The following is a 97,007-nucleotide window of genomic DNA, read 5'->3' on the forward strand; positions in this document are numbered from 1 at the left end:
GGGACCGACAGGTCCGGGACCGGCAGATCCGAGCAGGTGCAGTGCGGCCAGGGCGACGGACAGGCCGATGATCCACGGGGTGCGGGACTCGCCCGGGTGGCGCAGCAGGAAGCGGGCCAGGGCACCGCCGAGCAGCAGGAAGAACGCCATGTGCATGACGGCACCCGGCCACCGGTCGTCCGGGTCGTACGGCTTCGGCACGCGCGCCCGTCTCCCTTCCGCCCGTTTCCTCGGTCCTGCCGCGCTGAGCTGCGCAAACACTCCCATTGTGCGGGCTCCCCACGGCGGGCGGGTCAACCGATCGGATGACACCGCCGTCACCCGTTCCGCAGACCGGGAGCAGCCGGACCACCGACCCTCCCGCCCGTGGTGCGGGGCGAGGGTGGAGAGCAGACGGGCAGCCGGGACGACAGCGGCCGCCCCACCCGATCCGAGGAGCAGACCAGCATGAAGTCCCTCTCCAGGCGTGCCCGCATCACGACCGGCGCCGCCGCCCTCGCCGTCGTCGGCGCCGCGGCCTTCGGCACGGTGTCCGCGAACGCCTCCGCCCCGCCCTCCGCTCCTGCCGCCGTCCCGGCCGCGGCCGCCGCGGCCGGGACCACCACCACCTCCACCCACCTGACGGTCGAGGCCGCCACCCAGGCCGCGCAGGCCGCCCTGCACGCGGCCGAGAAGGAGGGCCGGCGGGTGACGGTCGCCGTCGTCGACCGCAACGGCAGCACGGTCGTCACCCTGCGCGGCGACGGCGCCGGCCCGCAGTCGTACGAATCGGCCGAGCGCAAGGCGTTCACCGCGGTGTCCTGGAACGCGCCCACCTCCGAGCTGGCCGGGCGCCTGGAGCAGACGCCGAACCTGAAGGACATCCCCGGCACCCTGTTCCTCGGCGGCGGTGTCCCCGTCACCTCCCGCAACGCGCCGATCGCCGGCATCGGCGTCGCCGGCGCGCCGTCCGGCACGCTGGACGAGAGGTACGCGCAGGCGGGCGCCGCGGTCCTGGGCCGCTAGGACGGCCGACAGCACGCTCGGGCACCGGCCGGCGACCATGAACGGGTCGCCGGCCGGTGCCCCGCGTCGTACCGCGTCAGCCCCACCACCGCACGCCAGGCCCCGCGGCACGCGTCGGCCACCAGGTGACGCCGCCTCATCCCACCACGTGACGCCGCCTCATCCCACGACGTCGGCGAGCTGAGGGACCACCCGGGTCAGCCGGACCACGCCCCACAGGATCAGGAGTGCACCGATCACCTCGGGCACCAGCCACCAGCCCGCGCGGACCGTCTCGTCGAACAGCGCGACACCCAGGACGAGGCTCACCGCCGCGTCCCCGATGGTCAGCGCGGGCTGCGAGGCGACCAGCGGGCCGGCCTGGAGCGCGTTCTCCAGGAGCAGGACGGACGCGACGCCGGTGAGCGCGAATCCGTAGGTCTGCCAGGTGGTGAGGAAGGCGGGCAGCCCGTCGTCGGCGAGGCGGTCCGTGGCCGACTTCAGCAGGGCCGCGGTGAGCGCGTTGCCGACCGCGGCGGCCGTCGCCAGAGCGGCGGCGCGGAACAGCGGCGAGGACGCGGAGCGGGCGAGGACGACCGCCACGGCCATCGCTCCCAGGGTGAGCACCAGCACCGGGATCCATCGCTCCATGGAGGCCTGGTGCCGGTCCCCGGAGGGGGCCGCCGCGATCAGGAGCAGGGCGAGCCCGGCCACCACCGCGGCCACCGCCCACCAGGCCGCTGCCGACAGCCGGCGGTGCAGCAGGGGCACGGCGACCAGCAGGGCGAACGGAAGTTCGAGCATGAAAAGGGGCTGGACCAGCGCCATGGGCCCGTTGACCAGGGCGAGGGCCTGGAACAGCGCGGCTCCCACCACGCCCGCGATGCCGATCCACCACGCGGGCTTCCGCACCAGCGCGCGCAGCAGTCGCAGACCGCCTCCCTGGGCCACGGTGGAGGCGGCCTTGCGCTGGAAGGCGGTGCCCACGGCGTTGCTGGCGGCCCCCAGGACGGCGAAGAGCACGGCGAGCTCGATCATGAGTCCACCATGCATCCGTTTCGCCACCCGCTCAGCACGGGCGCCCGCCCGGACCGGGCGCCGCGGTCACGGTGACCGCGGACGGCGGCGCCGCGCGGCGCAGCGCGACGGTCACCGGGCCCGCTCCCGGTGACCCGGGCGGCCTCCGTACGGCCCGTTCGCCGCACGCGCGGTTGCGGACGGCCGGCCGCCGTGCCGGGGATGGACCATGCAGACTTTCCTGCCGTACCCCGATTTCGCCGCGTCGGCCGCCGCCCTGGACCCGCGCCGGCTGGGCAAGCAGCGCGTCGAGACGCTTCAGGTGCTGCGCGGTCTGACGGTCCCCGGCTACGGATGGCGGCACCACCCGGCGGTGCGCATGTGGACCGGGTACGAGGAGGCGCTGGTGCGCTACGGCCTTCAGATGTGCGACACCTGGACGGCGACGGGACGCGCCGACACCTGCGCCGCTTCGCTGGTGACCGGCTTCGCCGGGCGGCGCGCCGGCGCGGGAGTCCGCACCCAGGAGCAGCTCGCCGAGGACGGTGAGCTGCCGCCGTGGCTGGGGGACCCGGCGTTTCACCGCAGTCACCGGTCGGCGCTCGTCCGCAAGGACCCCGCGTTCTACCTGCCTCTCTTCCCCGACGTCCCCGACGATCTGCCGTACGTCTGGCCGGCGTCGGACCGGGCCGCCCGGCGCGAGGGGTGACCGGCGTCCCGCCGCCGGCCCGGCCGGGCCGCTCCGTCCGGTCACCCGCAGGAGTGGCGGCCGGCCGGGCCGCTGGGAACCTCCGGGCCCTTTACGGTGTCTTCATCGACAAACGGGATGATTCCCGGCCATCCGCACCAACTCGTTCCAACGGGGGAACACCTCATGAACCTGGCTCGTCCTCGCATCCGTCGCCGCACGGCCGCCGCCCTCGTCGCCCTGGCGGCGACCACCGCCGTGGCCGTCGGCGCCGGCGCCTCCCAGGCGGACACCGCCGCGCCGCAGACCCGGCAGATCGCCTCCTCCGTCCTCGGCGCCGACTACAAGATCACCCTCACGGCGCTGCGTTCGACGGAGGACGAGTACGCCGCCTCCGTACGCCTTCAGGTCTTCACCCGCGCCGACGGCGCCTGGAAGGAGTCGGACCGCGTGACCGTCGGCGACGTCGACGGCTGGTTCTGGTACCCCCTGACAGGCCGGGGCGCCGTCTGCCGGTTCTCGACCGCGGGCACGGAGCCCGCACCGCTCACGGTGAGCCTGCTGCTGACACCGTCCCTCGGCTGCTCCGAGCCGGCCGACTACGTGGTGGAGCAGGGCCGGGTGTACGCCGGCTGACGGCACGGCGCCCGACCACGGAACCCCGACCGCGGAACCGGACCGCGGAACCGGACCGCGGCGGGCGGAAAACCGTTGGACAACACGCCGTCCGGAGGCGACCGTGGACGGAATGCGACAGGAAGAGATCTGGGACGCCGAAACCGCCCAGCGCTACGACACACCCGGCACCGGCATGTTCGCGCCCGAGGTCCTGGGCCCGACCGTGGACCGCCTCGCCGAGCTCGCGGACGGCGGGGCCGCGCTGGAGTTCGCCGTCGGAACCGGCCGGGTGGCCGTCCCGCTGGCCGAACGGGGCGTCCCGGTCACCGGCATCGAGTTGTCGCAGCCGATGGTGGAGCGGCTGCGGGCCAAGGCGGACGAGGCCACCGTCCCCGTGGTCATCGGCGACATGGCGACCACCGTCGTCCCCGGGCAGTACACCCTGGTCTACCTGGTCTACAACACGATCGCCAACCTGCTCACCCAGGCCGAGCAGGTCGAGTGCTTCCGCAACGCGGCCCGCCATCTCACGCCCGGCGGCCGGTTCGTGATCGAGCTCTGGGTCCCCGAACCGCAGAAGACCCCGCACGGCCGGGCCGTCACCGTCTGGACGACCGACCCCGACTACATCGGACTGGACACCTACGACCTCGTACGCCAGCGGGTCGTGTCGCACCACTTCCGGTTCGACTCGACCAGGCAGGCCCGGCTGTACCGCACACCCCACCGCTACATCTGGCCCGCCGAACTCGACCTCATGGCGCAACTGGCCGGCTTCGAGCTGGAGACCCGGCATGCCGACTGGACCGGCGCCGAGTTCACCGACGAGTCCCGTTCGCACGTCTCGGTCTACCGCATCCCGCCGGAGCGGTAGCCGTCACGAGGCGTCCCCCGCCGACGCGACGCGCTTCCGGTAGGCGGGGGAGCCTCCGTCGTGCCACTCGTACGCGTCGCCGCGGTCGAGGCCGGCGAACTCAAGGAGGCGGGTGACGAACTCGTCGTCCATCTCCTCCAGGGTGCGCGGGACGTTGTAGTACGTCGGGATCATCGGGTAGACGACGGCGCCCGCCTCCGTGACCTGGGCCATGTTGCGCAGGTGGATGAGGTTGAACGGCGTCTCCCGGACGCACAGCAGGAGCGGGCGGCGCTCCTTGAGGCACACGTCGGCGGCGCGTTCGATCAGCGTGTCGGACTGGCCCTGCGCGATCCGGCTCATCACGCCCATGGCACACGGCAGCACGATCATGCCCCAGGTGCGGTAACTGCCCGAGGACGGCGGGGCGGCGAAGTCCTCCTCGGGGTGCAGCACGGTCACCTTCTGCGACGGCCCGCCCAGCAGCCGCGGCAAGGGGTCGTCCGCGGGAGTGCCGCCCAGTTCGTGGGCGATCAGCCGACGGCCGTTGGGGGACACGAGCAGGTCCACGTGGCCGACCCGGTCGTCGTCGACGAGGGCGTGCAGCACCCGCCCGGCCAGTCGGGTGCCGCCCGCTCCGGTCACCGCGAGGATCACCCGGCGCTGTTCGGGCATGGTCTTCTCCTTGGTCGGTCCGGCAGGGGGCGTGGGGTCAGTCGTGGTGGCTGCTCTTGGAGCGGGTGTGGTGCACCTGACGGCCGGTGCCGGGAGCGCCCTCGCCGGCCGGGGAGTCGCCGGTCCCGGGGAAGAGGCCGGGGGCGTAGGGCCGGGGGTCGACGTCGCGGAAGCGGGCGCGGGTGAACTCGTCGCGCAGCGCGTACGGGGCGGTGGCGTCGTAGACGGTCTTGGCGGTGGTGCCCCTGGCGGGCAGGGTCGGGTCGTACTCGGGCGTCTGCGAGGGGTCCAGAACGTGCCCGGCGACCCCGGGTACGGCGATGATGTCGCGGTTGCCCTGCATACGGGTCTGCATGGCCCACAGCACGTCGTCGGTGTCGAAGACGTCCACGTCCTCGTCGACGAGGATGACGTTCTTCAGTTCCGCGTAGACGCCGAAGGCGACGAGGGCCGCCTGCCGGGCGCGTCCGTCGTCGAAGGAGTTCCTCTTGGCGACCTTCAGCACGGCGAGGAACTTGCCGCCGCCGGAGCGGTGGGAGTACACCTCGGTGACGAAGCCGGGCATCGCCGCCTCGCACGCGTTGTAGATGCTCGCCTCGGTGGGAATGCCGGCCAGGCTGACGTGCTCCTCGCCCGGTCCGACCAGGGTCTGCAGGATGGGGTCGGTGCGGGTGGTGATCGCGGTGACCTTGAGGACGGGCAGGGCGGGGTTGGCGGGGCCGTCGTAGCCGGGGAACTCCGGCATGGCGTGCCCGGTGCGGGTGTTCTGGTCCTCCGCCTCGCGCACGCCGGGCAGGATCTCGCCCTCGATGACCACCTCGGCGGCGGCGATGCTCCTCTCCGGCTGGGTGACGCAGTCGACCAGTTCGACGGGCCTGCCGCGCAGCCCGCCGGCCACCGCCAGTTCGTCGTAGCCGTACGGGGTGGTCGGGGCCTCGAAGCAGGCGCCGATGTGGATGGCCGGGTCCAGGCCCATGTTGACCGAGACCGGCAGTGGCTCGCCCCGCGCCTCGGCCTTCTTGCGGAAGGCGTCGATGTGCCGGCCGGGCGCGAAGAAGATGGTCAGCCTGTCCTTGTCCTGGACGCACAGCCGGTGGATGGTGACGTCCGTGCCCTTCTCGCCCTCCGGGTCGCTGCTGAGCACCAGACCGAGACAGAAGTACGGGCCGGCGTCCTGTTCCGTGTTGGTCGGTGCGGGCAGCAGTGTGCGCAGGTCGAAGCCGGGTTCGTCGGCGCGGTGCACCACCTCCTGGCAGCGCGCCCGGTCCGGGCCGACCGTCACCGGGCTGATCGCGTCCTTGATCGCCTGCCCCATGCGCTGTGTCAGGCGCCGCGGCGGCGTGTCCAGCAGCAGGCCGACCCGGTCGCGACTGGCCATCAGGCCCACGAGGACCCTCGCGTCCGGGTAGCCGGTGACGTTGTTGAAGATCATCGCCGGGCCGGTGCGGGTGGGGCGCTCCACCGTGCCGCCCGCGCCCACCCGCTTGTAGACACCGGCGAGTTCGGCGCTCGGATCCACCGGATGGTCCGTCTCGATCAGCTGGCCGGGGTGCCCGGCCAGCCGGGCCAGCGCGGACCGCAGGTCGTGCACGCCGTCGGAGCCGTCCGGGGCGCTCGTGCCCTCCGTGCGCTCCATGCCCTCCGTGCCCTGTGGGGTGCTCGTGCCTGCCGGGGGACCTGTGCCCTGTGGGGTGCTCATGTCGTCCGGGGTGCTCATCGCGTTCCTTCCCTCGCTGGAACCAAGGCTGCTCGCTCCCGGGCGGGACGGCACGGCAAGGCCGTCCGACCGTGGTGGGGTCACCGGCGGGTGACGGGCGGTCGGGTGGTGGTCCGGCGCCGTCACCGGACCGGTCGAACCACCCTTCCGGCGGGCGTCCGGGGCCCCTCGACGACCGCCGGACCGGAGGCCGCTCCACTCACCCGAACAGGTCAACAACGGAGCGTGAACCCCTTGTCGGCACTGGGCCGTCCCCCATTCGGAGTTGCGTCCGCACGGGTGCCATGAGTCGGTGGGATGCGTGTCCTGCCGGATCTCACCCTCAGGAGGAGACATGGGCACCGAGCACAAGGGCCATTCGGCCGAAACGCTGGGCGTGGTCTTCACGGTTCGCGTGGTCGAGGGCGGCGAGCAGGGCTTCCTGGAGCTGTACGACCAGATCCGGAAGTCCGTCGCCCGCACCCCGGGCCACATCGTGGAGCGGCTGGGAGAACCCGTCGACGACTCCCGTCAGTGGGTGATCACCAGCGAGTGGAAGACGCCCGAGCACTTCTTCGCCTGGCAGCAGAGCGAGGAGCACCGGGAACTCGTGGCCCCGCTGCGCCAGTGGGTCGACTCGACGCAGTCGCTGCGGTACCGGGTCGTCAAGGAGACGAAGGGGGTGGCGTCATGACCCGCATGACCGACGGACCCGTCGCCGTCATCGGCCTCGGCCGGATGGGCACCGGCCTGGCCACCCGCCTCCTCGAGCAGGGGGTCGAGGTCCGGGTGTGGAACCGTACCCCGGAGCGCGCCGCACCGCTGGCCGACGCGGGTGCCCGGGTGGCGCCCCACCCCGCCGACGCCGTCGAGGGCACGAGCACGGCCATCTGCGCCGTCGCCGACAGCGAAGCCCTCAGCGCCGTGCTGCGCGGACCGGACGGCCTGCTGGCCAGGGGCCCGTACCCCGGCACCCTGATCTGCGCCGGCACCGTCGCCCCCGAGGAGGTCGTCCAGATCGCCGGGGACGCGCCCGCGGTCCTGGACGTCGGCATGCTCGGCAACCGCGACCACGCGCGCGACGGCGAACTGCGGCTGTTCGTCGGCGGTGAGCAGCGGGTGTTCCAGGCCGCCCTGCCGCTGCTGGAGACGCTGGGCAAGGAGGTCGTCCATCTGGGCGCACTCGGTTCCGGCATGCGGATGAAGCTGCTCCTCAACCTCCTGATGGGCGTCGAGGTGCAGGCGATGGCCGAGGCCACCGAGCTGGCGGCCGCCGCCGGACTCGACCGGCAGCTGGTCCTGAAGACGATCGCGGGCAGCGGGTTCGCCTCGCCGGTCATGGCGTTCAAGTCCAGGCGCCTGGCCTCCGGCCGCTTCGACGAACCGGACTTCCGGCTGCGGCTGATGGCCAAGGACCTGATACTCGCCTCGAAGCAGGCGGCGTCGGCCGGCCTGAACCTGCCCCTGGCGACCGCCGCGGCCGAGACCCACGTCCGCGCCACCGAGCAGGGCCTGGGCGACGAGGACTGCGCCGCGGTCGTCCGCGCCCTCACACCGAACCGGGGAAACGCCACATGATCATCGACATCCACGGGCATCTGTCCCCGCCGGAGGCGGCCGAACGCTTCCCGATGCCCCCGAGCCTGACCGACGTCGACGGCATGCTCGCCGCCCGCGCCGAGGCCGGGATCGACCTCACCATCATCGGCAGCCCCGTCGGGGCCGGCGCCATGGCGCGGGTCCCGGGCGTCGACAACTACGCGCAGCCACGCGACCGCCTGCGTGGCTTCCACGCCTGGATGTCGGGGCTGATCGCCAGGTTCCCGGACCAGTTGCGCGGATACGTGTACGCCAACCCGTTCGGCGACGACGATCACCTCGAGGGGGTGCGGGAGACCCTCGCGGACCCCGCGTTCGTCGGGCTCATCACCACCTCCAGCGTCCACGGGGAGCTCCTCGGCTCCCCGCGCGCCGACTCCTTCTTCGCCCTGGCGGCGGAGGCCGGAGTGCCGGTCCTGGTGCACGCCCCGGCCGAACCGGCCGGCACGGAACGGGTCGACGAGATCGGCTTCGTCGAGCAGATCGGCCGGTTCGGCGACCTCACGATCGGCATGGCCATGATCGCGTTCGCGGGATGGCTGGACAAGTACCCGGATCTGCGGCTGATCGGCGCGACCGGCGGCGGCGCCATGGCGCTGCTGCCGGAGCGCCTCCAGACGGCGGCGCGCCCGCGTCACTGGGGCGGTGGAGCACCGCCCCCCGGCGTGCCCGCGCGGGCCGGCGCCGGGCCGGCCGCGCGGTCCGCCGGGCAGTCGGCCCCCGCCGGCCCGCCGGCCACCGCCGGTCGGGCGGGCGGGCCGCCGTCGGCCGACCCGGTCGCCGCGCTCCGGCGCATGTACGTCGACACCAGCCCGTTCAGCTCGGCGCACCTGAGCCTCAACGCCGAGGTGCTGGGACCCGAACGGATGCTGTTCGGCACCGACTCGCCGCCGATGGCGGCGCCGCTGGAGGACTTCGTCCGCATGATCGAGAAGCTGCCGGTCGACAAGGCGTCCCAGCAGCTCATCCTCGGCGGCAACGCCGAAGCCCTCTTCGACCTGGGGAGCCGTCCTTGACGACCACGCAAGACGCCGTCACCGCGGCCGAGCGGTGCACCCCGGAGTTCCGGCGCGACCCTCACACGGTCTACGCCCGGCTCCGGGAAGCGGTGCCGGTCTGCCCGATGAGACCGCCCCACGGCAACGAGACGTACCTGATCACACGGTACGAGCACGCGCGGGCCGCCCTGTCGGATCCGCGGCTGAGCAAGGACATGTACGGGGCCCTGGACGCGTACCGGAGGATCTTCGGCGAGTCGTCCGTCGCGCTGGACGACAACATGCTCAACTCCGACCCGCCCAAGCACACCCGGCTGCGCCGGCTGGTCAGCTCCCAGTTCACCCCGCGGCGGGTGGAGGCGCTGCGGCCGCGGATCGAGGAACTCGCCGGGGACCTGCTCGACGCGTGTCCGACGCGGGAGCCCTTCGACCTGCTCCCCGCGTTCGCGTTCCCGCTGCCGATCGGCGTGATCGGCGAACTGCTCGGTGTGCCGGCCGAGGACCGGCCGCTGTTGCAGCGGCTGTCCACCACGGTGGCGCAGAGCGGGTTCGGCGAGGAGGCCAAGCGGGCCCAGCAGGAGGCCGAGGAGGGGCTGCACGCCTGCTTCACGGACCTGGTCGCGGCCAAGCGCGCCCACCCGGGCGAGGACCTGCTGAGCGCGCTCGTCACGGCCCGGGACGGCGACGGCGGACTCACCGAGAGCGAGTTGGTCTCCACGGCGTTCCTGCTGATGTTCGCCGGTCACAAGACGACGGCGTACCTCATCGGCAACGCCGTCCACCACCTGCTGTCCCGTCCCGCACAGCTGCGGGCCCTGCGGGAGGACCCGGAGCTGATCCGCGCGACGGTCGAGGAACTGGTGCGCTTCGAGGGCTCCGTGGAGAGCGCCACCTTCCGCTACGCGACGGAGGACGTGGAGTACGGCGGGACACTGATCCCGAAGGGCTCCCTGGTCCAGATCGCGCTCAGCTCGGCCAACCGCGATCCGCGGAAGTTCGACGCGCCGGACGAGTTCGACGTGACGCGGCCGGGCAACGCGCGGGACGCCCATGTGGGCTTCGGGCATGGCATCCACTACTGCCTGGGAGCCCCGCTCGCCCGGCTGGAGATGCAGGTGGCCCTCACCAGCCTCTTCGACCGGTTCCCGAGGATGGCGCCGGCCGACCCCGCCGGCGGGCCGCGGTGGATGCAGGTGCCGTTCCCGGCCTTCCGGGGCCTGGCGGAGCTGCCGGTCGTGCTCGATCCCTCCGGCTGACCGGCGCGGACGGACGGGTCGAGGGGCGCGGAAGCCGTACGGCGGCTTCCGCGCCCCGAACGGTTGCCTGCGCCCCGAACGGCTGCCCGCGGGCCGCACCGCAGGCCGACGGAATTTCCCCGGCCGGGAATACCGGGAATACCCCGTGGGGGTATACGGTTGTCGGTGGGTGGACACCCGGAGCGGACCCGCACCACGACGGAACGGGCCACCACGGCGGAACGGGCCACCACGGCGGAATGGGGATGACGGTCATGGACCACGGCACGCACCGCACCGGCACCGCGCACGACCACACGCCCGCCCACCACCGCACCGGGCACGACGACGGCCGTCCGCCCGGCGCGTCCTGGGCTACGGCGGCGCGGGCGACGCTGCACTGCCTGACCGGCTGCGCCGTCGGCGAGATCCTCGGCATGGTGATCGGCACCGCCCTGGTGTGGGGCAACGCGCAGACCATGGCGCTGGCGATCGCGCTGGCCTTCGTGTTCGGCTATTCGTTCACGCTGTTCGCGGTCCGCCGCGCGGGCCTCGGCCTCGGCGCCGCCGTCAAGGTGGCGCTCGCGGCCGACACCGTCTCCATCGCCGTGATGGAGCTGGTGGACAACGGCGTCATCGCCCTGGTCCCGGGTGCGATGGACGCCCACCTGTCCGACGGGCTGTTCTGGTGGGCGCTCCTGGGCGGCTTCGCCGTGGCCTTCCTGGTGACCACGCCGGTGAACAAGTGGATGATCGGCCGAGGCAGGGGACACGCCGTCGCGCACGCCCACCACTGACCCGTACGTGCCTCGACCGGTGCGGCCCGGTCCGGGCGCCCGCACGGGGCGGTTGTCCGGGCCGGGGCGTCCGTTCGTCTCATCCGAACTGGCCGGGCTGGTAGTCCCCGGCGGGCTGCCGGACCAAGACGTTCAGGCGGTTGAAGGCGTTGATGACGGCGATGAGGGACACCAGGGCGAGGAGCTGGTCATCGTCGTAGTGCTTGGCGGCGTACGCCCAGGCCTCGTCCGTGACACCGCCGGCCGCGTCCGCGATGCGGGTGCCCTGCTCCGTGAGTTCGAGGGCGGCGCGTTCGGCGTCGGTGAAGACCGTCGCCTCCCGCCAGGCCGCGACGAGGTTGAGCCGCAGCGTGCTCTCCCCGGCGTGCGCCGCGTCCTTGGTGTGCATGTCGGTGCAGAAGCCGCAGCCGTTGATCTGGCTGGCGCGGATCTTCACCAGTTCCTGCGTCGCGGCCGGCAGCCCCAGGTCCGAGGCCACCTTCCCCGCCGCGGAGAAGTGCCTCACGACCTTGGCCGCGTCCGTGTTGCCGAAGAGATTCAGGCGAGCTTCCACAGGGGACTCCTTCGTCGTTGTCCGTGGATACACAGCTGTGACGGGCCGGCTCGGCGGAACGTGACACGAACGGATGTGACCTGTGTCTCCTCCCCCGCCGACACCCGCGGCGGGGGTCGCCGACGACCGGGTCCCGGCTGCCGGCGGCGGCCCGGCCGCCCACGTCCTGCGTGCCCCGTGAGGCCCCGTCGGCCGTGGCCGCCTACAAAGGAGGGCAGGAGCCGGTCCGTGCGTCCGGCGGGAGAGAGGGAGCCTCACATGAACCACCAGAAGGTGCGCGACCTGATGAGCGACGCCGTCGTGCGGGTCCGGCACGCGACGCCGTTCAAGGAGATCGCGCATCTGCTGCTGGAGTACGACATCACGGCCGTCCCCGTCGTGGACGCCGACGACCGCCCGGTGGGCGTGGTGTCGGAGGCGGACCTGCTGCACAAGATGTGGGGCCGGCCGGAGGGCGACGCCGGAGGACCGGTCGCCGCTCCGTCGCCCGCCAAGGCGTCGGCCATCGACGCGGCGGGGCTGATGACGTCGCCCGCCGTCTGCGCGCGCGAGGACTGGAGTGTCGTCGACGCCGCCCGAGTGATGGCGCAGCACGGCATCAAGCGGCTGCTCGTGGTCGGCGAGGACGGGCGGCTCATCGGTGTGCTGAGCAGGAGCGACCTGCTGCGGGTCTTCCTGCGCACGGACCAGGCGATCCGTACGGAGATCGTGGAGGAGGTGCTGGTCAAGACGCTCGGCGAGGCCCCGTCGGCGCTCCACGTGGACGTCACGCACGGCCATGTCGTCCTCAGCGGGCGGCTGTCGCCCCGGGTCCCGGTGCACGTCCTGGAAGGACTCTGCCGCGCCGTCGACGGTGTGGTGGCCGTGGAGTTCAGGGCGGTGCGGGACCCGGACACCGAGGGTTCCGCGTGAGCCGGGCCGGGCGGTGACGGGGCGCCGCCGACGCCCCGGCGGTGTGCGGTCGCGCGCGCCCGGGGCGCGGTGGCGTCGCCGTCTCGGTGACATCGCCGGTGCGCGGTGGTGTTCCCGGTGCGCGGTGGTGTTCCCGGTGCGTGGTGACGGACGGCGCGCACCGCGCACCGCGCACCGGGGAGCGGGGGGCGGGCACGTCGGACGTGGCCCGGGGGCGTTCACTCCCCGGCCGGGGCGAGCACCACGAAGTCGGCTCGGGCGGGGTCGAGGCAGACGGCGAGTCGGCCGACGCCTTCCGCGTCCTCCGGGCCCATCTGCACGCTGCCGCCGTTCGCGGTGACCTGGGCGACGGCGTCGTCGCAGTCCGTGACGGCGAAGACCGGGTGCCAGTACGGCTGTCCGTCCGTCAGTGCGAGGTCCTCCTCCGGGAGTTCCATCAAGCCGCCGTGCATACGCTCCTCGGGGAGACCGGCGGGTGTGATGAGGGTGTACACGCCTCCCCCGCCGGGCAGCTCCATGTCGCTGAACCGCCAGTCCAGGACGGCGCCGTAGAACTCCTTCGCGGCCTGCGCGTCGCTCGTGTACAGCTCGGTCCACGTCAGGGCGCCCGGCTCCTCCACCAGTTCGACGCCCTTGGTCTCCCCCGGCTGCCAGACGGCGAACTGGCCTCCCAGCGGATCGCTGTACTGCGCCATGCGGCCCCACTGGTCGAGGTCCCTCGGGGCCACCCGGACGGTGCCGCCGGCCCGCTCGACGGCCTCGGTGGTGGCGTCCGCGTCGGTGACGCCGTAGTAGATCATCCAGGCGGACCGGGCGCCCGACTCGGTCAGCTTGCCGAGCCCCGCGACGATCCTGCCGTCCTTGCGGAACATCCCGCCTTCCATGTCCTCCCCCTCGCCCATGGACTCGTAGTCCCAGCCGAGCACCGCGCCGTAGAAGGCGGCGGCGGCCGGGACGTCGGGGGTGCCGAGGTCGAGCCAGCAGGGGGAACCCGGAGGGAAGTCAGTGGTGATCATGAGGAGTGCCTTTCACGAGTCCTGTGCGACTCAGCGTGACACCCGCGACGGCCACCCGCCCGCTGACGCGACGGCCGCCCGCCCGTCGGTGCGACGGCCGCCGTCCGGCGGCGAGGCGGCCACGCGCCTGCCGGCGCGGTGATCGCCCGCCCGCCGGCGCGGCGGTCCCCGGCCCGCCGCGGGTGCCGGTGGAGGGCTGCACGGCGGCGCCCGGGGTCGGCGCCGTCGCCACCCGGCCGCAGATCGCCGTATCGCCCGCGGCCCGGCCACGGGTTCCGGACGACGTCGGGCGACCGCGGGCTGCGGGCGACCGCGGACGGCCTCGGGCTGCGGACGACCGCGGGCCGCTGCGGGCCGCCGTGGGCTCCGGACGACGCGGGCGGCTGCGGGCTTCGGGCGACCGCGGGCCGCCACGGGCTCCGGACGACCACGGGCCGCTGCGGGCAACCGCGGGCTCCGGACGACGCGGGCGGCTGCGAGCTCCGGGCGACCGCGGGCCGCCACGGGCTCCGGACGGCCGCGGGCTCCGGACGACGCGGACGACCGCAGGCCGCCGCGGGCTGCGAACGGCCGCGGGATTCGGACGACGCGGGCCGCCGCGGGCTCCGGACGGCTGTGAGCGGCCGCGGGCCGCTGCTGTCAGTCGCCGGTCGCCGTGGTCACCAGCCTCGCCGGCCGTGCGTGGTGTGGCGTGGTGCGGGCGGGATGTACGTCGCCCTCAGGGCGCCGACGAGGGCGCGGCGCAGTTCCCGGTCCTGGGCGGTCTCCAGGGGCATGTCGAGCTGGACGATGCCCACGCCGGCCGCGCGCAGCCAGCCGATGCGGGCGGCGACGGTGGCCGGGGAGCCGACGAACGCGCCGGCCAGCGTGCGCGCGATGTAGGCGGCCAGTGGCCGGGGGCCTTCGGCACGGCCGCGTTCGCGGTCGCGGTCCAGCTGGACCGCCTCCAGCCAGCGCGCGCTGTCGGGGCCCGAGGTCAGCCGCAGGGCGTCCGCGCGGATGCGCCGGGCCCGTTGCTCGGCCTCCTCGTCGGTGGGGGCCGTGATGACGGTGACGTGGCGCCAGATCCGCAGCGTCCTGCCGTGTGCCGCGGCCGCGGCGCGCGCCCGTGCGATGTGCCGGCGGGTGGCCGTCAGCGGCAGGGGCGGCACCGCGTACACGTCCGCGTGCCGTGCGGCGAGTTCGACGCCCTCCGGTGACGAGCCGCCGAAGGAGAGGAGTTCGGCGCGCGGGTGGGGCAGCAGGCCGGAGCGGGCGCCGCGGACGGTGTAGAACTCGCCGTCGTGGTCGAAGTCGCGGCGCTCGACGAGGGTGCGGCGGAACAGCTCCAGGTACTCCCCCGTCCGGCGGTAGCGGGCCGCCTTGCCGAGCGTGTCGCCGTCCCGGGCCACGTCGGCGTCGCTGGAGCCCACGATGACGTGGGCGGCGGCCCGCCCTCCGGAGAGCCGGTCCAGGGTGGCCAGGGTGCGCGCGGCCGCGGTGGGTGCCGTGGGGCCCGCCCGGTGGGCGACCGCGACCCGCAGCCTGCTGGTGGCCGCCAGCGCCCAGCAGGCCACCAGCCACGGGTCCGGCCAGGAGCTGGACTGTACGACGAGGGCGCTGTCGAGTCCGTCCTCCTCGTTCTCCCGGGCGGTGCGCGCCACGAACTCGGGGTCGGCGTCGCGGTCGCGGGGGTCGGGGGCGAAGCGCAGCGCCTGGCGTTCCTCGGGAGTGGCGCCCGGCACGGGTGCGGCGCGCACCCCGCCGCGTAGGTCCAGGTCCAGGTCCATGGCAGTGCCTCCGCGGGCAGGGTGGGATGCGGACGGGGTCAGTGGGCGGCCGGGCCGAGGCGGGCCAGGGTGTCCAGGACCCTGGCCCGGCTGACGAACACCTCGGGGGGCAGCGACACGTACAGCTGGATGGTGGTCACGCCCGGCCGGTGGTAGCGCAGGATGCGCTCGCGGCACTCCTCCGGCGAGCCGCTGATGAAGAGTCCGTCGACGACCTCGTCGGGCAGCGCCTTCTGCGCGCCGTCGACGTCGCCGTCGGCCCAGCGTTCGTGCGACTCGCGCAGCAGGTCGCCGTTGCCGAGCCACTCGTGGAACCTGCGGTAGGGCTCGCGGTTGAGGATCCAGGCGAGGAAGGGGCGGGTGGCGCGGTGGGCGTAGTCGGTGTCCTCGGTGGGACAGACGAACACCTTGACGACGAGTTCCTTGCCGGGCGGCTGCGGGCCGACGGCGTCCAGAATCTTGGGTACGTCGTCGGGGAAGAGCAGGTTGGTGATGGCGCCGTCGCCCTCGCGGAACGCCAGACGCAGCATCCCGGGCCGCAGCGCGCCGAGGATCACCTTGACGGGGTCCACGGGCGGGTGGGGCAGGCGGTAGCCGGTGATGGAGAAGGTGTCGAAGTCACCGGCGATGTGCTCGCCGCGCAGGGCGCGGGTGACGAACCGCAGGACGTCCCGGGTCCGTTTGTACGGTTCGTCGAACGGGATGCCGTTGATGTCCGTGACATGGGCCGGCACCGAGGCGCCGAGGCCCAGCAGGAGGCGGCCCGGGGCGAGTTGGGCGAGGGTGGCGGCGGTCTGGGCGAGGACGGCCGGGCCCCGGGTGTGGACGGGGACGATGCCGGTGGCGATGCGCAGGGTCGGCGACCAGGCGGCCACGGCGGCGAGCGGGGTGAAGGCGTCGGTGCCGCCGCCCTCCGCGCTCCACACGTCCGTGTAGCCGAGGTCGGGCAGGCGTTCCACGAGGAAGCGGTGCCGGTCGATGGTCAGTCCGGGGAGCGGCAGCGTGATGCCCCAGGTGGGGGGCAGGCCGGGCGCGGGGGTGTGGGAGACGGTCATCGGGCCACCCATACGGTCGTGAGGTCGAGGAACCAGGACTGCGGCTGGACGAGGCCGTGGACGTCGGGAGAGACGGCCCTGGGGTTGCGGTCGTTGACGACGAACAGCCAGGGTGCGTCCTGGGTGACGAGTTCCAGGGCCTGTGTGTAGTCCGCCTCGCGGGCGGCCTGGTCGGCGGAGGCGCCGGCGGAGGCGAGCAGCTCGTCGACCTGGGGGTTGCTGTAGTGGCCGGTCCAGAACGGGCTGTCGGTGCCGATGAACAGGGGCAGCAGGGCCTCGGACTGGAACAGGGTGGTGGACTGCGCGATGGCCTGTGAGCCGCGGGCCACCTGCCCCTCGGCCTCGGCGCTGATCAGGGTCGACCAGTCGGTGGTGCGGATCTCGACCTCGATGCCGACGGCGGCGAGGTCGCGTTGCACGGCCTCGGCGATGGGCACGGGGACGAGGTTGCCGGAACCGCCGGTGGGCACGGTGACGGAGGTGGTGAAGCCGTCGGCGTAGCCGGCCTCGGCGAGCAGTGCGCGGGCCTTGTCCGGGTCGTGGTCGTAGGTGTCGTCGGCCGGGTCGTGGGCGAAGGTGCCGGGCGGTGCGGCCTGCCGGGCGGGTTCGGCGGTGCCGTGGAGCAGTTCCTCGGCGATGGCCTCGCGGTCGATGGCGTAGTTGGCCGCCCTGCGGACGCGGGGGTCGCTCCAGGGTTCGGCGGCGGTGTCGAGGATCCAGTACCAGAGGTGGTCGTAGCTGTTGGTGACGACCTTCGCGCCGTCGGCCTCCAGGCTCGGGATGTCGTCGGGGTTGGGGTACTCGATCCAGTTGACGGAGCCCGAGCGCAGGGCGGCGGTGCGCGCGGCGGCGTCGGGCAGGGCCTTCACGACGAGCTTGTCCAGCTTGGGGGCTCCGCGCCAGTAGCCGTCGAAGCGCGCGAGCTCGATCTGTTCCCCGGCCGTCTGCTGGACGAAGCGGAACGGGCCGGTGCCGACGGGGTGTTCGGAGAACTTCGCGGATCCGGTCTTGCGGACGGCGGTGGGGCTGGCGATGAGGACGTGCGCGAGGTCCTGGGGGAAGTGTCCGTTGGGCTTCTCGGTGACGAGCTGGATCCGGTCGTCGGCGAGCTTGGTGTACGTCGTGATGCCGCCCGCGTACTCGCCGGCCGCCGCGCCGAGGGCGTCCGTGTAGTACGGGCTCTTCTCGTCCAGGTAGCGGTCGAGGTTGAAGACGACGGCGTCGGCGTCGAAGGCGGTGCCGTCCTGGAACTTCACGCCCTTGCGGAGGGTGAAGGTCCAGGTCCTGCGGTCCTCGGCGACCTTCCAGGAGGTGGCCAGGGCTGCCGTGATCTCGGCCGGGCCGTCGGTCTTCGACAGGTCGTAGCGGGTGAGGCCCTCGTACAGCTGGAAGCTGACGAGGCGCTTGCCCTCGTATCCGGCGCCGCCGATGACGGTGTCGGGGTTGGGGAGCTTGCCCGTGGCGCCGATGACGAGGGTGCCGCCGGTCCTGGCGCCGCCCGCCGTGCCGTCGGCGGCGGATCCGGTGCCGCAGCCGGCCGCGGCGAACGGCAGCAGCAGGGCGGCGGCGAGGCCGGCGGCGCGCAGGCGGAGGCGGTGGCGGTGGCGAGGCCGGCCCGCCGGGAGCGGGTGTGCCGCGGGGCGGTGGCCGGGCGGGTGGCCGGGCGGGTGCTGGTGGTGCGTCATGGGTTCCTCGTCGTCACTCATGGGGCGGACGGTTCACCGACGGGCCGGTGCCGGTCGGCCGTGTTCGGCTCGGGGGGTTCGGCAACGAGGTCGCCGACGGGTGTGGACCGGTCGGCACGGGCCGGTCCGGGAGGCTCGGGGCCGAGGTCACCGACCGGTCCGAGCCCGTCGGTGACCTCGGCGCCGACGGGCTCGGACCGATCGGCCCGGGTCGGCTCGGGAGGCGTGGGAGGCGTGGGAGGCTCGGGGCCGAGGGCGCCGTCGGCGGCGAGCAGGGCGCGTGTGTACGGGTGGCGGGGCGCGTTCCACAGGGCGGCCGTGCCGCCCTCCTCGACGACCCGTCCCCGGCGCAGGACGACGACCCGGTGGGCCAGGTGCCGTACGACGGCCAGGTCGTGGGAGACGAACAGGCAGGCCAGGCCGAGGCGTTGCCGCAGGTCGGTGAGGAGTTCGAGGACCTGGGCCTGGACGGTGGTGTCCAGGGCGGAGGTCGGCTCGTCGCACACGATCAGGTCGGGGCCGGTGGCCAGGGCGCGGGCGATGGCGACGCGCTGGACCTGTCCGCCGGACAGTTCGCGCGGGTGGCGGCGGGCCAGCTCCGGTGCCAGACCGACCCGCTGGAAGAGGTCGGCGACGAGGGCGGGGCGTTCCTTGCGGGGTGTGCCGTGCACGCGCAGGGCGAAGGCGACCGCTTCTCCGGCGCGGAGCGCGGGGTTGAGCGAGCCGCGGGGCTGCTGGGGCACGAACTGCAGGCGGGCCCGGGTCCGCCGCCCGGAGGGGCCGCGCAGCCGGTACGGGTCGTGGCCGTCGAAGCGGACGGTGCCGGTGTCGGGGGCGAGCAGGCCGAGGGCCAGCCGGGCCACGGTCGACTTGCCGGAGCCGGACTCGCCGACCAGGGCGACCGTCTCCCCGGCCGCCACGCGGAGGGAGACGCCGTCGACGGCGAGGGGGCCGCGCCGGTGGCGCTTGGACACCTGGTCGAGGCGGAGGAGGTCGTGGGTCATCGGGGCCTTCCCGGCCGTGCGGCCACCAGGGCGGCGGCATGAGGGTGCTCGGGGGAGCTCAGCAGCTTCGCCACGGGCCCGGTCTCGACGATCCGCCCGTCGCGCAGGACCGCCGCGCGGTGGCCGACGCGCCGGGCGACGCCGATGTCGTGCGTGACCAGGAGCAGGGCGACACCGCGCTCGGTGAGCAGACGGGCGAACAGGTCGAGGACGTGTGCGCGGACCACGGCGTCCAGGGCGGTGGTGGGTTCGTCGGCGACCAGCAGTCCCGGCCCGCAGGCCAGGGCGAGGGCGAGCGCGGCACGCTGCCGCAGGCCGCCGGAGAGTTCGTGCGGGTGGCAGCGGGCGACGCGGTCGGGGTCGGTGACGCCGGCCGCGTCCAGCAGTCCGGGCACGGCGCGGCGGGCCGCGGCGCGGTGGCCGGCGACCCGGTGCCGCAGCAGGACCTCGGTCAGCTGTGCGCCGACCCGGCGCAGCGGGTCGAGACCGGCGTCGGGGTCCTGCGGGACGTACCCGATGCGCCGGCCGCGGATGTCGGACAGGGCGCGCTCGCCGAGGGTGCGCAGGTCGGTGCCGGACAGGAGCACACGGCCGCTCACCCGGGCGCCGCGGCCGGGCAGGCCGACGACGGTGCGGGCCAGGGTCGACTTGCCGCTGCCCGACTCGCCGAGCAGCACCAGCGCCTCGCCGGGACGTACGGTCAGCGACACCCCGTCCACGGCGCGCACGGTGCCGTGGGTGACCGTCACGTCCCGCACCTCCAGGTGCTCCGGTGGATTCATCGTCCGGCCTCCGTGCGCAGGTTCCGGCCGGCGCCCGTGCCGTCGCGCAGGGCCTCGCCGAGGGTGTTGAAGACGACGGAGACGACGAGGATGGTGACGGCGGGCAGTACGGCGACCTCGGGGCGGGTCAGCAGGCTGGGCCGGAGCTCGTCGAGCATGGCGCCCCACTCGGCGGCCGGCGGGGGCACGCCCAGGCCGAGGAAGGACAGCCCGGCCGCGTAGACGACGGCCAGCCCCACCAGGGAGGACGCGTAGACGAGCAGGACGGGGGTGACGACCGGGGCCACCTGGCGCAGGGCGACGGTCACCGGGCCCGCTCCGCTGACCCGGGCGGCCTCCAGGTACTCCGCGGTACGGATGCGCCGTACCTCGGTGAAGGCGACCCGGGTGACCGCCGGGGTGAGCACCACGGACAGCGACACGACGGTGGCGAGCAGGCCCGGCTCCATCACGGTGGCGACGGTGATGGCGAGCAGGACGCCCGGGAAGGCGTAGAGCACGTCGAGGGTGCGCAGCAGGGCGTGTTCGGTCAGGTGGCCGCCGAGTCCCGCGGCGATGCCGAGCAGTGTCCCGGCGACGGTGGCGACGGCGACCGGGAGGAGTCCGCCCAGCAGTGAGGGGCCCGTGGCGACGAGCAGCCGGCTCAGCACGTCCCGGCCCTGGGAGTCGGTGCCCAGCGGGTGCCCGGTGCTGCCGGGCGGCAGCAGCCGGTCCCGCAGGCCGCCGGCGTCGGGGTCGTGGGGCGCCAGCAGCGGGCCCAGGACGGCAAGGAGCAGCAGCGCGCCCGCCAGGCACGCCGGTACGAGCAGGCTCGGTCGCGGGACGCGGTTCACAGCGCACCTCGCAGCCGGGGGTCGATGAGGGCGTGGGCGGTGTCGACGGCGATGTTGACGCCGACGAAGGCGAGGGCGACCAGCAGCACGCCCGCCTGGATCAGCGGCAGGTCGCGCGCGGTGAGCGCGTCGTACAGCAGCCGGCCGACGCCCGGCCAGGCGAAGAGGGTCTCCACGAACACCACGCCCTCCAGCAGGTAGGCGAGTTGGAGTCCGCCGATGGTGAGCAGTGCCGGGGAGGCGTTGTGGACGCAGTGCCGCAGGACGGCGGCGCGGCGCAGGCCCCGGGCCCGCAGACCGTCGGCGAGGTCGGAGTGCAGGACGCCTCCGAGGGCGGCGCCGAAGACGCGGGCGGTCAGGCCGAGCGGGACGAGGGCGGCCGCGACGGCGGGCAGGACGAGGTGGTGGAGCCGGTCGGCGGTGCCGCCGCCGGCGAACAGGTCCTGGGTGCCGCCGGCCGGGAACCACCGCAGCCCGACGGCGAACGCGGCGATGAGCAGCAGCGCCACCGAGTACTGCGGAGCGGAGACGGCCAGGGTGCTCAGGGCGCGCGACAGGCGGGCCGTCGGCCCGTCCGGGCGGGTGGCGCCCAGCGTGCCGAGCAGGATGCCGCCGGTGAGCACGAGCAGGAAGGCGGCGCCCGCGAGCACGAGGGTGTGTCCCAGGGCCGGCAGCAGCAGTTCACCGACCGGCCGCTGGGCGGAGACGGAGACGCCGAGATCGCCGCGGAGCGCGTGGCCCAGCCACCGCACGTAGCGCAGGGGCAGCGGCTCGCCCAGGCCGAGCCGTTCGGTGAGCCGGTCCCTGGCCTCGGCCGGCGCCCCGGGGCCGAGCAACGCGGCCACGGGGTCACCGGGGACGAGGGCGACGGCGGCGAACACGACGACGGTGACGCCCAGGAGCGTGGGAACGGCGAGGAGCACGCGCCGCAGGAGGTACCGCCTCATCCGTCGGCCTCCCGGTACGCGGCGCCGGGGCGCCCGGCGGGCGGGCGTGGGTGGGCGGTCATGCGGATGTCCTTCCTGGACGAAGAGCGGGGTGGCCCCTCGGACGAGAGCGGGGTGGCGCGTTGGGGGGTGGGGGCGCGGGAGGCGGCGACGGTGCGGCGGCACGCGGCACGGGGGATGGGGGTCGCACGGGGGACGGGGTGGCACGGGGGACGGGGTGGCACGGAGGGTGGGGGTCGCACGGGGGACGGGGGGGCACGGAGGACGGGGGTCGCACGGAGGACGGGGGTCGCACGGGGTGGGAGAGGGAACGCGGCGGCGGCACCGGGCCCGGGGCGCTGTGACCGAAGCGTGCGGGACCGCGACGGTTCCCGACCAGCCAGGTGTTGATGCTGATACCCGGGGTCACAGGATCGGTGGTACGGAATACACGGTTCCCTCATAAGCACGTGATCCGGCCCTTGTTGACCCCCGTCGACAGGCCGAATTACGCTGTTCGCATGGCCAAACGGCGAACCGACTTCACGCTGGTCGGTATCGGCGGCTCGTGGCACCGCAGGTGTTTCGACGAGTCCTGTCGTCCGTGTGCCGGGCGCTGATCTGACGGCTCGTCCGTCGACGCGCCCCCTCCCTTGATCACGGCTCGATCCGCCGGGGCGCCGCCCGTCCCGGCCCGCCACCGCTGAGGGGACCACACGTGAAGCCGTATTGCCGTGTCGGCACCGCCTGCCCTGTCACGCCCGGGGGTTCGCTGTGACGACGCTCACCACCGCGACCGGATACGGTGACCCGCGTGCCGTGCACGCGGAGATCGACAACCCGCTGGACATGATCGCCGGGCATCAGCTGCTGTCCGATGCCGAGGACCGCCCGTCGGGCCGGGCCACCGCGCCCCGCCGGCGCTGGGCCGCGGTCACCTGCGGCTGCGGCCACCCCGCCTGTTCCGGGCCGGAGGCCCACCGCCCCTCCCCCGTCACCCGCGTCTTCCTCGCCGAGCGCCACCCCGTGGCCAGTGCCGGGCTGCGCAGTGTCCTGAACGCCGACCCGGGCACCGCGGTCGTCGGCAGCTCCGGGGATCCGCTGCGGCTGCCGGACGCGCTGCGCCGCGTACGGCCGGACGTCGTGCTGCTGGGGCGCGGCGGAACGCTGGCGGAGGACCTGGCCCTGGTCGCCCGGCTCCGGGCGCCCGAGGCGGTCCCCGACGCCCGGGTGCTGCTGCTGCGCAGGGCGACGAGCACGGCCGAGGCGAGCCGCATGCTGCTCGCGGGCGCGAGCGGGTGTTTCCCGCTCGACCTGCCCGAGGACCGGATCGTGCAGGCGGTGGCCGTCGCGGGTGCCGGCGGCTCCGTGTTCCTGCCCGCGCCGCCGCCGGCCCGCGTCCAGGTGGCGCATCTGGCCGGGGACGCCGCGGAGCCCCTGCCGCAGCACTGCGGGCTCACCGACCGGGAACGCCAGGTCCTCGCCCAGTTGGCCCAGGGGCTGAGCAACGCCGAGATCGGACGGGAACTGGCCCTGGCCGAGGCCACGGTGAAGAAGCACCTGACCAACGCCATGCGCAAGATCGGGCAGTCCGACCGGCTGCGCGCCGCGCTGTACGCGCACCGGCACGGCCTCGCGGGCTGACCCAGGTCCTGGACCCACGGGCCGCGGACGGGCGGGACCGCGGGTGACCCACGGACGGGCCGCGGACGGGCGGGACCGCGGGTGCCCCGCGCGCGGGCCGCAGACGGGCCGTATTCGGGCCCGCACGGCTCGTGTACGGGCCACGGACGGGCCGTTGACGGGCCACGGACGGGCCGTTGACGGGCCGTTGACGGGCCACGGCGGGAAGGCGCTGACAAGGCACCCGCCCACCACAGGTCCGCCGCCCCGGGACGCCTGCCGTGCCCACGCGCGCCGCCGCAGCCGGACGACACCCGCCCACCGGCGCGCCCGCCACCGCCGAGACCCCCACCACCACCGAAAGACACCCGCCCACCCGCGCGCCCACCACCGCCCCGAGGGCGACCTTCGGAGCAGTTGCCGGGCTCCGAAGGTCGCCCTCGGGGCCCCCTTTCGGGGCTTCTGGGTGTTCGCCCCGCTTCCTAGCGTTTCCGGTCAACAGGACCCGACCGGTCCGCTCCCCACCGCGAAGGAGATCCGAGATGAGCGATGCGCCCGCAGGAGGCATCGCGCGCGGCGGTTCCGTCGGGGTGCCGGCGTCCGGCGCGGACGACGACACCGGCGTCCGGGAGGCCGGCCGCCCCTTCACCGCCGTACTGGGCACCCCGCCCGTGCCCGGTGCGCACCCCACCCCGGCCGACCGGCTGCGCAACGGCTACCGGGGCATGCCGGAGGCGGAACGTTCCGCCCTGTGGCGGCAACGGCTGCACGAGGCGGAGTCGGGGCTGACCCGGCTGCTGGCCGCCTGGCACGACACCACCCATCTGTCCGACTGGTTCGCCCTGCAGGCGGAGATCTTCGCGGACCTGCCGGACCCCACGACCAGCGGCTCCGCGGACTGGCAGCGTGTCTTCTTCCGCGGCCAGGCCCTGATGGAACGTTTCCTCGTCTCCCGGCACGGGGAACAGGCCCTCGCCGCCTGGGCCGGCGCCATCGCCGCGGTGCACCGCGACGTGGAGCCCGACCACGGCAGGGGAGCCGCCGACCCCGTCCACCGCATCGCACGCCAGGCCGAACTGTACGGATCCGACTACGAGTTCGACGACGGGCTCGAGACCGACGGTGCCACCCGGGCGGCGCTGACCATCACGCACTGCGCGATCTGGGACTACCGGGAGAAGGCCCGCCGCTCCGGCGTCCGCATCACGCTCGCCTCTCCGTGCACGTACTGCACGAAGGCGCTGTCGGCGAACATCCGCGCCAAGGGCTTCGAGCCGACCCACAGCCTCAGGACCGGCCCCACCGGCCACGGCTGCCGCTGGGAGGCGGCCGCTCCCGAGGCTCCCTCCGACTCCTCAGGGGAGCAGTGATGTGCGGCGTCACCGGATGGCTCGACTGGGACACCGACCTGCGGACGCGGGCCGCCACCGTACGCGCCATGACCGAGACCCTGGCCTGCCGGGGGCCGGACGCCACCGGCACCTGGCTCTCCCGGCACGCGGCGCTCGGCCACCGCCGGCTCTCGGTCATCGACCTCGAAGGCGGCGCGCAGCCCCTGGCCGCCGGCCGGCCGGAGACCGTGCTCGGCTACAACGGCGAGCTGTACAACCACGGGGAGCTGCGGCGGGAGCTGGAGTCCCTGGGCCACGTCTTCCGCACCCGTTCCGACACGGAGGTGGTGCTCCGGGCGCACCTTCAGTGGGGCACGGACGCCCCCCGGCGTTTCAACGGCATCTTCGCCTACGCGCTGTGGGACGGGCGCGAGGAGGAACTGCTCCTGGTCCGCGACCACCTGGGCGTCAAACCCCTCTACTGGCACGCGCACACCACCGGGGTCGTCTTCGGCTCGGAGCCGAAGGCCGTGCTCGCCAACCCGCTGTTCCGCGCGGAGCTGGACGCCGAGGGCATCGCCGAGCTGTTCGCGCTGCCCGCCGCGCCCACGGCGGGCCACGGAATCTTCCGCGGGCTGCGCGAGGTGCGCCCCGGCCACCTGGTCTCCGTGCGCCGGTCGGTCACCCGTGAACGGCGCTACTGGCAGCTGGTGTCCCGGCCGCACACCGACGACGCGGCGACGACCCGGCGGACGGTGCGCGACCTGCTCTCCGACGCCGTGGAGCGCCAGCTGATGAGCGACGTACCGCTGTGCACGCTGCTGTCCGGGGGCGTCGACTCCAGTGCCGTCACCGCGCTCGCCGCACAGGCCCGGGAGCGGTCCGGGCAGGGCAAGGTGAGCAGCTTCTCCGTGGACTTCCCCGGCAGCGCCGACCGGGCGCCCGACGCCTGGCGGACCGGCGCCGACGCTCCCTTCGTCCAGGCGGCGGCCGAGCACATCGGCACCCTGCACACCTCCGTCGTCATCCCCGACGACGACCTCCTGGAGGCCCGGCAGGCCGTGCTGCGGGCGCGGGACCGGCCCGGCTGGGGCGAGATGGACGCCTCCCTGCACCTGCTCTTCCGGGAGGTGCGGCGGCGCTCCACCGTCGCCCTGTCCGGGGAGGCGGCCGACGAGGTCTTCGGCGGCTACCCCTACTTCCACGACGCGGCCGCCCGGGCCGCGGACACCTTCCCCTGGCTGCACGGCCGCGCCACACCCGCCGCGCTGCTGCGTCCGGAGGTGCGGGCCGAGGTCCGCCCGGAGGAGTACACCGCCGACCAGTACCGCGCCTCCGTGGCCCGGACGCCGCACCTGCCCGGTGAGACGGGCGCCGACCGCCGGGTGCGGGAGCTGTTCCACCTGGCGCTGACGCGGTGGCTGCCGCCGCTGCTGGAACGGGTCGACCGGGTCAGCATGTCCGTCGGTCTGGAGGTACGGGTGCCGTTCACCGACCACCGCCTGGTCGAGTACGTCTGGAACGTGCCGTGGTCCCTGAAGGCGCCGGACGGCCGGTCCAAGGGGCTGCTGCGCGACGCCGTGCGCGACCTGCTCCCGGCCGAGGTCGCCGACCGGCCCAAGAGCGGCTATCCCTCGACACCCGCCGTGCGCTACACACAGGTGCTCACCGACCGGGCCCACGCACTGCTCGCCGATCCCGCGGCTCCGGTGTTCGACCTCGTCGACCGGGACGTCGTACGCCGGGCCCTGGCCGAGGGCCGGACCCTGCCCAGCCCGCGCACCGCGCCCAATCCGGTGGGCGGCCTGGACCACCTGGTGCAGGTCGACGAGTGGCTGCGCGCCTACCGCGTGGGCCTGCGGTGAGCGCCGCGCGCACCGGCCACGGCACCGGGCCCCGGACGGCGGCCCGCCGGGGCGACGCGACGGCCGACGCCTTCCGTGCCGCCGCCCGCCGCTGGACCACGGGGGTCGCCCTGCTCACCGCACGCCACGGCGAGGAGGTCTTCGCCAAGACCGTGTCCTCGCTGTGCACCCTCTCGCTCGACCCGCTGCTGATCAGCGTGGCCGTCAGCGCCCGCAGCCCGGTGACGGCCGCGGTCCGTGCCGACGGCCGGTACGCGGTGTCGGTCCTCGCCGGTCACCAGGAGCCGCTCGCCCGGCACTTCGCGGCCCCCGGGGCCGGCCGGGCCCTCGGACTGTTCACCGTGGCGCCCATGCGCGCGGAGGCCACCGGGGTCCCCGTGCTGGAGGACTGCCTGGCCTGGTTCGACTGCCGGCTGCACACGGTCCTGCCGGGCGGCGACCACGTCGTCCTGGTCGGCCGGGTCGCCGCCGCGGGCGACCGGCCGGGAGAACCGCTGCTCTACCACCACGGCGCCTACCACTCACTCGCCCACCCGCCCATCCCCTCCACGGGAGCCCGCACATGACCCTCCTGGACACCTCCGCCGACACCGGCCGGGGGCTGCTCACCGGCGACCGGTACCGCGCGGAACTCGACGACGGCCGCGAGCTGTACCTCGACGGCAAGCGGGTCTCGGACCCCGCCGGACACCCCGCCTTCCGCCCCGCGGTCGACGCGCTCGCGGATCTGCTGGACCTCCAGCACGACCCCGGGCACCGGGACCTCCTCACCTACCGGGACCCCGGCAGCGGGCAACGGCTCGCCCGCGCCTACCAGCCGCCGCGCACCCTGGAGGAACTGCGGCTCCAGCGTCGCAGCGCCGAGTTCTGGCACGCCGCGTCCTTCGGGCAGCACGGGCGCTCCCCCGCCTTCATGGCGTCGATCGCCGTCGGCGTCCACGACTTCCGCAACCGGCTCGAACGCGCCCGGCCCGGGTTCGGGGCCAACGCGCACGCCTGGTACCGCCACTGCGCCACCAACGACCTCGTGCTCTCCCATGCGCTGGGCGACCCGCAGATCGACCGGTCCGCCGATCCGGTGGACGACCCGGACCTGGCGCTGCGCGTACTGGCGGAGACCGACGAGGGCATCGTGGTGCGCGGCGCCAAGCAGCTCACCACCCTGGCGCCGCTCGCCCACGAGGTGCTGGTCTACCTGTCGGCCTCCTTCACCCAGCACCGCGGTGAGCAGTTCGTCGTCTGGTTCGCGCTGCCGCTGAACACCCGGGGCCTGGTGACGCTGTGCCGCGAGCCGCTGGGCACCGAATCCTGGGGCCACGCCCACACGTTGGGCGCGCGCTACGACGAGCAGGACGCCATGCTCTTCTTCGACGACGTCCTGGTCCCCTGGAACCGGGTCTTCCTGTTGCGCGACGCCGACCTGGCCCGCACCGGGCTCGCCCGGATCAACGCCTGGTCCGCGTACATCGGCCACGTCCGCTACCGGGAGCGCCTGCGCACCCTGCTGGCCACGGCCACGCTCGTCGCCGAGAGCATCGGCGTCGACGGCTTCCGCACCATCCAGGAGGACCTCGGCCGGCTGGCGTCCTACACGGAACTGACGGAGATCCTCCTCGACGCCGCCGAGGCGCGCGCCACCGTCACCGACGGCGGGCTGCTGGCTCCCGGCGACACGGCGGCCGGCCGGGTCTGGTCCGCCGAGGTGGCCGAGGGCGCGGTGGACGTCCTGCGCCGCATCGGCGCCTCGGGGCTGCTGATGCAGCCGACCGAGAACGACCTCGCCCATCCCCGGCTGCGCCCCCTCCTCGACCGCTACATGCGCGGACACGGCATCGACGCCGAGCGCAAGTCCCGCCTCCTGCGCCTCGCCTGGGAACTGACCGGCGACGCGTTCGGACAGCGCCAGCACCTGTACGAACTCGTCCACCGCGGCGACCTCGCCCGCAACCGGATCAACCTCTTCAAGCGGTACGACCAGAGCGACGTGCGGCGCCGCCTGGAGGACTTCATCGCGACGCCGCATCCGCCCACGCCGTTGCCGCCCCCGCCCCTCGCCGCCGCCGCGCACCCCGCGACCGGCCCGGACGACGCCCAGGAGGACCGCTCGTGACCCTGAACGACACCGAGGCCCAGGCCCGTACCCTCGGCGGCTACGACGACGCCAGCAGGCTGCGCCAGGTGCACGACCGCGACTGGGTCCTCGACCGGGTGTCCGGGGAACCCCGTGTGCTGGTCGACCTCGGCAGCGGTATCGGCCAGTTGCTGGAGGCGGCCCTGGTGTGCCACCCCTCGCTGCGGCTGGCCGTCGGGCTGGAGCGTTCCGAACACCGTATCTCCGAGGCCGGCGAGCGGCTGCGGCCGTTCGGCGCCCGTGCGGTGCTGCACCACGCCGACCTGACGGCGCCGGCCCCGCTGCCGTACCGCGCGGACGTGGTGACCATGACGTCGGTGCTGCACTGGCTGTACCCGGTGGAGCACCGGGTCCTCGCCTGGGTGCGCGACCACCTCGCGCCCGACGGCACCTTCCTGCTGACGACGTATCACCCCGCCCGCGACGGCCACGGCCTCGGTGGCGAGGACGACATCGTGCGCGAGGCCCTGGCCGGTCTCGGCGTCGCGCGGGAGGCGGTGCCCGGGCTGCTCGACGACCACGGAGTGCTGCCGATCGCGACCCGGACCCGTTCCGTGGCGGAACTCGCCCCGCTGCTGGGCGAGTTCTTCACGATCGAGGAGCACCGGGAGCGGGAGGCGGTGGTCACCGTGCGGGACGCGGCCCAGTACGAACACTTCCACGCGGCGACCTTCGGCGACTACTACGCCTCCGTGCTGGACCCCGGGCGGCGGGCCGCGTTCTTCCGGGCCGTCGGACGCGTCGCCGCGGAACGCCAGCGCGCACAGGGCCGGGTGAGCGCCATGCCGGTGCGGCTGTGGAAGCTCACCCCGCGTACCGGAGCCACCCCCTAGGGTGAGGGGCGGTGCGGGCTCGGGCCCGGGCGCGGGCCCGGCCCGCGCCCGCGTCCGCCCGCCCTTCCCCCTCACCACCGTCCGTCCGCCGACCGATCGATCGGCACAGGCCGAGGAGCCGTCACCATGTCCACCCCCACCCCCGGCCCCAGCCAGGAGCTCGGTGCCTTCCTGCGAGCCCACCGCGAACTGCTCAAGCCCGCCGACGTGGGTCTGACGGCCACCGCGCGCAGGCGCACGCCCGGCCTGCGCCGGGAGGAGGTCGCCTCGCTCTCCGGCGTGGGCCTCGCCTGGTACACCTGGCTGGAGCAGGGCCGGGTCACCGCCTCCCGGCAGGTGCTGACCTCCGTCGCCCGGGCACTGCGGCTGGACGCGGCCGGCCTGCGGCACGCCATGCGGCTGGCCGGCTACCACGAACCGGTGGCGTCCGACGCCGAACCGGGCGGCCTGGCCGCCGCCGTACGTCCCGTCCTCGACTCCTGGCCGACCAGTCCCGCGGTGCTGCTGGACCGCCACTTCGACCTGCTCGCCTGGAACGCCCCGTGGAGCGCCCTGTGGGGCAGCCCGGAGAGCGTTCCCGCCGACCGGCGCAACCTGATGTGGCTGATGGTGGCCGACCCGCGGCTGCGCACGGTGCTGCACGACTGGGAACCGCTGGCGATGAACATCTTCCAGCACTTCCGTGCCCAGGCGGGCCCGGCGCTCGGCGACCCGCGCACCGGCGAGCTCTACCACCGGCTGGCGGAGGACGCGCCCGAGCTCCGCCACTGGTGGAGCTGCCACTCGGTGGCGGAGCTGACGGCCCGCTCCGTGACGGTCCGGCCTCCGGGGTCCGCGCCCATGACCCTGTCGTTGTCGTCGTTCCACCCGGTGGACGACCCGTCGGCACTCGTCCTGCTGTTCACCCCGCTGACGGAGCAGGACCGGGTGCGGATGACCGCGCTGTGCGAGCGGCCGTTGCGGGCCGTGGCCCCGGACGCGGGTGAGCGGCAGGCGGGCTGAGTCCCGCCCGCCGCTCCGGGCGTCAGGGCCGGGCGGGCTCCTCCGCCGCTGCTCCGGCCGCGGGCGGTCCGTCCGGCGTGCCGGCCCCGCGGCGCAGGCCGGCGCTGAGGGCGAGCGCCGCGAGCGCGGAGACCAGGGCGAGGCCCGCCCCGACGACGAGCGTTCCGGTCCCCGTGTCGTCGAAGGCTCCGACGGCCCAGGCGCCGAGGCCCGTCCCGGCGTACATCGTCGACGTCAGCCAGGCGCTGGAGGTGGCCCGCAGATCGGGTGCGGCCGTCCCCGCCAGGGTCTGCTGGTCGATGACGAACCCTCCGCTCGCCACGAACCAGACGGTGACGCCCAGCAGCGCGAGCACGATGCCGGGGCCCGTGGCGGTGAGCGCGACGCCCGCCGCGAGGAGCAGGCCCCAGACCGGGAGGAGCGGAAGGTGGTCGCGGCCCGCCGCCCGGGACCGGTCGCCCAGCCGGCCGCCGATCAGCGAGCCGGCCACACTGCCCGCACCGACGAGAACGCCGACGAGGCCGAGGGCGGACACCGACAGGTCGAACCGGTCGACGAGCACCACGCCCAGGAAGGTGTAGGCGCCCAGGTTGGCCGCGTGGAAGGCGGTGTTGACCGCGAGGGCCTTGCGCAGGGCGGGGTGCCCCCACGCGGCGAGCACGGCGCCGAGCGCCCCGCGGGCCGGAGCCGGCGCCCCGGGCACCGGTTTGCCGCTCACCTGGCGCACCAGCAGCGGAACGGCTGCCGCGGTACCGACGGCGAGGGCGAGGAACGCCGACCGCCAGCCCGTGGCGCCCGCCAGCAGTCCGCCGAGCGGCACACCGACGACCTGGCCGCAGGAGAACAGGGCCATGCCGAGTCCGAGCGCCCGGCCCCGGACCCGTTCGGGGGCCGTCTCGGCGATGTGCGCCCAGATCGCCGGGCCCGCGGCGGCCGCGGCCAGGCCGGCCAGTGCCCGGGAGACGATCAGCAGGGCGAGTGACGCCGACAGGGCCGCGGCGGCGTTGGACAGCAGGAAGAGGACGGTACCGGCGAGCAGGGTGCGCCGTCGGCCGAGGCGGTCGCTGAGCAGCCCCAGGAAGGGCGCGGTCACTGCGTAGACCAGGACGTAGGCGGTGACGCTCTGGGCGGCCGCGGACTCGGACACGTCGATGTCGTCCGCGATGGTCGGCAGCAGCGGGGAGACGAGGAAGGTCTCGGTGCCGAAGAGGAACAGGAGCAGGAAGACGCCCGCGTAGCGCCACCGGTCGAACGTTGTCCGCCCGGGCTCGGCCACGGTATCGGCGGCCGGGTCGGGGCGTCCGCTCGCACTCACCAGGGATCACTGCCTCTCAGGAACGGGGAACGGGGACGGGAGAAGGGACGGGGAGGAGGGACGGGGAGGAGGGACGGGAACAGAGGGCCGCCACCACGGGCCCGGACGGCCCGGAACGAGACCGCGCCGCGCGGCCGCGGCGGACGGCGCGGGAGCACGGCGGCCCCGCCCGCCCATCGTGTCCGCGGCCCGCACCGTCAGCCAGGCAGGCGTTCGTCCTGTGACCAGGACCCACAGGCAGCGGTCGGTTCGCTACGACATATGCGACAAGTCCATGATCGCCTTATGCTGATCTGAGACAAGCTCGGGCACTCGACAGCCGGCCCGGAGCCGGCGGGAAAGCGGGCTTCCATGGCTGATCGGTTCAACAGGTCGGGGATGATCGGCGAGCTGTCGGCCGAGTTCGCCGGCACGATGGTCCTCATCCTCTTCGGCTGTGGCGTCGTGGCCCAGGTGGTCGCCGGCGGGGCGCTGACCACGCCGCCGGGCGGCCTCGGGAACCACGACAGCATCTCGTGGGCCTGGGGTCTCGGCGTCACCCTGGGCGTCTACGTCGCCGGCCGGATGAGCGGAGCGCATCTCAACCCCGCGGTGACCGTCGCCCTGGCCGCGTTCAAGGGGTTCGCGTGGCGCAAGGTCGTGCCGTACGCGGCGGCGCAGACGGCCGGCGCCTTCGTCGCGGCGCTCATCGTGCGCTGGAACTACACCGAGGCGCTCGCGAAGGCCGACCCCGGTCACACCTACAAGACGCAGATCGTGTTCTCCACCCTCCCGGCCAACGGCAACACCAACCTGCCGGTGTACGAGTGGGGCGCCTTCCGCGACCAGATCATCGGCACCGCGATCCTGCTGCTGCTGATCTTCGCGGTGACGGACCTGCTCAACAACCCGCCCGGCGCGAACCTGGCCCCGTTCATCGTCGGTCTGATCGTCGTGGCCATCGGCATGGCCTGGGGCACCAACGCGGGGTACGCCATCAACCCCGCACGTGACTTCGGCCCCCGGCTGGCGAGCTTCCTCACGGGCTACGGCGGGGCTTGGCGGGACCAGTACGGCAACTTCTACTTCTGGGTACCGATCCTCGGTCCCCTGATCGGCGGTCTGCTCGGCGCAGGACTGTACAAGGCCCTCATCGGCCGGTTCCTCCCCACGGCGGAGCCGGAGCCCCCCGGCCGCGTCCCCGCCCCCGAGCGCTGACCCCGCACAGCTGACCCCCGGACCGGAGGCGGTACCCCATGGCTGACTTCGTGGGCGCGGTGGACCAAGGGACCACCAGCACCCGTTTCATGATCTTCGACCACTCCGGCAACGAGGTGGCGAGGCACCAACTGGAGCACACCCAGATCCTTCCGCGGTCCGGATGGGTCGAGCACGACCCGGTGGAGATCTGGGAGCGCACCAACTCGGTGATGCAGACCGCCCTGCGCAACGGCAACCTCGCCCCGGAGGACCTCGCGGCGATCGGCATCACCAACCAGCGGGAGACCACCGTCGTATGGGACCCGCGCAACGGGCGCCCCTACTACAACGCCATCGTCTGGCAGGACACCCGCACCGACTCCATCGCCGCGGCCCTGGACCGCTCGGGCCGGGGCGACGTCATCCGCCGCAAGGCGGGGCTCCCGCCGGCGACCTACTTCTCCGGCGGCAAGATCCAGTGGATCCTGGAGAACGTCGACGGCGTCCGCGAGGCGGCGCGTCAGGGCCACGCCCTCTTCGGCAACACCGACGCCTGGGTCCTGTGGAACCTCACCGGCGGCCCCGACGGCGGTGTCCACGCCACCGACGTGACCAACGCCAGCCGCACCATGCTGATGGACCTGGAGACCCTCGACTGGGACGACGAGCTGCTGGGCTTCTTCGACATCCCCCGGGAGATGCTGCCCGCCATCAACCCCTCCTCGCACCGCGAGGCGTTCGGCGTGACCCGCTCCTCCCGGCCCATGCGGGCCGCCATCCCCATCAGCGGGGTGCTCGGTGACCAGCAGGCGGCCACGGTCGGACAGGTCTGCTACGCGCCGGGCGAGGCCAAGAACACGTACGGCACCGGCAACTTCCTCGTCCTCAACACGGGCACGGAACCGGTGCGTTCACGGCACGGCCTGCTGACCACCGTGGCGTACCAGTTCGAAGGCAGCCCGGCGGTGTACGCCCTGGAGGGGTCCATCGCGGTCACCGGGTCCGCGGTGCAGTGGCTGCGCGACCAGATGAAGGTCATCAGTACGGCGGCGGAGAGCGAGACACTGGCCCGTACCGTGCGGGACAACGGCGGCGTGTACTTCGTTCCCGCGTTCTCAGGGCTGTTCGCCCCCTACTGGCGCTCCGACGCCCGCGGCGCGATCGTCGGCCTGGCCCGCTACAACGACAACGGCCACCTCGCCCGGGCGACGCTGGAGGCCATCTGCTACCAGAGCCGGGACGTCGTCGAGGCCATGGAACAGGACTCGGGAGTCCACCTCGACGTGCTCAAGGTCGACGGCGGGGTGACCGCCAACGACCTGTGCATGCAGATCCAGGCGGACGTGCTCGGCGTTCCGGTCAGCCGCCCCGTCGTCGCCGAGACGACCGCGCTCGGCGCCGCCTACGCGGCGGGCCTCGCCACCGGTTTCTGGCGGGACACGGACGAACTGCGCACCCACTGGCAGGAGTCCAGGCGCTGGGAGCCCGCGTGGTCCGACGAGCAGCGCGCCGAGGGCTACGAGGGCTGGAAGAAGGCGGTGGAGCGCACCCTGGACTGGGCCAAGGTCGAGTAACCGGCGTCCGGTGCCGTCCGGAGCGGCCTCCACGTCGTCCGCACCCGCCGCGCCCCCGCACCCCGGCCCCGCGCGGAGCCGGTGCTAGCCTGCCTGCGCTCCTGCGTGCGAAGATCCCCCAGGCCGCCGGGCCTGTGAGCGGGACCCCGGGCGACCGTTCACCGGGGCGCGGAGGCGAACCTCCTCGTCGTCCGAAGGTGAAGGACCGATCCTCGTTGACCTTGACACCGGCAGCCGGTCGCGACCGGCTGCCCTCGCTGACGGGGCTGCGCTTCTGGGCCGCCCTGCTCGTCGTCCTCTACCACCTGTCCCGTCAGGTCGGGCCCGTCCCCGGCCTGAGCGAGGCGGTCTGGTACGGCCGGAGCGGGGTGACGTTCTTCTTCGTGCTGTCGGGAGCCGTCCTGGCCTGGACGTACGACGGGGCACGGGTGCCCGCGCGCGTCTTCCTGTGGCGGCGCTTCGCCCGCGTCTGGCCGCTGCTCGCCGTCAGCGTCGGGCTGTCGGTCGCGGTGTGGGCCGTCATGGGACGTACCGTCCCGGCCGGGGCGGTGGCCGCCACCCTGCTGCTGGTGCACGCCTGGTTCCCGCAGCCGGTCGTCTTCACCGGAGGGAATCCGGCCGCCTGGTCGCTGAGCGACGAGGCCTGGTTCTATCTGGTCTTCCCGGCGCTGCTGGCGGTGCTCGCGGGCCGTCGCGCCAGGGTGTGGGCGTGGACGGCCGCCGCCGTCGTCGGCGCCGCCCTCGTGCTGTGGCCGGCCCTGTCCGGTCTGCCGCCCACGACGCGCAACTGGGCCCTCGACTACCTGCCGCTGACCCGCTCCCTGCAGTTCGTGCTGGGCGTGGTGGCCGGGCTCGCACTCCGGCGCGGCTGGCGGCCTCCGCTGCCGCTGCCGGTGGCGATCTCCCTCGTCGCCGGCTGGCATCTGGCCCTCGTCCCCTGGTCGAACGCCGTTCCGGACGCCCTCTGGTACGGCCCGTACAACGCCTCGCAGTGGCTGTCGGCGCCGCTCTTCGCCGCCCTGATCTGCGCCGCCGCCCGCGCCGACCTGGACGGCAGGCGCACCGGCCTGGGCGGGGCCTGGACGATCCGGCTGGGGCACTGGTCGTTCGCCTGGTACCTCCTGCACGAGATCGTGATCCGGGTGGCCGTCTTCCACTGGGGCAAGCCCGCCCCGGGCGGCGGGACGGCGGTCTTCTGGGCGGGAGTGGCCGCCGTCAGCCTGGCCCTCGCGGCCATGGCCTACCGGTGGGTGGAGCGCCCGGCCGAGCGGTGGCTGCGCGGCCTCGCCGGCCGCTCCTCCCCTGCCCCCGCGTCGTCGGAGACCGACGCGCTCTCGGGGGCCGACGGCGCCGGCGCCTGCGCCCCCGTGTCCGCCGGTCCGCCCGGTCGGTGAGCTCCCGGCCGGCGGGCGACCGCGCCCCCTGGCCGCCGCGCCGGCCGCGCCGCTCTCCACGCCTCACCACAGGCTCCCCGGTTCGGTCAGGGGCGGCGGGTCGCCGGTGGCCGGCTCGCGGCGGGTCACGACGATCTCGCTCCACACCTGCTTGCCGCCGGCCACCGGTACCGAGCCGGACGACTCGGACACCGCCTCGACCAGCAGCAGGCCCCGGCCGCCCGTCGACTCCCAGTCGACGATGACCGGTTTGGCGGGCGCCCGGGGCGAGGAGTCGCTCACGCTGACCCGCACCCGGTCCCCGCGCAGCACCAGGTCGATGCGGACCGGGCCCTGGGTGTGCACCAGGGCGTTGGTGACGAGTTCGGAGACGACCAGCAGCACCGCGTCGGCCGCGTCCGCCACCCGCCACCGCCGCAGCGTGCGCGCGGTGAACCGGCGGGCGTGCATGACGGCGTCGGGCAGCCGCCACACCGCCCAGCCGGCCTTGTCGGGACGGGTCTTCATACCGTCGTAGCGCAGCAGCAGCAGCGCCACGTCGTCCTCCCGGCGGCCGCCGTCGCCGAGCAGGGCGTCGGCCATGCCGCCCGGGTCCGCCGCGTCCGCCGCGGCGAGCGCGGCGCGGGTGCGGTCCATGCCCACGTCCAGGGGCAGGTCGGCGGACTCGACCAGGCCGTCGGTGATCAGGGCGAGCACCGTGCCGGGGGTCAGGGTGAGCGAGGTCATGGGGAACTCGGCGTCCGCGAGGATGCCGAGCGGAGGCCCGCCCTCGACCTCCGCCTCCTCGGTCGTGCCGTCGGGGTGCCGCACCAGCGGAGAGAGGTGCCCGGCCCGCACGAAGAGCAGGGTCCCCTCCTCCATGTCCACCTCGGCGTAGCAGCAGGTGGCGAACAGGTCGGTCTCCATGCCGACGAGGAGCCGGTTGGCGTGCGAGAGGACCACGTCGGGCGGGTGGCCCTCCACCGCGTACGCCCGCACGGCGGTGCGCATCTGCCCCATGATCGTCGCGGCGGCGGCGCTGTGCCCCTGCACGTCCCCGATGACGAGCGCCACCCGGTCCTCGGTGAGGGCGATGACGTCGTACCAGTCGCCGCCCACCTGGAGCCCCCGCCGCGCCGGCAGATAGCGGGCGACGGCCGTGCCGCCGGGCAGTTCCGGCAGCCGCCGGGGCAGCAGGCTGCGCTGGAGCATCGTCGCGAGCTCCTCCTCGGCGTCGTGTGCGTGCGCCCGGGTGAGCGCCTGTCCGACGAGCGCGGCGGCGGCGGTGAGGAACGACCGCTCCTCGGGGGCGAACGCGTGCCCGCGGTCCCAGCCGACCAGGCACACGCCGAGGACCCGGCCCTTGGCGGGCAGCGGCAGCACGGCCAGACCGCCGGGACCGAGGTCCACGAGTGCGGGCTCGGGGGCCGCCCCCGCGGGCCACAGGTCCATGCGGCCGTCCCGCAGAGCGGTCCGGAGGGCCGACAGGGCGGCGTCGGGCACCTCGACGGGCGGCTGCTGCTCCGAGCGCGGCTCGGGGCGCCAGCTCCCGGGCCAGCCCGCGGGCTCCGGTGGATCGAGAACGGTGACGTCGAGCCGGCCGTCCTGCGCCTCGGCGAGGGCCACCCGGTCGGCGCCCAGCGGCTCCCGCAGCGCGGTGACCACGACCCGGCCGACGTCCCGTACGGTCGTCGCCTCGTCGAGGGCCGCGGTCAGCCACTGGATGCGGGAGACGTCGTCGGGGCCGCGGCGCAGCACGGGCGTCGCGGTGACCACCCCGAGGACGCGGTCAGGCCGGTCGCCGGTGCCCGTCAAAACCCGGCACGCCAGGCTCAGCCAGCGTATCTCGCCGGTGGGGCAGCGGACGCGGAACTCCAGCTCACGCCGGTGGCCGAAGGCCTGGGCCGACGGTTCCAGGACCGCCATCAGGGTGTGCATGTCGTCGGGCAGGGCGTGGGAGAGCAGGGTCTCCGCCTTGCCGTCGAAGTCGGCCGGGGTGATGCCGGTCAGTTCGAGGAGGGTCTCGTCCGCCTCGACCAGGCCGGTGCCGGGCACCAGGACGAGGGAGCCGATGCCCAGGTTCCGCAGGGCCGCGGCGAGCAGCGACGAGGGCGCCGGGCGGCCGGCTCCGGCGCGCAGCAGGCCGGTGACCGCTTCGGCGTAGCGCTCCAGGAGGTGGCGTCGTTCGGCGTCGAAGCCCTGCGCGTCGGTGCCCGCCACGAGCAGGCAGCCGCGCCGTCCGTCCGCCGTCCGCAGGGGCAGCGCGGCGAGCGACCGGCCGGGGCACGGCGGGCCGCCCTCGTCGTAGGCGGCGAGTTGCGTGTCGTTCAGCCACAGGGGCCGGTCCGCGCGCACGGCGTGGGCCGCGGGCGAGCCGCCGGACAGGGGCAGGCGCTCGGGCAGTCCCTGCGCGCGGTCGGTGCCCGAGGAGGTCTCGGCCAGCCGGAGGTCCTCACCGTCCGCGGCGGGCACGTAGACGGCCGCGAACGCGGCCCCGGCGAAGCTCAGGACGCGCTCGCTCGCGGTGGACCCGGGCGACAGCGGGGGTGCGCCGGTGGGCCCGGGCAGCAGCGCGGGCGCGCCCGCGCCGGTGGCGCCGGCCTCGGAGGCCGACGGCTGCCAGAGCCCGGTCCGGGCCCGGCCGTCATGAGGCATGTCCGCGACTACCTCCCCGTAGGGGCAGCAGGTACCTAGGGGTCGAGCGGTCGGGTGTCGACGGGGGGACCCGGCACCCATCCACCAGAATCGCATATGCGGCCCCAGTGGACAGATGCTGACGAACATGCAGCATTCGCCGATGACCGCGGCCGGTGCCACACTGACGACGTGGCCGTCTTGCCGTTTCCGCGCGGCCCGTTCCTCCCGGACGGTCGGCGTCTGTCCCCCTTCGTCACGGACGGTCGGCGCCTGTTCCCCCGCGAGACGTCCCCGCGCGCACACCGCGCCGACCGCACGGCCGGGCGTGGGGGCCGTACGGGCGCACGCCCGGGCCGTGCGGGCGGACGCGCGGCGGACCTCGGTGCGAGGCGTGCGCGGGAGTCCGGCCGGAGGGAGGGCTCCCGTGTGAAGGTCCGTCTCCGGGGCGTGGCCGTGATCGTGACCGCGGGCTCGGCGGCCGTCTCCCTGGCGGCCTGCGGCTTCCATGCCGGTTCCGGGGCCGGTTCCGGCGAGGGGGACGGACCGAGCATCGGGCTCCTGCTGCCGGAGGCCACCGCGGCCCGCTGGGAGGCGCGGGACAGGCCCCTGCTCGAGAAGGAGATCGAGCGGCGGTGCGGCGACTGCGTGATCGAGCACGCCAACGCGAGGAGTGACGTGGCCCTCCAGCAGAAGCAGATGGACTCGATGATCGCCAGGGGCGTCGACGCGATCGTGCTCGCGGCCGTGGACGCCAGAGCGATCGGCACGACCGTCGGCAAGGCCGCGCAGGCGGGCATCCCGGTCATCTCCTACGACCGTCTCGCCGCGGGCCCGATCGCGGGCCACGTCTCCTTCGACGCCGAGGAGGTCGGCAGGCTCCAGGGCAGCGCACTGCTGAGGGGCATGGGCGAGCGGGCGTCCGACGGCCAGATCGTCATGATGAACGGCGATCCCAGCGACCCCAACACGGCGGCGTTCGAGAAGGGCGCCCTGTCCGTCCTCACGGGCCGGGTGAAGATCGGCAAGACGTACGACACCCTCCAGTGGCGGACCGAGACCGCGCACATGAACATGTCCGGGGCCATCGCCGCACTGGGCGCCGGCAACATCGACGGGGTGTACGCGGCCAACGACGGGCTCGCCGCGGGCGTCGTCTCCGCCCTCCGGGCGAACAACGTCGAGCCGCCGCCCCCCGTCACCGGCCAGGACGCCGAACTCGCGGCCGTACGGCGCATCCTGGACGGCCGTCAGTACATGACCGTCTACAAGCCGTTCGGTCCGGAGGCCGCCGGCGCTGCCGCCATGGCGGTGGCCTCGGCCCGCGGGGAGGGCCTCGCGAGGATCGCCACGGACACCGTCCGGACCCGCGACGGGACCACGGTCCCGGCGATCACGCTGGCCCCGTCGTCCGTCACCGCCGACACCATCGCCGACACCCTGGTGAAGGACGGCGTGTACACGGTCCGGCAGCTCTGCGCCCCGCACCTCGGGAAGGCCTGTGGCGAAGCCGGGCTCACCTGACCCGCACCCCCGGGCCTCGGGCCCCGGTCTCCGGGAAGGAGATGGTTCTCCGTGCCGGCTCCCCCCTTGCTGGCCCTGCACGGGGTGTGCAAGCGCTTCGGCGTCGTCGAGGTGCTCCGGGACGTCGAGCTGGAGATCCACTCCGGCCAGGTCGTGGCGCTCCTGGGCGACAACGGGGCCGGCAAGTCCACCCTGGTCAAGGTGATCTCCGGGGTCGTGCCCGCCGACCGGGGCGCCGTCGAGTGGGAGGGCCGGCCGGTCCACATCAGGCGCCCCCACGACGCCCGGGACCTCGGCATCGCCACCGTCTACCAGGACCTGGCGCTGTGCGGGAACCTGGACGTCGTCGGCAACCTGTTCCTCGGGCGGGAGGTCCGCCGGTTCGGGTTCCTGGACGAGGTGGAGATGGAGCGCCGTACCCGGCACCTCCTGGAACGGCTGACCCGGGACCTGCCCGATCTGCGGGCCCCCGTCGTCTCCCTCTCCAGCGGCCAGCGCCAGACGGTCGCCATCGCCCGCTCGCTCCTCGGCGAGCCCCGCGTCCTGCTCCTGGACGAGCCGACCGCGGCTCTGGGGTTCCAGCAGACCGGCGAGGTCCTGGACCTCGTCGACCATCTGCGCGACCGCGGTCTGGGGGTCCTGCTCATCAGCCACAACATGGGCGACGTCAAGGCCCTCGCCGACCGGGCGGTGGTGCTGCGGCTCGGCCGCAACAACGGCTTCTTCGACGTGAACACCGCTCCCCAGGAGCAGATCATCTCCTCCGTCACCGGCGCCACGGAGAACGTGCCCCACCGGCCGGCCACCCGGGAGACGTGGTGAGGGAGACGCGCGGCAAGGCGGACACCGCACGGCCCGCCGACTCCCCCGCACCCGGCGCGCGGGCGCCCCGGGCACGGGACGGACGGGCCGTCGTCCGCCCCCTGGCGGGCCGGGCCGCCGCCGTCCGCCGCAGGCTGGGCACCGGTGACCCGGGCGCCCTCCCCGTCGTGTCCGTCCTCGCCGTGGTGTGGATCGTCTTCCAGTGCCTCGACCCGAACTTCCTCTCCCCCCGGAACCTGTCCAATCTCAGCGTGGACATCGTGGGCCCGGGGATGATCGCGGTCGGCATCGTCTTCGTGCTGCTGCTCGGTGAACTCGACCTGTCGGCCGGCTCGGTCAGCGGTCTCGCGGCGGCCGTCTTCGCCGTCCTGAACGTGAACCACGGCGTCCCGGAGTGGCTCGCCGTCGTCATCGCGGTGCTCGCGGGCACCGCGGCGGGCTCCGTGCAGGGCTATTCCTTCGCCAAGACCCGGGTACCGGCGTTCGTCGTCACCCTCGCCGGGCTGCTCACCTGGAACGGCATGATGCTCGCCGTCCTCGGGACGAGCGGCACCATCAGTCTCGACGAGGACGGGCCGGTCGCGCAGCTGACCAGCTTCCACTTCGGCCACGACGCCGTCGCCTACGGGGTGGCGGCGGTCGGCACCGGCGCGGTCTTCGTCGTGTCCCACCGGGACCGCAGGCGCCGGGCGGCCACGGGCATGCCGCACCGCTCGCGCCGGGACGTCGCGGCCCGCACCGGGGCCGTCGCCGTGGCCGCCTTCGGCTCGGCGTACGTGCTGAACCGGTTCCAGGGGCTGCCGCTCGCGCTGCTGGTCTTCCTCGTGGTGGTGGCGGGCCTCGACATCGTGCTCCGGCGCACCCACCACGGACGGCAGGTGTACGCCGTCGGCGGCAGCGTCGAGGCCGCCCGGCGCGCCAGCATCGGCGTCACGCGCGTGCGGACCGCCGTGCTCGCCGTCTCGGGCGCCATGGCCGCGATCGGCGGCCTCTTCCTCGCCTCGCGGATCACCTCGGTGAGCCAGAACTCCGGCTCGGGAGTCCTCCTGGTCAACGCGATCGCGGCGGCCGTCATCGGCGGCACCAGCCTGTTCGGCGGACGCGGGACCACCTGGTCCGCGGTGCTCGGCATGCTGGTCATCCAGTCGATCTCCTCCGGCATGGCCATCACGGACACCCCGGCGGCCGTGCAGTTCGTGATCACCGGTGGAGTGCTCTTCGCCGCGATCGTTATCGACTCGCTCTCCCGGCGCTCGCAGGAGGCGTCCGGGCGGGTCTGACACCCGCCCGCCTGCCCGCCGGCGACGGGCCGTGTCGTGTCGTCCTGTCGTCGTCCTGTCGTCGTCGTGCCGTCGTCCTGTCGTCGTCGTGCCGTCGTCGTGCCGTCCGGGGCGGGCGTCAGCCGTCCGGCACGTGCCGCAGGAGGAGGAGGGCGACGTCGTCGGTGCGCTGCCCGGCCGTGCCCGACCTGCTCAGCAGGGTGTCGAGGAGCCGGTCCGGATCCCGGTCGTCGGCGTCGGCGAGATGCCCGGCGAGCTCCGCGACGGCGTCGTCCAGGTCGACCCCCGGTGTCTCGATGAGCCCGTCGGTGTAGAAGACGAGCGTCAGCCCCGGGGTGAGGGGCATCTCCGTCACCGGGAACTCGGCGTCGGGGTCGATGCCGAGCAGGGGTCCGGGCGGTACGTGGACGGGCCGGGTGGTGCCGTCGGCCAGGCGCACGAGCGGGGGCGGGTGGCCGGCGCTGGCCAGGGTCACGCACCGGGAGGCGAGGTCGAGGTGGGCGTAGAGGCAGCTGGTGAACAGGTCGGTGCCGAGATCGGTGAGGAGCCGGTTGGTCCGGGACAGGACCTCGCCGGGAGCCGTGCCCAGGGTCGCGTGGGCGTGCACTCCGGTACGGACCTGGCCCATCAGCGCGGCGGCGGCGACGTTGTGGCCCTGGACGTCGCCGATGACGGCCGCGGCGGCGCTGTCGCCGAGCCGGATCACGTCGTAGAAGTCACCGCCGATGTCCATCCCCCGCGTCCCGGGCAGATAGCGGGCGGCGACCCGCAGCCCGGTGACCGGGGGGAGGGTCCGGGGCAGCAGCGCCTGCTGGAGGCCGTGGGCGAGCTCCAGTTTGGTGTCGTACAGGCGGGCCCGGTCCAGTGCCTGGGCGATGAGCCCGGCGAGCGAGGTCATGACGGCGCGTTCCTCGGCCGGGAACGCGTGGGGATCGTCGTAGGAGAGGATGCAGATGCCCACGGGGCGGCCGGAGGTGATCAGCGGCAGGAACGCCCACGCCTGCTTGCCGCTGATCCGGGGCGCCTCGGGATAGACGCGGAGCATGTCCTCCGGGGTGGCGAAGAAGGCGGGGATGCCGCTGGCGAGGGACTGGCCGGCCGGGGTGAAGGCGGTGTCGAGGGGGAGGCTGTCGAGCCGTGCGACGGTGACGGCGTCGTAGCCGCGGTGGCCGGTGATCCGCAGCCGGCCGCCGTCGGCGGTGGACAGCACCAGGCCCTGGGCGCCGAAGGCGGGCATGATCTGGTCGGCGACCAGGTTGACGACGTCCTGCACGCCCACCACCTCGGTCAGCCCGGCCGCCAGGTGCGTCAGCTGGTAGAGCTGCCCGGCTCGGGCGGGCGCGGCGGCGGGGCGGCGGGTCGCCGGCCAGGGCGGGGGCCGGCCGCCGGTGGGGATGATCCGGATGCTGATGCCGCTGGCGTCCGGATAGAGGTGGAAGTCCAGCCACCGGTCCGGCGGGCGGCACGCGGTGAAGGCGACGGGCTCCCGGCTGAGCACCGCGGCGCGGTAGCGGTCCTCGTAGGTGGGGTCGTCCAGCCAGCGCAGCGACTGCCACGGCAGGGTGCCCAGCAACTGACCGGCGGTGCGGCCCAGCAGCTCGCAGGCACCGCCGCTGAGGAAGGTGAAGCGACCCTCCAGGTCCAGGGCGCAGCTGCCGCCGGGCAGGCGTTCGGCGAAGTCGGCGGCGGCCATCGCCGGGCCCAGACGCCGGTGCCCGGCCCCCGTGGGCAGCACCCGGATCCCCCGGCCGCACGGCGAGGGCCTGCCCTGCCGGACGGCCTCCTCCAGCAGCCGGGCCAGGCTCCGGCAGCTGGCCTCGATGTGCCCCTGCTCCCTCCGGGTCATGTACGACGGGCGGGTGGCGGGCCACATCAGCAGCAGGGCGCCCAGCCGCCGGCCCCCGGTGACCGGGGCGGCGACCAGCGCCAGCGGGTAGGGCAGCACCATCGCGGTGCGGGGGTAGGACCGGGCCAGCTGTCCCTCGCCGCCCACCCAGACCAGGCGGTCCTCGCGGGCGGCGTCGGCGACCGGGGCGGGGGCGGACAGCGGGACCGTCGCCCACGGCGCCGCGATGTCGGCGGGCGCCCCGCACAGCAGGTCCAGGCAGAGCAGGCGCTCGTCGGGCGAGAGGACGTACAGGGCACCGATGGTCGCGCCGGTACGCCGTACCGTCTCCGTGAACACGGCGTCCAGCGCCCGCGTGTCGGCGGCCGGATCACCCGGGCTGGTCACGCGCCACCTCCCGTCGTCGGTGCGGACTGCGGACCGGCCGCGGGACCCGGCCGCGGGACCACCGGCTCGCCGCCCGCCGCGCCCGACCTCGCCCTAGGGCGACGGTACGCCCGTGGAGGGCGGTCGGCGCGGTGTCCGGCGCCCCGGGCCCCCGGCCACGCCGCGACGGTGGGCGGATAGTGCGGGAGGGTGTGGGGGAGGGGTTCTCCTCGTCTCCACGTCCGGGAGGGGCGGTGGGTACAGGTACGACGGGTACGGGCGCGGGCACGGGTACGTCGCGGGAAGCGGACCGCGTGGCCCGCGTAGCCGGTGCGGGACGGCCGCCGCCGCCGCTGCGCTGGGCAGTGGTCCTGGGCTGGCTCGTGGGACCCACCGTGCTCCTGGCGGTCGTCGGGGGGTTCCTCGGCCGGGAGACCCGGCTGGCTCCGTTCCTGGTGGTGGTGCCGGCGCTGGTCGCCGGGCGGGGCACGGTGCGGCAGACCGCCGTCGCGTCCGCGTGGACGACGGTCGTGATCGTCGCGGCTCTCTTCGACGCCGCCGCGGACACGGTCGGCGAGGCGGTGGCGACCGTCGTCTTCGCCCTGGTCTTCAACGGTCTCAGCCTGGCGCGGGTGGCCCAGCGGGTCGGCGACGAGGGTGAGATAGCCCGGCTGCGGTCGGCCGCCGCCGCCCTGCAACGGCAGCTTCTGCGCCCGTTCCCGCTGGTCACCGACCATCTCCTGGTGCACGGCCTGTACCAGCCGGTGGAGGAGGACAGCCGCGTGGGGGGTGACGTCTACGAGGTGGTGGCGTCCCCCTACGGCAGCCGTGTGTTCATCGCCGACGTCCAGGGCAAGGGCCTGCCCGCCATCAGCGCGGCCTTCGCCGTGCTGAGCGCCTTCCGCGAGGCGGCCGTGTCCGAACCCACCCTCACCGGGGTCGTCGACGCCCTGGAGGACGCGGTGCTGCGGCACAACTCCTTCGCGGCGCAGGTCGGCGAGAGCGAGCGGTTCGTGACGGCGCTGGTCCTCGGTGTCGACTCCGGGCAGGAGGTCCAGGCGATCAACTGCGGCCATGTGGCGCCGCTGCTGCTCGACGGCGGGCGCGCCGCTCCGGTGCTCCCCGGCGAGCCCTGCGTCCCCCTCGGTCTCGACGCCCTGACCCCCGCGCCGCGCACCGTCGAGTGGTTCGGGTTCCCCTCCGACGGCACGCTCCTGCTCTGCACGGACGGCGTCACCGAGGCACGCGATCCCTCGGGCGCCTTCTACCCCCTGGAGCAGCGGGCCGCCGGCTGGAGCCAGGTCCGCGCCAGTGAGGTGCCCGCCGTCCTCTACCGGGATCTGCGGCGCCACGCGGCGGGCACGCCCACCGACGACACCGCGCTGCTCGTGCTGCGCCGACGGGCGGACGCGGGCGTGGGCGTGGCGTGAGCTGGAGGGGGGCGTGGCGTGAGCTGGACGCGGGGGCGTCGCGTGAGGCGGACGCGGGGGTGCGTGAGCCGGACGGGGGCGTGGCCTGAGCTGGACGCGGGGGGGGTGTCGCGTGAGGCGGACGCGGGGGTGCGTGAGCCGGACGGGGGCGTCGCCTGAGCTGGACGCGGGGGTCGTGAGCCGGACGCGGAGGGGGCGTCGCGTGAGGCGGACGCGGGGGGCGTCGCACGAGTCGGCGGTACGAGACGGCGTATCGCCCGAGCCGGTGGCACGAGTCGGTCGCACCCCGCGCCGGGGCCGTTCAGTGGGCGGCGCCGCTGTCGGCGCGGCCGCCCGCACCGAGCGGGCCCGTCGGGCGGAAGGGCTCCTCGGCCTCCAGCCGGGGCAGCGCGCGCCGGCACCGGCGGAGCACCAGGGGAGGCAGGGCGGCCCGGGTCACCTGGGCCAGCCGCAGCCAGGCGGGCACGTAGACGGCGGTGCGGCGCCGCTCCACCGCACGGGCCAGGCGCTCCGCGACGGCCTCGACCGGGTGGACGCGCCGGGCGGGCGGCGGCATGTTCGCGCGCAGCTCGCGCAGCACCACGTACCGGTCGGCGTCCCGGATCATGTCGGTGTCGGTCCAGTTCAGGTAGGCGATGCCCACCGCCACCCCGTGGTGGGCCACCTCCGCCCGCAGGGAGTGGGCGAAGGCCTCCACCCCGGCCTTGGAGGCGCAGTAGGCGCTCATCATGGGGGCGGCGCCGATCGACGCGAGTGAGGCGACCTGGAGGAAGTAGCCCTCCGTGCGCAGGAGGTCGGCCAGGAAGGTGCGGGCCGTCAGGGCACTGCCGACGAGGTTCACGTCGACGACCCGGCGCCAGGAGGCCATGTCGGCCGTGGCGAAGGGTCCGCCTTCGGCGATGCCGGCGTTCGCGACGACGGCCGACGGCGGGCCGAGGCGCTCGCGGACCGTGTCGGCCGCCCGCCCGAGGGCCTCCTCGTCGGTGATGTCGGCCTCGACGGCCAGGGCCGGGGCGGGCAGCGCGGCGGCGACGGCCTGAAGTGCCGTTCCCTCGTGGCCGATCAGGGCCAGTCGGGCTCCGCGCCGGGCGAGGGCGTGGGCCTGGGCCGCGCCGAGGCCGCGGGCGGCCCCCGTCACGACGACGGTGCGGTTACGGAGGGGGCTGTCTGCTGCCACGGCTTGCTCCGATCGGTCCCCGCGGGGGCGCCGCGGGGACTCAGGGGGCGGGGGAGGCGGGGGATGTGCGGTCGGGGCCCGGCTCGTCGCCGATGCGGTCGCGGCGGGCGAGGACGCGTTGCATCCGGCTCAGGCCCGGGGCCCGGTGCCGCCGCAGCGCCGCGCGGGCGGCGTTGGCGCCGGGGGCCCCGTGCACGCCCCCGCCCGGATGCGCGCCCGCGGAGGCGAGGTACAGTCCGCGCACCGGCGTCTCGGGGCGTCCGGTGCCGGGCACCGGACGGAAGACGAGCTGCTGGTGGAGGGCGGTGGTGCCGCCGTTGATGGCTCCGCCCCAGAGGTTGGCGTCCAGTTCCTGGAGGGTGGGCGGGGCCAGGACGCGGCGGGCCCGGATCAGCGACCGGAACCCCGGTGCGAACCGTTCGACCTGGCGTTCCACCCGGTCGGCCATCACGTTCCGCTCGCGGTCGTCCCAGGTGCCGGTGAGGCCCTCGTCCCCGGCGTCCGACCTGACGTGGTGGGGCACGTGGGTGTACGCCCAGGCCGATTCCGTGCCGCGCGGGGAGCGGGAGGCGTCCGACGTCGTCATCTGCCCGAACAGCGCGAACGGACGGTCGGGCACCTGGGCCATGGCGATCTGGGCGGCGAAGCGGGTGAGCTCGTCGAGGCCGTCGGCCAGATGGACCGTGCCGGCCTGCGCGGCCCGCTCCGCGCGCCAGGGCACGGGACCGTCCAGGGCCCAGTCGACCTTGAACGTGGCGAAGTCCCACTGGAACCGCCGCAGGTCGGCCAGCAACTGGGAGGGCAGGTGCTCGGGTTCGAGGAGTTCGCCGTAGAGGGCGGGGACGGACACGTCCGCGAGCACGGCGCGCCGCGCGGCCACCGTGTCGCCGTCCGCGGTGCGTACGCCCACGGCCCGGCCGTCCCGGACGAGGATCCGGCCGACCCGCCGCCCGCAGCGCAGGACGCCCCCGCGTGAGCGCAGCCGGTGCACGAGGGCCGCGGTGAGCGCGCCCGCGCCGCCGAGCGGCACGGGGAAGCCGTACGTCTGGCCGAGCATGGACATCAGCCAGCCGAAGCCTCCGCTGCCCGCGGCGTCCGGCGCGAGGTCGGCGTGCAGCGCGCTGCCGGCCAGCAGGAGCCGGCCGCCCTCGCCGCCGAACTCCTCGTCGCCCATGCGCCGCACCGGCAGGACGAGCGTCCGCGCCAGCCGCAGCCCGCCCGCTCCCCGCAGCCGCAGCGCGAGCCGCGTCGTCGCCTTCAGCGGCGGGAAGGGCGTGAACAGCGCGTCGAGGATGTCGGGGCGCAGGCGCTCCCAGACCTCGTGCAGGCTCCGCCAGGCGGCGCCGTCGCCGGGGTGGAAGGCATCGAGGGAGGCAGCGGTGGTGTCGATCCTGCGGTCCAGCACCGCGCACCGGCCGTCGGGCAGCGGATGCGCCAGGACGCGGGGTGCGTGGCTCCACCGCAGGCCGTGGTCCTGCAAGCGCAGCCCGGCCAGTACCGGGGAGGCGGCGGCCAGCGGGTAGAAGGAGCTGAAGAGGTCGTTGACGAAGTCGGGGTCGACGCCCCGGTCGTGGCGCACCCCTCCCCCGGGCTCGGGCTGTTCCTCCAGGACCTCCACGCTCCAGCCGGCGTCGGCCAGCAGGTTGGCCGCCACCAGCCCGTTCGGCCCGGCTCCGATCACGACGGCGTCAGGCATCGCCGCCCCCGCCCGCGGCCCGCCCGGCCGGCTCGGCACCCCGCCCGCCGTCCCCGTCGCGGGCCTCCTCCTCACAGACCCTGGCCAGCCGGGCGAGCATGGCCCGGTGCCGGATCTGGATCAGCGCCTCGACCGCCGCGTTGTGCACCGCACCACCCGCTCCCTGCAACGGGTGCTCGTCCACGATCACCAGGCAGTGCTCGCCCCAGGGCCGCAGTTCGACGGCGATCCGGGCGGTGCCGAGCGCACCCGCCCGGGCCTCCAGTTCGAGGCAGGTGCCCTCCTCGCAGCGCCGTACGACCGTCTCGTTGGTGAGCCGGAGGGGGCCCAGCCGGATCTCGTACCGGATGGCCGCGCCCGTGCGGGGCCACTCTCCGCTCACGGGGTACGAGTCCGACGTCCCCACCACCCAGTCCGCGTACCGACGGCCGTCCGCAAGGACGGCCCACACCGTCGCCGGGTCCGTCTTCACCAGTCGATGCCGCACCGCCACAGCAGCCTCCAGGGTTCAGCGTTCGCTCACCGCCAAGTGCCCACTTGGCGGTGAGCGAACCAGGACGGACAGGGACGGACACGGACGGACACGGACGTCCACGGCGGGTGCCGTGCGCGGCGGGGACGTGCGCGGGCGGCCGGAGAGAACGACGTGGGGCGGCTCAGCCCTCGGCGCGGCACGCCTCCCAGGGCCTCGGCCCCGTGCCGGACCGCCACTCCTCCAGCCCGTCGGCGGCCACGCACACGATGCCGCACTGCTCGGCGTACTCGGCGGCGGGTGCCGTGAAGTCGCTGGTCGTGACGACGACGGCGACATCGGCGGCGTGCACGGTGAAGCAGGTGCCGCCGAAGCGCTGGAGGTCCTGCGATCCGACCTTGTTGCCGTCGGCGTAGCGCTTGCACTGGATGACGACGGTCCGCCCGTCCGGCGCGACCGCCAGGACGTCGGCGCCCAGGTCGCCCGCCCCGCCGACGACCTCCACGTCCGTGCAGCCGTCGCGGGCGCACAGGCCGGCTACCGCCTGTTCGAACTCGGCCGGGTCCAGCTCCTCACCCCAGGTGAGCGGGGTGCCGGGGGGAACGGGGGCGGCGGGCGGCGCGTCCTCGTCCGGGTCGGGCAGCGGGGCTGCCGTCGGCACGGAACCGGTGGCTGCGGGACCGGGCGCGAAGAGGCCGGGTGCGACGGGGGCGGGCGGGGCGGAGGCGGGTGCGGCGGAGGCGGGCGGGGCGGCGTCCAGTGCCTCGGCCGCCGTCTCGGCCGCCTCCTCCAGCGCCTCGGTGGTGCGCCGCACGAGCCGGCGGGCCGACCACCGCCGCCGGCCGCGACGACCCGCGACCACGCCGGCCACCACCAGGAGGAGCACGGCCGCCACCCAGGCGGGGTGCCGCTCCCAGGCGGCCGCCGCGGTGCGGACGGCCATCCCGCCGAGGGTGAGAAGCAGGGCGAGGAAGGCGAAGAAGAAGGCCGTCGACCGCAGATCGAACCGGCGACGGCGCGCGGGACGCGCAGGGAGACCGGACGGCCCGGACGGCCCGGGCGGCACAGGGGGCAGGGGGCGAGTGGGTGCGGTCACGGTGGTACGTCCTCCCCGTCGTCGAAGGCCTCGGTGATGATCACTGAGCCGTGTGCCCGGGTGCGACGGGTTCACCGCGCCGAGCGGGGACGACGATCGGCACCGGGCCGGCTGGTGCACAGCGGGCAGGCTGCGTCGAGCCGGGCCCGGGCGGCGGACAGCGCGGGAGCACCGAGGCGGGGGCGGGGGCCGGGGCAGCGGGCCGCGGGCCGCGGGCAGCGGGCCGCGGGCCTCGGGCAGCGGGCCTCGGGCAGCGGGCCTCGGGCAGCGGGCAGCGGGCCTCGGGCAGCGGGCCTCGGACAGCGGGGAAGCACCGAGCCGGGGTTGCGGACCCCGGGCAGGCAGAAACGAGCCGGGCCGGACCCGCGGCCCAGGCGGCACCGAGCCGAACGACGGCAGCATCGCGGGCCGGACGGGCGGCCCGGTCGGGGCGAGGCGCGCCGGGGCAGGGCGGGGCGAGGCGCGCCAGGGCAGGACGGGCCCGGGCAAGGCGGGGCGGGGCGCCGGGACGGGCCCGGTCGGGACGGCCCCGGGCAAGGGGGGAGGCGGCCCGCGCCAGGACGGGCCCGGCTGGAGCGGGGCGCCGGGGCAGGCTGGGGCAAGGCAAGGCGGGGCGCGCCAGGACGGGCCCGGGCGGGGCGGGCGATGACGGCGATCCGCGCCGCGGCGCAGTCGCGGTGGCGGGCGACGGAGGGCGGGGCAGCGGGTGGCGCGGATTGCGCAGCCCGCGGCGGCCCGCCCGGGCGGGTGGCGCCGCGGCCGCCGGCGCGGACGTCGGCGGGCACGTCGGGCGGTCGCCCGCGGGCGGGAAGGGCGCGGTCCGGAGGCTCCGGGCCCTTCCCGCCCTGCGAGGACGACGGCGGGGACGACGAAGCGGGGACGGGAGGGCTGAGGGCCGACCCGTCAGATCCGTCCACCGGTGAGCCGGGTGAGCGGCCCCTGCGCGGGGCGGCCGGAGCGGCGGCCCACCGCGTAGGAGGCGGCGGTCAGCGCCGTCAGACCCGCCCCCACGCCGGCGGCGACCAGCTTGCGGTGGGCGATGACGGTCCAGGCCGTCCTGGCCGTGGCCGCGACCTGCCCCGAGGTCGCGATGATCGCCTGGCGGCCGGCTTCGACGCCGCGGGCGGCGCTGTGCGCGGCACCCGTCGTCGCCTCCGCGGCACGACCGGCCGCGGACGCCGCCGCCGACGTGGCGCCACCGGCCTTGCTCGCCACCGCTGACGTGGCGTCACCCGTCCTTCCCGCCGCGTCCTTGGCGGCCCGTGAGGCGGGAGCGGTCGCCTTGTCGGCGGTCCGCCGGGCCTTGTCCGCGGTCACCCGCTTCGATGCGGTGTCTTCGTTCGGTTGCCTGTTCGGTTCAGTCATGGACATCGCTTTGCCTCTCCCTCCGCGGGCAAACACGTACGGCCCTCACCGGCCGCCCGGCGTCCCCGCCGCAACGCCGGCGGCCGGTGGCGGCGGGCTTTCGGGGTGGGCGGCCGGCCACCGCGTGGGTAGGGTCACGTCCATGCGCCTCGCCCTCTTCGACCTGGACGGCACCCTGGTCGACCGGACGTCCGCCTTCGCCGACGCGATAGCCGACCTCTGCCACGACCACGGGTACGGACCCGAGATCGAGCGGTGGCTGCTGTCCGAACTCGCCGACCACGCGGAGCGGGGCGACTTCGCCCGGCTGCGCGCCGTGTTCGGGCTGGGCGAGTCCGCCGAGCACCTGTGGCGGGTGTACGTCGACCGCATGGCCGCCGCCGTCACCTGCCGTCCCGCCGTCCTGCACAGCCTGTCCCGCCTGAAGGAGAACGGCTGGAGCGTCGGCGTCGCGACGAACGGGGCCTCCGACATCCAGCGGGCCAAGGTGCGCGCCACCGGCCTCGCCGATCTCCTCGACGGCATCGCGGCCTCCGGCGACATCGACGTCCGCAAACCCGACCCGCGTCTGTTCGAGCTGGCCGCGGCACGCTGCGGCACGCAGCTCTCCGCCGACGACTGGATGACCGGCGACCAGCCGGAGGCCGACATCCGGGGCGGGCACGAAGCGGGCCTGAGGACCATCTGGGTCACCGGCCGGCCCTGGCCCGAGGGGCTCGCCGTGCCGCACCACACCGTGACCGACGTCACCGAGGCTGTCGACCACCTGCTGGCGCACTCCCGGATCCAGACCTGACGGCCGGCCGGCGGCGGCTGTTCCGCTCGCCGGCGCCTCGTCTTCACCCTGGCGCCGCCTCCGCGTCCCCCCGGGCCACCAAGATCACCTTGCTTGTCATGCACGCCATCTCAGCTTGGTACCGAAGCCCGCTACGGAAGGAAGTCGACGTGGCCAGCCCTCTCTGGAGATCGTTCGCGGTATCGGTCGTCACGGCGTCGGTCGCTCTCACCTGCGCGCTGCCCGCGTCCGCCGAGGACGACGAGGCCCTGCCGGCCGTCTCGCCCCGCGTCGAGACCGCGGCCCTCTTCGACGACGAGGAGGGCGGCAACGCGGACGCCGACGATCCCGCGATCTGGCGCAACGCCGCCCGGCCGGAGGAGTCCCTCGTCGTCGCCACCGCGAAGGAGGGCGGCCTGCGGGTCTACGACCTCGACGCGCGCCTCGTGCAGTCGATCGCCGCACCGGCCGGGCCCGGGGCGGAGGACGCGCCGGGCCGCTTCAACAACGTCGACCTCGTGCAGGGCATCCGCCTCTCCACCGGCAAGACCGACCTGGCGGTGACGACCGACCGCGGCAACGACCGTCTCCGGTTCTACAGCATCGCCCCGGGCACGGCCGGCGGCCCGCTCACGGACGTCACCGACCCGGCCGCGGCTCCCGTCTTCTCCGCGGACCAGGCCGAGATCAACGAGCAGCGCACCGCGTACGGCCTCGCCACCTGGACCGACCGGTCCACCGGCCGCAGCTACGCGCTGGTCAGTCAGCGTGAGCGCACCACGATCGCCCTGCTGGAGATCACCGCGACCGCCGGGGGCAAGGTCGGCTACCGCAAGGTCCGCACGCTGGACCTGCCCTCGTCCTTCCGGCTGCCCGACGGCACGTCCTGGTCGCCGTGCGCCGAGCCCGGCGAGCTGCCCCAGGTCGAGGGCATGGTCGTCGACCCGGCGAACGGCACCCTCTACGCCGGGCAGGAGGACGTCGGCATCTGGCGCGTCTCCGCCACCCTCACCGGCACCCCCCGCCTCCTCGACACCGTGCGCGAGTACGGCGTCCCGGGCACGTACGACGAGGCCACCGAGGAGTGCGTGAGCGGCGACGACCCGGGGTACGGCGGCACCCGGCTGACCGCGGACGTCGAGGGTCTGACGCTGGTCACCGAGGCCGACGGGGACGGGTACCTGCTGGCGTCCAGCCAGGGGGACGACACCTTCGCCGCCTACGACCGCGAACCGGGCGAGGCGGGTGAGTACGAGGGCGGCTTCCGTGTCGCCGCCACCGCGGCGGGCCCCGACGGTTCCGAGGAGTGCGACGGCGCGGCGGCGCTCAACGCCCCGCTGGGGGCGAAGTACCCCGACGGTCTGCTCGTCGTCCAGGACGGCCACGACGACGCGGGCGAGGCCACGGACCGCACCGCGACCAACTTCAAGTTCGTGGACCTCGGTGACGTCCTGACCGCGCTGGACGACTGAGCCGTCCGGCATCCTTGCGCGGCGGCGGCCCCTTCTTCGACGGGGCCGCCGCCGTCGTCGTGTTCACCCCCCGCCGCCGGGTCCGGCTCCGCCCTTGAGGCGCTCCAGGTCCGCGGGGCGGACCTGGATGGCCAGGACGGCGACGACCGCCGCGAGCAGCGCGAAGACGGCCGCCGTGACGAAGGCCGCCGAGATCCCCGCGCTGAGCACCTCGTCGGACCAGGGCGCGGGGAGTTCGCCGGTGCGCCGGAAGCTCAGGCGCTCGGCCGGGGTCGCCCGGGCCAGGAAGTCGGGGACCTGCCGCTCCGCCTCATGGGCGCCGGCCGTACCGAACACCGTGACCAGGATGGACAGCCCGAGTGAACCGCCCACCTGCTGGGTGGCGTTGAGCAGGCCGGAGGCCGCTCCGCTCTCCCGCGCGGGAACGTCGGAGAGCGCCATCAGGGTCAGGGACACGAATTCCATGCCCATGCCCAGGCTGAAGAGGAGCATCGGGCCGAGGATGCTGCCCGCGTAGGTGGAGTGGGCGTCGGTCCGGGTCAGCCAGGCGAGGCCGGCCGCGGCGAGGACCGCGCCGGCCACCATGAAGGGCTTGGGGCCGTACGTCGGCAGGAGGCGGGAGGCCAGTCCGGCGCCGGTCGCGATGAGGACACTGACCGGCAGGAACGCGAGCCCGGCCTGCAACGGGCTGAAGCCCAGCACGTTCTGCACGAAGAGCGTGAGGAAGAAGAACATGCCGAACATCGCGGCGGCGAGGCAGAGCATGATGCCGTAGGTGCCCGCGCGGTTGCGGTCGGCGAACATGTGCAGCGGTGTGATCGGCTGCCGGGAACGCCTCTCGACCAGGAGGAACAGCGCCAGGAGGACGACGGCCGCGGCGAAGGAGGCGAGCGTCAGGGCGTCGCTCCAGCCGTCCTGCGCCGCCCGGATGAAGCCGTACACCAGCAGGACCATGCCCGCGGTGGAGGTCATCGCCCCGGCGAGGTCGAAGTGGCCGGGGTGGCGTTCGGACTCCCTGATCCAGCGCGGGGTCGCGAGGACGATGAGCAGGCCGATCGGGACGTTGACGAAGAGGACCCAGCGCCAGTTCAGCCACTCCACGAGCATGCCGCCCGCGAGCAGGCCGATCGCGCCGCCGCCCGCCGACACCGCGGCGAACACCCCGAAGGCGCGGTTGCGTTCGGGTCCCTCGCGGAAGGTCGTGCTGATCAGGGCGAGGGCGGTCGGTGAGGCGATGGCCCCGCCGGCCCCCTGGAGGGCACGCGCGGCCAGGAGTTGGCCGGGGCTCTGGGCGAGGCCGCCGAGCAGGGAGGCGACGACGAACACCAGGACGCCGAAGACGAAGACGCGCCGTCTGCCGAGGATGTCGCCGGCCCGGCCGCCGAGCAGCAGCAGCCCGCCGAAGGCGAGGGTGTAGGCGCTGACCACCCACGACAGACCGGTGGTGGAGAAGTCCAGGTCGCGCTGGATGTGCGGCAGCGCGATGTTCACGATGGTGATGTCCAGGACCACCATGAGCTGGCAGGACGCGATGACCAGCAGGGCCATGGTGCGGCCGCCGCCCGCTCGACGGGTGGAGGCCTCGGTCGCCGAAGTCGGCTGCGGAGAACTGCTCATGACGTGTCGTCCGATCGGGCGGGCCCGCGGGGGCCGGCCGGCGGGAACCTCCGCCGGCGCGCTCGCCACCGTTCGACCGTACGCCCGACGGCGGCCCCCTGACCACTCGATCACCCACGGTCGCACCCCGCGCACCGCACATTACTGAACCGTAACCTACCGACGGGTACCCCCGGTAACCCCGCCCCGGCTACCGTCCTGACAGTTCGTCTAAGAGCACGCGTTCAGCGAACGGCACGGAGCAGCGGTGGACGACCGGGGCTCCGTGCCGAGCGGTCCGTCCTCACCGGGCCGTCAGCCACCCGAGCCGCAGGAAGGCTCGGCCTCCCCTTCTCCCCAGGAGGTCTGCCATGCCCGCTTCCTCCCGTCTGCTCGCCGCCGCCGTCACGGCGGCCGCCTGCATCGGTACGACGGCCGTCCCGGCCGCCGCCGCGGAGCCGACGGACGCCGTGGTGTCGCGCGGGGTCACCATCCCGGCGTTCTACACCCCGCCCGACCAGCTCCCCACGGCCGACGGCACCCTCGTCCGCACCGAGGAGCTGCCCCTCGCCCTGAGCCTGCCGGGCATCGACGGTCCGCTCCCCGGCACGGCGACCCGGCTGATGTACAAGTCCACCGACTCCACCGGCGGGCCCGTGGCCGTCACCGGCGCCTACATCGAACCGACGGCCGCCTGGAAGGGCGGCGGGGCCCGGCCGCTGGTCGCGCTCGCGCCCGGCACCATGGGACAGGGCGACCAGTGCGCCGCCTCCCTCAACCTGGAACGGCCGCTGACGGTCAACGGGCAGACGCTGTCCATCGGTTACGAGAACCTGGCGATCTACCGGCTCCTGGCCCAGGGCGTCGCGGTCGTGGTCACCGACTACGCCGGGCTGGGCTCGACCGACCGGCTGCACACCTACGTCAACCGGGTCGACGAGGCGCACGCCGTGCTGGACGCCGTACGGGCCGCCCGGGCCCTGGACGGGACGTCCCTCACGGACGGCTCCCGGGTCGCGCTGTACGGCTACAGCCAGGGGGGCGGGGCCACGGCGGCCGCCGCCGAGCTCCAGCCCTCGTACGCGCCCGACGTCCCGCTCGCCGGGACCTACGCGGGCGCCGCGCCCGCGGACCTGGTCGCCGTCACGGAGGCGATCGACGGCAGCGACCTGGCCGGCGCGCTCGGCTGGTCGGTCAACGGGTTCCTGCAGACCGACCCCGAGCTCAAGCCCATCGCCGAGGCGCATCTGAGCGAGGACGGCAAGGCGGCGCTGGAGGACCTGTCGACGATGTGCGTGGGCGACGCGCTGCTCGCCTACAACTCGGCCCGCAGCAGCGCCTGGACCACGGACGGCAGCTCCCTCGGCGACATCATCGAGGCGGAACCGGCGCTGAAGGCCTTCCTGGCCGACCAGCGGATCGGCACGCTCGAGCCGGCGTCCCCGGTGCGGGTGGCCACCGGCACCACCGACGACCTGGTGCCGCACGCGCAGGCGCGGGAACTCGCCGTCGACTGGTGCGCCAAGGGAGCCGACGTCACGTACAAGCCCGTCGTGACGCCGCCGCTCGGCCGGGCGCTGCTCAACCACTTCGCCCCGCTCCTCGCCGACCAGGGCGACGCCATCGCCTGGCTCGCCGACCGGCTCGCCGGCAAGCCCGCCGCGTCGAACTGCGCCGCCCTCCCCTTGCTGCCCTGACCCGGCGGACGGGGGACGGGCGGACAGGGGACGGGCGGACAGGGGACGGGCGGACAGGGGACGGGCGGGCGGCGGGCGCGCACGTCGGGCGACCGCCGCCCGCCCGCCGCCGGCGTCCCCGTCCTCCGTCTCTCCCCCCGCCCCCTCCCCCCGTCCCCCGTCCTCGGGGGCGGGCGGGAAAGGCCTAGGGTGGGCCCGTGATCGAGGTGGAGGTCGTGCAGCTGCTGGTGTCGCCGGTGCACCGGCTGTCGGGGCGTCCCGCGGACGGGCCGGCGGACGGTCCGGTCGGTGAGCTGGTGGAGTCGGCGCCGGTCCGCGGCGGTCTCGGACTGGTCGGCGACCGCTACTTCGGCCGCCCGGCGCACCGGGACGCGGCGGTGACCCTGATGTCCGCCGAGAACCTCCCCCTGGACATCAACCCCTCCGCCGACCTGCGGCACACCCGCCGCAACGTCCTGCTGAAGGGCGTCGACATCGACTCCTGCGTCGGCTCGACGATCGTCCTCGACGGAGCGCACGGCGCCGTGACGTTCGCCGTGAACCGCCCCGCGCGGCCCTGCGCGTGGATGGACGTCACCGTCGGCCCGGGTGCCCAGCGGGCCCTGCGCGGCAAGGGCGGGGTGCGGTGCACGCCGTTGTCCGACGGGGTGCTCGCCCTCGGCCGGGCCACGCTCCGCGTCGTGGACGCCGAGGGGCCCGTGCCGCGCTGACCGGCCGTTCCCCGGCCGTCCGCTCACAGCCCGTCGAGCAGGCCCAGGCGGGCGACGATCCGCTTGCCGACCGGTTCGCGCACCACGGTGACGTCCTGGGACACGGCCATCACGATCTCCAAGCCGTGCTGGCCCACCCGCGTCGGGTCCGCGCCGCGCGGCACCGGCAGCCCCGGATCGCTGTCCCACACCGCGATCTCCACCGCGGCACCGTCGATGCACAGGTGCAGCATGACCGGCCCGGGAGCGTGGCGGAGCGCGTTGGTGACCAGCTCGCTCACCACCAACTGCGCCACGTCCAGGGTCCGTGCCGAGACCGGCACCCCGTGCTCGCGCTGCACGCGCGTGAGGAAATCACCCGTCAGATGCCGTGCCCCGGCGATACAGCCGTCCTCGCCGTCGAGGGCCAGCGTCGTCTCGACAGGGCCCGCGTCGGGCCCCGAGGACCTCTCGTCGGGCGGGACTGGTTCCATCCGGACCGCCTTCATTACCCCGTTCATGGCCGCGCGCCTACCCCGGAACCGGTCACCTATGCCTCACGAGCATCACGGGCGCGTCGGCGTGCGCGTACGGGCCGCCCGCGCACGCGTGGGGGGGGCCGCTCGCGCACGCGTGGGGGGCCGTTACGCGCACGCGGGCGGGCGGGGCGGGCGCCGGTCAGCCGATGTGGTACCTGTCGCCGTACACCGCCCAGTCCAGGGGCGGTTCGAGGTCGAGGTTGCCCGCGTGCAGGAAGACGCGCTGCGCGGTGTCGACCCGGCTGGTGTCGCTGTGCGCCTCCTCCTGTCGCATCGCCCGGACCCGGGCGTCGAGGAAGGCGTCCAGGTACGTCGTCTCGTCTCCGCCCCGGGCCGGCGGTTCGGCCCGGGCCAGGGCACGCTCACGGATGGCGCGGAACCCGGCGTCGTCGTCCCCGTCGCCGTGCATGACGAGGGCGTCGAAGTACACGAACTGGCCCAGGGCGCGCAGGCCGTCCTCGGTGGCACGCCGTAGCGCCGGGTCGAAGTAGACGCGGTCGCGTTCGTCGTCCTGGGCCCGCTGGAAGGCGGTGTCCCGGGCGGCCCGGCGCCAGTCCGCCGGGAAGTGGGGGTCGAGACCCGCGTGGGAGTCGGTGCCGTCGACCGAGCGCAGGGCGGGCAGGTACGGGGCGAGGACGTTGCCGGGCTCGCGGTCCGTGTAGAGCTCGACCAGTTCCAGCATGTCGCCGGTGCCGGAGCAGAAGCCGACTATGCCGGCCGTGTATCCCCGGCCGTCGCCGATGTCCTCGACGTACGCGTACTGGGCCCTCCAGTCGAGGGAGGAGTTCTCCGCGCTCGACACCAGTCGCATGGCGATCTCCTTCTTCGCGGGGTCGTCGAGGCCCCCGCCGGCGCGGGGCGCGACGGCGGCCGTGGACGAGGAGATCAGCGGGGACGCCGTCGACGCGGCGAGGAGGGCGAGGGCGGTGCGGCGGGTGGCGGCCGCCAGGTTCCGCGCGGCACGAGGAAGGTGCACCACTAGGGCTCCAGGTGGGGGGACGAATGGGAGGACGGGGGGGGCGGGAGGCTGTGGGCGGAGGCCGGTCGGCGGGGTGCCGGGTCAGCGGGTGCCCGGCTCGTCGCACCGCCAGTCGAAGCGGCGGCCGTCCGCCGGGCGCCGTACGTACCACGCGCGGCCGCCGGGGCCGTAGCGGCCCATCTCCGTCGTCAGCGCGACCTCGTGCCGGTCACCTGGGGCGTGGTCCGTGACGTCCAGCAGCAGGCCGTCGAGCGGTCCGCCCACCAGTTGCGCGTACGCACGGTCCGGGCGGGGGCTCGCGTCGTCGTGGTCGGCGCCGTAGACCCGGCCCCGCATGAAGTCAGCCTCTTCCATGGCGGGCAGTTTCGCACCCACCACTGACAACGACCTGTGAGGCGGGCCGCGCCCGGGGGCGCTCTTCGGCCAGGACATGGCGGAAAGGCGTCGGACACGGGCACGGCGTCGCCCCGCGGGTATCACTTCCCCACACGTCGTGAGGAACGGGGTGGGGGGTGCCGGCCCTGGGGGGACACGGGGGACGGGAAGCACCGGCGGGTGAGTCGTCGCGGGCCCGGCGGCGCCGGGTCGTGCGCGAACTGCGGGCGGCGGGGCGCTACGGCCCCCGGCTGCGCGACGCGCTGCCCGGGCTGGTCATGCTGGTCCTGGTCGTGTGCGGGGCGACCGCGGCGCTCGCGCTGGCGGGCCGCACCGCCGGTGTGTGGGCTCCGGCCCTGGCCGTCGGGGCGCTCGGCGGCGCGGCCGTCGTCGTGGGGCACCGTACCCGGCGGCCGGCCCGGAGGCGGCGCGGCTACTACAGCGCCGAGGAACTGGCCGAGCTGGACCTGCCGGCGCTCGTGCTCGCCGTGGCGCGGATGCTGCGCCGGGACGGGTGGCGGGTGGTGCCGCCACCCGTGCACAGCGCCCCGCACCTGGCCGCGCGGGACGGGCGGGGACGGCTGCTCGACGTGGCGTTCCGGCCGGTGGCCGAGCCGCTGCCGGACGAGGAGACGGCCTGCTCCTGCCGCTCGCGGTCCCGGCCCGCACGGTCCGGGCCCCCGCTGCGGCTCGTCGTGCACCGCGGCTCGTTCACGCACCGGGACGAGGTCTGGGCCGCGCGCCAGGGACACACGTATCTGATCGACGGCGCCCGGCTCCGGCTCTGGGCGTCCGGGACGCCGTTGGCCGAGGTCGCCGGTCTCGGCCGTCCCGAGCCACGCCGTACCTGAGCGGCCGGCCGTCCGGCCCCCGACGCCCGCCGGGATCCGGCCGTTGCGCCCGCGGCCCGCCCTGTGCGCCGATGCCCCGGCCCGCCCGTCCCGCCCGGTGCGCTTGGCCCGCCCGGTGCACCCGGCCCGCCCGGTGCACCCGGTGCGCCCGGTGCGCCCGGTGCGCCCGGTGCGCCCGGTGCGCCCGGTGCGCCCGGTGCGCCCGCGGCACGAACGCTCCGACGCCGGTCCCTCCCCCGCCCGGCGCTGACCCGTTCGAGTGGCCCCGTTCCGCGCATCGTCGTAGCGTCGAGACCTGACCGGGCGGACGACGGGCTGGAGCGGACATGCGCGGACACATCACGAGGACGGCGGCCCTGCTCTGTGCCGCGCTGGGACTCACCGCGGCGATGGGCACGGCGTCGGCCGCGCCCGCCGCGTCGTCCTCCGGGGCGGAACGGGCGGCCCCGCGCCAGACCGCGCTCCCCGTGCTGGTGGACTGCTTCTGGCACCCGCAGAAGCGGCCGGACGCGTACATCCTGGCCTGCGGCGACGGCAACAGTCGCCTGATCCGTCTGAAGTGGGACCACTGGCGGGCGGGCTCCGCCAGGGCCACGGGGGTCAACGTCGTCAACGACTGCAAACCGTACTGCGCCGCGGGCACCTTCCACTCGTACCGGGTCGTCGTACGCCTCGACCGGCCGAGGCCCTGGGAGAAGGATCCGCAGGTGCAGCGCTGGGGACGCATCAGCCTCGAGTACACCGGGGCGCGGCCGGAGGGTTTCTCCAGGGTCATGAGCTACCCCCTGTGGGACTGACGCGGGACTGACGGCGCTTGCGGCCGGCCCGCCGGACGGGCAGGGTTCGGTGCCGTGGCCACTTTGCTGATCGTCCATCACACGCCCTCCCCGAACTGCCAGGCGATGTTCGAGGCCGTCGTCTCCGGCGCGACGGCCCCCGAGATCGAGGGCGTCCGGGTGGTCCGTCGCGCCGCGCTGGCCGCGACGGCCTCCGACGTCCTGGCCGCCGACGGCTACCTGCTCGGCACCCCGGCCAACCTCGGCTACATGTCGGGTGCCCTCAAGCACTTCTTCGACCAGGTGTACTACCCCTGCCTCGACACCACCCGCGGCCGCCCCTTCGCCTACTACGTGCACGGCGGCAACGACGTCACGGGCGCGGTCCGCGGCATCGAGGCCGTCACGACGGGCCTGGGCTGGCGGCGCGCCGCCGAGCCCGTGACGGTCACCGGGGAGCCCGGCAAGGCGGACCTCGAGGCCTGCTGGGAACTGGGCGCCACGACGGCCGCGGGCCTGATGGACTGACGACCGGACACTGACGACCGGACACCGACGACCGGACACACCTGCACCGGCACATCAACTCCCTGATGTGCGTGCCGAGTTGAAGCTGCCGTCACGGCTCCGCACCGACGGCCTCACCCACAACCGCACCCCGCCCACCGGTCAGAAAACGACAAGGATCTTCACTTTTCGAGCACACTTGCCCCAGTTCCGGAACCCGCCCCCTTCACGGGTGACCCGCTCCGTACCGTTCCGGGCACGAGCGGGGCCGGAGGAACCCGGGCCCGCGCAACCGGCAGGAGGAGCGCCGTGGCGAATGTGGAGATCTCCCTCAAGGAGATGATGACCGCGATCGAGGGGGCGCTGGGCGCGGCGGTCGTGGACTACACCAGCGGTATGGCGCTGGGCACGCTCGGCGGCGGCAAGGACCTGGACCTGTCCATCGCCGCCGCGGGCAACACCGACGTGGTCCGCGCGAAGGTCCGCACGATGGAGCACCTCGGCCTGACCGGAGAGATCGAGGACATCCTCATCACGCTCGGCAGCCAGTACCACATCATCCGCCTGGTCGGGAGCCGCCGGAGCACCGGCCTGTTCGTCTACCTCGTCCTGGACCGCGCCCGGTCCAACCTGGCCATGGCCCGGCACCAGCTCAAGCGGATCGAGGCGCAGCTCGAGGTGTAGCGGCACCGGCGGCAGGCGGCTTCGCACGCCCGCGAGTTGCGGTCTTCTTCAACTCGACACATCCACATCCGTGCATCACCGGGGCGTGCGGGGCCCGCGATCGCCAGGATCGTGACGGACGCGGAACGACGCATCACAGGACGCACAACCCGCAGGACGCACAACCCGCAGAGCGCACAACCCGCAGAGCGCACAACCCGCAGAGCGCAGGACGCAGGACCCGAAAGCGGCAGGGAGCGAGCGATCGACCATGCAGGTTCCCCTCTACCAGGCCAAGGCCGAGTTCTTCCGCATGCTCGGGCACCCCGTGCGCATCAGGGTCCTCGAACTGCTCCAGGGCGGCCCCGTCGCCGTGCGGGACCTGCTCACCGAGATCGAGATCGAACCGTCCAGCCTGTCGCAGCAGTTGGCGGTGTTGCGCCGCTCCGGGATCGTGGTGTCGATCCGGGAGGGTTCGACGGTCAGCTACGCGCTCGCCGGCGGTGACGTGGCCGAACTGCTGCGCGCGGCCCGTCGCATCCTGACCGAACTGCTCGCGGGGCGCAATGAGTTGCTGGCCGAGCTGCGCCAGACCGAGCCGCCCGCGCGATCCGGGCCCGCGCACCCGAAGCCGGCCCCCGAACAGGGGCCGCCCGCACGCCCCGAGGCCCCGCTCCCCGTGCCGCTGCCCGTCCCGCAGGGCGGTCCGGGAGGGGGGTGACGGGCACCGCCGCGCGCTCACAGGTCCGCTTCAGGTCCGTCGTGGAGGTTGGACCGCATGCACGGACACAGACCACGTACTCCCGAAGCCGAGCGCAGCAGGCGCTGGTTCATGAACAAGGCGCTGCTCGTCGGCGGTGCCGCCGCGGTGGCCACGATGACCGGCTGCTCCTCGGAGTCCTCCGGTACCGCGGCCTCCGCCTCCGGCGCTCCGAGCGGTATGCCGTCGGGAGGCCCGGGCGGCATGGGGCCGGGGGCGAGTGAGGTGAAGTACGCCGACTTCGTGGGTGTCACCACCGACGGCAAGGTCGTCGACGACCTGTACTCCATCCACTCCACCGGCGTCTCCACGGACGCGCTCGTCAAGGCCGCGCAGGCCTTCCTCGACGGTCTGTCGACGGCGCAGCGGCGGTCCACCCTGTACGACATCAAGGCCGACGAATGGCTCGCCTGGAGCAATGTCGACGGGTACGAGCGCAAGGGCGCCCGCATGGGGGACCTCACGGAGAAGCAGCGCGACCTCGGGTACGCGCTGCTGGGAACCGCCCTGTCGGCGAAGGGCCTCACCCAGACCCGCAACATCATGAAGCTCAACGCGTTCCTGGGCGACTACAACGGCGGAGGCAAGGAGACCCTCACCGAGGGCCACTACTTCTTCACCGTGATGGGCACCCCCTCGACGACCGAGCCCTGGGGCTTCCAGTACGAGGGCCACCACGTGGCCATCAACTACTTCGTCCTCGGCGACCAGGTCGTCATGACGCCGACGTTCATGGGCTCCGAGCCGACCTCGGCCACCTACAACGGCGAGAAGATCACCCTCTTCAAGCCGGAGACCACGGCCGGTCTGGCGCTGCTGCGGTCCCTGACCTCGGCGCAGCGCAAGAAGGTGATCTCCACCGACGAGAAGGGCGGCACCGACATGGTGGCCGGGGCCGGCCAGGACAACCTGAAGCTGGCCTACCAGGGCCTCGCCGCCAAGGAGTTCACCTCCGCCCAGCGGCAGAAGCTGCTCGACCTGGTCGGTGTCTACGTCGGCTACATGGACGACGGGCACGCCACCGTGAAGCTGAAGGAGGTGGAGGACCACCTCGACGACACGTACTTCTACTGGATCGGCGAGACCGAGGACTCCTCCGCGTTCTACTACCGGGTGCACAGCCCCGTCGTGCTCATCGAGTACGACGCCCAGTCCCCGCTGGCCTACGGCGAGAACGCCCAGATGGGCGGCGGCGGTGGCGCCCCCAGCGGCCAGCCCACCGGCCAGCCCACCGGCATGCCCAGCGGCGGCCCGGGCGGCGGCGGCATGGGCGGCGGAACCCCCACCCAGCAGCACATCCACACCATCATCCGCACGCCCAACGGCGGGGACTACGGGGTGGACCTGCTGAAGCTGCACCTGGAGAACGACCACTGAACCGGCCCTCCGCGGCCGGACCCGGGGCCCGGACGCCGTGATCTCCTCACGGTGTCCGGGCCCCGCGGCCTGTGCGCGTCAGCCGCCGCTCAGGCGGGCGCGCAGCAGGTCCTTGCCCAGTTCGGCGCCCTTGCGGCTGTCCGCCTGGGCCTTGCGGAACAGGTCCGCGATCTCGGTGTCCTTGTCGCGCTCGGCGTCCTGGATGTAGGTCTCCAGGCGCAGCGCGTTGTTCAGACACGCCTCCACGTACCAGATGAGGTTGTAGTCCTTGTCCCGCGTGCCGGTCACGTCGCCGGTCTCGGTGCCACTGGCCATGCGAGTCTCCTTCCAGCGTGGTCCTCGACATCTCGCCGATCCGGTCGCCGGGTACCCGTCGCCCCCGCGGGCACACCGGACCATGCGCCACCACGTTGCCCGGCCACCCGCCACCACGTTGCCCGGCCACCCGCCCACCACGCTGCCCGGCCACCCGCCACCGCGCTGCTCGCCGGCCCGGCCGAACAAGGACGCGGAACCCGAACGAAACACCCGTAACGCCACGACCCGCCACCCCTTCCGCCCCGTAGAAATATCTACCAGCATGCAGGTGCCGCGTCGGCGTGCGGCCGACGGCGGCCCGAGAACGGTGTGCCGCGCGCCCTCGTGCGCCGGCCCGGGCGAAGTGCTGTGGAGCCGGACATGAGCGATGCGATGTGGGCGCGGGGCGTGGAGTGGCTCGCCGCCGCCGCGAGGGACCCCAGGGCCTGCAAACGGGACTGGGACCAGGGCAGCGGGATCGTCCTGCTGGAGGCGGGGCGCTACTGGGACGTGCTCAGCGTCCCGGGCCATCTGGGCCTGCTGACCCTGGACCTGCTGTGGCAGCCGTCGCTGCCGGTCCCGGGGCCGACCCTCGTGGACACCGCCGCCCACCGGGTGGGCTTCTTCCTGCCGCCCGAGCCCGGCAGCCGGTGGATCGGCGCCGGGGTGCGGCACGCGGGCCGCGGCTCCTGGATCGCGGTGCCTCCGCCGTACCGGTCCGCGCGGTCCCTGGAGTGGCTCGTGCCGCCGGACGGCACCGGCGCGCTGCACGCCCCCGCCACACTGGAACTGGCCCTGCGTCAGGCCAACGCCTCCCTCGCCGTCCTGACCCCGCCGAACGGGGCGTGAGCGCCCGGAGCGCGGCCGTCCGGCGGGAGGCCCGTACCCCTCCCCGTACCCTTCTCGCCACCCATGTCCCCATGGGACACAAGTCCCGGGGGGACTCATGTCCCATGGGGACACCAAGGTGTACTCTCGGAGGCATGAAGGCAACGGAGCCCCCGACCGCGCCGGCCGCCGGGACCCCCGAGGACCGGCGGCAGCGCAAGGCGCGCCAGACCCGGGACGCCCTGGCCACTGCCGCGATCGACCTGATACTGGAGCACGGCCTGACGGGCACCACGGTGGAGGCGATCGCGGAGCGCGCGGACGTGACACGCCGCACCTTCAGCCGGCACTTCACCGGCAAGGAGGACGCCGCCCTCGACTTCGTGCGCGGCGACGGCGACCGCATCAACGCGCTGCTGCGCGCCCGGCCCGCCGGTGAACCCCCGCTGCTCGCCTACCGCCGCGCGGTGCGCGCCTGGCTGGCCGACCGCGAGCACCCGGCCTGGCACGTGCGGCCGCGCATGCGGCGGCTGCTCGCCCTGGTGGACCGCGAGCCCGCCCTGTTCGCCGCGTACGAACGCATCCGGGTCGACGCCCAGGAGGAGTCGATCCGCATCCTCGCCGACCGGCTCGGCACCGACGACGTCCAGGACGTCCGTCCGGCCGTCGTGGTCGACGCCGCCGCCGGCGTCCTGACCGCCGCGCTGCGCCTCTGGGCGCGCGGCGCGGACCACGACTCGGGAGCCGCAGACCTGGCCGCCCTGGTGGAGCGGGCCTACGACGCCCTGATCGGGGAGGCCGCGTCCGCGGGCTCCCCCGGCACTACCGACAAGTGAGAGCACCATGAGCACCACCCCCGTCACCGACTACGCCTCCGAGTTCTCCGGCCGGACCGCGCTGGTCACCGGCGCCGCGTCCGGCATCGGTCTGGCCACCGCCCGCCGCCTGGGTGCCGGCGGCGCCCACGTCGTCATCGCCGACTTCAACGCGCAGGGCGCCGAGAAGGCCGCCGCCGAGCTGACCGCCGAGGGCCTGTCCGCCGCCGCCGTCGAGCTGGACGTCACCCGCCCCGCCTCCGTCGAGGCGGCCGTGCGGTTCGCCGTCGACACCTTCGGCGGCCTGGACCTGGCCGTGAACAACGCCGGCATCGGCGGCCCGAGCGCGCCGACGGGCGAGTACGACATCGACGCGTACGACCGTGTCGTGCGCACCAACCTCGACGGCGTCTTCTACTCGATGCGCTACGAGCTGCCCGTCATCGAGGCCGGCGGCAGGGGCGGCGCGATCGTGAACGTGGCCTCCGTCCTCGGCTCGGTGGCCTTCGCCGGCTCCCCCGCGTACGTCGCCGCCAAGCACGGCGTGGTGGGCCTGACCAAGTCGGCCGCCGCCGAGTACGCGGCGCGCGGCATCCGCGTCAACGCGGTCGGCCCCGGCTTCATCGAGACGCCCCTGCTGCGGGAGATGGACCAGGCCGCCTACGACGGCCTGGTGGGCCTGCACCCGGCCGGCCGCCTGGGCCGCTCCGAGGAGGTCGCCGAGCTGATCGTCTTCCTGCTGTCGGACCGCGCCTCGTTCGTGGCCGGCAGCTACCACCTGGTCGACGGCGCCTACACGGCCGTCTGAGCGCGGAAAGGGAATCAGGTCATGAAGGCACTGCAGTACCGCGCCATCGGCGCGCCGCCCGAGGTCGTCACCGTCCCCGACCCCGAACCCGGGCCGGGACAGGTCCTGTTGAAGGTCACGGCGGCCGGGGTGTGCCACTCCGACATCGCGGTGATGAGCTGGCCCGCGGAGGGCTTCCCGTACGAACTGCCGCTCACCCTCGGCCACGAGGGCGTCGGCACGGTCGCCGCGCTGGGCGCGGGGGTCACCGGGGTGCGCGAGGGCGACGCGGTCGCCGTGTACGGGCCCTGGGGCTGCGGGACGTGCGTCAAGTGCGCGGAGGGCAAGGAGAACTACTGCCTGCGCGCCGACGAACTCGGCATCCGGCCGCCCGGACTGGGCGCGCCGGGCGCAATGGCCGAATACATGCTGGTGGACGACCCCCGGCACCTGGTGCCCCTGGACGGTCTCGACCCGGTGGCGGCGGTTCCGCTGACCGACGCGGGACTCACGCCGTACCACGCGATCAAGCGTGCCCTGCCCCGGCTGGTGCCGGGCTCGGCGGCGGTCGTCATCGGCACGGGCGGCCTCGGGCACGTCGCCATCCAGTTGCTGCGGGCGCTGACCCCGGCGCGGGTGATCGCGCTCGACGTGAGCGAGGACAAGCTGCGGCTCGCCCGGGAGGTGGGCGCGCACGACGCGGTGCTGTCGGACGCCGCCGCGGCGGACGCGGTGCGCGCGCTCACCGGCGGCCTCGGCGCGCAGGCCGTCTTCGACTTCGTCGGCGCGCCGGCGACGGTGGCGACGGCGGGAGCGGTCGCGGCCGTCGAGGGCGAGGTGGCGATCGTCGGCATCGGCGGCGGCACCCTGCCGGTGGGTTTCGGCCGGCTGCCCTTCGAGGTGTCGGTCCACGCGCCGTACTGGGGCAGCCGGGGCGAACTGTCGGAGGTGCTCGCGCTGGCCCGGGCCGGTGCGGTCTTTGTGCACACCGAGACCTTCTCCCTCGACGAGGCCCCGCTCGCCTACGAGCGGCTGCACCACGGAAAGATCAACGGGCGTGCGGTGATCCTGCCGAACGGCTGATCGGCCCGGGCCCGCCCTCTCGGGGAACCTCCGGGACCGGAAGGGCAGTCGGAGCGGGCAGACCAACTCGCTTGTGGGGCAAGGCAATTCAGACAGTCGACGCAGAAGCGATCAGATTCCGAGCACTTTCGGAGCGAAGTACCGCTCCACCGTGCGAGACCGATCAATGACGGTGTGTACTGTGCTGCGGGTGCCCGGTCCGATCGCCTCGGGCCCCCTGCCTTCCCTGCACCCCCTGCCCTCCCGTCTCCGATCCGCCCGACCCTCCAGGAACCGAATCGATGATCGAATTACCGGACCTGGTGGCCGGCGGCCTCGCCGCCGGCACACTGTCCGCGCTCGCCCTCGGGGGCGGGCTGCTGCGATTACGACGGCAACGGACCCGGCAGCACGCGGAGATCACCGCGCTGCACACCCGGCTCGACGGCTCCTCCAAGGCGTTCACGGCCGAGGTCGCGCACCTGGCGGCCCGGCGGGTGCCCGCCGCCGTGCGCCAGGTCGCCCACCCCCACCTCGACGTCCCCGGCCCGCTCCAGCCCCTGACCTTCGGCACCCCCCTCGGCATCGCCCTGGAGAACGTCCTGCTGGCGGTGCAGTCCGAGGTCGCCGACCAGCGCACCCGCGTCGACGCCGCCGCACAGGCCGGCATGCGCGGCGCCACCCGGGAGATCCAGGCCGCCCTGTACCGGCTCCAGGACGCCCTGCGCGGCCTGCAACAGCGCTACGACGACCCCGAGTTGGCGCAGATCCTCTTCCAGCTCGACCACGAGAACGAGCAGTCGCTGCGCCGCGCCCAGGTCGCCGCGGTGGTGTGCGGGGCCTGGGTGGGGCTCGCCCGCGAGGAATCGCACCTGGTGGACGCGGTCACCGGCGGCCAGGCCCGGCTCGCCGGGTACCACCGGGTCACGGTCCACAACCACCTCGAACCCGGCACGGCCCTGGTCTCGCACGCCGTGGAGCCCGTCGCCATCGTCGTCGCCGAACTGCTCGACAACGCCCTGCGGCACTCCGCGCCGGACACCGACGTGGTGGTGAGCCTGGAACACGTCCACCACGGGGTGTGCGTCACCATCGACGACGCGGGCCTCGGCATGACCCAGGACGAACGCGACCGGGCCCGACGCCTGGTGGCCGGCAGCGCCCCCGTCCTGCTCACCGACCTCGGTGACCCGCCGCGCATGGGACTCGCCGCGATCGGCCGGCTCACCCGCCAGTTCGACCTGGCCGTCGACCTGTCCTCGGTCTCCCCCTACGGCGGCGTCCGCGCGGTCCTGCGGGTCGACAGCCGCCTCCTCAGCCACCTCGACCCGGCCGACCGGCCCCCGGCGGCGAGCGCCCCGCGAACGACCCGCAGAACCGCCCAGACCGCCCCTCCCGCCTCCCCGGCCCCTACCGCCCCGGCGGCCCCGGCACCGCCGTCCGCCCCCTCGGCTCCGACCGCACCGGCGGCCCCGTCCACCGCGCACGCCTACGGCGCGCAGGACACCGCCGCAGACCCCCTGCGCCACCCCGCGTCCCGCGACGCCGACGGGCTGCCGCAGCGCCGCCGCCGTACTCGCGCCACCGCCGCACCCGAGCGGTCCGCCCCGGAGCGGTCCGCACCCGAGCGGTCCGCGCCGCCACCGCCGGCGCGCCGCCCGGAGGACGCCGCCGCGGCACTCGGCGCACTCCAGTCCGGCACCGCCGCGGCCCGCTCCGGCGCCGCGGCCGCGCCCGAAGGGCCCGCACCGGCGGCCCACGACACCGACCACACCGACCACGAAGGAGGGGCGGCCCGATGACCAGCCGCAACACGGGCGACACGGCATGGGTGCTGGAACCGGTCCTGCAGGTGCCGCACGTGCTGGCCGCCGTCATGCTGACCCGCGACGGGCTCGTGACGGGGTACACCGACGCGCTGTCGCGGGCGTCGGCGGAGCGGGTGGCCGCCATCACCAGCACCGTGCAGGGAGCCTGCCGGACGGCGGCGGCCGCCTTCGCCGACCGGGACCGGGCGGAGGTGCGCCAGATCGTCATCGAGTCGGACCACGGCTACGTCCTGATCGTGCCGACGGACCACGGCACCTGTGTCGCCGCGTACGGGGACGGCGAGGTGCGCCTGGACCTGCTGGCGCACCGGGTCCACTCCCAGGTGGCGCGGCTCGGTGAGAAGGCCATGGCAGCCGTGCCCCGGGGAGCCGACGACACCGCCCCGGCATGACCGGCCGCCGGGCCGGCCGCCCCCTGGTCCCCGCCTACCTGTCGACCGGCGGGGTGGCCCGGCCCAGCCGCCCCCACCTGGAGCGGCTGTCGGTGCTCGCCCGCAGCGCCGAGCCCGTGCCGGCCGGGCTGCCCGCCGCCCAGCTCGCCCTGCTGGACGTCCTGGAGGGCGGCACGCTCACGGTGGTGGAGGCGGCGGCGCTGCTCCGGCTGCCGGTCTCCGCGGTGCGCGTCCTGGCGGGCGGTCTCGCCGACCGGGACCTGGTCCTCACCCGCGCGCCGGTCCCGCCCGCCGACCGGTTCGACCCCGACCTGCTGAAGAGAGTGGCCGATGGCCTCCGCGCCCTCAAGCACCCCTAGTGTCGGCGCACCCGACGCGATCCACCTGCCCGACACCGCCCGCGACCTGGTGAAGATCCTGGTCGCGGGGCCGTTCGGGGTGGGCAAGACGACCCTGATCGACTCGGTCTCGGAGATCCGGCCGCTGCACACCGAGGAGCCGCTCAGCGAGGCGTCCGCGCGGGTGGACGACCTGGCCGGGGTCCGGGAGAAGGCGACGACGACCGTCGCCATCGACTTCGGCCGGATCAGCCTGCCCGGCGGGGTGGTGCTGTACCTGTTCGGCACCCCCGGCCAGGAGCGGTTCCGGTCGCTGTGGGACGACATCGCCCACGGGGCGCTCGGCGCGCTGGTCCTGGTCGACAGCCGCCGGCTGGACGCGTCGTTCGACGTGCTCGGTCTGGTGGAGGAGAGCGGACTGCCGTACGCGGTCGCCCTCAACGCCTTTCCCGACGCCCCGCGGCACCACGGCGAGGAGCGGTTGCGGCGGGCGCTGGACCTGGAGCCGGGGACGCCGATGGTGACGTGCGACGCGCGCGACGCGGACTCCTCGATCGACGCGCTGCTCGCCCTGGTCGACCACCTGATCGAGGCAGGATCCGAGGAGGACCGATGACCGCTGCCCCGGACCGGACCGACGTCCCCCGGCCGGCGCCCGTACGGCTGTGGGAGGACGGCTTCGCGGCCGATCCGCAGCGCTACTACGCGGCCCTGCGCGCCCAGGGGCCCGTCGGCTGGGCCGAGCTGGCGCCCGGGGTGCCGGCGTACCTGGTCACGGACCGGAGCGCGGCGCTGGACGTGCTGCGCGACCCGGAGACGTTCTCGCACGACCCGCGCGCGTGGGAGGAGACCGTCCCCGCCGACTCCCCGGTGCTCGGCATGATGCGGTGGCGGCCCAACGCCCTGTTCGCCGACGGGGCCGCCCACGTCCGCTACCGCGCCACCCTCATCGACGTGTTCGACCTGGTGGAGCCGCACGACCTGCGGGCGCGCGTGCACCGGGCGGTGCGGCTGCTGGCCGGCCGGATCGGGCCGCGCGGCGAGGCCGACCTGGTCGGTGACTTCTCGCGGCCGCTGATGGCGCTGGTCCTCAACGACCTGTTCGGGCTGCCGGACAGCCAGGGCGACCGGCTCGACGAGGGGCTGGGCAAGATGATGGAGGGCGGCGCGCAGGCCGCCGAGGGCGAGGCCCAGTACGCCCGGTACGTCCTGGAGCTGATCGAGGCCAAGGCCGAGCGCCCCGGCGACGACCTGCCGAGCCGGCTCCTCGCCCACCCGGCCGGGCTGACCCGCGAGGAGGTCACCTGGCAGGTGTTCCTCACCCTGGGCGCCGGCTACGAGCCCACCGCGAACCTGCTCTCCAACACCCTGTCCCGCATCCTCGGCAACCCGGCCTACTACTCCACTCTGACCAGCGGCGCCCGCCCGGTCATGGACGCGGTGGTCGAGGTGCTGCACCACGAGACGCCGCTGGCCAACTACGGCGTCTACTACGCCCGCAGGCCGGCGGTCCTGCACGGGGTGCGGCTGCGCGAGGCGGTGCCCGTCGTGGTGTCGTACGGAGCGCTCGGCCTCCCCCGCGGCCCGCGGGACGGGGAGGGCTCCCCCCACGCCGGGCGGGAGGCCGCCGGCGGCCGTCACCCGCGCGACGCCTCGCACCTGTCGTGGGGTGCCGGTCCGCACGCCTGCCCGGTCCGGCAGCACACGATGCTGCTGGTCACGGAGGCGATCGAACGGCTCACCCAGTGGCTGCCCGATCTCGCCCCGGTCCTGCCCCGCGAGCGGCTGAGCTGGCGGCCTGGCCCGTTCCACCGCTCGCTGACCGCCCTGCCCGTCCGTTTCGCGCCCCGCTCCCCCGACCAGCCAGGAGTCCCGTCGTGACCCTCACGCCCCGCGTCGACCGCGTCGCCCTCGACCCGTTCGGCTCCGACATCCCGGGCGAGAGCGCCCGGCTGCGCGCCCTCGGTCCGCTCGTGCCCGTGGAGCTGCCCGGGGGCATCCCGGCCTGGGCGCCCACCGGCTACGACGTCCTGAAGGAGCTGATCCTCGATCCACGGGTCAGCAAGGACCCGCGCCGGCACTGGCGGCTGTGGCCCGAGATCGGTGAACACCCCTCCTGGGCCTGGATCCTGGGCTGGGTCGGCGTGGTCAACATGCTCTCCACGTACGGCGCCGACCACACGCGGCTGCGCAAGCTGGTGGCGCCGAGCTTCACCCACCGGCGCACGGAGGCGCTGCGGGAGCGGGTGGAGGCCATCACCGGGGAGCTCCTGGACGGTCTGGCGGACGGCGGTGAGGTGGTCGATCTGAAGGCGGGGTTCGCGCATCCGCTGCCGATGCGGATCATCTGCGAACTGTTCGGCGTGCCCGAGGGGATGAGGGACGCCACGGCCCGGCTGATCGCGGCCATCATGGACACCACCGACCCGAGCCCGGAGCACGCCGCGTTCGTGCAGGAGCAGATCGGCGCGGTGCTGGGCGGGCTCATCGCCCACAAGGTGGAGCACCCCGGCGACGACATGACGACCGAGCTGATCCGGGTGCGTGACGAGGACGGCGACCGGCTCGGCGACGAGGAGCTGCTGCACACGCTGCTGCTGGTGATCGGGGCCGGGTTCGAGACGACCGTGAACCTCATCGGGAACGCGGTGGTGGCGCTGCTGGACCGGCCCGAGCAGCTGGCGGCCGTGCGGCGGGGCGAGATCGGCTGGGAGGCGGTGGTGGACGAGACGCTGCGGGTGCATCCCTCGATCGCCTCGCTGCCGCTGCGGTTCGCCGTCGACGACCTGAAGGTCGGGGACGTGACGGTGCCGGCCGGGGACGCCATCATCACGACGTACGCGGCGGCGGGCCTGGACCCGGCGCGCTACGGGCCGGACGCGGACGTGTTCGACGCGGCGCGCGGGGCGGACGACCATCTGGCGTTCGGGATCGGGGTGCACCGGTGCATCGGCGCCCCGCTGGCCCGGATGGAGGCGCTGACCGCGCTGCCCGCCCTGTTCGAGCGGTTCCCCGAGCTGCGGCTGGACGCCGGCGCGGAGGCGCTGCGGCAGGTGCCGTCGTTCATCGCCTTCGGCTGGCGGGAGATCCCGGTCCGCCCGCGCGGCTGAGCGGCCGGGCGCGTGAGCGCGCGGGGGTACGACCGGTCCCCCGCTCCGGTCGTACCCCCGCGACGCCTCGAACCTACGTGCTCGGCGGGCGACTTGGGAATCGTGCCGGTGCCCGCTCGTCCGGCCGGAGGGCTCACCTGTGCACAGGTGCGTCCGGAAGGCCCGATTGCGCCGGGTGGAGGCGGGGCCGGTCGAGGTCACCGGTGATCAGATGGGCGAGGACGACCTCGTAGAGGTCGCTGCCGGCGGCGAGGAGCTGGCGTTCGAGGACGGGTTCGGCGCTGCGGACGTGCTCGCGGACGGTCTGGGCGTGGACGCCGAGCAGGTGGGCGGCGCGTTCGGCGTTGCCGCCGGCGGCGATCCAGGTGCGCAGGGTGCGGCGCAGGTCGCGGGGGTCGGTGTCCAGACGGGTGAGCAGGTCGCCGGCCCAGGAGTGCAGCGCGGGCCCGGTGAGCAGGTCGTCGAGGTGGACGGGGGCCGTGCCGGGGCCGGTGCGCCGCCCGTCGAGGCCGGCCTGCGCCGTGAGGGCGAGGTGGACGGCGGCGCGGACGGTGAGGTCGGCGAAGTCGGTGCCCAGGAGGGTCTCGACGCGTTCCATGCGGGCGCGGACGGTGTTCCGGCTGACGCCGAGGACCTTCGCGGCGTTGACGGCGGTGAACTCCAGGCCGAGGCGGGTGGTGGCGAGGAGTTCGGCGCGGGTGTGGTGCGGGAGGGTGTCGAGGGGGCGCAGCAGACGGGTCGTCCAGGCGTGCACGACGGTGGGGTCCATCAGGCGTTCGGGATGGGTGCGTTCGGCGTGGACGGCCGCCTTGCCGGGGCGGAAGTGGGCGACGGCGAGGGCGCTGACGGCCTGTCCGTAGGCGGTGGCGGTGTGGGCGAGGCCCTGGGGGAGGCTGCCGCCGAGGAAGGTGTCGGGGTGCCGGTCGCACAGGCCGCGCAGGGCGGGGCCGGCGGTGTCGTGCGGGGCGACGACGATGACGTGGGCGTCCATGGCGGGGCAGCGGACGACCAGGGCGTGGTCGCGGGTGGCGGCGATGCACGCCTCGGCGAGGCGGTCGCGGTCCTCGGGCGTGCTCTCGACGACGTAGACGCAGGCGGTGTCGGTGTCGAGGAGGCCGGGCCACAGGCCGGCCGCGACCCGGCGGGCGGCGACGGTGTCCTCGACCATGAGCAGCTGGAGAATGGCCAGGCGCAGGTCGGAGGTGGCGCGGGCGAGGCGCTGTCCGGTGGCGGTGGTGCGTTCGGCGCACAGCAGCAGGGCGAGGGCGGCCGTGGTGTGGGTGACGACCTCGGAGGTCCTCCGGTCGAAGGGGGCGGTGCGGGAGACGGTGAGGACGCCGGCGCCGGCGGGCGGCGGCAGTTCGACCCGCAGCAGCCGCAGGTGGCGGCCGTCGTCCTCGCAGGCGGCGGAGGCGATGCGGCCGGCGACGATGTCGGCGGCCAGGTGCTCGTCCAGGGGGACGGTCCGGCCGGCGAGGGGGGTGCCGGTGTCGTCGCGCAGTGAGACGGTCGCGTCGACGGTGGCGGCCAGCCAGTCGACGATCCTGCGGACGTCGCGTGCGGCGGGGCGCAGGTGGTCGAGGAGTTCCTGCTCCCACGTCGACTCGGCGGAGTCCGTCACGTCCGTGTGACGTTTCCCGTCCACGTCCGTGTGACGATTCTCGGCGTCCCGGCCAGCCATGTGTCGGCGTTCTCCTCGTCCTCGCGGCCCCGGTCGGGGCCGAACCCGTCATATCGGTCAGGGACGTTACCTCACCCGAGACCCGCGCCCGCCCACCGCGCCCGCGGGTGCGGGCGGAGCGGGCGGGCGCGGCGACGGAGCGGGTGGCCGTCGGCGGAGGGAGCGGCCGGGAGGGGGCCGGTCACTCGGACGGTGCGGACCTCCGCATGCCGACGGCGGCCAGGACCGCGCCGACGACGCACAGCAGGCCGGTGACCACGGAGGCCGTGTGCAGGCCGTTCATGAAGGCCTGGCCGCTGCCCTCGACGACGGCCGCCCGCAGCTGCGCGGGCATGCCCTCGGCGACGGGGGCCACGCCCATGGCGACGGCGTCCTTGGCCTCCTCCAGCCCGGCGGCCGCGGCGGCGGGGACTCCGGCGCGGGTGAGCTCGCCGCCCAGGGTGGAGCCGGCCTCGGAGCTGATCACGGAGACCAGGACGGAGGTGCCGAGGGCGCCGCCGATCTGGAGGGTGGTGGCCTGGAGGCCGCCGGCGACGCCGCCGTCCCTGACCGGGGCGTTGCCCACGATGGCGTCGGAGGAGGCCGCCAGCACCATGCCGACGCCGAGGCCGAGCGCGACGAACGGCGGCCACATGGTGGCGTAGGAGGAGTCGGTGGACCAGGTGAGCATGCCGAAGCAGGCGGCGGCCTGGAGGACCATGCCCAGCGGCATGCAGAAGCGGGCGCCGAACCGGCCGGTGAGGGCGGCGCCGAGCGGGGAGGCGACGAGCGAGGCGAGGCTCAGCGGGAGGGTGCGGACACCGGCCTCGACGGGGGTGAAGCCGCGCACGTTCTGCAGGTACAGCATGATGAAGAAGATCGCGCCGAGCATCACGAAGAAGTTGAGCGCGGTGATGACCGCGCCGATGGTCAGCGCGCGGCTGCGGAACAGGCGCATCGGCAGCAGCGGGTGTTCGATGCGGGTCTCGTACCGGCCGAAGACGGCGAGGAGGACGAGTCCGGCGAGGACGGCGCCCCAGGTGCCGGCCGCGGTCCAGCCCCAGGTCTCGCCCTTGACGACGCCGAAGACGAGGCTGAGCAGGCCGAGGGCGAGCAGGATCACGCCGGGGACGTCGAAGCGGTGGTGTCCGGTGGAGTTCTTCGACTGCGGCAGGACGAGGGCGCTGAAGACGAACGCGACGACACCGATGGGGAGGTTGATGTAGAACACCGACTCCCAGCTGACGTTCTCCACGAGGAGTCCGCCGACGATCGGGCCGAGCGCGGTGGAGACGGCGGAGACCATGGCCCAGATGCCGACCGCCATGCCGAACCTGCGGGGCGGGAACACCGCGCGCAGCAGTCCGAGCGTGCTGGGCATCAGCAGACCGCCGAAGACGCCCTGGAGGGCGCGGAAGACGATGACGCCGGTGATCGAGCCGGACAGGCCGATGGCGACCGAGGAGACGGCGAATCCGGCGACGCCGGCCAGGTAGAAGGTGCGCCGGCCGAAGCGGTCGCCGAGCTTGCCGCCGAGGATCAGGGTGGCGGCGAGGGCGAGCAGGTAGGAGTTGGTCACCCACTGCAGGTCGGCGGTGGAGGCGTTCAGGTCGCGCCCGATCTCCGGGTTGGCGATGGCGACGACGGACGCGTCGAGCTGGACCATGAACAGGCCGAAGGCGACCGCGCAGAGGGTGAGCCAGGGGTTGGAGCGGAAGCGGCCGGGGGCCGGGGGCTGCTCCGCGCTGCGCGCGGGCACGCCGGAGGGATCCACGGTCGTGGACGACATGGAGAGGCCTTGTCTGTGTGCGTGAGGTCTGTGTGCGTGAGGTGGGGAAGCGGGCGGGGCACGGCCGCGTCGCACGGCGGCGCCGTGCGGCGAGGGGCGTGCGAGGGGACCCGCGGAGGGGCCCGTGGAAGGACCCGCGGAGGGAGGTGTCAGTGCGCGGCGGCGTGCAGGTGGCGCGTGAGCGACGTGAGCGCGCCGAGCGCGGAGCCGAGCGCGTCCATCTCGCCGTCGGTGAGGGCGTCCAGCGCCTCGGCGAGGTAGGCGGTCTCGAGGTCGCGGACCTCCGCCAGGCGCCGGCGGGCGGTCGCCGTCGGGTACAGGTGGGCGACGCGCTTGTCGGCGCTGTCCTGCCGGCGCTCCAGCAGGCCCTGTGCGGTGAGCTGGGAGACCAGGGCGCTGACGTTGTTGGGCTTCATCAGCAGGGCCTCGGCGGCCTCGCGGACGGTGGCGCCCTCCTGCTGCGCGACGAACTTCAGCAGCAGGAGCTGCCCCTCGGGCGGCTTGGGCAGGGGGTAGGTGGACCCGACACGGCGGTCCAGGGCCCGGTGCAGCGCGGGGAGGCAGGCCGCGAGCTCGGAGGCCACGCGGTCGGTGCCCCGGGAAGGCGCGCTGGTGTCGGACATGTGTGCAGTGTAAGTATCCGCAGATACCTATGTCAAAAGAGGTATCTGGCCGGAGCCGCCCGGCCCCGGCCGGCCCCGCGGCAGCCCCCGCGACGCCCCCGTGACTGCGCGGGGCCGACGGCCTGCGCGGCTCGCCGCGCGGCACGGAATAAGCTCGGCGGATGGCGAAGTACTACGACGTGCACCCCGACAACCCCCAGCCCCGCACCATCGGCCAGGTCGCGGCGGCCATCCGGGGGGACGCGCTCATCGCGTACCCGACGGACTCCTGCTACGCGCTCGGCTGCCGGATCGGCAGCCGGGACGGTGTCGATCGGATCCGGTCCATCCGCGAGCTGGACGACCGGCACCACTTCACCCTGGTCTGCCAGGACTTCGCGCAGCTCGGGCAGTTCGTGCGGGTGGACAACGACGTGTTCCGCGCGATCAAGGCGTCGACGCCCGGCAGCTACACCTTCATCCTCCCGGCGACGAAGGAGGTGCCGCGCATGCTCCAGCACCCGAAGAAGAAGACCGTGGGCGTGCGCATCCCGGACCACGTCGTCACCCAGGCCCTGCTGGCCGAGCTCGGCGAACCGCTGCTGTCGAGCACCCTGCTGCTGCCCGGCGAGGAGGAGCCGCTGACCCAGGGCTGGGAGATCAAGGACCGGCTCGACCACGTCGTGGACGGGGTGCTCGACTCCGGGGACTGCGGCACCGAGCCGACCACGGTCATCGACTTCTCCGGCGGCGAGGCGGAGATCGTGCGCCACGGGGCGGGTGACACCACACGGTTCGAGTAGGCGACACCTCGGGCGCCCGGGTCAGGGCGCCGCGGAGATCCGTCAGAAGCTCCCTGAGGGACGCCCCGCCCGCCGGGGGTCCTCACGGCCGGTTGGATGGTGCGTGCAACGATGGGGCACGGCCGGGCCCCGCCGGGCCGGTCGACTGCTCGCCGTGAACCGCGCAGAGAGGCACCCCCTTGACCTCCGTACAGGGAACCGCTGTGGACATCCCCACCGAGGACGGCGTCGCCGACGCCTATCTCGCCCACCCCGGTGACGGGGCACCCCGTCCGGGCGTGCTGCTGTACCAGGACGCGTTCGGGCTGCGCCCGCACCTGCGGGCGATGGCGGACCGGCTGGCCGGGGCCGGGTACACCGTGCTGGTGCCGAACCTGTTCTACCGCCACGGGCGGGCCCCCGTCGTGGAACTGCCCGAGTTCATCGACCCCTCCGCACGCCCGGAGATCTTCGCGAACCTGCGACCGATCATGCAGTCGCTGACGAACGACCTGGCCATGCGGGACGCCGACGCGTACCTGCGCTGGCTCGCGGAGAACCCGCTGGTCACGGAGGGTCCGGTGGCGGTGACCGGCTACTGCATGGGCGCCCGTCTCTCCCTGCTGACCGCCGGGACGCACCCGGACCGGGTCGCGGCGGCGGCCGGCTTCCACGGCGGCCGGCTGGCGACGGACACGCCGGACAGTCCGCACCTGGTGGCCGGCCGCGTCACCGCCGAGCTGTACTTCGGCCACGCCGACGACGACCCGTCCCTGCCGCCCGAGCAGATGGAGCGCCTGGACGCCGCGCTGACCGAGGCCGGGGTCCGTCACCACTGCGAGGTCTACCCGGGCGCGCACCACGGCTTCACCCAGGCCGACACCGCCGCGTACCACGAGGAGGGGGCGGAGCGGCACTGGACGGCGCTCCTGGACCTGCTCAAGCGCACGTTCTGACGCTGCGACGGCTCCCCGGTTCAGGCCTGTCCGACGCTGGACCCGCTGAGCTGAACGCGGCGGCCTGAGCTGAACGCGGCGGCGTCCCGCACCCGGAGGGAGTCCGCGTGCGGGACGTCGGTCAGGGGGTGCGGATCAGCCGGTCGTGACGGCGGTGTCGTCGACCACGAAGCTGGTCTGGAGCGAGGAGTCCTCCACCCCGGTGAACTTCAGGGCCACGGTGGAGCCCGCGAAGGAGCCGAGGCTGAAGGACTTCTGCACGTAACCGGAGGCCGCGTTGAGGTTGGAGTAGGTGGCCAGGGTGGTCGACCCGGCGGTGACCGTCAGCTTGTCGTACTGGGTGCTGGTGGTGGTCTCTGCCGTGTCGACGTGCAGGTAGAAGGTGAACGTGGTGTTGGTGCAGCCGCTCGGGATCGTCACCGACTGCGACAGCGTGTCGGTGTGGGTCGAGCCGTAGCCGTCGAGCCAGGCCTTGTAGGAGCCGGTGCGGGCCGCCTGGCTGCTGGAGTTGGTGATGACACCGCTCGACGCCGTCCAGGTGGTGCTGCCCGACTCGAAGCCCTGGTTGCCCAGGAGCTGGGCCGAGGTGCAGGAGCCGCCGCCTCCGGAGGAGCTGACCGTCCAGGTGAAGGACGCGGTGCCGGTGGCGCCGGTGGAGTCGGTCACCGTCACGGTGGTGCTGGAGGAGCCGGCCGTGGTCGGCGTACCGGAGATCAGCCCGGTGGAGGAGCTGATCGACAGGCCGGCGGGCAGGCCGCTCGCCGCGTAGGTCAGGGAACCGCTGTTGGTGCTGCTGGCCGCGATCTGGAGGCTGACGGCGGTGCCGACGGTGGCCGACTGGCTGCCCGGGTTGGTGACCGTGACGCCCGTCGACGGGACCGTGATGTGGCTGCCGACGTTGATGCCCGCGAAGGCGTTGCCGACCCCGGCGTACTGGGTGGAGCTGGAGCCGTAGAGCGCCGTGGCCGCGTTCAGGGCGGCGGTGCGGGCGCCCGCGTAGTTGGTGCTGGACGTCATGTACGTCGTCAGCGCCTTGTACCAGATCTGGAGGGCCGCGGCCCGGCCGATGCCGGCGACGGCGACGCCGTCGGAGGTCGGGCTGTTGTAGGTGACGCCGTTGATGGTCTTGCTGCCGCTGCCCTCGGAGAGCAGGTAGAACATGTGGTTCGCCGGGCCCGAGGAGTAATGGACGTCGAGGTTGCCGATGCCGGAGTACCAGCTGTCGGCGGAGGAGCCGTCCTTGTCGGGCTCGTCCATGTAGCGCAGCGGGGTGCCGTCGCCGTTGATGTCGATCTTCTCGCCGATGAGGTAGTCGCCGACGTCGGTGGAGTTGGCCGCGGAGAACTCCACGCCCGTGCCGAAGATGTCGGAGGTGGCCTCGTTCAGCCCGCCGGACTCACCCGTGTAGTTGAGGTTCGCGGTGTTGGAGGTGACGCCGTGGGTCATCTCGTGGCCGGCGACGTCCAGCGAGGTCAGCGCGTGGGTGCTGCTGGTGCCGTCGCCGTAGGTCATGCAGAAGCAGTCGTCATCCCAGAAGGCGTTGACGTACGCCGAGCTGTAGTGGACGCGCGAGTAGGCGGCGACGCCGTCGTTCTTGATGCCGCTGCGCCCGAACGTGTTCTTGTAGAAGTCCCACGTCACCTGGGCGCCGAAGTGGGCGTCGACACCGGCGGTCTGGGTGTTGGAGCCGGAGCCGGTGCCCCAGACGTCGTCGGAGTCCGTCATCAGGGTGCCGGTGCCCGACGTGCCGTTGTTGAGGCTGTACGTCTTGTGGCCGCCGCGGGTGGTGTCGTACAGCTGGTACGTCGAGCCGGACAGCGTGGTGCCGATGGTCACCGTGCCGCTGTACTGGCTGTTGCCGGTGCCGGTCTTGATGTCCTCGTAGCGGTGCAGCTCCGCGCCGGTGGTGGCGTCGGTGACGACGTGCAGCCGGCTGGGGGTGCCGTCGTCCTGGAGTCCGCTGACCACCGTCTCCCAGGCGAGCTTCGGGGTGCCCTCGCCCGCCCAGATCACCTTGCGGGCGCTGTCGGCGGCGGGGTCCTGGGCGTCGAGCGCCTCGGCGGCCTTCAGGGCCTTGGTCTCGGCGGCCGCCTTGCTGTACGTGGGCGTGGTGGACTTGACCGAGACGGTACGGCGGTCGTTGTTGAAGGTCGTGCTCACCGTGCCGGCGGCCGACGAGGCCGGGGGCGTGTGCACGACGAGGTCGCCGCCGAGGACGGGCAGGCCCGCGTACGTGCGCTCGTAACGGGTGTGCACGGTGCCGTCGTTGTCCTTGACGACGTCCTTGACGACCAGCTTCTCCTGGGCGCCGAGGCCCAGGGTGTCGGCCGTCCGGCCGGTCCTCGTCTCGGCGCTCTTGATCAGTGCCGTGCGCTGGGCGGGCGTGAGCTCGGCGGGCAGGCCGCCGGCGCGCAGGGGGCTGGGGTGAGGTGCGGCGGCGGGCTGCGCCGCCGCGGGGGTGGACGGAACACCGAGAGCGAGGACGGCGAGCGTGGAGAGCAGGGCGGCTCCGGCCGCGGTCCGCTTGCGGGGGTTGGGTCTCACTCGTACTCCTACTGCGGCGGCCGCGGGTGGCGGCCGGTGACAGACCGGGCAGACGGGTGTGCTGTCCGGCACGAGCTGAGGTGTGCGGGACCTCGAGCGCTGTGGGGGGTCGACGTGCCGCGGGCGAGCGGCAGTTGGGTGGAGGATGACAGTGTTGTCCGGGGCATGTCATCCACAGGCCGGAGCTTCGAGGGTTATCCCTCGGTGCGGTTCAGCTCTCCTTCCCGGCGGACTCACCGGAAGGGCTTGCTTTCACCGGTGGATCACACGTAGACCTTCCCCTACAACAAACGTCGCTCTGGGGGGAGTTGGCGATGGAAGGCACGATTGACGGCTTCCGGTACGGGGTGGTGACCCCGATCGCGGCCTATGTGATGGCTTGTCTGGGAGGGGCCCTGGGGCTGCGCTGCATCGTGCGCTCGCTGATCAACGGGCCTGCGTGGAAGCCGGGCTGGCTGGCCCTGGGAGCCGTGTCGATCGGCTGCGGGATCTGGACGATGCACTTCATCGCCATGATCGGGTTCCAGGTGGAGGAGACCCGGATCGGCTACCACGTCGGGCTGACCGTGCTCAGTCTGGTCGTCGCGGTCGTGGTCGTGGGCATCGGGGTGTTCGTCGTGGGGTACCGCGGCGCGGGCGGCGCGGTGCTGTGCCTCGCGGGATCGGTCACCGGGATCGGGGTGGCCGCCATGCACTACCTGGGCATGGCGGCGATGCAGCTCAACGGCAGCATCGGCTACGACCCGGCCACGGTCGCCCTCTCCGTGCTGATCGCGGTCATCGCCGCGACGGCGGCCCTGTGGGCGGCCGTCACGATCCGCGGCTTCGTGATGAGCCTCGGGGCGAGCCTGGTGATGGGCGTCGCCGTGTCCGGGATGCACTACACCGCCATGGCCGCCGTCAGCGTCCATGTGCACGGCACGATGTCCTCCTGGGCCGGCGACACCCCGACCTCCCTGCTGCTGCCGATGCTCATCGGGCCGATCGTCTTCCTGGTGCTGGCCGGGGTGGTGGTGATGTTCGACCCGCTCCTCGTCCTCGGGGACGGCGAGTGGAACCCGCCCGCCGGGACCGGCCGGGCCGCCCCGGCCGACCAGCCGTCGCGCCGGAAGGCCACCGGACGCTCGTGGAGCAGCGGCTGAGCCGGCGCACGGCGCTCACACACGCACACGCACGCCGGCAACCGCCGTCCCGGACAAGGCGGTTCACCACCCCCCGGCCGGCCCTCCCTCCTTGATCGATTGCTACGGTGCACCGATGGCCACATCCTCACGCGAGACCGCCGAAGGCGCCGGCTGGGGCGACGCCGGCCGGGGCGCGTACCAGCAGCTCATGCCCGGCGGGGTCCGGAAGATCTCGTGGCTGGACCCCAGGATGCTGTGGGCGGCGCGCAACGGTGTGCTGGCGTCCTGGTTCGGCGATCCCACCGGCCGCACGCGCGCCCGGTGGGTGGCGCAGCGGGAGGCTGCCGGGGCGCCGGCCGACAAGGTGATCCGGCGCACGGACCCGGACCGCTTCTCCTTCATGGTCATCGGTGACACCGGAGAGGGCGACGACCCCCAGTACGCGGTCGTCCCCGGCTTCCTGAAAGCCGGTCAGGACACGCGGTTCGCCGTCCTGGCCAGTGACGTGATCTACCCCGTCGGCAGCGCGGACGACTACGACGGCAAGTTCTTCCGGCCGTACCGGGACTACCGGGCGCCGATCTACGCGATACCCGGCAACCACGACTGGTACGAGGACCTCGGCGGGTTCATGCGCGTCTTCTGCGACGACGCCCCGCCCCTGCCCGCCGAACCCGCCCCGCGCCCGCTCACCCGGGCCTGGCTGCGCTCGCTGCTGTGGCACCGGCCCCGCCCGGACGACGGCCACCGCCTGGACGAGGCCCGTGCGCTGCGCTCCGCGGAGTGCCAGCGGGCGGTGCAGCCGGGACCGTACTGGGCGATCGACTCCGGGCCGGTGCGGATCATCGGCATCGACACGGGCCTGCTGGGCACCCTGGACGCCGAACAGGGCGCGTGGCTGCGGGAGGTGTCCCGGGGGCCACGGCCGAAGATCCTCGTCACCGGCTCGCCCCTGTACGTGGACGGCGAGCACCACCCGTGCCCCATCGAGGGCGGCGGCACGGTCGACGAGATCGTGCGCGATCCGGAGCACCACTACGTCGCGGCGATCGGCGGCGACATCCACAACTACCAGCGCTACCCGGTGCGTCTGGAGGACGGCCGCACCCTCCAGTACGTCGTCGCGGGCGGTGGCGGCGCGTTCATGCACGCCACGCACACCATTGCGCGCGTCGACGTCGCCGGGGTGACCGAGGCCGACTTCCGCTGCTATCCGCTGCGCGGCGACTCCCTCGCCTTCTACAGCCGCCTGTACGGCCGCCGGCTGCGGCTGCGCCGCTTCTTCACCCTCACCGAGGCCGAGGCCACGGCCGTGGTCGCCGAGCGGCTGGGCATCCCGCCGACCCGGACGCCGGGCGGGGAGGTCCGGCTCACCCGGCGGATCCGGCTGGTCGCCGGGCTGCTCGGGGCCGGCCGCCGCCCCGACCGCACCGCCCGCGTGCGCCTGCCCGTGCGCAAGATCTACACGCAGTTGTTCTCGCCGGGCTCGGCGACGTACAGCCCGCCCTTCTTCAAGTGCTTCCTGCGCCTGGACGTGACCCCGGAGAGCCTGCGGCTGCGCTGCTACGCGGCCACCGGCAACCGTGCGCAGGAACTGGACCCGCCGGTCGAGGACGAGTTCACCGTTCCCCTGGCCTGAACCCCGTTGCGAGAAGGGGATCATGACGGCCGTCCCCCGCCCGCCCGGTACCCGGCCACGGGCGATGGGGCAACGTCGGGTACGAGCGGGTGCGGCCCCGCAGGGTCCGGCGCGCCCACTGGTCGCGCCGGACCGGGTCGGACCGCATGGCGCGCCGAAGCCGGGCCCGGTGTCGGGCCCGCGGCCCGGTGTCATGGGCCGGGGCACCCGGCGGCGCCGGGCGGCGGACTCACCAGCGGCCCGGCGCGGTCCCGGTCACCGGCTCCGACGGCCTGCCGTCCACGCCGACGGGCACGTCGCCGGCGAGCATCACCCGGTGCATGGTGCGCGGGAAGGAGAGGTGGGCGTTGTCGCCGGGGGCGAGGTGGATGGTGGCCCGGTTGTCCCAGAAGGCGACGCTGCCCGGCTCCCAGCGGAAGCGGACCGTGTACTCGGGCCGGGTGGCCTGCTCGAGGAGCATCTCCAGGACCGCCGCGCTCTCCGCGCGGGAGAGGCCGGTGATCTGCTCGACGTAGTAGCCGTTGACGTACAGCACGCGCTCCCCGGTCTCCGGGTGGACGCGCACCAGGGGGTGCACGGACGCCACCTGGTGGTCCAGCAGGTGGCGCAGGTACGCGTCGTCGCCGGGGCGGGGCTGGTAGCCGACGCCGAGCCGGTGCTCGGCCCGCAGCCCGTCGACGAACCCCCGTACGGGCGCGGAGAGTCCGGCGTAGGCGGCGGCGAGGTTGGACCAGGTGGTGTCGCCGCCGTAGGGCGGTACGGTCTCGGCGCGCAGGATCGTCGCGGCCGGCGGGTCGATGCGGGCGCCGTGGTCGCAGTGCCAGCCGCGCAGCAGGGTGTGGCGGCGGCGCCGCAGCCACTCGTCGTGCTCCATGCCGAACCGGCCGCCGAGCTCCAGCCGGTCGGCGGTGGTCTCGATCTCCGGGACGTCGGCCGGGGAGGCGCCGCCCCGCTTGCGCGGCGCGACCGGCTCGCCGAACCGCCGGGCGAACGCCACGTGTCCGGCGTGGTCGAGGCGCTGCCCGCGGAAGAACACCACCTTCCAGCGCAGCACCGCCTCCCGGACGGCGGCCACCTGGGTGTCGTCGAGTCCCTCGGCCAGGTCGACGCCCGTGATCTCGGCGCCGATGTGCCCGGCGACCGGCCGCACCTCCAGTCCGGCCGCCCGCACGGCCCCGTCCGTCGTCCGGCTGTCCGTCGTCATGCGTGCTCCGATCGTCGTCGGGTGCGGCCCGGTGCCGCCCGCAGGCTTCCTCCCCCACCCCTGCGGTTGATCAATCCTCGCTCCGTCCCCGAAGCTGGGAGCGACGGTACGGTCGAGGAAAGGCGCGACGGTGAGCAACCTCTCGGTGCACACGCTCAACGACGGAACGAAGCTGCCCGCTCTGGGGCTCGGCACCTGGCCGATGGACGACGCGCAGGCGGAGGAGGCGGTGACCGCGGCGGTCCGGCAGGGCTACCGGCTGATCGACACGGCGGTGAACTACCGCAACGAGACGGGCGTCGGCCGCGGCATCGCCCGTGCCGGCGTGCCCCGTGAGGAGATCGTCGTCACCACGAAGCTCCCCGGCCGCCACCACGGGTACGAGGAGACCCTCGCCTCCTTCGAGGAGTCCCGCCGCCGTCTGGGCGTCGACCACGTGGACCTGTACCTGATCCACTGGCCGCTCCCCCGTCAGGGCCGGTACGTCGACTCCTGGCGGGCCATGATCAAGCTCCGTGAGGAGGGTCTGGTCCGCTCGATCGGCGTCTCCAACTTCACCGCCGGGCACATCGAGCGGCTGGAGAAGGAGACGGGCGTCCTGCCGTCCGTCAACCAGATCGAGGTGCATCCGCTCCTGCCGCAGGACGAGCTGCGCGCCGTCCACGAGGCCAAGGGCATCGTCACCGAGAGCTGGAGCCCCCTGGGCCGCGGCTCGGACCTCCTGGCGGACCCGGCCGTCGCCTCCGTCGCCGAGGCGCACGGGGTGACTCCGGCCCAGGCCGTGCTGCGCTGGCACGTCCAGCTCGGCGCGGTGCCCGTCCCGAAGTCGTCCGACCCCGGGCGGCAGGGCTCCAACCTCGATGTGTTCGGCTTCGAGCTGGACGCGGCGCAGATGGCGGCGCTCACGGACCGCGCCCACCGGCGGCTGGGCGGCGACCCGGAGGCGCACGAGGAGTTCTGACCGGCAGGGCCCCGACGGCCGGAGGACCACCGGACGCCGGGGCCCGCCGCCCGGTGCGGAACGCCGGGGCCCGCCGCCCGGTGCGGAACGCCGGGACCCACCGGGCGGCCTGACGGGCGCCGGGGGGTCAGGAACCGTGGGCGCGCAGTGCTTCCAGGGCACGGTCGGCGTGGGTGTTCATGCGCAGCTCGCTGCGGACCACCTCCAGGACGGTACGGTCCTGCCCGATGACGAAGGTGACCCGCTTGGTCGGGGCCAGGGAGAAGCCGCGCTTCACGCCGAACCGCTCCCGCACCGCGCCGTCGGCGTCGGACAGCAACGGCATGCCGAGGGTGTGGCGTCCGGCGAACTCCTGCTGCCGGTCGACGGAGTCACCGCTGATGCCGACGGGCCGCGCGCCGACGGCGGCGAACTCGGCGGCCAGGTCGCGGAAGTGGCAGGCCTCCGCGGTGCAGCCGGCGGTCAGGGCGGCGGGGTAGAAGAAGAGCACCACCGGCCCCTCGACGAGCAGTTCCGTGAGGCTGCGCACCGTCCCGGTCTCGTCGGGCAGCGCGAAGTCCTCGACCAGGTCACCGGTCCGCGGTGTGGCGCTCATCGGCCCGCCTCCCCGGTGCCGGCGCGCCCGGCGACACTGCGGGCCCACAGCACGAGCGGCACCTGGAGGGGAAGCCGGCCGATCGCCGCGGCCTTCAGCGGGGCGGGCCGGTGGCGCCAGTCGAGCGCCATCTTGACGTTGGCGGGGAAGACGCCGACGAAGAACGCCGTCGCGGCCAGGGCCGCCGCCCGGCGGGTCCGGGGCATCGCCACCCCCGCCGCGAGCGCCAGTTCGGCGACGCCGCTGGCGTACGTCCAGGCCCTGGGCGAGCCGGGCAGCGCGCGGGGAATCACCGTGTCGAACGGGCGTGGGGCCGCGACATGGGCGATGCCCGCGCCGGCCAGCAGGCCCGCGAGCAACAGGGGTGAGCGTTCGGACCGGGACACGGTTCCTCCTCTGACGGCCTGCGCTGCACGGCCTGCGCTGCACGGCCTGCTACGACGGTCTGCTCCGACGGTCTGGCGGGCGATCCTACTGGAAAGTAAGGACGGGGCCCGGAGGGGGTCCCAAGTCGCCGCAGCCGTACGGCGGGAGGCGCGGGGCGGGGCGGGGCGGGGCGGGAGATGCGAGCCACGGAGGCGCAGGGCGGGGCGGGAGATGCGAGCCACGGAGGCGCAGGGCGGGGCGGGAGATGCGAGCCACGGAGGCGGGAGGCGGGAGGCGGGGCGGGAGGCGCAAGCCGTGGGGGCGGGGCCGGCAGGTCCGTGCCCCGGCCCTTGCGCGGGCCGCCGTCCAGGCCGTCAGGCGCCGCCCGCGGGCGGCGGCACCGTTCGCTCGGTCTCCTCGTCGACGGCGTGGGAGAGCAGGTCGTCGACCATGCGGTGGAAGAGCGCGGCGAGCTGCCCCAGGTCCTCGGGGGTCCACCCGGACAGCGCCGCCTGCATGCCGCGGGCGCCCGCGTCGCGGACCCGTTCCACGGCCGCGCGGCCGTCGTCGGTGAGCTGGATCCGCTGCGCCCTGCCGTCGTCGGGGTCCGGCACCCGGACGACATGGCCGGACTTCTCGAGGTGCTGCACGGTCCGCGTGACGTGCGAGGCCTCCACCCCCAGCCGCTGGGCCAGCTCCCCCGGCCGCAGCGGTTCGGTGTCGGCGATCTGGCGTAGCAGGGCCACGGCGGCGCGGTCCAGGGGGACACCGGCCAGTGCCATCAGCCGGTCGTGCCGACGGGCACGGGTGCTCAGGTAGGTGATGCGCGTGAGCGCCCGCTCGATCTCGGTCACGTCCGCCGAGGCGGGGGCGGAGGACAGCGGTTCGGTCGACATACGACCCACCGTACCATCTTGTTGCGTAAGTCAAGTAAGTTGTCGTGCGGGTGCGCGCCGAGCGGGCCGGGGGCGTTCCCGGCGCGCCACCCCGCCCCGGCCCGGCTCACAGGCGCCCCGCCCCCCGTTCCCCGCGCAGCAGCCACGCCAGGTACGCGCCGCCCGCCACGCCCGTCACCACACCGACCGGCAGCAGGGACGAGCCGGTGAGGCGCTGGGTGGCGAAGTCGGCGGCGGAGACCAGGAGGGCGCCCGTCCAGGCGGCGGGCAGGAGGTTCGGGCCGGCGGCGCGGGTGAGGCGGCGGGCCAGTTGCGGGGCGGCCATCGCGACGAAGGGGATCGGGCCGGCCGCGGCGACCGCCATCGCGGTCAGACCGGTGCCGACGCCGAGCAGGGCCAGGCGGCTGCGTTCGGGCGGGACGCCGAGGGCGGCGGCGGTGTCGTCGCCCATCTCCAGCAGGGTCAGCCGGCGGGCGTACACCAGGACGACGGGGAGCAGCGCGGCGAGGCCCAGCGCGGCGATGCGGACGTCCGTCCAGTCGCGGGCGTTGAGCGAGCCGATCGTCCAGCTCGCCGCCTGGGCCGCCTTGCCGATGTCGGCGCGCACGTAGAGGAAACTGGTCGCCGAACCGAGCACCGCGGAGGCCCCGATGCCGACGAGGACGAGCCGGTAGCCGTGCACGCCCCGTTTCCAGGCGAGGACGTAGACGGCCGCGGCGGTGGCGAGGCCGCCGCAGACCGCGCCCAGCGCCGTCTGCGGGGCGCCGGCGTCGAACAGGATGATCGCGACGAGCGCGCCCGCCGAGGCGCCGTTGCCGAAGCCGGTGATGTCCGGGCTGCCGAGCGGATTGCGCGTCAGCGACTGGAACACCGCGCCCGCCAGGCCCATCCCGAAGCCGACCAGCACGGCGACGAGGGCCCGCGGCAGACGCAGGTCCATGACGATGAACTCGGCGCCGGGCGGTCCCGACCCGGCGAGGGTGCGCACCACCTCGACGGGCGTGAGCGCGTAACTGCCGGTGCCCAGGGAGAGGATCAGGGCGCAGCCGGTGAGCGCCGCGAGCACGGCGCAGGTGAGCAGGGTGCGCGGGACGCAGCGCAGGGACCAGGTGCCGGTGCGCAGGACGGTGGCGGCGCGGGGGTTCTGGAGCAGGCTCACAGCTGGGCCACCTTCCGCCGCCGGACCAGGTGGATGAAGAGCAGGCCGCCGAGGAAGGCGGTGACGGTGCCGACCTCGATCTCCGAGGGGGGCACGACGATCCGTCCGGCCACGTCGGAGACGAGGAGGAGGACGGGGGCGTACAGGGCGCAGTAGGGCAGCAGCCAGCGCGGGTCGGAGCCGCAGAAGGAGCGGGCCGCGTGCGGGATCATCAGGCCGATGAAGGCGATCGGCCCGCAGACGGCGGTCGCGCCGCCGCACAGCAGGGTGATGGCGAGGACGGACAGCACACGGGTGCGCCGCACGCGCGTGCCGAGGGCGCGCGCGTGGTCGTCGCCGAGCGCGAGCGCACCGAGCGGGCGGGCGAGAGCGAGGGCGAGGGCGGCGCCCGCCAGGAGCAGCGGGAGCACGGTGATCAGCAGGTCGGCGTCGCGTTTGGCGAGGGTGCCGACGGACCAGTACCGCATCTCGTCCAGCGCGTTCAGGTCCCACTGCTGGAGGCCGTTGACGTAGCCGAACAGGGCCGCGTTGACGGCGGTTCCGGCGAGGGCGAGGCGGACGGGGGTGGCGTGCCGGCCGCCGCCCAGGGCCTGGACGGCGGTGGCGGCGACGGCGGCCCCGGCGAGCGCGAACCACAGGTAGCCGGTGAACGTGGTGATGCCGAGGACGCTGATCGCGGTGACGACGGCCGCGGAGGCGCCCGCGTTGACGCCGAGCAGGCCGGGGTCGGCCAGGGGGTTGCGGGTCAGGGTCTGCATGAGGCCGCCGCCGAGGCCGAGCGCGGCACCGACGGCGATGCCGATGAGGGTGCGCGTCAGCCTCAACTCCCGCACGATCGCGTCGTTCTCGGTGCCGGTGGGGGTGAACAGCGCGCTCCACACCTGGTCCGGGGCGATCTGCTTGGTGCCTACAGCTAGCGAAAGCAGTGTTGTCGCGGTGAGCAACACCAGGCCGAGCACCAGCCCCCACGCCCGCAAGGAAGCCCGTGACCTGCGACTTTCCTCTTCATGGGGTGCGTCGGACGAGGTCGGTGGATCCGGCGGGGCCGGCCGTTTCCCCCCGGGACGGGGGCGCACATCAGCGAACATGTGCTTAGCTTAGGCTAACCTAAGCAGGGCTGTTGACGATCTCGTCAACACTTCCTGCCCACATGTCCAACTGCCGTCGGCGCGCCGCCCATCGACGTGATCCGACGGCCCGGAGGGGGAGAGATGTCCGCCTTGGAGACCCGCCCCGTACGGCGGGACACCTCCGACGCCGTACGCCCGGTGCGCGTCACCGGTCCGCGGATCGCGCGGCTCCTGGAGGACCTGGACCGCCCGGAGGCCGCCGACAGCGCGCGGCGCGCGGCCGTGACGGCGGCGTTCTGGGAGGAGGTCGACCGTCGGGGCACCCCGCTCGTCGAGGAGTGCGACGGCCGGCCCGGGTACCGGGCGGTCACCTTCCTGTGGCGCGGTCACCGGGCCACCCGGCAGGTGCTGTTGCACGCCAACCGGATCGTCGACCGCGACCGTCTGGCCGACTCCCTCCTGGAACACGTCCCCGGCACCGACGTCTGGCACCTGGGGCTGCTGCTGCGGGCCGACCACCGCGGCTCCTACCGCATGGCGGCCGACGTCTCGGCCAAGGAACCGCCCACGGATCCGGCCGGGCTCCAGCAGCGGCTGCGGTCGCTGTCCGTGCACGCTGCCGCCGATCCGCGCAACCGGCGCCGGGTGCCCGCCCGTTGGGGCGGGGCGGACGCCTCCGTCTTCGACCTGCCCGACGCACCGCCGCAGCCGTGGGCCGACCGGCCGGCCGGCGGACCGACGGGGCGCGTGGAGCGGCACCGGGTGAGCGCCCCGGCGCTCGGCGGCGACCGTGACGTCTGGGTCTACCTGCCCCCGGGGCACCGCTCCACCGACCGGGAACCGCTGCCGGTGGTGGCGTTGTGCGACGGTGACATGTGGTTCGGGCGGCTCGCCCTGGGCCGCACGCTCGACGCGCTCGTCACCGACGGTGCGCTGCCCCCGCTCGCCGTCCTGGCGCCCGACGCCGTGGACCGCGACACCCGCTGGCGTGAACTCGGCGGCCGGGAGCCGTTCGTGAGGTTCCTCGCGGACGACCTGCTGCCCTGGGCCGCCGGACGCTGGCCGCTGACCACGGACCCGGCGCGCACGGTCGTCGCCGGTCAGAGCCTGGGCGCGGTCACCGCGCTGCACGCCGCCCACCGGCGTCCGGAGCGCTTCGGCAACGTCCTCGCCCAGTCCTCCTCCCTGTGGTGGCGGCCGGGTCTGCCGCCGCCCCGGGGCCCCAAGCCCACCGTGTTCGGCGTGCCGTGGCTCGTCTCGCGGTACGCCGCGGCCGGTCCGCGGTCGGTCGCGGTCCACCTGGACGTCGGTCTCCACGAGGGCTCGATGGTCGAGCACAGCCGCGCCCTGCACGAGGTCCTGCGCCGGTCCGGCCACCGGGTCACCTGCACGGAGTTCAACGGCGGCCACGACTACGCCTGTTGGCACCCCGGCCTGGCCGACGGCCTGACGCGCCTGCTGGGCGCCTGAGCCCCTCCCCCGCCTTCCCGTCCCCTTCCCCCCTCGCCCCCTCCACTGCCCTCGCCCCCTTCCCCTCGTCGTCCCCTTCGTTCCGAACCACCGCAAGGAGTTCTCCCACATGTCCTCTGCACGCACCTCCCGCCGGGCGGTCCTGACGTCCGCCGCCGCCGTCGTGACGGGAGCCCTCCTCCTGTCCGCCTGCGGCGACGGCGGGAACGACGGAGGCACCGCCGGCGCGGAGGCGGGCACCCGCGCCATCACCGACGCGACCGGCCGCAAGGTCGAGGTCCCCTCCGCGCCGACGAAGGTCGTCACGCTGAGCGAGCCCACCCTGGACGCGGCCCTCGCACTGGGCGTCGAACCGGTCGGGGCGACCGCCGGCCGGGGCCAGAAGGGCGTGTCCACCTACCTCGCCGACAAGGCCTCCGCGGCACAGGTGGTCGCGACCGTCGCCGAGGCCGACATGGAGAAGGTGGCGGCGCTCCGGCCCGACCTGATCCTGCTCGACGAGACGACGGCCGTGAAGAGCGAGGTGTCCAAGCTCCAGGCCATCGCGCCGACGGTGGTGACCGCGAAACTGAACGAGGACTGGAAGAAGGCGTTCACCGCGACCGCCGACGCGCTGAACAAGAAGGCGGACGCCGAGAAGCTCCTCACGGACCTCGACACCGACGTCGCCGCCACCAAGGCGAAGCTCGGCGCGAACGCGGGCGCGGTCGTCAGCGTCGTCCGCTGGCAGAACGGCGCGCCCTCCGTCGTCGGCAGGGGCGTCGGCCACGTCGGCTCCACCCTCACCTCGCTGGGCCTCACCCGGCCGAAGGACCAGCAGGGCACCGGCACCGGACACAGCGAGCCGGTCAGCCTGGAGAAGCTGTCGACCATCGACGGCGACTGGCTGTTCTTCGGCACGCTCGGGGACCTGGCGGACGGCGAGAAGGCCTACACCGAGGCGCGGAAGGTCGCCAACTTCGGCAAGCTCGAGGCGGAGAAGAACGGGCACGTCGTCGTGGTGCAGGGCTCGGCGTGGAACAGCGCCGGCGGTCCGCTGGCCGCGCGGATCGTCCTGGACGACGTGACGAAGGCGCTGGCGTCGTGAGCGCGGGCCTGGAGAACCGCCTCGCCCTGGTGACGGGCGCGGGCCGCGGCATCGGCGCCGCCGTGGTCACCGCCCTTGTCCAGGAGGGCGCCCGGGTCCTGGCCACCGACCTGGACACGGCCGGTGTCGAGGCACTCGCCGCGGCGCACCCGGGCCGGGTCACCGCCCGCCCGCTGGACGTCACCGACGCCCGGGCCGTGGAGGCCCTCGTCGACGAGGCCGAGCGCGCACTCGGCCCGCTGGACATCGCCGTCAACGTCGCCGGCATCCTGCGGTACGCGAACGTCGTGGACCTGACGGACGAGGACTGGGCGGCGACCTTCGCGGTCAACACCGACGGCGTCTTCCACGTCTCGCGCGCCGCCGCCCGGCGGATGGCGGCCCGCGGCGCGGGCAGCATCGTCACCGTCGCCTCGAACGCGGCCGGCATCCCGCGCGCGGGGCTGGCCGCCTACGCCGCCTCCAAGGCCGCCGCCGTCATGTTCACCAAGTGCCTCGGCCTGGAGGTGGCCGCGCAGGGGGTGCGCTGCAACACCGTCTCCCCCGGCTCCACCCTCACCGACATGCAGCGCGCCCTGTGGACCGACGACGCGGAGGACTCGGTCCGGCGCGTCGTCGAGGGCGACCTGGCCGCCCACCGCACCGGCATCCCGCTCGGCCGGATCGCCGACCCCTCCGACATCGCCGACGCCGTGGTGTTCCTGGTCTCCGACCGCGCCCGGCACATCACCCTGCACGACCTGTACGTCGACGGCGGCGCCACCCTCCGGGCCTGATCCGGGCCTGACCGACCTCACCAGCTGACCGGGCCCGATCCGAGCCTGACCTGGCCTGACCGGCTGACCGGGCCTGATCCGGCCCGGTCGTGCCTGACCCGGCCCGTCCGAACCGACCGGCCGACCGGCTGATCCGGCCCGACCGACCTGACCGGCCGACCGGGCCTGGTCCAGGCCCGACCGCCCCCGCCACCCCGTGCCCGCCCCCACCGGAGACACCCATGTCTGCCCGACTGCGCGAACACCCCGCTCCCGCCCTCCTCTCCCCCGGCGCCGCCACCGCTCTGCTGGAGGCCTACCGGCCCGGCACCGACCGGTTCCTCTCCTCGCCCCGGCACACCCTGCTGGGCCGGGGGACGGCCGCCGAGATACCCCACGGCACGGCCCCGCTGACGCACCGTGTGCGCGACGTCCTCGACGGACTGCGCCGCCCCGACGCGCCGGCCCCCCTCGTCATGGGCTCCATCCCCTTCGCCCCCGACGCGCCGCCCGCGCTCGCCGTCCCCGACATGGTGCACTGGGCGCCGGCGCTGCGCGAGGACCCGCTCGTCGCGCTGCCCGTGGCCGCCGGCCCGCACCGGCCGGACTGGCGGGTACGGGAGGTGCCCTCGCCCGAACGGTACGGCCAGGCCGTCGCCGCGGCCGTCGCCCGGATGCGGGCCGGTGAGTTCGACAAGGTCGTCCTGGCCCGCACGCTGGAGCTGACCTCCGCACGCGAGCCCGACCTGCCGACCATGCTGCGCCGGCTGGCCCAGCGGGACCCGTCCGGCTATTCCTTCGCCCTGCCCAGCGGCCCCGGCCGCACCCTGGTCGGCGCCAGCCCCGAACTGCTGGTCTCCCGGCGGGGCGGGGTGCTGACCGCCAACCCGCTCGCCGGGTCCGCCCCGCGCAGCGCCGACCTCGCCGAGGACGTGCGCCGGGCGGCCGCGCTCCTGGAGTCCGCGAAGGACCTGCACGAGCACGCCGTGGTCGCGACCGCCGTCCGGGAGGCGCTCGCGCCGTTCTGCACCCGTCTGGAGGTGCCGGAGCGGCCCACGCTGGTGCGGACCGCCGCGCTGTGGCACCTGTCGACGACCGTCACCGGGGAGCTGTCCGACCCCGCCGTGACCGCCCTGGACCTCGCGTGCGCCCTGCACCCGACGCCCGCGGTCTGCGGTACGCCCACCGAGACGGCCCGCGCGGTGATCGCCGAGTCCGAGCCGTTCGACCGGGGCCCCTACACGGGCATGGTCGGCTGGCAGGACGCGGACGGCGACGGCGAGTGGGTGGTGACCATCCGCTGCGCCGAGGCCGAGGGCCGCACGCTGCGGCTGTTCGCGGGCGCCGGTGTGGTCGCCGAGTCGACCCCGGAGGCGGAGACGGCGGAGACCGCCGCGAAATTCCGCACCTTCCTGCACGCCGTGGGGGCCGACCTGTGAGCGCCTCCGCCCTGACCCCCGGCGTGGACTCCCCCACCTGGCCCGTGGAGTTCGCCGAGCGCTACCGCGCGGCGGGCCACTGGCGCGGTGAGACCTTCGGGGGCGTGCTGCGCGCCCGCGCGGCCGCCCATCCCGACCGGATCGCCCTGGTCGACCCGGCGCCCGAACGCCGCACATGGACCTACCGGGAGCTGGACGAGCGGGCCGACCGGCTGGCCGCCGGGTTCGCCGCCCGCGGCATCGGGCGCGGCGACCGGGTCGTCGTCCAGCTGCCGAACACCGGCGAGTTCGTCGAGGTGGTGTTCGCGCTGTTCCGCATCGGCGCCCTGCCCGTCTACGCACTGCCCGCACACCGCGAGACGGAGATCGGCTACTTCTGCTCCTTCACCGAAGCCGTCGCCTACGTCATCCCCGACGTCCACGCCGGCTTCGACCACCGCGACCTGGCCGGGCGGGTACGCAAGGAAGCCCCGGGCCTGCGGCACGTGTTCGTGGCCGGCGACCCCGGCGGGCACACGGCGCTGGCCGAGGTGCCGTGCGAGCCGGCCGGTCCACTCCCCGGACCCCAGCCGCACGAGCTGGCGTTCCTCCAGCTGTCGGGCGGGACCACGGGCGTGCCCAAGCTCATCCCGCGCACCCACGACGACTACGCCTACTCGCTGCGGGGCTCGAACGAGATCTGCGGTGTCGACGCGGACACCCGTTTCCTCGTCGTCCTGCCCGCCGCCCACAACTTCCCCATGAGCTCGCCCGGATGGCTCGGCGT

General features: G+C 74.5%; 89 protein-coding genes and 1 pseudogene. 54 read left to right on the forward strand and 36 right to left on the reverse strand.

Going from position 1 to position 97,007, the window contains the following annotated elements:
• A pseudogene (locus ACIP67_RS24590) lies at positions 1-201 on the reverse strand (sensor histidine kinase); the annotation flags it as partial.
• Positions 202-447: 246 nt separating this feature from the next.
• Between ACIP67_RS24590 and ACIP67_RS24595 the strand changes: the two are divergent.
• Positions 448-1,005: a heme-binding protein gene (locus tag ACIP67_RS24595; RefSeq protein ID WP_401694592.1), complete on the forward strand. Its 558-nt coding sequence runs from the start codon at positions 448-450 to the stop codon at positions 1,003-1,005.
• Positions 1,006-1,164: 159 nt separating this feature from the next.
• Here ACIP67_RS24595 and ACIP67_RS24600 read toward each other — a convergent pair whose 3' ends face one another.
• Positions 1,165-2,022: a DMT family transporter gene (locus ACIP67_RS24600; protein ID WP_401694594.1), complete on the reverse strand. Its 858-nt coding sequence runs from the start codon at positions 2,020-2,022 to the stop codon at positions 1,165-1,167.
• A gap of 208 nt (positions 2,023-2,230) precedes the next feature.
• Here ACIP67_RS24600 and ACIP67_RS24605 point away from each other — a divergent pair, with 208 nt between their 5' ends.
• The 3 genes from ACIP67_RS24605 (at position 2,231) to ACIP67_RS24615 (ending at position 4,181) form a co-directional block, all read left to right on the forward strand.
• Positions 2,231-2,710 carry an MSMEG_6728 family protein gene (locus tag ACIP67_RS24605; RefSeq protein WP_401694595.1) on the forward strand — a complete coding sequence of 160 codons (480 nt, stop codon included), beginning with the start codon at positions 2,231-2,233 and terminating at the stop codon, positions 2,708-2,710.
• A 165-nt stretch (positions 2,711-2,875) separates the two neighbouring features.
• A complete protein-coding gene (locus ACIP67_RS24610; RefSeq protein ID WP_401694596.1) occupies positions 2,876-3,325 on the forward strand; it encodes a hypothetical protein in 450 nt (149 codons plus the stop codon).
• Between the two features lie 112 nt (positions 3,326-3,437).
• Complete coding sequence (locus ACIP67_RS24615) at positions 3,438-4,181, forward strand: class I SAM-dependent DNA methyltransferase (protein WP_401694597.1); 744 nt, start codon at positions 3,438-3,440, stop codon at positions 4,179-4,181.
• 3 nt (positions 4,182-4,184) lie between these two features.
• On the opposite strand, the gene ACIP67_RS24620 is transcribed toward ACIP67_RS24615, so the two are convergent.
• Together ACIP67_RS24620 and ACIP67_RS24625 are read right to left on the reverse strand one after the other, a co-directional pair.
• A complete protein-coding gene (locus tag ACIP67_RS24620) occupies positions 4,185-4,835 on the reverse strand; it encodes a UbiX family flavin prenyltransferase (protein ID WP_401694598.1) in 651 nt (216 codons plus the stop codon).
• 37 nt (positions 4,836-4,872) lie between these two features.
• On the reverse strand, positions 4,873-6,552 hold the full coding sequence (locus ACIP67_RS24625) for a UbiD family decarboxylase (RefSeq protein WP_401694600.1): 1,680 nt from the start codon (positions 6,550-6,552) through the stop codon (positions 4,873-4,875).
• 334 nt (positions 6,553-6,886) lie between these two features.
• Here ACIP67_RS24625 and ACIP67_RS24630 point away from each other — a divergent pair, with 334 nt between their 5' ends.
• The 5 genes from ACIP67_RS24630 (at position 6,887) to ACIP67_RS24650 (ending at position 11,160) form a co-directional block, all read left to right on the forward strand.
• Positions 6,887-7,225 carry an antibiotic biosynthesis monooxygenase family protein gene (locus ACIP67_RS24630; RefSeq protein ID WP_401694602.1) on the forward strand — a complete coding sequence of 113 codons (339 nt, stop codon included), beginning with the start codon at positions 6,887-6,889 and terminating at the stop codon, positions 7,223-7,225.
• A complete protein-coding gene (locus ACIP67_RS24635) occupies positions 7,222-8,109 on the forward strand; it encodes an NAD(P)-dependent oxidoreductase (protein ID WP_401694603.1) in 888 nt (295 codons plus the stop codon). Before ACIP67_RS24630 ends, ACIP67_RS24635 begins: the two co-directional genes overlap by 4 nt.
• Positions 8,106-9,146 (forward strand): amidohydrolase family protein, encoded by a 1,041-nt coding sequence (locus tag ACIP67_RS24640; protein WP_401694605.1) that lies wholly within the window; start codon positions 8,106-8,108, stop codon positions 9,144-9,146. The genes ACIP67_RS24635 and ACIP67_RS24640 overlap by 4 nt, the downstream gene beginning before the upstream one ends.
• Positions 9,143-10,384 carry a cytochrome P450 gene (locus ACIP67_RS24645; protein ID WP_401694607.1) on the forward strand — a complete coding sequence of 414 codons (1,242 nt, stop codon included), beginning with the start codon at positions 9,143-9,145 and terminating at the stop codon, positions 10,382-10,384. Before ACIP67_RS24640 ends, ACIP67_RS24645 begins: the two co-directional genes overlap by 4 nt.
• A gap of 254 nt (positions 10,385-10,638) precedes the next feature.
• A complete protein-coding gene (locus ACIP67_RS24650) occupies positions 10,639-11,160 on the forward strand; it encodes a DUF4396 domain-containing protein (RefSeq protein ID WP_401694774.1) in 522 nt (173 codons plus the stop codon).
• A gap of 79 nt (positions 11,161-11,239) precedes the next feature.
• Here ACIP67_RS24650 and ACIP67_RS24655 read toward each other — a convergent pair whose 3' ends face one another.
• Positions 11,240-11,713 (reverse strand): carboxymuconolactone decarboxylase family protein, encoded by a 474-nt coding sequence (locus ACIP67_RS24655; protein ID WP_401694609.1) that lies wholly within the window; start codon positions 11,711-11,713, stop codon positions 11,240-11,242.
• A gap of 258 nt (positions 11,714-11,971) precedes the next feature.
• On the opposite strand from ACIP67_RS24655, the gene ACIP67_RS24660 reads away from it, so the two are divergent.
• Complete coding sequence (locus ACIP67_RS24660) at positions 11,972-12,625, forward strand: CBS domain-containing protein (RefSeq protein WP_401694611.1); 654 nt, start codon at positions 11,972-11,974, stop codon at positions 12,623-12,625.
• Positions 12,626-12,843: 218 nt separating this feature from the next.
• Here the strand turns inward: ACIP67_RS24660 and ACIP67_RS24665 are convergent, their stop codons facing one another.
• From ACIP67_RS24665 to ACIP67_RS24700, 8 genes are all read right to left on the reverse strand, one after another.
• On the reverse strand, positions 12,844-13,641 hold the full coding sequence (locus tag ACIP67_RS24665) for a VOC family protein (RefSeq protein WP_401694613.1): 798 nt from the start codon (positions 13,639-13,641) through the stop codon (positions 12,844-12,846).
• A gap of 659 nt (positions 13,642-14,300) precedes the next feature.
• Positions 14,301-15,410 (reverse strand): LLM class flavin-dependent oxidoreductase, encoded by a 1,110-nt coding sequence (locus ACIP67_RS24670; RefSeq protein ID WP_401694615.1) that lies wholly within the window; start codon positions 15,408-15,410, stop codon positions 14,301-14,303.
• A gap of 38 nt (positions 15,411-15,448) precedes the next feature.
• On the reverse strand, positions 15,449-16,465 hold the full coding sequence (locus ACIP67_RS24675) for an LLM class F420-dependent oxidoreductase (RefSeq protein WP_401694617.1): 1,017 nt from the start codon (positions 16,463-16,465) through the stop codon (positions 15,449-15,451).
• The gene (locus ACIP67_RS24680) at positions 16,462-18,171 is read right to left on the reverse strand and encodes an ABC transporter substrate-binding protein (protein ID WP_401694618.1); all 1,710 of its coding nucleotides are present in this window, start codon (positions 18,169-18,171) and stop codon (positions 16,462-16,464) included. The genes ACIP67_RS24675 and ACIP67_RS24680 overlap by 4 nt, the downstream gene beginning before the upstream one ends.
• Positions 18,168-19,154, reverse strand: coding sequence for an ABC transporter ATP-binding protein (locus ACIP67_RS24685; protein ID WP_401694620.1), 987 nt, complete (start codon positions 19,152-19,154; stop codon positions 18,168-18,170). Before ACIP67_RS24685 ends, ACIP67_RS24680 begins: the two co-directional genes overlap by 4 nt.
• Positions 19,151-19,936, reverse strand: coding sequence for an ABC transporter ATP-binding protein (locus ACIP67_RS24690; RefSeq protein WP_401694623.1), 786 nt, complete (start codon positions 19,934-19,936; stop codon positions 19,151-19,153). The genes ACIP67_RS24685 and ACIP67_RS24690 overlap by 4 nt, the downstream gene beginning before the upstream one ends.
• Positions 19,933-20,769: an ABC transporter permease gene (locus tag ACIP67_RS24695; RefSeq protein ID WP_401694626.1), complete on the reverse strand. Its 837-nt coding sequence runs from the start codon at positions 20,767-20,769 to the stop codon at positions 19,933-19,935. The genes ACIP67_RS24690 and ACIP67_RS24695 overlap by 4 nt, the downstream gene beginning before the upstream one ends.
• A complete protein-coding gene (locus tag ACIP67_RS24700) occupies positions 20,766-21,716 on the reverse strand; it encodes an ABC transporter permease (RefSeq protein WP_401694629.1) in 951 nt (316 codons plus the stop codon). The genes ACIP67_RS24695 and ACIP67_RS24700 overlap by 4 nt, the downstream gene beginning before the upstream one ends.
• Positions 21,717-22,469: 753 nt before the next feature.
• On the opposite strand from ACIP67_RS24700, the gene ACIP67_RS24705 reads away from it, so the two are divergent.
• From ACIP67_RS24705 to ACIP67_RS24735, 7 genes are all read left to right on the forward strand, one after another.
• Complete coding sequence (locus ACIP67_RS24705; RefSeq protein ID WP_401694631.1) at positions 22,470-23,339, forward strand: response regulator transcription factor; 870 nt, start codon at positions 22,470-22,472, stop codon at positions 23,337-23,339.
• A 521-nt stretch (positions 23,340-23,860) separates the two neighbouring features.
• Entirely contained in the window at positions 23,861-24,688 is an 828-nt protein-coding gene (locus ACIP67_RS24710) for a hypothetical protein (protein ID WP_401694633.1), read from the forward strand.
• The gene (gene asnB / locus ACIP67_RS24715) at positions 24,688-26,514 is read left to right on the forward strand and encodes an asparagine synthase (glutamine-hydrolyzing) (protein ID WP_401694636.1); all 1,827 of its coding nucleotides are present in this window, start codon (positions 24,688-24,690) and stop codon (positions 26,512-26,514) included. The genes ACIP67_RS24710 and asnB overlap by 1 nt, the downstream gene beginning before the upstream one ends.
• Positions 26,511-27,080: a flavin reductase family protein gene (locus ACIP67_RS24720; protein WP_401694638.1), complete on the forward strand. Its 570-nt coding sequence runs from the start codon at positions 26,511-26,513 to the stop codon at positions 27,078-27,080. Before asnB ends, ACIP67_RS24720 begins: the two co-directional genes overlap by 4 nt.
• Positions 27,077-28,624, forward strand: coding sequence for a 4-hydroxyphenylacetate 3-hydroxylase family protein (locus ACIP67_RS24725; RefSeq protein ID WP_401694640.1), 1,548 nt, complete (start codon positions 27,077-27,079; stop codon positions 28,622-28,624). Before ACIP67_RS24720 ends, ACIP67_RS24725 begins: the two co-directional genes overlap by 4 nt.
• Positions 28,621-29,478, forward strand: coding sequence for a class I SAM-dependent methyltransferase (locus ACIP67_RS24730; RefSeq protein ID WP_401694642.1), 858 nt, complete (start codon positions 28,621-28,623; stop codon positions 29,476-29,478). The genes ACIP67_RS24725 and ACIP67_RS24730 overlap by 4 nt, the downstream gene beginning before the upstream one ends.
• Positions 29,479-29,604: 126 nt before the next feature.
• Positions 29,605-30,480, forward strand: coding sequence for a helix-turn-helix domain-containing protein (locus ACIP67_RS24735; RefSeq protein ID WP_401694645.1), 876 nt, complete (start codon positions 29,605-29,607; stop codon positions 30,478-30,480).
• A gap of 22 nt (positions 30,481-30,502) precedes the next feature.
• Here the strand turns inward: ACIP67_RS24735 and ACIP67_RS24740 are convergent, their stop codons facing one another.
• Positions 30,503-31,795 carry an MFS transporter gene (locus ACIP67_RS24740; RefSeq protein WP_401694648.1) on the reverse strand — a complete coding sequence of 431 codons (1,293 nt, stop codon included), beginning with the start codon at positions 31,793-31,795 and terminating at the stop codon, positions 30,503-30,505.
• A gap of 351 nt (positions 31,796-32,146) precedes the next feature.
• Here ACIP67_RS24740 and ACIP67_RS24745 point away from each other — a divergent pair, with 351 nt between their 5' ends.
• The 3 genes from ACIP67_RS24745 to ACIP67_RS24755 all read left to right on the forward strand — a co-directional run bounded on the left by ACIP67_RS24745 (position 32,147) and on the right by ACIP67_RS24755 (position 35,942).
• The gene (locus tag ACIP67_RS24745) at positions 32,147-32,992 is read left to right on the forward strand and encodes an MIP/aquaporin family protein (protein ID WP_401694650.1); all 846 of its coding nucleotides are present in this window, start codon (positions 32,147-32,149) and stop codon (positions 32,990-32,992) included.
• A 38-nt stretch (positions 32,993-33,030) separates the two neighbouring features.
• Positions 33,031-34,548, forward strand: coding sequence for a glycerol kinase GlpK (gene glpK, locus ACIP67_RS24750; RefSeq protein WP_401694652.1), 1,518 nt, complete (start codon positions 33,031-33,033; stop codon positions 34,546-34,548).
• A 215-nt stretch (positions 34,549-34,763) separates the two neighbouring features.
• Positions 34,764-35,942: an acyltransferase family protein gene (locus tag ACIP67_RS24755; RefSeq protein ID WP_401694655.1), complete on the forward strand. Its 1,179-nt coding sequence runs from the start codon at positions 34,764-34,766 to the stop codon at positions 35,940-35,942.
• 63 nt (positions 35,943-36,005) lie between these two features.
• Here ACIP67_RS24755 and ACIP67_RS24760 read toward each other — a convergent pair whose 3' ends face one another.
• Complete coding sequence (locus ACIP67_RS24760) at positions 36,006-38,576, reverse strand: SpoIIE family protein phosphatase (protein ID WP_401694657.1); 2,571 nt, start codon at positions 38,574-38,576, stop codon at positions 36,006-36,008.
• A 408-nt stretch (positions 38,577-38,984) separates the two neighbouring features.
• Here ACIP67_RS24760 and ACIP67_RS24765 point away from each other — a divergent pair, with 408 nt between their 5' ends.
• Genes ACIP67_RS24765 through ACIP67_RS24775 form a run of 3 tightly spaced genes read left to right on the forward strand, consistent with a single transcriptional unit; the run spans position 38,985 to position 42,181 of the window.
• Positions 38,985-40,079, forward strand: a complete 1,095-nt coding sequence (locus tag ACIP67_RS24765; protein ID WP_401694659.1) for a substrate-binding domain-containing protein — start codon at positions 38,985-38,987, stop codon at positions 40,077-40,079.
• A gap of 51 nt (positions 40,080-40,130) precedes the next feature.
• On the forward strand, positions 40,131-40,901 hold the full coding sequence (locus ACIP67_RS24770) for an ATP-binding cassette domain-containing protein (protein ID WP_401694661.1): 771 nt from the start codon (positions 40,131-40,133) through the stop codon (positions 40,899-40,901).
• The gene (locus ACIP67_RS24775; protein WP_401694664.1) at positions 40,898-42,181 is read left to right on the forward strand and encodes a sugar ABC transporter permease; all 1,284 of its coding nucleotides are present in this window, start codon (positions 40,898-40,900) and stop codon (positions 42,179-42,181) included. The genes ACIP67_RS24770 and ACIP67_RS24775 overlap by 4 nt, the downstream gene beginning before the upstream one ends.
• A 118-nt stretch (positions 42,182-42,299) precedes the next feature.
• On the opposite strand, the gene ACIP67_RS24780 is transcribed toward ACIP67_RS24775, so the two are convergent.
• Complete coding sequence (locus ACIP67_RS24780; protein WP_401694666.1) at positions 42,300-44,414, reverse strand: SpoIIE family protein phosphatase; 2,115 nt, start codon at positions 44,412-44,414, stop codon at positions 42,300-42,302.
• A gap of 293 nt (positions 44,415-44,707) precedes the next feature.
• On the opposite strand from ACIP67_RS24780, the gene ACIP67_RS24785 reads away from it, so the two are divergent.
• The gene (locus tag ACIP67_RS24785) at positions 44,708-45,823 is read left to right on the forward strand and encodes a PP2C family protein-serine/threonine phosphatase (RefSeq protein ID WP_401694668.1); all 1,116 of its coding nucleotides are present in this window, start codon (positions 44,708-44,710) and stop codon (positions 45,821-45,823) included.
• A gap of 301 nt (positions 45,824-46,124) precedes the next feature.
• On the opposite strand, the gene ACIP67_RS24790 is transcribed toward ACIP67_RS24785, so the two are convergent.
• The 5 genes from ACIP67_RS24790 to ACIP67_RS24810 all read right to left on the reverse strand — a co-directional run bounded on the left by ACIP67_RS24790 (position 46,125) and on the right by ACIP67_RS24810 (position 51,635).
• Complete coding sequence (locus ACIP67_RS24790; RefSeq protein WP_401694670.1) at positions 46,125-47,000, reverse strand: SDR family oxidoreductase; 876 nt, start codon at positions 46,998-47,000, stop codon at positions 46,125-46,127.
• Positions 47,001-47,040: 40 nt separating this feature from the next.
• Positions 47,041-48,696 (reverse strand): phytoene desaturase family protein, encoded by a 1,656-nt coding sequence (locus ACIP67_RS24795; RefSeq protein ID WP_401694672.1) that lies wholly within the window; start codon positions 48,694-48,696, stop codon positions 47,041-47,043.
• Complete coding sequence (locus ACIP67_RS24800; RefSeq protein WP_401694674.1) at positions 48,689-49,189, reverse strand: SRPBCC family protein; 501 nt, start codon at positions 49,187-49,189, stop codon at positions 48,689-48,691. The genes ACIP67_RS24795 and ACIP67_RS24800 overlap by 8 nt, the downstream gene beginning before the upstream one ends.
• 163 nt (positions 49,190-49,352) lie before the next feature.
• Positions 49,353-50,264 carry a restriction endonuclease gene (locus ACIP67_RS24805; protein ID WP_401694676.1) on the reverse strand — a complete coding sequence of 304 codons (912 nt, stop codon included), beginning with the start codon at positions 50,262-50,264 and terminating at the stop codon, positions 49,353-49,355.
• Between the two features lie 903 nt (positions 50,265-51,167).
• Complete coding sequence (locus ACIP67_RS24810; protein WP_401694677.1) at positions 51,168-51,635, reverse strand: hypothetical protein; 468 nt, start codon at positions 51,633-51,635, stop codon at positions 51,168-51,170.
• Between the two features lie 136 nt (positions 51,636-51,771).
• Here ACIP67_RS24810 and ACIP67_RS24815 point away from each other — a divergent pair, with 136 nt between their 5' ends.
• Positions 51,772-52,425 (forward strand): HAD family hydrolase, encoded by a 654-nt coding sequence (locus ACIP67_RS24815; protein ID WP_401694679.1) that lies wholly within the window; start codon positions 51,772-51,774, stop codon positions 52,423-52,425.
• A gap of 149 nt (positions 52,426-52,574) precedes the next feature.
• Positions 52,575-53,876 (forward strand): phytase, encoded by a 1,302-nt coding sequence (locus ACIP67_RS24820; protein WP_401694681.1) that lies wholly within the window; start codon positions 52,575-52,577, stop codon positions 53,874-53,876.
• 63 nt (positions 53,877-53,939) lie between these two features.
• Here the strand turns inward: ACIP67_RS24820 and ACIP67_RS24825 are convergent, their stop codons facing one another.
• Positions 53,940-55,493 carry an MFS transporter gene (locus ACIP67_RS24825; RefSeq protein ID WP_401694683.1) on the reverse strand — a complete coding sequence of 518 codons (1,554 nt, stop codon included), beginning with the start codon at positions 55,491-55,493 and terminating at the stop codon, positions 53,940-53,942.
• Between the two features lie 350 nt (positions 55,494-55,843).
• On the opposite strand from ACIP67_RS24825, the gene ACIP67_RS24830 reads away from it, so the two are divergent.
• Together ACIP67_RS24830 and ACIP67_RS24835 are read left to right on the forward strand one after the other, a co-directional pair.
• Positions 55,844-57,169, forward strand: coding sequence for an alpha/beta fold hydrolase (locus tag ACIP67_RS24830; RefSeq protein ID WP_401694685.1), 1,326 nt, complete (start codon positions 55,844-55,846; stop codon positions 57,167-57,169).
• Between the two features lie 197 nt (positions 57,170-57,366).
• Positions 57,367-57,879, forward strand: coding sequence for a molybdenum cofactor biosysynthesis protein (locus ACIP67_RS24835; protein WP_401694687.1), 513 nt, complete (start codon positions 57,367-57,369; stop codon positions 57,877-57,879).
• A gap of 23 nt (positions 57,880-57,902) precedes the next feature.
• Here the strand turns inward: ACIP67_RS24835 and ACIP67_RS24840 are convergent, their stop codons facing one another.
• The 3 genes from ACIP67_RS24840 to ACIP67_RS24850 all read right to left on the reverse strand — a co-directional run bounded on the left by ACIP67_RS24840 (position 57,903) and on the right by ACIP67_RS24850 (position 59,730).
• On the reverse strand, positions 57,903-58,352 hold the full coding sequence (locus ACIP67_RS24840; RefSeq protein WP_401694689.1) for an ATP-binding protein: 450 nt from the start codon (positions 58,350-58,352) through the stop codon (positions 57,903-57,905).
• A 184-nt stretch (positions 58,353-58,536) separates the two neighbouring features.
• Positions 58,537-59,376, reverse strand: coding sequence for a chitosanase (locus tag ACIP67_RS24845; RefSeq protein WP_401694692.1), 840 nt, complete (start codon positions 59,374-59,376; stop codon positions 58,537-58,539).
• A gap of 81 nt (positions 59,377-59,457) precedes the next feature.
• Positions 59,458-59,730 carry a hypothetical protein gene (locus ACIP67_RS24850; protein ID WP_401694694.1) on the reverse strand — a complete coding sequence of 91 codons (273 nt, stop codon included), beginning with the start codon at positions 59,728-59,730 and terminating at the stop codon, positions 59,458-59,460.
• A gap of 233 nt (positions 59,731-59,963) precedes the next feature.
• Between ACIP67_RS24850 and ACIP67_RS24855 the strand changes: the two genes are divergently transcribed.
• The 6 genes from ACIP67_RS24855 to ACIP67_RS24880 all read left to right on the forward strand — a co-directional run bounded on the left by ACIP67_RS24855 (position 59,964) and on the right by ACIP67_RS24880 (position 64,685).
• The gene (locus ACIP67_RS24855; RefSeq protein ID WP_401694696.1) at positions 59,964-60,602 is read left to right on the forward strand and encodes a hypothetical protein; all 639 of its coding nucleotides are present in this window, start codon (positions 59,964-59,966) and stop codon (positions 60,600-60,602) included.
• A gap of 326 nt (positions 60,603-60,928) precedes the next feature.
• Positions 60,929-61,399, forward strand: a complete 471-nt coding sequence (locus ACIP67_RS24860; RefSeq protein WP_401694698.1) for a hypothetical protein — start codon at positions 60,929-60,931, stop codon at positions 61,397-61,399.
• A 54-nt stretch (positions 61,400-61,453) separates the two neighbouring features.
• The gene (locus ACIP67_RS24865; protein WP_389523562.1) at positions 61,454-61,906 is read left to right on the forward strand and encodes a flavodoxin family protein; all 453 of its coding nucleotides are present in this window, start codon (positions 61,454-61,456) and stop codon (positions 61,904-61,906) included.
• A 288-nt stretch (positions 61,907-62,194) separates the two neighbouring features.
• A complete protein-coding gene (locus ACIP67_RS24870) occupies positions 62,195-62,569 on the forward strand; it encodes a hypothetical protein (protein ID WP_389523565.1) in 375 nt (124 codons plus the stop codon).
• 250 nt (positions 62,570-62,819) lie between these two features.
• The gene (locus ACIP67_RS24875; RefSeq protein WP_401694700.1) at positions 62,820-63,269 is read left to right on the forward strand and encodes an ArsR/SmtB family transcription factor; all 450 of its coding nucleotides are present in this window, start codon (positions 62,820-62,822) and stop codon (positions 63,267-63,269) included.
• Positions 63,270-63,326: 57 nt separating this feature from the next.
• Positions 63,327-64,685 carry a DUF3500 domain-containing protein gene (locus ACIP67_RS24880; RefSeq protein ID WP_401694702.1) on the forward strand — a complete coding sequence of 453 codons (1,359 nt, stop codon included), beginning with the start codon at positions 63,327-63,329 and terminating at the stop codon, positions 64,683-64,685.
• 78 nt (positions 64,686-64,763) lie between these two features.
• On the opposite strand, the gene ACIP67_RS24885 is transcribed toward ACIP67_RS24880, so the two are convergent.
• Entirely contained in the window at positions 64,764-65,000 is a 237-nt protein-coding gene (locus ACIP67_RS24885; RefSeq protein ID WP_389523572.1) for a hypothetical protein, read from the reverse strand.
• A 363-nt stretch (positions 65,001-65,363) separates the two neighbouring features.
• Between ACIP67_RS24885 and ACIP67_RS24890 the strand changes: the two genes are divergently transcribed.
• The 10 genes from ACIP67_RS24890 to ACIP67_RS24935 all read left to right on the forward strand — a co-directional run bounded on the left by ACIP67_RS24890 (position 65,364) and on the right by ACIP67_RS24935 (position 74,143).
• Entirely contained in the window at positions 65,364-65,831 is a 468-nt protein-coding gene (locus tag ACIP67_RS24890) for a hypothetical protein (RefSeq protein ID WP_401694704.1), read from the forward strand.
• A gap of 134 nt (positions 65,832-65,965) precedes the next feature.
• The gene (locus tag ACIP67_RS24895; protein ID WP_401694706.1) at positions 65,966-66,646 is read left to right on the forward strand and encodes a TetR/AcrR family transcriptional regulator; all 681 of its coding nucleotides are present in this window, start codon (positions 65,966-65,968) and stop codon (positions 66,644-66,646) included.
• A gap of 7 nt (positions 66,647-66,653) precedes the next feature.
• Positions 66,654-67,433, forward strand: a complete 780-nt coding sequence (locus tag ACIP67_RS24900; RefSeq protein ID WP_401694708.1) for an SDR family NAD(P)-dependent oxidoreductase — start codon at positions 66,654-66,656, stop codon at positions 67,431-67,433.
• 21 nt (positions 67,434-67,454) lie between these two features.
• The gene (locus tag ACIP67_RS24905) at positions 67,455-68,495 is read left to right on the forward strand and encodes an NAD(P)-dependent alcohol dehydrogenase (protein WP_401694710.1); all 1,041 of its coding nucleotides are present in this window, start codon (positions 67,455-67,457) and stop codon (positions 68,493-68,495) included.
• A 281-nt stretch (positions 68,496-68,776) separates the two neighbouring features.
• Complete coding sequence (locus ACIP67_RS24910; RefSeq protein WP_401694713.1) at positions 68,777-70,276, forward strand: ATP-binding protein; 1,500 nt, start codon at positions 68,777-68,779, stop codon at positions 70,274-70,276.
• Positions 70,273-70,695 (forward strand): roadblock/LC7 domain-containing protein, encoded by a 423-nt coding sequence (locus tag ACIP67_RS24915; protein ID WP_401694715.1) that lies wholly within the window; start codon positions 70,273-70,275, stop codon positions 70,693-70,695. Before ACIP67_RS24910 ends, ACIP67_RS24915 begins: the two co-directional genes overlap by 4 nt.
• Positions 70,692-71,054: a DUF742 domain-containing protein gene (locus ACIP67_RS24920; protein ID WP_401694717.1), complete on the forward strand. Its 363-nt coding sequence runs from the start codon at positions 70,692-70,694 to the stop codon at positions 71,052-71,054. Before ACIP67_RS24915 ends, ACIP67_RS24920 begins: the two co-directional genes overlap by 4 nt.
• Positions 71,026-71,649, forward strand: coding sequence for a GTP-binding protein (locus ACIP67_RS24925; protein ID WP_401694719.1), 624 nt, complete (start codon positions 71,026-71,028; stop codon positions 71,647-71,649). Before ACIP67_RS24920 ends, ACIP67_RS24925 begins: the two co-directional genes overlap by 29 nt.
• Positions 71,646-72,914 (forward strand): cytochrome P450, encoded by a 1,269-nt coding sequence (locus tag ACIP67_RS24930; protein ID WP_401694721.1) that lies wholly within the window; start codon positions 71,646-71,648, stop codon positions 72,912-72,914. Before ACIP67_RS24925 ends, ACIP67_RS24930 begins: the two co-directional genes overlap by 4 nt.
• Entirely contained in the window at positions 72,911-74,143 is a 1,233-nt protein-coding gene (locus ACIP67_RS24935) for a cytochrome P450 (RefSeq protein ID WP_401694723.1), read from the forward strand. The genes ACIP67_RS24930 and ACIP67_RS24935 overlap by 4 nt, the downstream gene beginning before the upstream one ends.
• Positions 74,144-74,276: 133 nt before the next feature.
• Here ACIP67_RS24935 and ACIP67_RS24940 read toward each other — a convergent pair whose 3' ends face one another.
• The 3 genes from ACIP67_RS24940 to ACIP67_RS24950 all read right to left on the reverse strand — a co-directional run bounded on the left by ACIP67_RS24940 (position 74,277) and on the right by ACIP67_RS24950 (position 78,215).
• On the reverse strand, positions 74,277-75,824 hold the full coding sequence (locus ACIP67_RS24940; RefSeq protein ID WP_401694725.1) for a helix-turn-helix domain-containing protein: 1,548 nt from the start codon (positions 75,822-75,824) through the stop codon (positions 74,277-74,279).
• A gap of 181 nt (positions 75,825-76,005) precedes the next feature.
• Positions 76,006-77,592 (reverse strand): MFS transporter, encoded by a 1,587-nt coding sequence (locus ACIP67_RS24945; protein ID WP_401694727.1) that lies wholly within the window; start codon positions 77,590-77,592, stop codon positions 76,006-76,008.
• A gap of 149 nt (positions 77,593-77,741) precedes the next feature.
• Entirely contained in the window at positions 77,742-78,215 is a 474-nt protein-coding gene (locus tag ACIP67_RS24950; protein ID WP_401694729.1) for a MarR family winged helix-turn-helix transcriptional regulator, read from the reverse strand.
• A gap of 161 nt (positions 78,216-78,376) precedes the next feature.
• On the opposite strand from ACIP67_RS24950, the gene ACIP67_RS24955 reads away from it, so the two are divergent.
• Together ACIP67_RS24955 and ACIP67_RS24960 are read left to right on the forward strand one after the other, a co-directional pair.
• Positions 78,377-78,997, forward strand: a complete 621-nt coding sequence (locus ACIP67_RS24955; RefSeq protein WP_401694731.1) for an L-threonylcarbamoyladenylate synthase — start codon at positions 78,377-78,379, stop codon at positions 78,995-78,997.
• 179 nt (positions 78,998-79,176) lie between these two features.
• The gene (locus tag ACIP67_RS24960; protein ID WP_401694733.1) at positions 79,177-79,932 is read left to right on the forward strand and encodes a dienelactone hydrolase family protein; all 756 of its coding nucleotides are present in this window, start codon (positions 79,177-79,179) and stop codon (positions 79,930-79,932) included.
• 135 nt (positions 79,933-80,067) lie between these two features.
• Here ACIP67_RS24960 and ACIP67_RS24965 read toward each other — a convergent pair whose 3' ends face one another.
• Positions 80,068-82,476 (reverse strand): M4 family metallopeptidase, encoded by a 2,409-nt coding sequence (locus tag ACIP67_RS24965; protein ID WP_401694735.1) that lies wholly within the window; start codon positions 82,474-82,476, stop codon positions 80,068-80,070.
• Between the two features lie 314 nt (positions 82,477-82,790).
• On the opposite strand from ACIP67_RS24965, the gene ACIP67_RS24970 reads away from it, so the two are divergent.
• Both ACIP67_RS24970 and ACIP67_RS24975 read left to right on the forward strand, forming a co-directional pair.
• On the forward strand, positions 82,791-83,618 hold the full coding sequence (locus ACIP67_RS24970; protein WP_401694737.1) for an MHYT domain-containing protein: 828 nt from the start codon (positions 82,791-82,793) through the stop codon (positions 83,616-83,618).
• Between the two features lie 115 nt (positions 83,619-83,733).
• Positions 83,734-85,239 (forward strand): metallophosphoesterase family protein, encoded by a 1,506-nt coding sequence (locus ACIP67_RS24975; protein WP_401694739.1) that lies wholly within the window; start codon positions 83,734-83,736, stop codon positions 85,237-85,239.
• A gap of 229 nt (positions 85,240-85,468) precedes the next feature.
• On the opposite strand, the gene ACIP67_RS24980 is transcribed toward ACIP67_RS24975, so the two are convergent.
• Entirely contained in the window at positions 85,469-86,443 is a 975-nt protein-coding gene (locus ACIP67_RS24980; protein WP_401694741.1) for a TauD/TfdA dioxygenase family protein, read from the reverse strand.
• Positions 86,444-86,573: 130 nt separating this feature from the next.
• On the opposite strand from ACIP67_RS24980, the gene ACIP67_RS24985 reads away from it, so the two are divergent.
• A complete protein-coding gene (locus ACIP67_RS24985; protein ID WP_401694743.1) occupies positions 86,574-87,404 on the forward strand; it encodes an aldo/keto reductase in 831 nt (276 codons plus the stop codon).
• Positions 87,405-87,531: 127 nt separating this feature from the next.
• Here the strand turns inward: ACIP67_RS24985 and ACIP67_RS24990 are convergent, their stop codons facing one another.
• From ACIP67_RS24990 to ACIP67_RS25010, 5 genes are all read right to left on the reverse strand, one after another.
• Complete coding sequence (locus ACIP67_RS24990; RefSeq protein ID WP_401694745.1) at positions 87,532-87,999, reverse strand: peroxiredoxin; 468 nt, start codon at positions 87,997-87,999, stop codon at positions 87,532-87,534.
• The gene (locus ACIP67_RS24995; RefSeq protein ID WP_401694747.1) at positions 87,996-88,385 is read right to left on the reverse strand and encodes a hypothetical protein; all 390 of its coding nucleotides are present in this window, start codon (positions 88,383-88,385) and stop codon (positions 87,996-87,998) included. The genes ACIP67_RS24990 and ACIP67_RS24995 overlap by 4 nt, the downstream gene beginning before the upstream one ends.
• 354 nt (positions 88,386-88,739) lie before the next feature.
• Positions 88,740-89,261, reverse strand: a complete 522-nt coding sequence (locus ACIP67_RS25000) for a MarR family winged helix-turn-helix transcriptional regulator (RefSeq protein ID WP_401694750.1) — start codon at positions 89,259-89,261, stop codon at positions 88,740-88,742.
• Positions 89,262-89,367: 106 nt separating this feature from the next.
• Positions 89,368-90,420 (reverse strand): FecCD family ABC transporter permease, encoded by a 1,053-nt coding sequence (locus ACIP67_RS25005; protein WP_401694752.1) that lies wholly within the window; start codon positions 90,418-90,420, stop codon positions 89,368-89,370.
• Positions 90,417-91,508: a FecCD family ABC transporter permease gene (locus tag ACIP67_RS25010; protein WP_401694754.1), complete on the reverse strand. Its 1,092-nt coding sequence runs from the start codon at positions 91,506-91,508 to the stop codon at positions 90,417-90,419. Before ACIP67_RS25010 ends, ACIP67_RS25005 begins: the two co-directional genes overlap by 4 nt.
• 123 nt (positions 91,509-91,631) lie before the next feature.
• Between ACIP67_RS25010 and fes the strand changes: the two genes are divergently transcribed.
• From fes to ACIP67_RS25035, 5 genes are all read left to right on the forward strand, one after another.
• The gene (gene fes / locus ACIP67_RS25015) at positions 91,632-92,960 is read left to right on the forward strand and encodes an enterochelin esterase (protein ID WP_401694756.1); all 1,329 of its coding nucleotides are present in this window, start codon (positions 91,632-91,634) and stop codon (positions 92,958-92,960) included.
• A gap of 109 nt (positions 92,961-93,069) precedes the next feature.
• The gene (locus tag ACIP67_RS25020) at positions 93,070-94,047 is read left to right on the forward strand and encodes an ABC transporter substrate-binding protein (RefSeq protein ID WP_401694758.1); all 978 of its coding nucleotides are present in this window, start codon (positions 93,070-93,072) and stop codon (positions 94,045-94,047) included.
• Positions 94,044-94,823: a 2,3-dihydro-2,3-dihydroxybenzoate dehydrogenase gene (locus ACIP67_RS25025; RefSeq protein ID WP_401694760.1), complete on the forward strand. Its 780-nt coding sequence runs from the start codon at positions 94,044-94,046 to the stop codon at positions 94,821-94,823. The genes ACIP67_RS25020 and ACIP67_RS25025 overlap by 4 nt, the downstream gene beginning before the upstream one ends.
• 221 nt (positions 94,824-95,044) lie before the next feature.
• Positions 95,045-96,241, forward strand: a complete 1,197-nt coding sequence (locus ACIP67_RS25030; protein ID WP_401694762.1) for an isochorismate synthase — start codon at positions 95,045-95,047, stop codon at positions 96,239-96,241.
• Positions 96,238-97,007: AMP-binding protein (locus ACIP67_RS25035; RefSeq protein ID WP_401694764.1), on the forward strand; the 770-nt coding region annotated here is incomplete at its 3' end. The genes ACIP67_RS25030 and ACIP67_RS25035, both read left to right, overlap by 4 nt.

Origin of the sequence: Streptomyces sp. NPDC088812 (genome assembly GCF_044750285.1) — a bacterium.
Lineage (GTDB): Bacteria > Actinomycetota > Actinomycetes > Streptomycetales > Streptomycetaceae > Streptomyces.

What these genes read in the sequence shown, in the direction of transcription:
- ACIP67_RS24830 (WP_401694685.1), top strand. Translation starts at nt 55,844, where the DNA reads ATGCCCGCTTCCTCCCGTCTGCTCGCCGCCGCCGTCACGGCGGCCGCC.
- ACIP67_RS24630 (WP_401694602.1), top strand. Translation starts at nt 6,887, where the DNA reads ATGGGCACCGAGCACAAGGGCCATTCGGCCGAAACGCTGGGCGTGGTC.
- ACIP67_RS24810 (WP_401694677.1), bottom strand. Translation starts at nt 51,635, where the DNA reads ATGTCCATGACTGAACCGAACAGGCAACCGAACGAAGACACCGCATCG.
- ACIP67_RS24595 (WP_401694592.1), top strand. Translation starts at nt 448, where the DNA reads ATGAAGTCCCTCTCCAGGCGTGCCCGCATCACGACCGGCGCCGCCGCC.
- asnB (WP_401694636.1), top strand. Translation starts at nt 24,688, where the DNA reads ATGTGCGGCGTCACCGGATGGCTCGACTGGGACACCGACCTGCGGACG.
- ACIP67_RS24825 (WP_401694683.1), bottom strand. Translation starts at nt 55,493, where the DNA reads ATGAGCAGTTCTCCGCAGCCGACTTCGGCGACCGAGGCCTCCACCCGT.
- ACIP67_RS24795 (WP_401694672.1), bottom strand. Translation starts at nt 48,696, where the DNA reads ATGCCTGACGCCGTCGTGATCGGAGCCGGGCCGAACGGGCTGGTGGCG.
- ACIP67_RS24610 (WP_401694596.1), top strand. Translation starts at nt 2,876, where the DNA reads ATGAACCTGGCTCGTCCTCGCATCCGTCGCCGCACGGCCGCCGCCCTC.
- ACIP67_RS24690 (WP_401694623.1), bottom strand. Translation starts at nt 19,936, where the DNA reads ATGAATCCACCGGAGCACCTGGAGGTGCGGGACGTGACGGTCACCCAC.
- ACIP67_RS24725 (WP_401694640.1), top strand. Translation starts at nt 27,077, where the DNA reads ATGACCCTCCTGGACACCTCCGCCGACACCGGCCGGGGGCTGCTCACC.
- ACIP67_RS24625 (WP_401694600.1), bottom strand. Translation starts at nt 6,552, where the DNA reads ATGAGCACCCCGGACGACATGAGCACCCCACAGGGCACAGGTCCCCCG.
- ACIP67_RS25010 (WP_401694754.1), bottom strand. Translation starts at nt 91,508, where the DNA reads ATGTTCGCTGATGTGCGCCCCCGTCCCGGGGGGAAACGGCCGGCCCCG.
- ACIP67_RS24745 (WP_401694650.1), top strand. Translation starts at nt 32,147, where the DNA reads ATGGCTGATCGGTTCAACAGGTCGGGGATGATCGGCGAGCTGTCGGCC.
- ACIP67_RS24735 (WP_401694645.1), top strand. Translation starts at nt 29,605, where the DNA reads ATGTCCACCCCCACCCCCGGCCCCAGCCAGGAGCTCGGTGCCTTCCTG.
- ACIP67_RS24945 (WP_401694727.1), bottom strand. Translation starts at nt 77,592, where the DNA reads ATGTCGTCCACGACCGTGGATCCCTCCGGCGTGCCCGCGCGCAGCGCG.
- ACIP67_RS24980 (WP_401694741.1), bottom strand. Translation starts at nt 86,443, where the DNA reads ATGACGACGGACAGCCGGACGACGGACGGGGCCGTGCGGGCGGCCGGA.
- ACIP67_RS24900 (WP_401694708.1), top strand. Translation starts at nt 66,654, where the DNA reads ATGAGCACCACCCCCGTCACCGACTACGCCTCCGAGTTCTCCGGCCGG.
- ACIP67_RS24915 (WP_401694715.1), top strand. Translation starts at nt 70,273, where the DNA reads ATGACCAGCCGCAACACGGGCGACACGGCATGGGTGCTGGAACCGGTC.
- ACIP67_RS25030 (WP_401694762.1), top strand. Translation starts at nt 95,045, where the DNA reads ATGTCTGCCCGACTGCGCGAACACCCCGCTCCCGCCCTCCTCTCCCCC.
- ACIP67_RS24615 (WP_401694597.1), top strand. Translation starts at nt 3,438, where the DNA reads ATGCGACAGGAAGAGATCTGGGACGCCGAAACCGCCCAGCGCTACGAC.
- ACIP67_RS24880 (WP_401694702.1), top strand. Translation starts at nt 63,327, where the DNA reads ATGCACGGACACAGACCACGTACTCCCGAAGCCGAGCGCAGCAGGCGC.
- ACIP67_RS24670 (WP_401694615.1), bottom strand. Translation starts at nt 15,410, where the DNA reads ATGGACCTGGACCTGGACCTACGCGGCGGGGTGCGCGCCGCACCCGTG.
- ACIP67_RS24890 (WP_401694704.1), top strand. Translation starts at nt 65,364, where the DNA reads ATGAGCGATGCGATGTGGGCGCGGGGCGTGGAGTGGCTCGCCGCCGCC.
- ACIP67_RS24925 (WP_401694719.1), top strand. Translation starts at nt 71,026, where the DNA reads ATGGCCTCCGCGCCCTCAAGCACCCCTAGTGTCGGCGCACCCGACGCG.
- ACIP67_RS24640 (WP_401694605.1), top strand. Translation starts at nt 8,106, where the DNA reads ATGATCATCGACATCCACGGGCATCTGTCCCCGCCGGAGGCGGCCGAA.
- ACIP67_RS24675 (WP_401694617.1), bottom strand. Translation starts at nt 16,465, where the DNA reads ATGACCGTCTCCCACACCCCCGCGCCCGGCCTGCCCCCCACCTGGGGC.
- ACIP67_RS24990 (WP_401694745.1), bottom strand. Translation starts at nt 87,999, where the DNA reads ATGAGCGCCACACCGCGGACCGGTGACCTGGTCGAGGACTTCGCGCTG.
- ACIP67_RS24605 (WP_401694595.1), top strand. Translation starts at nt 2,231, where the DNA reads ATGCAGACTTTCCTGCCGTACCCCGATTTCGCCGCGTCGGCCGCCGCC.
- ACIP67_RS24975 (WP_401694739.1), top strand. Translation starts at nt 83,734, where the DNA reads ATGGCCACATCCTCACGCGAGACCGCCGAAGGCGCCGGCTGGGGCGAC.
- ACIP67_RS24875 (WP_401694700.1), top strand. Translation starts at nt 62,820, where the DNA reads ATGCAGGTTCCCCTCTACCAGGCCAAGGCCGAGTTCTTCCGCATGCTC.
- ACIP67_RS24910 (WP_401694713.1), top strand. Translation starts at nt 68,777, where the DNA reads ATGATCGAATTACCGGACCTGGTGGCCGGCGGCCTCGCCGCCGGCACA.
- ACIP67_RS24680 (WP_401694618.1), bottom strand. Translation starts at nt 18,171, where the DNA reads ATGAGTGACGACGAGGAACCCATGACGCACCACCAGCACCCGCCCGGC.
- ACIP67_RS24920 (WP_401694717.1), top strand. Translation starts at nt 70,692, where the DNA reads ATGACCGGCCGCCGGGCCGGCCGCCCCCTGGTCCCCGCCTACCTGTCG.
- ACIP67_RS24685 (WP_401694620.1), bottom strand. Translation starts at nt 19,154, where the DNA reads ATGACCCACGACCTCCTCCGCCTCGACCAGGTGTCCAAGCGCCACCGG.
- ACIP67_RS24635 (WP_401694603.1), top strand. Translation starts at nt 7,222, where the DNA reads ATGACCCGCATGACCGACGGACCCGTCGCCGTCATCGGCCTCGGCCGG.
- ACIP67_RS24600 (WP_401694594.1), bottom strand. Translation starts at nt 2,022, where the DNA reads ATGATCGAGCTCGCCGTGCTCTTCGCCGTCCTGGGGGCCGCCAGCAAC.
- ACIP67_RS24665 (WP_401694613.1), bottom strand. Translation starts at nt 13,641, where the DNA reads ATGATCACCACTGACTTCCCTCCGGGTTCCCCCTGCTGGCTCGACCTC.
- ACIP67_RS24815 (WP_401694679.1), top strand. Translation starts at nt 51,772, where the DNA reads ATGCGCCTCGCCCTCTTCGACCTGGACGGCACCCTGGTCGACCGGACG.
- ACIP67_RS24700 (WP_401694629.1), bottom strand. Translation starts at nt 21,716, where the DNA reads ATGAGGCGGTACCTCCTGCGGCGCGTGCTCCTCGCCGTTCCCACGCTC.
- ACIP67_RS25020 (WP_401694758.1), top strand. Translation starts at nt 93,070, where the DNA reads ATGTCCTCTGCACGCACCTCCCGCCGGGCGGTCCTGACGTCCGCCGCC.
- ACIP67_RS24940 (WP_401694725.1), bottom strand. Translation starts at nt 75,824, where the DNA reads ATGGCTGGCCGGGACGCCGAGAATCGTCACACGGACGTGGACGGGAAA.
- ACIP67_RS24885 (WP_389523572.1), bottom strand. Translation starts at nt 65,000, where the DNA reads ATGGCCAGTGGCACCGAGACCGGCGACGTGACCGGCACGCGGGACAAG.
- ACIP67_RS24905 (WP_401694710.1), top strand. Translation starts at nt 67,455, where the DNA reads ATGAAGGCACTGCAGTACCGCGCCATCGGCGCGCCGCCCGAGGTCGTC.
- ACIP67_RS24760 (WP_401694657.1), bottom strand. Translation starts at nt 38,576, where the DNA reads ATGCCTCATGACGGCCGGGCCCGGACCGGGCTCTGGCAGCCGTCGGCC.
- ACIP67_RS24895 (WP_401694706.1), top strand. Translation starts at nt 65,966, where the DNA reads ATGAAGGCAACGGAGCCCCCGACCGCGCCGGCCGCCGGGACCCCCGAG.
- ACIP67_RS24970 (WP_401694737.1), top strand. Translation starts at nt 82,791, where the DNA reads ATGGAAGGCACGATTGACGGCTTCCGGTACGGGGTGGTGACCCCGATC.
- ACIP67_RS24860 (WP_401694698.1), top strand. Translation starts at nt 60,929, where the DNA reads ATGCGCGGACACATCACGAGGACGGCGGCCCTGCTCTGTGCCGCGCTG.
- glpK (WP_401694652.1), top strand. Translation starts at nt 33,031, where the DNA reads ATGGCTGACTTCGTGGGCGCGGTGGACCAAGGGACCACCAGCACCCGT.
- fes (WP_401694756.1), top strand. Translation starts at nt 91,632, where the DNA reads ATGTCCGCCTTGGAGACCCGCCCCGTACGGCGGGACACCTCCGACGCC.
- ACIP67_RS24650 (WP_401694774.1), top strand. Translation starts at nt 10,639, where the DNA reads ATGGACCACGGCACGCACCGCACCGGCACCGCGCACGACCACACGCCC.
- ACIP67_RS24660 (WP_401694611.1), top strand. Translation starts at nt 11,972, where the DNA reads ATGAACCACCAGAAGGTGCGCGACCTGATGAGCGACGCCGTCGTGCGG.
- ACIP67_RS24840 (WP_401694689.1), bottom strand. Translation starts at nt 58,352, where the DNA reads ATGGAACCAGTCCCGCCCGACGAGAGGTCCTCGGGGCCCGACGCGGGC.
- ACIP67_RS24710 (WP_401694633.1), top strand. Translation starts at nt 23,861, where the DNA reads ATGAGCGATGCGCCCGCAGGAGGCATCGCGCGCGGCGGTTCCGTCGGG.
- ACIP67_RS25000 (WP_401694750.1), bottom strand. Translation starts at nt 89,261, where the DNA reads ATGTCGACCGAACCGCTGTCCTCCGCCCCCGCCTCGGCGGACGTGACC.
- ACIP67_RS24955 (WP_401694731.1), top strand. Translation starts at nt 78,377, where the DNA reads ATGGCGAAGTACTACGACGTGCACCCCGACAACCCCCAGCCCCGCACC.
- ACIP67_RS24950 (WP_401694729.1), bottom strand. Translation starts at nt 78,215, where the DNA reads ATGTCCGACACCAGCGCGCCTTCCCGGGGCACCGACCGCGTGGCCTCC.
- ACIP67_RS24620 (WP_401694598.1), bottom strand. Translation starts at nt 4,835, where the DNA reads ATGCCCGAACAGCGCCGGGTGATCCTCGCGGTGACCGGAGCGGGCGGC.
- ACIP67_RS24930 (WP_401694721.1), top strand. Translation starts at nt 71,646, where the DNA reads ATGACCGCTGCCCCGGACCGGACCGACGTCCCCCGGCCGGCGCCCGTA.
- ACIP67_RS24850 (WP_401694694.1), bottom strand. Translation starts at nt 59,730, where the DNA reads ATGGAAGAGGCTGACTTCATGCGGGGCCGGGTCTACGGCGCCGACCAC.